This window comes from Streptomyces sp. NPDC001513 (assembly GCF_042894695.1).
Lineage (GTDB): Bacteria > Actinomycetota > Actinomycetes > Streptomycetales > Streptomycetaceae > Streptomyces.
On record NZ_JBIAVU010000009.1, the window covers coordinates 280,061 to 390,411 of the forward strand.

At 71.5% G+C, this 110,351-nt stretch carries 114 protein-coding genes and 1 pseudogene (2 of these 115 running past the window's edge); 50 read left to right on the forward strand and 65 right to left on the reverse strand.

Features of this window, described 5'->3' with window-relative positions:
* The 3 genes from ACFYZ4_RS21930 to ACFYZ4_RS21940 all read right to left on the reverse strand — a co-directional run.
* On the reverse strand, positions 1-228 hold the 5' portion of the coding sequence (locus ACFYZ4_RS21930) for a nuclear transport factor 2 family protein (protein WP_351301787.1). 102 nt of this gene lie to the left of the window's left edge; only the first 228 of its 330 coding nucleotides appear in the window; it begins with the start codon at positions 226-228; the stop codon falls past the left edge of the window.
* A gap of 98 nt (positions 229-326) precedes the next feature.
* Positions 327-1,121, reverse strand: coding sequence for a polysaccharide deacetylase family protein (locus ACFYZ4_RS21935; protein ID WP_390784601.1), 795 nt, complete (start codon positions 1,119-1,121; stop codon positions 327-329).
* Between the two features lie 857 nt (positions 1,122-1,978).
* Positions 1,979-3,580 carry an MDR family MFS transporter gene (locus ACFYZ4_RS21940; protein ID WP_351297733.1) on the reverse strand — a complete coding sequence of 534 codons (1,602 nt, stop codon included), beginning with the start codon at positions 3,578-3,580 and terminating at the stop codon, positions 1,979-1,981.
* A gap of 140 nt (positions 3,581-3,720) precedes the next feature.
* Between ACFYZ4_RS21940 and ACFYZ4_RS21945 the strand changes: the two genes are divergently transcribed.
* On the forward strand, positions 3,721-4,299 hold the full coding sequence (locus ACFYZ4_RS21945) for a helix-turn-helix domain-containing protein (protein WP_351297730.1): 579 nt from the start codon (positions 3,721-3,723) through the stop codon (positions 4,297-4,299).
* 105 nt (positions 4,300-4,404) lie between these two features.
* Here the strand turns inward: ACFYZ4_RS21945 and ACFYZ4_RS21950 are convergent, their stop codons facing one another.
* From ACFYZ4_RS21950 to ACFYZ4_RS21965, 4 genes are all read right to left on the reverse strand, one after another.
* Complete coding sequence (locus tag ACFYZ4_RS21950; protein WP_390784602.1) at positions 4,405-4,695, reverse strand: hypothetical protein; 291 nt, start codon at positions 4,693-4,695, stop codon at positions 4,405-4,407.
* 204 nt (positions 4,696-4,899) lie between these two features.
* The gene (locus ACFYZ4_RS21955; protein ID WP_351297724.1) at positions 4,900-5,115 is read right to left on the reverse strand and encodes a hypothetical protein; all 216 of its coding nucleotides are present in this window, start codon (positions 5,113-5,115) and stop codon (positions 4,900-4,902) included.
* A gap of 220 nt (positions 5,116-5,335) precedes the next feature.
* Positions 5,336-5,740, reverse strand: a complete 405-nt coding sequence (locus ACFYZ4_RS21960; protein ID WP_390784603.1) for a hypothetical protein — start codon at positions 5,738-5,740, stop codon at positions 5,336-5,338.
* A 222-nt stretch (positions 5,741-5,962) separates the two neighbouring features.
* Entirely contained in the window at positions 5,963-6,373 is a 411-nt protein-coding gene (locus ACFYZ4_RS21965; protein WP_390784604.1) for a nuclear transport factor 2 family protein, read from the reverse strand.
* 97 nt (positions 6,374-6,470) lie between these two features.
* On the opposite strand from ACFYZ4_RS21965, the gene ACFYZ4_RS21970 reads away from it, so the two are divergent.
* From ACFYZ4_RS21970 to ACFYZ4_RS21995, 6 genes are all read left to right on the forward strand, one after another.
* The gene (locus ACFYZ4_RS21970; protein ID WP_390784605.1) at positions 6,471-6,998 is read left to right on the forward strand and encodes a TetR/AcrR family transcriptional regulator; all 528 of its coding nucleotides are present in this window, start codon (positions 6,471-6,473) and stop codon (positions 6,996-6,998) included.
* 94 nt (positions 6,999-7,092) lie between these two features.
* Positions 7,093-7,566: a carboxymuconolactone decarboxylase family protein gene (locus tag ACFYZ4_RS21975; RefSeq protein WP_351297712.1), complete on the forward strand. Its 474-nt coding sequence runs from the start codon at positions 7,093-7,095 to the stop codon at positions 7,564-7,566.
* A gap of 143 nt (positions 7,567-7,709) precedes the next feature.
* Positions 7,710-8,036, forward strand: coding sequence for an SCO4225 family membrane protein (locus ACFYZ4_RS21980; RefSeq protein ID WP_390784606.1), 327 nt, complete (start codon positions 7,710-7,712; stop codon positions 8,034-8,036).
* A 129-nt stretch (positions 8,037-8,165) separates the two neighbouring features.
* The gene (locus ACFYZ4_RS21985; RefSeq protein ID WP_390784607.1) at positions 8,166-8,639 is read left to right on the forward strand and encodes a hypothetical protein; all 474 of its coding nucleotides are present in this window, start codon (positions 8,166-8,168) and stop codon (positions 8,637-8,639) included.
* Positions 8,640-8,648: 9 nt separating this feature from the next.
* Positions 8,649-10,079, forward strand: coding sequence for a hypothetical protein (locus ACFYZ4_RS21990; protein ID WP_390784608.1), 1,431 nt, complete (start codon positions 8,649-8,651; stop codon positions 10,077-10,079).
* Entirely contained in the window at positions 10,076-10,609 is a 534-nt protein-coding gene (locus ACFYZ4_RS21995; RefSeq protein WP_351583866.1) for a hypothetical protein, read from the forward strand. The genes ACFYZ4_RS21990 and ACFYZ4_RS21995 overlap by 4 nt, the downstream gene beginning before the upstream one ends.
* Positions 10,610-10,636: 27 nt before the next feature.
* Here ACFYZ4_RS21995 and ACFYZ4_RS22000 read toward each other — a convergent pair whose 3' ends face one another.
* The 13 genes from ACFYZ4_RS22000 to ACFYZ4_RS22060 form a co-directional block, all read right to left on the reverse strand.
* Entirely contained in the window at positions 10,637-11,287 is a 651-nt protein-coding gene (locus ACFYZ4_RS22000; protein ID WP_390784609.1) for an OmpA family protein, read from the reverse strand.
* A gap of 4 nt (positions 11,288-11,291) precedes the next feature.
* The gene (locus tag ACFYZ4_RS22005) at positions 11,292-11,879 is read right to left on the reverse strand and encodes a hypothetical protein (protein ID WP_390784610.1); all 588 of its coding nucleotides are present in this window, start codon (positions 11,877-11,879) and stop codon (positions 11,292-11,294) included.
* 31 nt (positions 11,880-11,910) lie between these two features.
* Complete coding sequence (locus ACFYZ4_RS22010; protein WP_390784611.1) at positions 11,911-12,552, reverse strand: pilus assembly protein TadG-related protein; 642 nt, start codon at positions 12,550-12,552, stop codon at positions 11,911-11,913.
* Positions 12,549-12,806: a hypothetical protein gene (locus ACFYZ4_RS22015; protein ID WP_390784612.1), complete on the reverse strand. Its 258-nt coding sequence runs from the start codon at positions 12,804-12,806 to the stop codon at positions 12,549-12,551. Before ACFYZ4_RS22015 ends, ACFYZ4_RS22010 begins: the two co-directional genes overlap by 4 nt.
* Before the next feature lie 110 nt (positions 12,807-12,916).
* Positions 12,917-13,603: a response regulator transcription factor gene (locus ACFYZ4_RS22020; protein ID WP_351297694.1), complete on the reverse strand. Its 687-nt coding sequence runs from the start codon at positions 13,601-13,603 to the stop codon at positions 12,917-12,919.
* A 3-nt stretch (positions 13,604-13,606) separates the two neighbouring features.
* On the reverse strand, positions 13,607-14,497 hold the full coding sequence (locus tag ACFYZ4_RS22025; RefSeq protein ID WP_384342325.1) for a DUF5936 domain-containing protein: 891 nt from the start codon (positions 14,495-14,497) through the stop codon (positions 13,607-13,609).
* Between the two features lie 19 nt (positions 14,498-14,516).
* Positions 14,517-15,455: a type II secretion system F family protein gene (locus ACFYZ4_RS22030; RefSeq protein WP_390784613.1), complete on the reverse strand. Its 939-nt coding sequence runs from the start codon at positions 15,453-15,455 to the stop codon at positions 14,517-14,519.
* On the reverse strand, positions 15,452-16,813 hold the full coding sequence (locus ACFYZ4_RS22035) for a CpaF family protein (protein WP_351297688.1): 1,362 nt from the start codon (positions 16,811-16,813) through the stop codon (positions 15,452-15,454). The genes ACFYZ4_RS22030 and ACFYZ4_RS22035 overlap by 4 nt, the downstream gene beginning before the upstream one ends.
* A complete protein-coding gene (locus tag ACFYZ4_RS22040) occupies positions 16,810-17,181 on the reverse strand; it encodes a TadE/TadG family type IV pilus assembly protein (protein WP_390784614.1) in 372 nt (123 codons plus the stop codon). The genes ACFYZ4_RS22035 and ACFYZ4_RS22040 overlap by 4 nt, the downstream gene beginning before the upstream one ends.
* Before the next feature lies 1 nt (position 17,182).
* Positions 17,183-17,554: a TadE/TadG family type IV pilus assembly protein gene (locus ACFYZ4_RS22045; protein WP_390784615.1), complete on the reverse strand. Its 372-nt coding sequence runs from the start codon at positions 17,552-17,554 to the stop codon at positions 17,183-17,185.
* Positions 17,555-17,557: 3 nt separating this feature from the next.
* Complete coding sequence (locus ACFYZ4_RS22050) at positions 17,558-18,841, reverse strand: AAA family ATPase (protein WP_351297679.1); 1,284 nt, start codon at positions 18,839-18,841, stop codon at positions 17,558-17,560.
* Between the two features lie 10 nt (positions 18,842-18,851).
* Positions 18,852-19,556 carry a Flp pilus assembly protein CpaB gene (gene cpaB / locus ACFYZ4_RS22055; protein WP_030714100.1) on the reverse strand — a complete coding sequence of 235 codons (705 nt, stop codon included), beginning with the start codon at positions 19,554-19,556 and terminating at the stop codon, positions 18,852-18,854.
* A 48-nt stretch (positions 19,557-19,604) separates the two neighbouring features.
* Positions 19,605-20,495: a hypothetical protein gene (locus tag ACFYZ4_RS22060; protein ID WP_351297676.1), complete on the reverse strand. Its 891-nt coding sequence runs from the start codon at positions 20,493-20,495 to the stop codon at positions 19,605-19,607.
* A gap of 373 nt (positions 20,496-20,868) precedes the next feature.
* On the opposite strand from ACFYZ4_RS22060, the gene ACFYZ4_RS22065 reads away from it, so the two are divergent.
* Positions 20,869-22,569: a chitinase gene (locus ACFYZ4_RS22065; protein ID WP_390784616.1), complete on the forward strand. Its 1,701-nt coding sequence runs from the start codon at positions 20,869-20,871 to the stop codon at positions 22,567-22,569.
* A 124-nt stretch (positions 22,570-22,693) separates the two neighbouring features.
* Positions 22,694-24,025 (forward strand): M14 family metallopeptidase, encoded by a 1,332-nt coding sequence (locus ACFYZ4_RS22070; RefSeq protein WP_351297673.1) that lies wholly within the window; start codon positions 22,694-22,696, stop codon positions 24,023-24,025.
* Positions 24,026-24,103: 78 nt separating this feature from the next.
* On the opposite strand, the gene ACFYZ4_RS22075 is transcribed toward ACFYZ4_RS22070, so the two are convergent.
* Entirely contained in the window at positions 24,104-24,541 is a 438-nt protein-coding gene (locus ACFYZ4_RS22075; RefSeq protein ID WP_351583827.1) for a RidA family protein, read from the reverse strand.
* Positions 24,538-25,290 (reverse strand): IclR family transcriptional regulator, encoded by a 753-nt coding sequence (locus tag ACFYZ4_RS22080; protein WP_390784617.1) that lies wholly within the window; start codon positions 25,288-25,290, stop codon positions 24,538-24,540. Before ACFYZ4_RS22080 ends, ACFYZ4_RS22075 begins: the two co-directional genes overlap by 4 nt.
* A 146-nt stretch (positions 25,291-25,436) precedes the next feature.
* Between ACFYZ4_RS22080 and ACFYZ4_RS22085 the strand changes: the two genes are divergently transcribed.
* Genes ACFYZ4_RS22085 through ACFYZ4_RS22095 form a run of 3 tightly spaced genes read left to right on the forward strand, consistent with a single transcriptional unit; the run spans position 25,437 to position 29,354 of the window.
* Positions 25,437-26,723: an alanine racemase gene (locus ACFYZ4_RS22085; RefSeq protein ID WP_351297664.1), complete on the forward strand. Its 1,287-nt coding sequence runs from the start codon at positions 25,437-25,439 to the stop codon at positions 26,721-26,723.
* Positions 26,724-26,733: 10 nt separating this feature from the next.
* Entirely contained in the window at positions 26,734-28,314 is a 1,581-nt protein-coding gene (locus tag ACFYZ4_RS22090; RefSeq protein ID WP_390784618.1) for an amidohydrolase family protein, read from the forward strand.
* A gap of 23 nt (positions 28,315-28,337) precedes the next feature.
* On the forward strand, positions 28,338-29,354 hold the full coding sequence (locus ACFYZ4_RS22095) for a YdcF family protein (RefSeq protein ID WP_351297658.1): 1,017 nt from the start codon (positions 28,338-28,340) through the stop codon (positions 29,352-29,354).
* A 74-nt stretch (positions 29,355-29,428) separates the two neighbouring features.
* On the opposite strand, the gene ACFYZ4_RS22100 is transcribed toward ACFYZ4_RS22095, so the two are convergent.
* Complete coding sequence (locus tag ACFYZ4_RS22100; RefSeq protein ID WP_351297655.1) at positions 29,429-30,778, reverse strand: carbohydrate-binding protein; 1,350 nt, start codon at positions 30,776-30,778, stop codon at positions 29,429-29,431.
* 193 nt (positions 30,779-30,971) lie between these two features.
* Here ACFYZ4_RS22100 and ACFYZ4_RS22105 point away from each other — a divergent pair, with 193 nt between their 5' ends.
* Positions 30,972-31,157, forward strand: a complete 186-nt coding sequence (locus tag ACFYZ4_RS22105) for a hypothetical protein (RefSeq protein WP_319731346.1) — start codon at positions 30,972-30,974, stop codon at positions 31,155-31,157.
* Positions 31,158-31,337: 180 nt separating this feature from the next.
* Here ACFYZ4_RS22105 and ACFYZ4_RS22110 read toward each other — a convergent pair whose 3' ends face one another.
* Positions 31,338-32,282: a LysR family transcriptional regulator gene (locus ACFYZ4_RS22110; protein ID WP_390784619.1), complete on the reverse strand. Its 945-nt coding sequence runs from the start codon at positions 32,280-32,282 to the stop codon at positions 31,338-31,340.
* Positions 32,283-32,388: 106 nt separating this feature from the next.
* Here ACFYZ4_RS22110 and ACFYZ4_RS22115 point away from each other — a divergent pair, with 106 nt between their 5' ends.
* Positions 32,389-32,835, forward strand: a complete 447-nt coding sequence (locus ACFYZ4_RS22115; protein ID WP_351304910.1) for a nitroreductase/quinone reductase family protein — start codon at positions 32,389-32,391, stop codon at positions 32,833-32,835.
* Positions 32,836-32,871: 36 nt separating this feature from the next.
* Here ACFYZ4_RS22115 and ACFYZ4_RS22120 read toward each other — a convergent pair whose 3' ends face one another.
* The 4 genes from ACFYZ4_RS22120 to ACFYZ4_RS22135 all read right to left on the reverse strand — a co-directional run bounded on the left by ACFYZ4_RS22120 (position 32,872) and on the right by ACFYZ4_RS22135 (position 35,009).
* On the reverse strand, positions 32,872-33,228 hold the full coding sequence (locus tag ACFYZ4_RS22120; protein ID WP_351304912.1) for a hypothetical protein: 357 nt from the start codon (positions 33,226-33,228) through the stop codon (positions 32,872-32,874).
* Between the two features lie 531 nt (positions 33,229-33,759).
* Positions 33,760-34,272: a MepB family protein gene (locus ACFYZ4_RS22125; RefSeq protein WP_390784620.1), complete on the reverse strand. Its 513-nt coding sequence runs from the start codon at positions 34,270-34,272 to the stop codon at positions 33,760-33,762.
* Positions 34,265-34,741, reverse strand: a complete 477-nt coding sequence (locus tag ACFYZ4_RS22130; protein WP_351289570.1) for a macro domain-containing protein — start codon at positions 34,739-34,741, stop codon at positions 34,265-34,267. The genes ACFYZ4_RS22125 and ACFYZ4_RS22130 overlap by 8 nt, the downstream gene beginning before the upstream one ends.
* 34 nt (positions 34,742-34,775) lie before the next feature.
* Entirely contained in the window at positions 34,776-35,009 is a 234-nt protein-coding gene (locus ACFYZ4_RS22135; RefSeq protein WP_351289571.1) for a hypothetical protein, read from the reverse strand.
* Positions 35,010-35,391: 382 nt separating this feature from the next.
* Between ACFYZ4_RS22135 and ACFYZ4_RS22140 the strand changes: the two genes are divergently transcribed.
* From ACFYZ4_RS22140 to ACFYZ4_RS22150, 3 genes are all read left to right on the forward strand, one after another.
* The gene (locus ACFYZ4_RS22140) at positions 35,392-36,603 is read left to right on the forward strand and encodes a pyridoxal phosphate-dependent aminotransferase (protein WP_351583799.1); all 1,212 of its coding nucleotides are present in this window, start codon (positions 35,392-35,394) and stop codon (positions 36,601-36,603) included.
* A gap of 92 nt (positions 36,604-36,695) precedes the next feature.
* A complete protein-coding gene (locus tag ACFYZ4_RS22145) occupies positions 36,696-37,088 on the forward strand; it encodes a hypothetical protein (protein WP_351289573.1) in 393 nt (130 codons plus the stop codon).
* A 245-nt stretch (positions 37,089-37,333) separates the two neighbouring features.
* Positions 37,334-37,984 (forward strand): RDD family protein, encoded by a 651-nt coding sequence (locus ACFYZ4_RS22150; protein ID WP_351289574.1) that lies wholly within the window; start codon positions 37,334-37,336, stop codon positions 37,982-37,984.
* 114 nt (positions 37,985-38,098) lie between these two features.
* On the opposite strand, the gene ACFYZ4_RS22155 is transcribed toward ACFYZ4_RS22150, so the two are convergent.
* A complete protein-coding gene (locus tag ACFYZ4_RS22155) occupies positions 38,099-38,533 on the reverse strand; it encodes a hypothetical protein (protein WP_351289575.1) in 435 nt (144 codons plus the stop codon).
* A gap of 143 nt (positions 38,534-38,676) precedes the next feature.
* Between ACFYZ4_RS22155 and ACFYZ4_RS22160 the strand changes: the two genes are divergently transcribed.
* Genes ACFYZ4_RS22160 through ACFYZ4_RS22175 form a run of 4 tightly spaced genes read left to right on the forward strand, consistent with a single transcriptional unit; the run spans position 38,677 to position 43,199 of the window.
* Positions 38,677-39,756, forward strand: a complete 1,080-nt coding sequence (locus ACFYZ4_RS22160) for a substrate-binding domain-containing protein (protein ID WP_390784621.1) — start codon at positions 38,677-38,679, stop codon at positions 39,754-39,756.
* 11 nt (positions 39,757-39,767) lie between these two features.
* Positions 39,768-40,955, forward strand: coding sequence for a toxic anion resistance protein (locus tag ACFYZ4_RS22165; protein ID WP_390784622.1), 1,188 nt, complete (start codon positions 39,768-39,770; stop codon positions 40,953-40,955).
* Positions 40,955-42,574, forward strand: a complete 1,620-nt coding sequence (locus ACFYZ4_RS22170; RefSeq protein ID WP_384342295.1) for a substrate-binding domain-containing protein — start codon at positions 40,955-40,957, stop codon at positions 42,572-42,574. The genes ACFYZ4_RS22165 and ACFYZ4_RS22170 overlap by 1 nt, the downstream gene beginning before the upstream one ends.
* Positions 42,561-43,199 carry a hypothetical protein gene (locus ACFYZ4_RS22175; protein ID WP_390784623.1) on the forward strand — a complete coding sequence of 213 codons (639 nt, stop codon included), beginning with the start codon at positions 42,561-42,563 and terminating at the stop codon, positions 43,197-43,199. The genes ACFYZ4_RS22170 and ACFYZ4_RS22175 overlap by 14 nt, the downstream gene beginning before the upstream one ends.
* Positions 43,200-43,307: 108 nt before the next feature.
* Here the strand turns inward: ACFYZ4_RS22175 and ACFYZ4_RS22180 are convergent, their stop codons facing one another.
* Positions 43,308-45,128: a phosphoenolpyruvate carboxykinase (GTP) gene (locus tag ACFYZ4_RS22180; RefSeq protein ID WP_351289583.1), complete on the reverse strand. Its 1,821-nt coding sequence runs from the start codon at positions 45,126-45,128 to the stop codon at positions 43,308-43,310.
* Positions 45,129-45,444: 316 nt separating this feature from the next.
* On the opposite strand from ACFYZ4_RS22180, the gene ACFYZ4_RS22185 reads away from it, so the two are divergent.
* Complete coding sequence (locus ACFYZ4_RS22185; RefSeq protein ID WP_351289591.1) at positions 45,445-46,062, forward strand: hemolysin III family protein; 618 nt, start codon at positions 45,445-45,447, stop codon at positions 46,060-46,062.
* Positions 46,063-46,117: 55 nt separating this feature from the next.
* Here the strand turns inward: ACFYZ4_RS22185 and ACFYZ4_RS22190 are convergent, their stop codons facing one another.
* From ACFYZ4_RS22190 to ACFYZ4_RS22225, 8 genes and pseudogenes are all read right to left on the reverse strand, one after another.
* Positions 46,118-48,532, reverse strand: a complete 2,415-nt coding sequence (locus tag ACFYZ4_RS22190) for a galactose oxidase-like domain-containing protein (protein ID WP_390784624.1) — start codon at positions 48,530-48,532, stop codon at positions 46,118-46,120.
* 23 nt (positions 48,533-48,555) lie between these two features.
* Positions 48,556-49,785: a glycosyltransferase family 2 protein gene (locus ACFYZ4_RS22195; protein WP_351299405.1), complete on the reverse strand. Its 1,230-nt coding sequence runs from the start codon at positions 49,783-49,785 to the stop codon at positions 48,556-48,558.
* A 6-nt stretch (positions 49,786-49,791) separates the two neighbouring features.
* Positions 49,792-51,537: an ArnT family glycosyltransferase gene (locus ACFYZ4_RS22200; RefSeq protein ID WP_390784625.1), complete on the reverse strand. Its 1,746-nt coding sequence runs from the start codon at positions 51,535-51,537 to the stop codon at positions 49,792-49,794.
* On the reverse strand, positions 51,534-52,871 hold the full coding sequence (locus ACFYZ4_RS22205; RefSeq protein ID WP_351299408.1) for a glycosyltransferase: 1,338 nt from the start codon (positions 52,869-52,871) through the stop codon (positions 51,534-51,536). Before ACFYZ4_RS22205 ends, ACFYZ4_RS22200 begins: the two co-directional genes overlap by 4 nt.
* Positions 52,872-53,126: 255 nt before the next feature.
* Positions 53,127-55,181 (reverse strand): thioredoxin domain-containing protein, encoded by a 2,055-nt coding sequence (locus tag ACFYZ4_RS22210; protein WP_390784626.1) that lies wholly within the window; start codon positions 55,179-55,181, stop codon positions 53,127-53,129.
* A gap of 47 nt (positions 55,182-55,228) precedes the next feature.
* Positions 55,229-55,993 carry a recombinase family protein gene (locus tag ACFYZ4_RS22215; protein ID WP_390784627.1) on the reverse strand — a complete coding sequence of 255 codons (765 nt, stop codon included), beginning with the start codon at positions 55,991-55,993 and terminating at the stop codon, positions 55,229-55,231.
* 127 nt (positions 55,994-56,120) lie between these two features.
* A pseudogene (locus tag ACFYZ4_RS22220) lies at positions 56,121-56,468 on the reverse strand (recombinase family protein); the annotation flags it as partial.
* Between the two features lie 47 nt (positions 56,469-56,515).
* Positions 56,516-57,262, reverse strand: coding sequence for a DUF4344 domain-containing metallopeptidase (locus ACFYZ4_RS22225; protein ID WP_390784628.1), 747 nt, complete (start codon positions 57,260-57,262; stop codon positions 56,516-56,518).
* A gap of 171 nt (positions 57,263-57,433) precedes the next feature.
* On the opposite strand from ACFYZ4_RS22225, the gene ACFYZ4_RS22230 reads away from it, so the two are divergent.
* Positions 57,434-60,796 carry a tetratricopeptide repeat protein gene (locus ACFYZ4_RS22230; protein WP_390784629.1) on the forward strand — a complete coding sequence of 1,121 codons (3,363 nt, stop codon included), beginning with the start codon at positions 57,434-57,436 and terminating at the stop codon, positions 60,794-60,796.
* Positions 60,797-60,933: 137 nt separating this feature from the next.
* Here ACFYZ4_RS22230 and ACFYZ4_RS22235 read toward each other — a convergent pair whose 3' ends face one another.
* Together ACFYZ4_RS22235 and mca are read right to left on the reverse strand one after the other, a co-directional pair.
* Positions 60,934-61,164 carry a hypothetical protein gene (locus tag ACFYZ4_RS22235; protein ID WP_351299423.1) on the reverse strand — a complete coding sequence of 77 codons (231 nt, stop codon included), beginning with the start codon at positions 61,162-61,164 and terminating at the stop codon, positions 60,934-60,936.
* Between the two features lie 2 nt (positions 61,165-61,166).
* Positions 61,167-62,048 carry a mycothiol conjugate amidase Mca gene (mca, locus tag ACFYZ4_RS22240; protein ID WP_351299425.1) on the reverse strand — a complete coding sequence of 294 codons (882 nt, stop codon included), beginning with the start codon at positions 62,046-62,048 and terminating at the stop codon, positions 61,167-61,169.
* A gap of 106 nt (positions 62,049-62,154) precedes the next feature.
* Between mca and ACFYZ4_RS22245 the strand changes: the two genes are divergently transcribed.
* Together ACFYZ4_RS22245 and greA are read left to right on the forward strand one after the other, a co-directional pair.
* The gene (locus ACFYZ4_RS22245) at positions 62,155-62,568 is read left to right on the forward strand and encodes a DUF4307 domain-containing protein (RefSeq protein ID WP_351299428.1); all 414 of its coding nucleotides are present in this window, start codon (positions 62,155-62,157) and stop codon (positions 62,566-62,568) included.
* 129 nt (positions 62,569-62,697) lie between these two features.
* Positions 62,698-63,195, forward strand: a complete 498-nt coding sequence (greA, locus tag ACFYZ4_RS22250) for a transcription elongation factor GreA (RefSeq protein ID WP_351299430.1) — start codon at positions 62,698-62,700, stop codon at positions 63,193-63,195.
* A 129-nt stretch (positions 63,196-63,324) separates the two neighbouring features.
* On the opposite strand, the gene ACFYZ4_RS22255 is transcribed toward greA, so the two are convergent.
* The 3 genes from ACFYZ4_RS22255 to ilvA all read right to left on the reverse strand — a co-directional run bounded on the left by ACFYZ4_RS22255 (position 63,325) and on the right by ilvA (position 66,590).
* Positions 63,325-64,182: an ABC transporter permease gene (locus ACFYZ4_RS22255; RefSeq protein WP_351299433.1), complete on the reverse strand. Its 858-nt coding sequence runs from the start codon at positions 64,180-64,182 to the stop codon at positions 63,325-63,327.
* The gene (locus tag ACFYZ4_RS22260; protein ID WP_390784630.1) at positions 64,179-65,207 is read right to left on the reverse strand and encodes an ATP-binding cassette domain-containing protein; all 1,029 of its coding nucleotides are present in this window, start codon (positions 65,205-65,207) and stop codon (positions 64,179-64,181) included. The genes ACFYZ4_RS22255 and ACFYZ4_RS22260 overlap by 4 nt, the downstream gene beginning before the upstream one ends.
* A 150-nt stretch (positions 65,208-65,357) precedes the next feature.
* A complete protein-coding gene (ilvA, locus tag ACFYZ4_RS22265; RefSeq protein WP_351299438.1) occupies positions 65,358-66,590 on the reverse strand; it encodes a threonine ammonia-lyase in 1,233 nt (410 codons plus the stop codon).
* 336 nt (positions 66,591-66,926) lie between these two features.
* Between ilvA and ACFYZ4_RS22270 the strand changes: the two genes are divergently transcribed.
* The 3 genes from ACFYZ4_RS22270 to ACFYZ4_RS22280 are packed head-to-tail and all read left to right on the forward strand — an operon-like array spanning position 66,927 to position 68,179.
* On the forward strand, positions 66,927-67,448 hold the full coding sequence (locus ACFYZ4_RS22270) for a MarR family transcriptional regulator (protein ID WP_351299441.1): 522 nt from the start codon (positions 66,927-66,929) through the stop codon (positions 67,446-67,448).
* A 57-nt stretch (positions 67,449-67,505) separates the two neighbouring features.
* Positions 67,506-67,928, forward strand: coding sequence for a sigma factor-like helix-turn-helix DNA-binding protein (locus ACFYZ4_RS22275; RefSeq protein WP_384342319.1), 423 nt, complete (start codon positions 67,506-67,508; stop codon positions 67,926-67,928).
* Positions 67,925-68,179, forward strand: a complete 255-nt coding sequence (locus ACFYZ4_RS22280) for a hypothetical protein (RefSeq protein ID WP_351299447.1) — start codon at positions 67,925-67,927, stop codon at positions 68,177-68,179. The genes ACFYZ4_RS22275 and ACFYZ4_RS22280 overlap by 4 nt, the downstream gene beginning before the upstream one ends.
* Before the next feature lie 437 nt (positions 68,180-68,616).
* Here ACFYZ4_RS22280 and ACFYZ4_RS22285 read toward each other — a convergent pair whose 3' ends face one another.
* Positions 68,617-69,774: a cystathionine gamma-synthase gene (locus ACFYZ4_RS22285; protein WP_351297805.1), complete on the reverse strand. Its 1,158-nt coding sequence runs from the start codon at positions 69,772-69,774 to the stop codon at positions 68,617-68,619.
* Between the two features lie 75 nt (positions 69,775-69,849).
* On the opposite strand from ACFYZ4_RS22285, the gene ACFYZ4_RS22290 reads away from it, so the two are divergent.
* The 4 genes from ACFYZ4_RS22290 to msrA all read left to right on the forward strand — a co-directional run bounded on the left by ACFYZ4_RS22290 (position 69,850) and on the right by msrA (position 74,590).
* A complete protein-coding gene (locus ACFYZ4_RS22290; protein ID WP_351297802.1) occupies positions 69,850-70,953 on the forward strand; it encodes a hypothetical protein in 1,104 nt (367 codons plus the stop codon).
* Positions 70,954-71,118: 165 nt separating this feature from the next.
* On the forward strand, positions 71,119-72,717 hold the full coding sequence (locus ACFYZ4_RS22295) for a M48 family metallopeptidase (protein WP_351297800.1): 1,599 nt from the start codon (positions 71,119-71,121) through the stop codon (positions 72,715-72,717).
* Complete coding sequence (locus ACFYZ4_RS22300; RefSeq protein WP_390784631.1) at positions 72,714-73,853, forward strand: hypothetical protein; 1,140 nt, start codon at positions 72,714-72,716, stop codon at positions 73,851-73,853. The genes ACFYZ4_RS22295 and ACFYZ4_RS22300 overlap by 4 nt, the downstream gene beginning before the upstream one ends.
* A 74-nt stretch (positions 73,854-73,927) precedes the next feature.
* On the forward strand, positions 73,928-74,590 hold the full coding sequence (msrA, locus tag ACFYZ4_RS22305; RefSeq protein WP_351583734.1) for a peptide-methionine (S)-S-oxide reductase MsrA: 663 nt from the start codon (positions 73,928-73,930) through the stop codon (positions 74,588-74,590).
* 85 nt (positions 74,591-74,675) lie between these two features.
* Here the strand turns inward: msrA and ACFYZ4_RS22310 are convergent, their stop codons facing one another.
* The 3 genes from ACFYZ4_RS22310 to ACFYZ4_RS22320 form a co-directional block, all read right to left on the reverse strand.
* Positions 74,676-75,635 carry a GNAT family N-acetyltransferase gene (locus tag ACFYZ4_RS22310; RefSeq protein ID WP_390784632.1) on the reverse strand — a complete coding sequence of 320 codons (960 nt, stop codon included), beginning with the start codon at positions 75,633-75,635 and terminating at the stop codon, positions 74,676-74,678.
* A gap of 136 nt (positions 75,636-75,771) precedes the next feature.
* Positions 75,772-77,031 (reverse strand): Ig-like domain-containing protein, encoded by a 1,260-nt coding sequence (locus tag ACFYZ4_RS22315; protein ID WP_351297790.1) that lies wholly within the window; start codon positions 77,029-77,031, stop codon positions 75,772-75,774.
* Positions 77,032-77,175: 144 nt separating this feature from the next.
* Positions 77,176-77,478 (reverse strand): hypothetical protein, encoded by a 303-nt coding sequence (locus ACFYZ4_RS22320; RefSeq protein WP_351297787.1) that lies wholly within the window; start codon positions 77,476-77,478, stop codon positions 77,176-77,178.
* 146 nt (positions 77,479-77,624) lie between these two features.
* Here ACFYZ4_RS22320 and ACFYZ4_RS22325 point away from each other — a divergent pair, with 146 nt between their 5' ends.
* A complete protein-coding gene (locus ACFYZ4_RS22325; protein ID WP_390784633.1) occupies positions 77,625-77,957 on the forward strand; it encodes a hypothetical protein in 333 nt (110 codons plus the stop codon).
* A gap of 64 nt (positions 77,958-78,021) precedes the next feature.
* On the opposite strand, the gene hutH is transcribed toward ACFYZ4_RS22325, so the two are convergent.
* The 5 genes from hutH to ACFYZ4_RS22350 form a co-directional block, all read right to left on the reverse strand.
* Positions 78,022-79,563 (reverse strand): histidine ammonia-lyase, encoded by a 1,542-nt coding sequence (gene hutH, locus ACFYZ4_RS22330; RefSeq protein ID WP_351297781.1) that lies wholly within the window; start codon positions 79,561-79,563, stop codon positions 78,022-78,024.
* Positions 79,564-79,649: 86 nt separating this feature from the next.
* Entirely contained in the window at positions 79,650-80,765 is a 1,116-nt protein-coding gene (locus tag ACFYZ4_RS22335) for a diguanylate cyclase domain-containing protein (protein WP_390784634.1), read from the reverse strand.
* A gap of 83 nt (positions 80,766-80,848) precedes the next feature.
* Positions 80,849-81,649 (reverse strand): enoyl-CoA hydratase-related protein, encoded by an 801-nt coding sequence (locus tag ACFYZ4_RS22340; RefSeq protein WP_351297775.1) that lies wholly within the window; start codon positions 81,647-81,649, stop codon positions 80,849-80,851.
* A gap of 156 nt (positions 81,650-81,805) precedes the next feature.
* Complete coding sequence (locus ACFYZ4_RS22345) at positions 81,806-82,969, reverse strand: adenylate/guanylate cyclase domain-containing protein (RefSeq protein WP_384350711.1); 1,164 nt, start codon at positions 82,967-82,969, stop codon at positions 81,806-81,808.
* 250 nt (positions 82,970-83,219) lie between these two features.
* Positions 83,220-84,086 (reverse strand): biotin--[acetyl-CoA-carboxylase] ligase, encoded by an 867-nt coding sequence (locus tag ACFYZ4_RS22350; RefSeq protein ID WP_351297772.1) that lies wholly within the window; start codon positions 84,084-84,086, stop codon positions 83,220-83,222.
* A gap of 131 nt (positions 84,087-84,217) precedes the next feature.
* Between ACFYZ4_RS22350 and ACFYZ4_RS22355 the strand changes: the two genes are divergently transcribed.
* The 4 genes from ACFYZ4_RS22355 (at position 84,218) to ACFYZ4_RS22370 (ending at position 86,961) form a co-directional block, all read left to right on the forward strand.
* Entirely contained in the window at positions 84,218-85,804 is a 1,587-nt protein-coding gene (locus ACFYZ4_RS22355; RefSeq protein ID WP_384350705.1) for an acyl-CoA carboxylase subunit beta, read from the forward strand.
* 18 nt (positions 85,805-85,822) lie between these two features.
* Positions 85,823-86,032 carry an acyl-CoA carboxylase epsilon subunit gene (locus ACFYZ4_RS22360; protein ID WP_351297766.1) on the forward strand — a complete coding sequence of 70 codons (210 nt, stop codon included), beginning with the start codon at positions 85,823-85,825 and terminating at the stop codon, positions 86,030-86,032.
* Between the two features lie 81 nt (positions 86,033-86,113).
* Positions 86,114-86,254 carry a morphogenic membrane protein MmpB gene (gene mmpB, locus ACFYZ4_RS22365; protein ID WP_351297763.1) on the forward strand — a complete coding sequence of 47 codons (141 nt, stop codon included), beginning with the start codon at positions 86,114-86,116 and terminating at the stop codon, positions 86,252-86,254.
* Between the two features lie 77 nt (positions 86,255-86,331).
* A complete protein-coding gene (locus ACFYZ4_RS22370; RefSeq protein WP_384350702.1) occupies positions 86,332-86,961 on the forward strand; it encodes a nucleoside triphosphate pyrophosphatase in 630 nt (209 codons plus the stop codon).
* Here the strand turns inward: ACFYZ4_RS22370 and ACFYZ4_RS22375 are convergent.
* Positions 86,942-87,418, reverse strand: coding sequence for a hypothetical protein (locus tag ACFYZ4_RS22375; RefSeq protein ID WP_351297757.1), 477 nt, complete (start codon positions 87,416-87,418; stop codon positions 86,942-86,944). The two genes, ACFYZ4_RS22370 and ACFYZ4_RS22375, sit on opposite strands and share 20 nt — an antisense overlap.
* A gap of 488 nt (positions 87,419-87,906) precedes the next feature.
* Between ACFYZ4_RS22375 and ACFYZ4_RS22380 the strand changes: the two genes are divergently transcribed.
* Positions 87,907-89,670 carry a biotin carboxylase N-terminal domain-containing protein gene (locus ACFYZ4_RS22380; RefSeq protein ID WP_351297754.1) on the forward strand — a complete coding sequence of 588 codons (1,764 nt, stop codon included), beginning with the start codon at positions 87,907-87,909 and terminating at the stop codon, positions 89,668-89,670.
* A gap of 66 nt (positions 89,671-89,736) precedes the next feature.
* Here the strand turns inward: ACFYZ4_RS22380 and ACFYZ4_RS22385 are convergent, their stop codons facing one another.
* Positions 89,737-90,681: a DeoR/GlpR family DNA-binding transcription regulator gene (locus tag ACFYZ4_RS22385; RefSeq protein ID WP_351297751.1), complete on the reverse strand. Its 945-nt coding sequence runs from the start codon at positions 90,679-90,681 to the stop codon at positions 89,737-89,739.
* 175 nt (positions 90,682-90,856) lie between these two features.
* Complete coding sequence (locus ACFYZ4_RS22390; RefSeq protein WP_351297748.1) at positions 90,857-92,296, reverse strand: NAD(P)H-quinone dehydrogenase; 1,440 nt, start codon at positions 92,294-92,296, stop codon at positions 90,857-90,859.
* A 184-nt stretch (positions 92,297-92,480) separates the two neighbouring features.
* On the opposite strand from ACFYZ4_RS22390, the gene ACFYZ4_RS22395 reads away from it, so the two are divergent.
* From ACFYZ4_RS22395 to ACFYZ4_RS22405, 3 genes are all read left to right on the forward strand, one after another.
* Positions 92,481-92,918: a gamma-glutamylcyclotransferase gene (locus ACFYZ4_RS22395; protein ID WP_030290800.1), complete on the forward strand. Its 438-nt coding sequence runs from the start codon at positions 92,481-92,483 to the stop codon at positions 92,916-92,918.
* 101 nt (positions 92,919-93,019) lie between these two features.
* The gene (locus ACFYZ4_RS22400) at positions 93,020-93,826 is read left to right on the forward strand and encodes a purine-nucleoside phosphorylase (RefSeq protein ID WP_351297745.1); all 807 of its coding nucleotides are present in this window, start codon (positions 93,020-93,022) and stop codon (positions 93,824-93,826) included.
* A gap of 28 nt (positions 93,827-93,854) precedes the next feature.
* On the forward strand, positions 93,855-95,501 hold the full coding sequence (locus tag ACFYZ4_RS22405; RefSeq protein ID WP_351297742.1) for a phospho-sugar mutase: 1,647 nt from the start codon (positions 93,855-93,857) through the stop codon (positions 95,499-95,501).
* A 201-nt stretch (positions 95,502-95,702) separates the two neighbouring features.
* Here ACFYZ4_RS22405 and ACFYZ4_RS22410 read toward each other — a convergent pair whose 3' ends face one another.
* The 3 genes from ACFYZ4_RS22410 to afsQ1 are packed head-to-tail and all read right to left on the reverse strand — an operon-like array spanning position 95,703 to position 98,516.
* Complete coding sequence (locus ACFYZ4_RS22410) at positions 95,703-96,362, reverse strand: hypothetical protein (RefSeq protein ID WP_390784650.1); 660 nt, start codon at positions 96,360-96,362, stop codon at positions 95,703-95,705.
* Positions 96,355-97,842 carry a HAMP domain-containing sensor histidine kinase gene (locus ACFYZ4_RS22415; RefSeq protein WP_351303297.1) on the reverse strand — a complete coding sequence of 496 codons (1,488 nt, stop codon included), beginning with the start codon at positions 97,840-97,842 and terminating at the stop codon, positions 96,355-96,357. Before ACFYZ4_RS22415 ends, ACFYZ4_RS22410 begins: the two co-directional genes overlap by 8 nt.
* Entirely contained in the window at positions 97,839-98,516 is a 678-nt protein-coding gene (afsQ1, locus tag ACFYZ4_RS22420; RefSeq protein WP_063754818.1) for a two-component system response regulator AfsQ1, read from the reverse strand. Before afsQ1 ends, ACFYZ4_RS22415 begins: the two co-directional genes overlap by 4 nt.
* A gap of 177 nt (positions 98,517-98,693) precedes the next feature.
* Here afsQ1 and ACFYZ4_RS22425 point away from each other — a divergent pair, with 177 nt between their 5' ends.
* From ACFYZ4_RS22425 to ACFYZ4_RS22435, 3 genes are all read left to right on the forward strand, one after another.
* Positions 98,694-99,389, forward strand: coding sequence for a SigE family RNA polymerase sigma factor (locus ACFYZ4_RS22425; RefSeq protein ID WP_030714274.1), 696 nt, complete (start codon positions 98,694-98,696; stop codon positions 99,387-99,389).
* Between the two features lie 271 nt (positions 99,390-99,660).
* A complete protein-coding gene (locus ACFYZ4_RS22430; RefSeq protein ID WP_351303293.1) occupies positions 99,661-100,080 on the forward strand; it encodes an SRPBCC family protein in 420 nt (139 codons plus the stop codon).
* A 5-nt stretch (positions 100,081-100,085) separates the two neighbouring features.
* The gene (locus ACFYZ4_RS22435) at positions 100,086-100,523 is read left to right on the forward strand and encodes a MarR family transcriptional regulator (RefSeq protein ID WP_351303290.1); all 438 of its coding nucleotides are present in this window, start codon (positions 100,086-100,088) and stop codon (positions 100,521-100,523) included.
* Positions 100,524-100,538: 15 nt separating this feature from the next.
* Here ACFYZ4_RS22435 and ACFYZ4_RS22440 read toward each other — a convergent pair whose 3' ends face one another.
* On the reverse strand, positions 100,539-101,240 hold the full coding sequence (locus ACFYZ4_RS22440) for a uridine kinase (protein ID WP_351303303.1): 702 nt from the start codon (positions 101,238-101,240) through the stop codon (positions 100,539-100,541).
* A gap of 69 nt (positions 101,241-101,309) precedes the next feature.
* Here ACFYZ4_RS22440 and ACFYZ4_RS22445 point away from each other — a divergent pair, with 69 nt between their 5' ends.
* Positions 101,310-101,663 carry a hypothetical protein gene (locus tag ACFYZ4_RS22445; RefSeq protein WP_351303287.1) on the forward strand — a complete coding sequence of 118 codons (354 nt, stop codon included), beginning with the start codon at positions 101,310-101,312 and terminating at the stop codon, positions 101,661-101,663.
* Positions 101,664-101,735: 72 nt separating this feature from the next.
* On the opposite strand, the gene ACFYZ4_RS22450 is transcribed toward ACFYZ4_RS22445, so the two are convergent.
* Genes ACFYZ4_RS22450 through deoC form a run of 3 tightly spaced genes read right to left on the reverse strand, consistent with a single transcriptional unit; the run spans position 101,736 to position 105,047 of the window.
* Positions 101,736-102,650, reverse strand: a complete 915-nt coding sequence (locus ACFYZ4_RS22450; RefSeq protein WP_351303284.1) for an aldehyde dehydrogenase family protein — start codon at positions 102,648-102,650, stop codon at positions 101,736-101,738.
* Complete coding sequence (locus ACFYZ4_RS22455) at positions 102,643-104,079, reverse strand: aldehyde dehydrogenase family protein (RefSeq protein WP_390784635.1); 1,437 nt, start codon at positions 104,077-104,079, stop codon at positions 102,643-102,645. Before ACFYZ4_RS22455 ends, ACFYZ4_RS22450 begins: the two co-directional genes overlap by 8 nt.
* A gap of 5 nt (positions 104,080-104,084) precedes the next feature.
* On the reverse strand, positions 104,085-105,047 hold the full coding sequence (gene deoC, locus ACFYZ4_RS22460; RefSeq protein ID WP_351303300.1) for a deoxyribose-phosphate aldolase: 963 nt from the start codon (positions 105,045-105,047) through the stop codon (positions 104,085-104,087).
* A 267-nt stretch (positions 105,048-105,314) separates the two neighbouring features.
* Here deoC and ACFYZ4_RS22465 point away from each other — a divergent pair, with 267 nt between their 5' ends.
* The 5 genes from ACFYZ4_RS22465 to ACFYZ4_RS22485 all read left to right on the forward strand — a co-directional run bounded on the left by ACFYZ4_RS22465 (position 105,315) and on the right by ACFYZ4_RS22485 (position 108,572).
* Entirely contained in the window at positions 105,315-106,280 is a 966-nt protein-coding gene (locus ACFYZ4_RS22465; protein ID WP_351303279.1) for a hypothetical protein, read from the forward strand.
* An 84-nt stretch (positions 106,281-106,364) separates the two neighbouring features.
* Entirely contained in the window at positions 106,365-107,000 is a 636-nt protein-coding gene (locus tag ACFYZ4_RS22470; RefSeq protein WP_390784636.1) for a class F sortase, read from the forward strand.
* A 25-nt stretch (positions 107,001-107,025) separates the two neighbouring features.
* Positions 107,026-107,664 (forward strand): PH domain-containing protein, encoded by a 639-nt coding sequence (locus ACFYZ4_RS22475; protein ID WP_351302099.1) that lies wholly within the window; start codon positions 107,026-107,028, stop codon positions 107,662-107,664.
* Positions 107,665-107,749: 85 nt separating this feature from the next.
* The gene (locus tag ACFYZ4_RS22480) at positions 107,750-108,334 is read left to right on the forward strand and encodes a VanZ family protein (RefSeq protein WP_390784637.1); all 585 of its coding nucleotides are present in this window, start codon (positions 107,750-107,752) and stop codon (positions 108,332-108,334) included.
* 37 nt (positions 108,335-108,371) lie between these two features.
* A complete protein-coding gene (locus ACFYZ4_RS22485) occupies positions 108,372-108,572 on the forward strand; it encodes a PspC domain-containing protein (RefSeq protein ID WP_351302105.1) in 201 nt (66 codons plus the stop codon).
* A 61-nt stretch (positions 108,573-108,633) separates the two neighbouring features.
* On the opposite strand, the gene ACFYZ4_RS22490 is transcribed toward ACFYZ4_RS22485, so the two are convergent.
* From ACFYZ4_RS22490 to ACFYZ4_RS22500, 3 genes are all read right to left on the reverse strand, one after another.
* A complete protein-coding gene (locus ACFYZ4_RS22490; protein ID WP_390784638.1) occupies positions 108,634-109,407 on the reverse strand; it encodes a hypothetical protein in 774 nt (257 codons plus the stop codon).
* A 128-nt stretch (positions 109,408-109,535) separates the two neighbouring features.
* Complete coding sequence (locus ACFYZ4_RS22495; RefSeq protein WP_351302110.1) at positions 109,536-109,799, reverse strand: hypothetical protein; 264 nt, start codon at positions 109,797-109,799, stop codon at positions 109,536-109,538.
* A 139-nt stretch (positions 109,800-109,938) separates the two neighbouring features.
* A protein-coding gene (locus ACFYZ4_RS22500; RefSeq protein WP_319733131.1) for an adenosine deaminase crosses the window boundary here: on the reverse strand, positions 109,939-110,351 show its end. The gene runs 736 nt beyond the window's last position; 413 of the gene's 1,149 nt are visible here — the last part of the coding sequence; its start codon lies off the right edge, out of view; the stop codon is at positions 109,939-109,941.

The window sequence follows — 110,351 nt, forward strand, 5'->3', positions numbered from 1 at the left end:
GACGAGCAGGGTGCGGCCGCCGTCGGACTCGGACTGGACGTCCATGTGGCCGCCGGAGTCGAAGATCTCCCGGTCGATCCAGTCGTGCAGGTCGCGGTCGGAGCCGTCGTCGGACATGGTCGCGTCGGCGGTGAGGACCGCGAGGAAGGCGTCCTTGTCGTGCGCGTTGACGGCGGCGACGAGGGCGCCGACCGACGGGTCGGACAGTTTGCCGGGGGCGATGGCCACAGGAGCCTCCTGGTGGTGCGTACGAGTGGTGCGACCAGGGAACAACGCGGGTGGCTCCGTACGGTCGACCCTCACCCGTTCGCCGGGCGGACGGCGTGTCAGGGGGCGGTGCGGACCGGGAAACCGGTGGGGCGGCCCTGCTCCCTCAGCCAGTCCAGCACCTGGTCGAGGGCGTCGACGGTCTGCGCGCGGTTGCCGCCGCCGTCGTGGAAGAGGACCGTCGGGCCGTTGCCTATCTCGCGCTTGACGGCGTCGACGATGGCGGCCGTGCCGGGCTTGCCGAAGTCCTTCGTGTCGACGTTCCAGCCGAGCGGCCGCATCCCGTGCGCGGCGGCGATGCGCCGGCTGTCGGGGGTGAACGCGCCGCCGGGGGCCCGGTAGTACTCCACCTTCGCCCCGCTGCCCGCGGCTTCCTCGATCAGCTTCTTCGCATCCAGGATCTGCTGCTCCTGGTAGGCGACGGGCTTCTTGTCCATGGCGGTGTCGTGGTCCATGGTGTGGTCGCAGAGCCGGTGACCGGCCGCGACCACCTTCTTGACGAGGTCGGGGTGGGCCTTGGCCTGCGGGCCGACCATGCAGAAGGTCGCCTTGGCGTCGTGCCGTTGGAGAACCTCCAGCACCTGAGGGGTCCACCGGGGGTCGGGGCCGTCGTCGATGGTGATGTTGACGGCGTTCTCCCCGGCCTCGGACCCGTGGGCTATGCCCTCGGGTATCGCCTGCGGCCGCGACCCGGCGGCACCACCGGGGTCCGTCGGCCGGGCCACGTTCTGCTGCGTGGCGGCCTTGCCCGGCTCCACCAGGGTCGCCACTCCCCACACGGTCGCCGCGACGGCGGCGGCCGAGGCCACGACGACCGCACCTGCCCGAATGCCCCGCTTGTTCTCTCCCGCCATGAACCTCATGAAGTGTCCACTCCCCATCCGCTTTGCGAGCGTTCTGTGGATCAGGACGTCCATCGCCACCGAGGAGTTCCAGTCAATTGGGCCTTAAATTCCCCGTAATGACACCAAAGTGACTGATGGGACTTTAGCCCCGATCCCCAACCACTGTCAGCCCGCGCTCCGGTCCGGCTCCAGCCTTGCGCTACCGCCCGTTTCCCGTTGCGGCCCCACCACTGGGGCTCTGCCCCAGACCCCGCGCCTCAATCGCCGGCGGGGCTGAAGTTGCTGCGGGGCGAAGCCGAACGCCCCGGGGCTCCGCCCGGACCCAAACGCCGGCGGGGTTGGAGTGGTGCAGCCGGGTTGGATGGCGCGGCTCAAAACCGGGGCTCCGCCCCGCACCCCGCTCCTCAAACGCCGGAGGGGCTGAAGTGGGTGCGGCACAGCTGGACGGTGCGACTCAAAGATCGGGGCTCCGCCCCGGACCCCGCGCCTCAAACGCCGGCGAGGCTGAAATGGTGCGGCGAAGCTGGATGGTGCAACAAGGCTGAAGTGTGCGGCCAGGCCGGATTGGCGAAGCCAGGGTGAAAGACCCCAGGCGCTGGGGCCGAACCGGGCCGGTTGGGGCGGGGTCGGGTGTGTGCCGGGGTGATCCCCGCAGGGCGCCGAACGCACTGCCGCCGAGCTCTCCGACCCCTCGACACGTTCGGCGCCCGAGGAGACACCCCGGCGCGCGCCCGACCCCGGCACAACCGGCCCCCACCCGAAGCCCGGCCCCGGCACAACCGGCGCCCCGCACCCGGCCAACCGGACCCCCGACACGCCAACAGGCGGCACCACCGTCCCGGTGATACCGCCTGCTGTTGAGTCGATCAGCGTGCGACGGACTCCTGAGCCGCAGGAGCGGCGGCCTCATCCGCATCGGGTCCGGCGCCGGCCGAAGCCGCAGGCCCGGCCCCCCGAAGCGGCACCTCCTTGACGAACCAGGCCGCCGCGAACCCCAGTACGGCGATGCCCGCGCCCAGCAGGAACGCCGAGTGCGTACCGGCAGCCACCGCGTGCTGGTACGCGTCCCGCACGACCTCCGGCAGCTTCGCCAGGCTCGCCGCGTCCAGCTGCGCGGACCCCGCGGCCGCGGCCGCCTCCGGCCCGAGCCGCTCGGACATGGTGTCCGTGACCCGGGTGGTGAAGAGGGAACCCATCAGCGCGACGCCGAAGGATCCGCCGAGCGTACGGAAGAGGGTCGCCGAGGACGACGCGACGCCCATGTCCTTCATCTCGACGCTGTTCTGCGCGACCAGCATGGTGATCTGCATCAGGAAGCCGAGCCCGGCGCCGAGCACGGCCATGTAGAGGCCGGACATCAGACGGGTGGTGTCGGTGTCCATGGTCGCGAGCAGGAACATCCCGACGACCATCAGCCCACCGCCGATGATCGGGAAGATCTTGTACTTGCCGCTGCTGGTGGTGACGCGGCCCGCGATCAGCGAGACGAGCATCATCGAGAGCAGCATCGGCAGCAGGAGCAGGCCCGAGTTGGTGGCGGAAGCCCCCTGCACCGACTGCTGGAACAGCGGCAGGTACAGCACGCCGCCGAACATCGCGAAGCCGACCAGGAAGCCGATCACCGACATGAGCGTGAAGTTGCGGCTGCGGAAGATGTGCAGCGGCATGACCGGCTCTTCGGCCTTGGTCTCGGCGTAGAGGAAGGCGGCGGTCGACAGCACGCCGACGACGATCAGGCCGATGATCTGGCCGGAGCCCCAGGCGTACTCGGTACCGCCCCAGGTGGTGACGAGCACGGTGGAGGTGATGGCGATGGTCAGCAGCGCCGCGCCGAGGTAGTCGATCTTCGGCCGGACCCCCGGCTCCGTCTTCTTCGGCAGGTGCAGCACCGCCGTGACCATGGCGAGCGCCACGGCGCCGAGCGGCAGGTTGATGTAGAAGGACCAGCGCCAGCCCATGTGGTCGGTGATGGTGCCGCCGACGAGCGGGCCGCCGATCATGGCGAGGGCCATCACGCCGGCCATCATGCCCTGGTACTTGCCGCGCTCACGGGGCGGGATCAGGTCGCCGATGATCGCCATGACGCCGACCATCAGACCGCCGGCGCCGAGGCCCTGGATCGCGCGGAAGCCGATCAGCTGGCCCATGTCCTGGGCCATGCCGCTGAGCGCGGAGCCGATCAGGAAGATGACGATCGAGGTGAGGAAGGAGCCCTTCCGCCCGTACATGTCGCCGATCTTGCCCCAGATGGGCGTGGAGGCCGCGGTGGCCAGCGTGTACGCCGTCACCACCCAGGAGAGGTGCTCCAGGCCGCCGAGCTCGCCGACGATCGTGGGCATCGCGGTGCCGATGATCATGTTGTCGAGCATCGCGAGCAGCATCGCGATCATGAGCGCCATGAGGACGACCCGTACGCTGCGCGGCTTCACCTCCTCCGAAGTCCCCGCAGGCTTGACTGTGTCCACCATGTCCACTCCCCTGGCCTACCGGCCCTACTCCGCGCACTTCGTCCCGCACCGGCACTTACTTGCCGCCCGGCTAGTTCACTACACTGGGGAAGGTAGACCCGTAACTAGCCGGGCGTCAAGTAAGTAATTTGGGGAGAGCCATGTCCAGCAGCAGTCCGCAGCGCCGCCGTGGCGACACGCGTCAGCGCATCCAGGACGTCGCACTGGAGCTCTTCGTCGAGCAGGGGTACGAGAAGACGTCGCTGCGCGAGATCGCGGAGCGGCTGGAGGTCACGAAGGCGGCGCTGTACTACCACTTCAAGACCAAGGAAGACATCATCATCAGCATCTTCGAGGACCTGACCCGGCCCATCGACGAGCTGATCACGTGGGCCGAGGAACAGCCGCGCACCCTGGAGACCAAGCGCGAGGTGCTGCGGCGCTACAGCGAGGCGATGGCGGCGGGCGCGGCGCTGTACCGGTTCATGCAGGAGAACCAGGCGACCATGCGCGAGCTGAGCATCGGCGAGACGGTGAAGGCGCGGCTGTTCCGCCTGGTGGAGCTGCTGCGCACGCAGGACGGCCCGCTGACGGACCAGGTCCGCTGCGTCAGCGCGCTGTTCACGCTGCACGCCGGGATGATGTTCCTCCAGCACGTGGAGGGCGACCCGGAGGAGACCCGCCTGGCGGCCCTGGAGGTCGCCACGGACCTCATCACCCAGGCCCACCACGCGGCGTAAACCCAAGGCGGCGGCGGGGCCGGGTCCGGCGGGGGAGCCGGAGAACCACACTCGGTCCGCCTACGCCGCACTCGGCCTGCCGCGCGGGGAGTCACCCCCGGAGAATCAACTGCCCGCCGCCGGTGTGGTGGCGGACCAGAACTCGTCCTGAACGTCCGGACGCGGAGGGTACGGGGCAGGACGGTCCGGGGTGTTCGGCTTGGAGGTGGGCTGCTGGATGCCGGTGTCCTCCAGGCACGGCGTGGACGCCCCGAGGAAGAACTGGCCCTCGCCGGCGACCTTGACCTCCAGGCTGTAGCCGTCGGGAGTACTGGCGTAGGTGCCGGGGAACGTCGGGCTCTTGCGCACGCTGGTGATCTTGTAGCCGCGCTCCTTCCAGGCCCGGTGTTCGTGCAACCGGCATCCGAGGACGGACCGTGGTTCCACTTCAGTTCCGGCTGTACGGCGGCCAGGGTCTCCTGAAGGATGGCGTCGGCGCGCTCCGCGCCCTGCTGCAGCTGCACGGTTTCGTTCCTCTTGGCTGATCCGTCGTCGGCACCCGGGCCGCAGCCGGCAACGAGCGCTGCCAGTGCGAGGAGTGCGCCTGCGGGCGGGGTGGCTTCATCGGGGTTCCTCGGTGCTGATGTCCTGGGGATGCCCCGCGACGATCAGCGCGATGTTGGTCGCGGACTCTCTGTCCTTCGTGGGGTTGAAGTAGTTCGAGTGGGCGTCCATGGGGCCGTCGCCCCCGATGATGGGCCTGGGCCCGTCGTCCACCTTGAACCGGTTGGCACCGAAGTCCCGGTGGGGCGGATCGCCGATACCCAGCAGGTACATCGGCGGGTCCTTCGGCCTCGGGTTCCGCAGCTGGTCGTCGATCGAGCGCGCATGCCCGCGAGCTGGGTCTGGGACTTCTCGTGGCTCTGCTCCGACAGCTTGCCGATCAGCAGCTGCAGGTTGTCCCGGTTCACCTCGTCCCGGACCTCGGACGGAACGCCGTCCAGGTTGCCGATCACATCGGGGCAGGTGGCCAGGAGCTCGGCCCGCTGGTCGTCGCTCAGGCCCTGCCACCAGCTGTGGCGGTCCGCCGCGGCGCGACGTTCCGCAGGGCGGACTGCACCGACCCGCACTCATCCCGTACGGCGGACACCCGCTCCTCCCAGGAGGCGCGGACCGAGGCCAGCGCGGCGGTGGCCGAGAGTCCCGCCGTGCCGGCCTGGACGCCCTCGTGGGCGGCCGCCATCCTGCCCAGGCCCTCCGCTGTGGTGATGCGCAACTCACCGGCCGCCACCGAGGCCTTGGACCAGGGGCCGCCGGAGTGGGCCAGATCCTCGCCACCGGCATCGTCGCCGCCACCGCCGCCGTTGCCGCCGCCCGGGGCGTCCGCCGACGCGAGCCGCATCGCCGCCGGTTCGCCGAACAACTCCTGCCAGCGCGCCGGCAGATCGGTCTGTGTGCTCATGTGCTGTGCCGCTCCCCCTGGGCGCTCCCCCGCGCCTACGCCTCGTACGAAACCAACGCCGGGCTCTCGAAAGCAAGCTCAGAGGGCGGCGACATGGGGATTGACCTGCGATGACGTAACAGCCGGGGCCGGGAGACGGCAAGGGGCGGGCGCACTCAGATCCGGGCCCGGCGCCTGAGCCTGAGCACTCACCGGGTCCGGGCGCCGGAGGGGGTGGGCGGGTCAGAGCAGGCGGCGGTCTTCGGCCGTGATCGAGACGTCGTTGATGCTGGCCTCGCGGCGGCTCATCAGGCCGTCGGGGGCGAACTCCCACTGCTCGTTGCCGTGGCTGCGCCACCACTGGCCGGCGGCGTCGTGCCACTCGTACTCGAAGCGGACCGAGATGCGGTTGCCGGTGAAGGACCAAAGCTCCTTGCGCAGGCGGTAGTCGAGCTCGCGCTGCCACTTGTCGGCGAGGAACGCGCGGATCTCGGCGCGGCCGACGAGGAACCTGTCGCGGTTTCGCCAGACCGAGTCCTCCGTGTACGCCAGGGCGACGCGCTCCGGATCGCGGCTGTTCCAGGCGTCCTCGGCGGCCTGGACCTTGGCGCGGGCGGACTCTTCGGTGAAGGGGGGCAGGGGTGGACGCGTCACGGCGGATCCTTGGGGAGTCGAGGGGTGAGAACGATCGTTCTCCACTCTAGGAGAACGACCGTTCTCACCGCAAGGCGAAAAGGGCTACCCTGCCTTCATGGACGACGAAGAGGCACGGACCCGGCTACTGGACGCGGCGGAGGAGCTGTTCTACCGGCACGGCATCCAGGCCGTCGGCATGGACCGCATCCGCACCGCGTCCGGGGTTCCCCTCAAGCGCCTCTACCGACTCTTCCCGGCGAAGGATTCCCTGGTCACGGCCTATCTGGAACGCCGCGACCAGCGCTGGCTGGACTCCCTGCGCACGGCGGCGCTCGCCCCGGCGGAGCGGCGGGCGCGGGTGCTGGCGGTGTTCGACTGGCTGGCGGACTGGTTCACCGAGCCCGACTTCCGGGGATGCGCGTTCCTCAACGCGTACGGGGAGCTGGGCGCGGCGGCGCCGGAGATCGTACGGGTGCACAAGGCGGAGCTCCACGCCCTGCTGGCCGACCTGGCCGCCGACCCGGCCCTCGCCGACCAGCTCCTGATCCTGACGGAGGGGGCGACGACGGTGGCCGCGCTGAATCCCGGCCCGGAGCCGGCGCACCGGGCCCGCGAGATCGCGGAACTCCTCCTTCCGGTGTGACGCAGGTCACATCCACCTGGCCCGCGAGGCTGTCACATCCGGACCGCGCATTCCGTCAAAGCTGTGTAACCGTCGACACGGCAAGGAGAGAACGATGGAAGCGCGGCTCGACTTCTTCGGCAACGCGGTCTCGGCCAAGTTTGCCCGGTACATCAACTCCGCTGGCAAGGTCATCGCGGACTCGACCCTCCCGCACGCCACGCAGGAGCTGGTGAAGCTCCGGGCCAGCCAGATCAACGGCTGCGGATTCTGCACCGACATGCACTTCAAGGACGCCTCGCACGCCGGGGAGGACCCGATCCGGCTCAACCTGGTCGCGGCCTGGCGCGAGGCCAAGGCGTTCACCGACGCCGAGCGGGCGGCCCTGGAGCTGACCGAGCAGGGCACCCGCATCGCCGACGCGGCCGGCGGCGTCACGGACGAGGCCTGGGCCGACGCGGCCAAGTACTACGACGAGGACCAGCTGGCCGCGCTGGTCTCGCTGATCGCCCTGATCAACACGTACAACCGCATGAACGTGATCATCCAGCAGCCGGCGGGCGACTACCAGGTGGGCCAGTTCGGCTGATCGCGCGCGCACGAGTCCGGCCCCGACAGGGGAGGGGCCGGACCGCGCGCACCGCTCTGTGTCGGTTCTGGGTACGCATACTCACGACAGATCCCCGGATCCCCCGGACCATGGGAGCAGCCCACACGTCCCGGGGAGAACCGATGACCGCTCGCACGCTCGTCCGCCTGACCTTCACCAACCCGGCCTCGGCCGTCTACCTGGGTCTCGTAGGCGCCGCCGTGGTCTTCGCGACAGCCGTGACGCTGTTCGCCGCGGATCCCGGCTTCGTATGGGTGCTGCCCTCGCTGCTCGCGTTCCCGCTGTTCCTCTTCGTGACGCTGGTCCACGGGGAAGGCCGGCCCGAGACGTGGATCTTCCTCACCGAGCTCGTCCTGTGCGCACTGACCCAGTCGCTCCTGCTCGGAACGTTCGCAGAAACCCTCCGCGGCCGCCTCCGGCGCGGCGCTCCCCACACTCCGACCAGCTAGTCGAACGCGCCCGCACCCATGCCCGGGGGCCCGGCGGGCAAGCGGGATGCGGTCGCGCACTTCAGCCGCTGGGTGACACGGCGCGCAGCGTCGACAACGATTGCGATGGCCGATGGGCGGGACGTTCTGATGACTTGGGATGAGTGGGACAACGCGAAAGCGGACGTGGCTGCCCAGCGGCAGGCGTCCATGCGGCTCAATCAGCTGCCTGGCGGGCCCGGTGCAGGTGGACAGGCCGATCTCGTCGTGAACCAGGACGACCTGGGCGGGGTGGGTCACGAGGCCTTCACCCTGCACGGTCAGCTGCACAAGCAGGCGGACATCGCTGGAGCGGGCATCAACGAAGCGGGTTCCGGGTCGACGATGCAGGCTGCCGCCGCGTTGAAATCCAGTGGCTTCGAGCTGGGGGGTGAGCTGGGGACGGCGGTGTCGGTGTGGACCTCGCAGGTCAAGTCGGTGCTACAGGCCTGCGCCCACATCTCGAACCACCTGGACTTCTCGAAGAAGGCGCACGCCCAGGATGACGCCGCGATCGCGGCATCGCTGCGGAACCGGGACGGCTCGGCTGTGCCCGCGTCGCGCATAGCCGAGCACTTCGCGTAGGGAACCGACATGAACTACACCCAACTGATGGAAGCGGACCTCGCCAAGCTGGGCGCTGCGGTCGCCGACTGGAAGAAGATGGCCGGGGACCTGCAGCGACTCGGTGGTGAGGCCCGCGACGGGCTGAAGAAGAAGTCGGACAGCGCCCGGTGGGAGGGTGTCAATGCCGGTGTCACCCGCGGCTTCGTCGACAAGACCGTGAAGGAGTTCGGTGACCTCGACATCGAGGCGAAGAGCATCTGCGCTGTGCTCGATGACGCGCACGCCGAGCTGAAGAACCTACAGCAGCGGGCCAAAGACCTCACCGCGTCCGCCAAGGACGACGACCTCGTCGTTTCCTCCGGCAAGGACGGAGCCGTGGTGATCTCCGAGGCGTTGGTGTGCGAGGTCGAGCGCGGTCAGCGCAAGCTGGACCTGATGCGATGGTACGCGGATACCCTCACCGGAGTCGTCGCCCACGCCGCCGAGGTCGACGCCTCTGCCGTACGGGCACTGCGCGCCAGCCACGGCGGTGACCCGGACAACGCCGGCCACGCCGTGTACACGTCGCTGGACCAGGACATGCTGCCGCGGGCCCTGAAGCTGGCCGCCTTGGGCGAAGACGCCAACGACAAGCAGCAGAAGGAGCTCCGCCGGCTGTGGCAGTCGCTGAGCCCCGAAGCACGGGGGCAGATGTGGCAGGGTCACAAGGACGACCTGCTGGCGGCCGGGCTGCTGACTCCGCAGGTCAAGCGGGTGGCGGCGGACGACGGAGCGGGACGCTATGACGTCGAGTCGCCGGGCGCGGCCGACTATTGGAACGAGGTCCTGGCCAACGGGATCTCCAACAGCGGCGACTTCATGGGTAAGACGGATGCGGCCCGCCACATGGACCACTACCTGAACGGCAGCGGAAAGACCCTCGACCTGGATGTCGACAGGATGCTGAACGACGACCAGAACCTGCGGAACGTGACGGCGGGCGTGCGCGCGGATGAGGAAGGCGAATGGCGCCGGCAGGCGCTGGAGGCCTTCGAGAAGTCCGGCGGCAAGCCCGTGGCCATTCCCGTGGAGACCTCCGGCCAGGGATACACGCACGTCGACGGCGGAAACCGCAACTGGTACCTCGCCATCGGCAGCGCCATGACGAACACCACCGGAGTGGTGACGGCAGTCCCCGGCCCGGACGGACAGCCGCAGGTCGGTATCGACTACCAGGTGAACGTGTGGGACCGCTACAACTGGGATCCGGGCAAGTTCACCCCCATCGGCCCCACGTCGGTGACGGACGCCGACATGGCCCGCTTCCACACGACCGGGCAGGCCAGGGAATTCGACATGAGGGGAAGCAGCTCGGTGCAACAGCACGACCTGAACTCGGGCGGCACCTGGCCCGATCCCGTGGAGACCGGGCGCGACGGTACGCGCAAGGACATCGGCCGCAACACCGCCGCCCGATGATCGGCAACCGACGACCGGCGTGGTCGGTCCTCCTGTGCGCCTCCCTGACGATGCTCGTCGGGCTGTGCGCCGGATGCTCCGGAACAACAGGCGTTGCAGAAGGCGGCAGTGGCAGCCGCCGCACGCCGGAGCACCGGCCTCCGGAGTGGGTCGAAGGAACCACGGTCGAGGGGGTCGTACGGCGGCTGCACCTCCAGTTGCCTGCAGTGGCGAGCGACGCCCGGGCCGCGCAGCAACGACGCTTCCAGGACGACGGGCTGCTCGTCGCCTTCAGCATGCCCACCGGCGACGTGGATGCCTTCCTCGCCCAGCTGAAGCCGGAGCAGCCGGTGCAGCCCCGGAAGACGCCGTTCGCCGGAGAGGCCGAACCGGGCTTCACGCACCTCGGCCTGCCGGAGCCCGACGCGCTGCCGGACATCCGCAAAGCCCAGGCCTGCGCCCCCTGCGAAGACGACCTCGACCAACTGCACGTCGCTGTGACGCAGCTCGACGAACAGACCAGCCGCGTCTACCTCAAGGGAATCGACTGAGGAACCGAACCTGCGCGGGACGGCCCCTCAGCCTCCGCCGACGCTGCGGGGGAAGGTGATCTCGACGCGGCGGTTCTTCTTGCGGCCTTCCTCGGTGCTGTTGTCGGCGATCGGGTAGTCCTCGCTGTAGCCGCGGACGTCGAAGACGACGCTGGGATTGGTGACGGTCTTGGAGAGCTCGGCCTGCACGGCGTCGGCGCGCTGCTTGGACAGCTCCTTGCCGTGCTCGTAGCTGCCCTGGTCGTCGGTGAAGCCGAACACCCGTACGCGGGTGGCCTTCTGCGTGTTGATCTCGGCGGCGATGGCCTGGATCCGGGCGGCGGCCTGGGCGTTGAAGACGGCGCTGTTCTCCGGGAACAGCACCTCGGACTGCAGCGCCATCATGACGGTCTGGTTCGTCTCCTGCCGCCGCTGCTCCCCGCCGAGGTCTTCGACGACCTCGACCAGGTCGAGCACCTTGGAGGGCGCAAGGGTCCCCCCTTGAGGCAGCTTCAGCCCCGAGGCGTTGGGGTCGACGGGCAGCGGAGCCGATGCCGATGGCTCAGTACCAGGGGGTACGGACGGCTGGACTTCGTCGGCGGACGCAACAGTGGCCCCGAGGAGATGCGCCCCGGCGACGACGAGTCCGGCCACTGCCGTGGCGGCCGCTATGCGATGGCGGTGGGTCAATTCGGTCATGGCGTCACCCGGAAATCTTGATGGTTGCCGTGGCGAAGGTGGGAACGGTGAAGTCAACGTCTGTAGCACTTGTCGGCGGCGCGGGGAACTGTGCAAAGAACGGGATGGATTCACCCGGGCCGATGCGCGTAATGCCGATCGTGCAGGAGCAGCGGCCCTCGGTGTCCCGAAGCACGTAATAGCGCTTCTTGCCCTGCTTGTCGACCAAAGTGGCGCCCGCGACCGAGGCCGCGCTTGCAGTTCTTTCATCGCCTCGCCAGGCAGCCGTCTCGACGTATGCCTCAGTACCGTCGTTCTTGATCTGCCCGCTGACCGTCACGAAGTTGCCCGCTTCACGTACGGCCGAGTTGATGTTCAGAACGATGCTGGACGGGCCCTTCACGGTGGCGATGACTTCTGTCGGCACAGCAGTCTTGCTCCCGCTGGGGCCGGGAGCCTGTGAGTTGCCGCTCTGTCCTTGCGCAGCTGGGGACGTCTGCGGACTCTTCGGCTTCTCGTTGCTTCCACCGCACCCGGCCAATACGAGGACCATGGCCGCCGTACCCACAACGGCCATTCCCCCACGGACCTTCACCATGCGCCGAATGCTCATCTATGAACGCTTCCTTGTCTCTCGTTCCTTGTCAGCCGTCGAGTCGCACGGTGAACAGTTTTCTGGTCAATGCACTGAGCGCGCCCGGATTGAGCGGGTCGAGCTTGATCACCTTCCCGCCGCAAGTGAAGTTCACCGCGGGTGGAGGTGGCGTAGGGGCCGGCGAGGCATCCCCGGGTGGTGTGGTGGGAGTGGGGCTCGGAGTGGGAACGGCGCCCAGGTGACACTTCGATTCGATCAGGGCAGTGGCCGTTGCCCTTCCGGGCATGTCTCCGGTGCCCGGAACAACCGAATCGCCCACTGTCCGGTCGGTCTCCACCTTTACGGTGAATCGCGGCAGAGAGGGCTCACACATCGTTGTCTTCGCGTCGTTCTTCGTCGCGAAAGCCTCTGCCGCCGCACAGGCCTCGCCCACTGCGAAGTAGTCCCCGTCGAGGATCTTCTCCCACTCCGCGGGCTTCACTGCGGCAAGATCGAGATTGAGCAGCACGTTGTCCCTGACCTCGCGGCCGGCCGCCAATGCCGCAGCGTCCGCGGCACCCTGGGCATTGCTTCGAGTGACGGAGGCCTGCCCGACAACGAAGAAGGCAAGTGCAGCAAAGAGCAGGCCCGCCACGACCACGACATAGATGGGAAAGGCCTGCCCTCGGTCGCCGCGGCGACCTGAGGTCACTTCTTTCCGCCACCTGCCGAGATGTCCTCGACCGCCTTCGAGATCTTGTTCGTGATCGCCGTACCGATACCCGTACCGACGATCGCGCCGATGATCACGATCACCACCAGGATGATGCCCAGGTATTCGAAGGCCGTTTGGCCGCGGTCGGGGTGGGTGTGGCGCTTGCGGAGGCTTGTTACGGCCGTGTCCGTCCAGCCGTTCACCCTGATCCGTGCCTCCACGGCGGCCTTCAGCAGCGTGTTCTGTGACATGGGGGTTCCCTCCCGGGCCGGTACCGGTGTCGATCTGCGGACGGTACGGCGAGTCACCAGTCGTAACCAAGGGTCCCGGGACCCAATTACGGACCCACTGCGCACTCTGTCTACCCATGACCGGTCACTCCTGGACGGGCGGTTCCCAGCCAGCGGGCTATCGCCTCGCTGCGCGTCGCGCTCTGCAGCTTCGCGAAGATGCGGTTGATGTGGTTCTTGACCGTCTTCTCGCTGATGAAGCAGGCGGCGGCGATCTGTTGGTTGCTCATCCCGGACGCGATCAGATCCATGATCTCCACCTCCCGGGAACTCAACCCGAAGACAACAGAGTTGTGCATCCGCTCAGAAGACTGTGCCACAGCTCGTTGCGGATGCGAAGAGGCCCGGAGCTCCGCGAGGAGGGCGCTCGCCGCCGTCGGGGTGAAGTGCGGGCGGCCCAGCGGGGCGTCGCGCACCGCCCTCAGCAGCTCGTCCGTCGTGAACTCGCCGTGTACGAGGTAGCCGCCGGCCCCCAACGACAGGGCCTCGCAGATGATGTCGGCTTCCCTGCTGTACGTCAGCATCAGTACGGGGGCGAGCTGTACGAGGTGGGGGAGGGCCGAGATGCCGTCCACACCCGGCATCCGCACGTCCAGCAGGATCACGTCCGGGGCGTGCCGGCGGGTCAGGCTCAGGGCCTCGCGGCCGTCCTGCGCCTGGGCCGTCACGTCGAGGTCCCCGGCCGCGCTCAGGATCGCCGCCAGGCCCGCCCTGATGACCGGATTGCCGTCGGCGATGAGCACGCTCAGCCGTGCCATGGCTCAGCCACCCCCGAACAGCGCGCCGAAGTCGACGTTCGCGCCGTAGACGAAGCCGCAGACCAGCAGGATCAGCGTGCCGGGAAGCATGAACATGGTCACCGCGAACGTCGCCTTCGGGACGGCCCGGGCCGCCCGGCGGCGGGCGTTCTGGGCGTCCGTACGGCGCATGTCCTCGGCGATCGCGATCAGCGTGTCGACGATCGGGGAGCCGAGCTCCTCGCCCTGCTGGAGCGCCGTCACGAACTGCGCGACCTGTTCGCTGTCGTTGCGGCGGCGCAGTTCGTCGAAGGCCTGGCGGCGGCTCACGCCCATGTCCATCTGCTGGAGCGTGATCCGGATCTCGTCCGCCCACGGGCCCTCGTACTTGTCCGCCACCCGGCCCAGCGCCTGCCGGAAGCCCAGCCCCGCGCTCACCACCACGGCGAGCACGTCGAGGAAGTCGGGCAGGGTCCGCTCGATGTGGTCGCGGCGGACCCTGATCGCCGACCACAGGCCGGCCTCGATCCAGAACAGCCCGAAGGCCACCATGAGCAGGGCGGCGACCAGCTGGCCGTTGATCAGCATGGAGAAGGCACCGAGGGCGCCCAGGGCCCCGTACACGGCCCGCCGGGCCGCGTACCGGTCGATCGTGAGGCCTGCCGGGTTGCCCGCCATGTCGATCTGGCGGCGCTTGCGGGCGACCCGGGCCGGGCCCATCGCGCTCAGGACGAACGGGGCCCAGCGGATGCCCATGCGGTCGACGAGGGAGCCGACCGCCGTCGTGCGGGTGGCTCCGACCTCCAGGGCGAGCGCGAGGTCCGTGGGCAGTTTCACGTCCGCGCGGTAGAGGCGGATGCCGTGGAAGGCGCCGAGGACCGACAGGGCCACGGCCAGTGCGAGCAGAAGTCCGATCATCGTTGCGTCCGCCCCCTCACACGTCGATCTTCGACAGGCGGCGGATGAGGATGAAGCCCAGGGCGAAGAGGCCGAGGGCGACGAGCACGGCCGTCTGGCCGAGGAACGCGCCCGTCATCCGGTCCAGCGCGCCGGGCATCATCATGTCGACGAGCAGCAGCGAGCCGAGTCCGATGGACGGGACGAGGTACGCCGTCACCGTCACCTGGGACAGCTGGGTACGGATCTCACGGCGGGTCTCCTTGCGCTGCTCCAGCGTCACCGTCAGGTTGCGCAGACTGTCCACGATCGCGCCGCCCGCGCGGGCGGACAGGACGAGGGTGGAGACGAGGACGACCAGCTCCCGTGACGGCAGGCGTTCGGTGAGTTCGCCCAGGGACTCCTCGATGGAGTGGCCCACGGCGAGGCGGTCGGCGACGCGCGCCAGTTCCTCGCCCGCCGGCGCCTCCAGCTCCTCGGCCGCGATGCCGATGGCCGTACGGAGGGCCAGCCCGGCCTGGGTGGCGTTGGCGAGGATGCGGGCCAGGTCGGGGAGCTGGTTGATGAACCGTTCCGTACGCCGCGCCCGCTGCCAGTTGAGGAAGGCGTTCGCCGCCCAGACGCCGATCACGCCCGCCACCGGACCGAAGAACGGCGCGAGGAGCGCGGACGCGATGAGCCAGACGCCCGCGATCGACCCCAGCATGTAGACGAAGAACTCGCCCGGGGTGAGGTCCAGGCCGGTGGTCGCCAGCTTCAGCTCGATGCGGCGGCCCAGCTTGGTCCTGCGCAGCCGCCTGTCGACGCCCCGGAAGCGGCGCCGCCGCCCGAGGGGCTGCGGCATTCCGCTCGCCGAGAGGCGCTCGATCAGGGCGGCGCGCTGGGCGCGCCCGGCGACGTACGCCTGGAGGCCCGCGACGACGAGCACGCACGCGAGCAGGGTGGCGCCGAGGGTGAGGAGGATCAGTGGGTTCACAGGGCGGTCCGGGGAAAGTGCGGGGTGGCGAGCGGGGCGGTGAGGGGGTCGTCCGGCAGGGCGACCCCGAAGGCCTGCGGGATGGGCTGGTTGTTCATGTAGAGCCGCTCGGCGATCCGACGCGGCAGCGGGTAGTACTCGAAGTAGCCGTGCACGCGCCCGTCCGCCCCCATCGGCTGGGCGGCGAAGCGGCAGACCGTGGTGATCCGGAAGGGTTCGCGGCCGTGGGATTCCAGGATGGAGATCTCCGTGATGCGGCGTGAGCCGTCGCCGAAGCGGGTCAGCTGGACGATGACGTTGACGGCGCTGTTGATCTGGTCCTGGAGGGCCTCGAAGGGGATCTCCACCTCCGACATGGAGGCGAGGGTCTGCAGGCGCATGAGCGCGTCCGAGGAACTGTTGGCGTGGACGGTGGCGAGGGAGCCGTCGTGGCCGGTGGACATCGCCTGGAGCATGTCGAGGGTCTCGCCGCCGCGGACCTCGCCGACGATGATGCGGTCGGGGCGCATGCGAAGGGAGTTGCGTACGAGGTCGCGGATGGTGATCTGGCCCTTGCCCTCCACGTTCGGCGGGCGGGATTCGAGGCGGATCACGTGCGCCTGCTGGAGCTGGAGTTCGGCCGAGTCCTCGATGGTGATGATGCGCTCGCCCTCCGGGATCAGGCCGGAGAGGGCGTTGAGGAGGGTGGTCTTGCCGGTGCCGGTGGCACCGGAGACGATCAGGTTCATCTTGGCGGCGACGAGCCCGGACAGCAGGAGCAGCATCTGCTCGTCGAGGGAGCCGAGCGCGATCATCTCGTGCAGGGTGAAGGCCCGCGGGAAGCGCCGGATGGTGAGGGTCGCGCCGGTCAGGGAGAGCGGCGGGATGATGACGTTGACGCGTTCGCCGCTGGGCAGGCGCGCGTCGACCATCGGATTGGCCTCGTCCACACGGCGGTTGACGGTGGAGACGATGCGCTCGATGGTCTGCATCAGCTGCTCGTGCGAGGCGAAGCGGAGCGGAAGCTGCTCCACGCGGCCGGCGCGCTCGACGAAGATCTGGTCGGGGCCGTTGACCATGATCTCGGAGATCGAGGCGTCTTCGAGGAGCGGTTCGAGCACACCGAGGCCGAGGGCCTCGTCGACGACCCGGCGGATCAGCTGCGCGCGCTCGACGGTGGAGAGTACGGGGCCCTCGCGGCTGATGATGTGGCCGAGTACGCGCTCCAGGCGCGCCCGGCGCTCGGCGGGCGCGAGCGCGGACATCTCGGCGAGGTCGATCTCCTCCAGCAGCTTGGCGCGGTAGGAGGAGACCAGCCGGCCGTCCTCGCGGGGGCTGTGCCGGTCGTCGGGGGTGTTGACCCGGGAACGCAGGCTCATGGTCCGGTCACCTTCGGGTCGTCGTTGGGCATGACTGCCGTTGCCTTGGCCTCGCCGGCGGGAAGCCCGGGGATGATCGAGTTGATCCGTATGGTCACGGTCGCGGTCACCGCGTCGCCGCCCGGGGGCACGACCACCGTCGCCGGGAGCCCCTCGCGGATGGCGGCGTATCCGGCGGCCTCCCCCCGTCCCGGGTGCTGGGCTTCCACGCGCGCCGCCGTACGGGCGGCGGTGTCCGCCTGCTCGTGGACGTACGCGACCCAGCCGAGCTGGATCGCGCACAGGGCGACGAACAGCAGGATGGGCACGAAGCCGATGTATTCCAGGGCCACTTGCCCCCGGTCGGAACGGATGCGTCGCCTTCTCATGTCACTTCGCCTCCTTCTCCAACGCCGCGCCGCCGGTGCCGTCGATCGTGCCGAAGTCGAGGCCGGGGAAGAGGACGGGGATGCCCAGGGTGACCTTCACCTGGTAGATGTCCCCGGACTTTCGGCAGTCCACGTCGGGCTTCCACGCATCCCCGATGTGCTCCTTCGCCGCCGCTATACAGGCAGCCCGCTCCCCCGTCACCGCCCCCGCCCGCGCCCCCTCGTCCGCCGCGTTGCCCGCCAGGGAGAACGCGTAGCCGATCAGTACGCACTCCCACACCGCCGCCACGAGCAGCAGGATCAGCGGGACCATGCCGACGAACTCGATCGCCACCTGGCCCCGGTCTCCGCGTCCCGGTCTGCGGGCGGGCATCCGTCAGCCCTCCCGGCCGCGGCGCAGGCGGGACACCGCGCCGGCGGCGCGTATCGCGACCGCCGCGCCCGGGGCGCCCGCAGAGGTCGCGGAAGCGGAGGCGGTGTCCGGGGCGGAAAGGAGGCCGAGTTCGCCCGCCAGGGTCCACAGGGCCTGCTTGACCGTGGAGCGGTTGTCGAGGTCCTGGACCCGGCCCGCGTCCACGACCGCCTGGAGTTCCTTGAAGGCGGCCGGGACCGGGGTGCGGGTGGCGCGGGTCTTGGTGATCTTCTCGATCAGGGCGGGCTGGATCTCGGTGTGCTTGCTCCAGCGGTTGACGACCATCGCCGTGTCCTCGGCCTTGCGCACCTGGAGGCGTTCCCACATCCGGACCATCCGCTTCGCCGCCCGTACCGCGACCACGTCCGGGGTGGTGACCAGCACCGCCACGTCCGCCATCTCCACGGCGGCGGCGTTCGCGCCGGTCACCTGGGTGCCGCAGTCGATGACGACGAGTTCGTAGCGGCTGCGCAGGGCTCCGACGATGTGCCGGGCGGCCCGGTCGTCGACCTCCTCGCCCCGCTCCCCGTCGGCCGGGGCCAGCAGCAGCGCGAGGCCCGTGCGGTCGTCGTAGACGGCGTCCTGGAGGACCCGCGGGGAGATGTCCTGGATGCCGGCGAGGTCGGCGATGGAGCGGCGGAACTGCACGTCGAGGTACGAGCCCACGTCGCCCGCCTGGAGGTCCATGTCGACCAGTGCCGTACGCCGTCCCGAGGCGGCCGCGGCCAGCGCGAACTGCACGGCGGTGAAGGTGGCGCCGACGCCGCCCTTGGCTCCGGTGACCGTGACCACGCGGCCGCCCGGCCCGGTGAAGACGTCGGCGGCCGAGCCCTTGCCGAGGTGGCGGCGTACGCCCACGGACCACTGGGCGGCCGCCTGGACGCGGGCGGCGAGTTCCTCGTAGGAGAGCGGGAGGCCGATCAGGCCGCGCGCGCCCGAGTCCATGGCTGCGGAGAAGAGCGCCGGGCCGGCGTCGGAGGAGACCAGGACGACGCCCACCGCCGGGAAGCGCAGGGCGACTTCGCGGATCAGTTCCAGTGCGGGCACCGGGCCGATGCGCTCGTGGACGAGGACGACCTCGGGCAGTTCGTCGATGGAGTCGACGGCCAGCCGGGCGAGGGTGTCGAGCAGCGAGGTCGAGTCGGGGACCGGTGCGGCCGGTTCCGCCGACGGGAGCTGGCTGAGGAGGGTGGAGATGGCACGCGCGGCGTCCGGGTCGCCGACCGCGGGGAGGATTCGGGTGGTCATCCGTGATGCCTCACTTGTCCCCGTCGAGGGTGTACGTACGGTCGCCCGGGGCGGGTGCCGAGTCGGTGCCGGGGGCCACCAGGGCCAGGCGCACGTGTTCCGCGAAGGACTCGGCGTACGCGACGCGCTGGGTGTCCTTGGTGTTCAGAGCGAAGGTGATCGGGACCGCCTCGGCGGGGCCCTTGCGGTCGCTGTCCTTGGCTTCGAGGGCGGTGAGCCGGCCGACGCCCAGGACCCGGGCGTTGGCGACGATGATCACCGACCGCGAGGGGTCGGTGTCCTTGGCGCCCTTGAAGGTGGCGATGATGTTGACCTTGGCGCCGGAGGTGATCTTGCCGGCCACGCCGGTCGCCGCGTCGATCATGATGGCGATCTCCTGCTCGCCGGGCTGGAGCTGCGGACGGTCGACGAACATGTCCGCCTGGAGCAGCGAGCCCTTCTTCAGGGTGGTGAGCGCGATCTTGTCCTTGAGGGCGCCGAGGTCGGTGACGGCGGTCTCGGACAGCCAGCGCTTGGGGATCCTGACCTCCTCGAACTGCCCGGCGGCGAGCGGGCTGTACGGCGCTATGTCGCCCTTGGCCCGGTAGGCCACGACCTCGGCCCCGACCTTGGAGTTGACGTCGCCGATCACCACGAGGACCCCGGCGAAGGCCCCCAGGGCGCACAGGACCGACAGGAGCAGCAGGATGACGCCGCGGCGCTGGCGTGAGTTCATCGGTCTTCCTACCTCGCCGTTCTTCGTTCGTTCGCAGGTGTCGGTCGGTCAGGGTCTGGATCGGGCGGTGCTCGCCGGGGGCGGTGGCGCGGCGGGCGCGGCCGTGAGCGGGGCGGCGCAGAAGCCGCAGCGGTCGCCGATGAGTTCGAGGCCGCACCAGCGGCACTGCTCGCGGCGGACCGAGGCGACCAGCTGGTAGAGCACGGACAGGTCCGGGATGCCGGCGGCGAACTCGACGAGCTTCTGGGTGCCCCACCAGCCGGGCGAGCCGGCGGGCAGCGGGTTCTCCAGGACGCCCTGCACCTGCCAGGCGGGGGCGAGTTCGGCCGTGACCCAGTCGGAGGTGAGCTGGCCGCGGGCGAAGGTGAGCTGCGTGGCGAACCCGGGTCCCGCGGGCACCGCGGCCGACGCCTGCGCCCCGGCGGCCCCGAGCTTGGCCAGGTGCGGCGTCGGGTGGGCCAGTACGGCGAACTGCGCGCTCGGCGACCAGGACCTGGCGTGCGCCCCCAGCCCGACCGGGACCCGGACCCGGTCGAGCTTGGCGACCGAGCCCAGCAGGGCGCCCGCGTAGACGTAGTGGGACAGCAGCCGGGCGGCGGAGGCGATGATTCCGGGGCTGAAGTCGCAGACGCTGAGCTGGCGCAGCTGACGGACCAGCAGGGCCGTGCCCAGCGGCGGCAGATCGATGCCGAGGAGCGCGATCCGGTCGGTCTCCAGGATGGCGCGTACGGTGTGCAGCCGCTGGACAGTGGCGCGCGGGAGCCAGGGCGGCACGAGGGCCACGAGGTGGCCGTGCCGCTCCAGCAGCGCGCTGGTCTCGGCGAGCGCGCCCTCCAGGTCGAGCTGCTCCGGCGGGTGCAGTACGGCGGCCCCGGGCGTATGCCGGTCAGGGGCCGGAAGTACCAGATCGGCGCTGGTGACAGCGATGGCGGTCGGCACGTGAATTCCCCCGTTCCCCCACGTTCACCCCGTGTGCCACGGGCCCGTCGCGCGCTGGACGCGAAGACGCCGCGCACGCGCACGTCCTGCGCGACCGCAAACGATCGACGAGCTTCCCCCTTGCCTCAGCACCATATCCGCGTCACCCCAGGCGGGGCAGGGCCTTGCCGATTCCCGTACGGCCGCCCTCTGTCACAGGTGGCGGGAAACCCGGACAACAGGGATCGACCCTTCGGTCATTTCAAGCCACATCGCAAAGACTCTTGACACGGGGATTGGTCTGGACCAACTTGGCAGCGCACGCCTTGAGTCGGACTCACCCCACCCGGTCCTCCTCTCCCTTCACCGCCTTCCTCCCCCCACCGGAGCCCACGTGAACCGCATACGCTCCCTCGTCCTCCCCGTCGCCGTCACCCTCACCGCGGGCGCCCTGACGGTCCTCGCCACCGGTACCGCACAGGCCGTCGACGTCAACGTCGCCCGCAACGGCGGCTTCGAGTCGGGTCTCGCCAACTGGTCCTGCACCGGCGGAACCGGCGCCTCCGTCTCCTCGCCCGTCTACGCCGGAACCGGCGCCCTCAAGGCCACCCCGGCCGGACAGGACAACGCCCGCTGCAGTCAGAGCGTCACAGTCAAGCCGAACTCGACCTACACGCTCAGTACGCAGGTCCAGGGCAGCTACGTCTACCTCGGCGCGACCGGGACCGGCACCCAGGACGTGTCCACCTGGACCCCCGGATCGGGCGCCGGCTGGCAGAAGCTGTCCACCACCTTCACCACCGGGCCGAGCACCACCCAGGTCACGGTGTACACGCACGGCTGGTACGGCCAGCCGGCCTACGTCGTCGACGAGTTCAGCGTCTTCGGGCCGGACGGGGGCGGCGGCACGGACCCCGGCCCGAGCATCCCCGGGGCCCCCGCCGGGACCGCCGTTTCCGGCCAGAGCGCGAGCGCTCTCACCCTTGCGTGGAACGCGGTCAGCGGGGCGGCCGGCTATTACGTGTATCAGGACGGCGTCCGCGTACAGACCGTCACCTCGGGCGCCTCCGCCCAGATCACCGGGCTCGCCGCGTCGACCTCGTACTCCTTCCAGGTGAGCGCGTACAACGCCGCGGGCGAGGGCGCCAAGTCGGCTCCGGTCACCGGCACCACGACCGGCACCGGCCCCGGGCCGGGCCCCGGCCCGGCCGTGCCCAAGCACGCCCTGACCGGCTACTGGCAGAACTTCAACAACGGCGCGACCGTCCAGAGGATCTCCGACGTCTCCGCGCAGTACGACATCATCGCCGTCTCCTTCGCCGACGCCACCACCACGCCCGGCGCCATCGCCTTCAACCTCGACTCGGCCGGCCTCGGCGGCTACACGGTCGCCCAGTTCAAGGCCGACATCGCCGCGAAGAAGGCGGCCGGCAAGTCGGTCATCCTCTCCGTCGGCGGCGAGAAGGGGACCATCTCGGTCAACGACTCGGCCTCCGCGAACAACCTCGCGAACTCCGCGTACGCCCTGATGCAGGAGTACGGCTTCACCGGCATCGACATCGACCTGGAGAACGGCCTCAACCCCACCTACATGACGCAGGCGCTGCGCTCGCTGTCCGCGAAGGCGGGCCCGTCGCTGGTCATCACGATGGCTCCGCAGACGATCGACATGCAGTCCACGCAGGGCGGCTACTTCAGGACGGCGCTGAACATCAAGGACATCCTCACCGTCGTCAACATGCAGTACTACAACAGCGGCTCGATGAACGGCTGCGACGGCAAGGTCTACTCGCAGGGCTCGGTGGACTTCCTCACCGCGCTCGCCTGCATCCAGCTGGAGGGCGGCCTCGACCCCTCCCAGGTGGGCATCGGCGTCCCGGCCTCGCCGAGCGGCGCGGGCAGCGGCTACGTCTCCCCGACCATCGTCAACAACGCCCTGGACTGCCTGGCCAGGGGCACGAACTGCGGATCCTTCAAGCCGTCGAAGACCTACCCGGGGCTGCGCGGTGCGATGACCTGGTCGACCAACTGGGACGCCAAGGCGGGTAGTGCTTGGTCGAACTCGGTGGGTCCGAAGGTCCACGGACTCCCGTAGGCGGTACGTGTGGGGGTGGCCGGATCGGTTCGGCCCGCACGGCGGGTCCTTGACCGGGACATGCCATGAGAGCACGCTGTGCGCGTCCGCACGGCTACCCCCACACTCCCACCCAGGAGAACGCATGCGGCTCCATACCCGCCGGAGGGCCGCCGTCACGGCGGCCCTGCTGGCGCTCGCGCTGGGCGCACCCGCCTACGGCATGAGCGCGACGGCATCGCCACCGCCCACCCCGTCCACCGCCACCCAGGACGAGGCCATCGTCCAGTACCGGATCCACGGCCCCTCCACCCCCGCCGACCGCACCGCCCTGCTCCGTACGGGCGTCTCGATCGACGAGGTGGACGACCACACGGTCGTGGTCAGCGCGGACACCATGCAGGCGAAGAACCTGCGCGCGCTCGGCTACCGGCTCACCGCGCTGCCCGGGCCGCCGGACCGCTCGCTGCCCGGCATCGCGGCCAGCCCGATGGACTTCCCCTCGGCGGACTCGAAGTACCACAACTACGCCGAGATGAACACGGAGATCGACCAGCGCATCGCCCAGTACCCGGGCATCATGAGCAAGCGGGTGATCGGGAAGTCGTACCAGGGCCGCGACCTCATCGCCATCAAGATCAGCGACAACGTCGCGACCGACGAGGCCGAACCCGAGGTGCTCTTCACCCACCACCAGCACGCCCGCGAGCACCTGACCGTCGAGATGGCGCTCTACCTGCTCAAGGAGTTCGGCTCCAAGTACGGCACCGACTCCCGGGTCACCAACGCCGTCAACAGCCGCGAGATCTGGATCGTCCCGGACCTCAACCCGGACGGCGGCGAGTACGACATCGCCACCGGCTCCTACCGCTCCTGGCGCAAGAACCGCCAGCCCAACAGCGGATCCTCGTACATCGGCACGGACGAGAACCGGAACTGGAACTACAAGTGGGGCTGCTGCGGCGGCTCCAGCAGCAGCAAGAGCTCCGAGACCTACCGGGGCGCGGCCGCCGAGTCGGCGCCCGAGGTGAAGGTCGTCTCGGACTTCGTCCGCAGCCGGGTCATCGGCGGCAAGCAGCAGATCAAGGCCGCGATCGACTTCCACACGTACAGCGAACTGGTCCTGTGGCCCTTCGGCTACACGTACAACGACACCGCTCCGGGCCTGACCGCCGACGACCTCGCCGTCTACAAGAAGATCGGCACGAGCATGGCGGCGAGCAACGGCTACACGCCGGAGCAGTCGAGCGACCTGTACATCACCGACGGCACGATCGACGACTGGCTGTGGGGCAACCAGAAGATCTTCGCCTACACCTTCGAGATGTACCCGGAGAGCGGCGGGGGCGGCTTCTACCCGCCGGACGAGGTGATCGACCGCGAGACCGCGCGGAACAAGGACGCCGTGCTCCAGCTGCTGGAGAACGCGGACTGCATGTACCGCTCGATCGGCAAGGAAGCGCAGTACTGCGCGTAGCCCGTGCGTGAACGGGGCGCCCCGCCGCCAGGGGGGCGCCCCACCCGCATGTCCGGCCGCGGCTCAGGCGACCGGGGCTCAGCCGAGGACGGCGAGGGCGTCGATCTCGACGAGCAGCCCGGCCGGCAGGCCCACGTACACGGTGGTGCGGGCGGCGGGGGCCTCCTTCAGGCCCTGCTCCTCGAAGTAGGTGTTGTAGATGCCGTTCATCTCGGCGAAGTGCCCGGTGTCGGTGAGGTAGACGCGGATCATCATCACGTCGTCCCAGGTCGCGCCGCCCGCCTCCAGTACGGAGCGGACGTTCTCCAGCGTCTGGAGGGTCTGCTCGCGCAGCGTCGGCCCGGCGGGGGTGGGCGGCTGCCCGTCGACGTGCGGGAGGAAGCCGACCTGGCCGGCGACCTGGAGGATGTTCCCCTTGCGCACGCCGTGCGAGAACCTCGCGGGCGGGACGGTGTGGGTGTCGGGGGTGATGGCGGTCTTCGCGGTGCCTGCGGTGCCTGCGGTGTTCGCGGTCACGTGCTCTCCTGTGCTCCTGAATAGTCCTGGCTGATGGCTACGGCGGTACGGAGGACCTGCGGCAGCAGTTCGAGCAGCCCCTCGGCGGGGACGACCACGCCGGGCGCGGAGACGGACAGCGCGGCGACGACCCGCCCGTCCGGCCCGTGCACGGGCGCGCCGAGGCAGTTGAGGGACTCCTCGTGCCCGCCGAGGTCGGTGGCCCAGCCCTGCTCGCGCACGAGGTCCAGCTCGCGGAGGAAGGCGGCGGCGTCCGGGGTGGAGCGCGGGGTGTAGCGGGGGTACTCGATCCGCTCGGCGAGCGCCCGGCGCTCGGCCTCGGGCAGGTCCGCGAGGAGCAGCTTGGCGACGGCGGCGACCGTGAGGGGGACGGGCCTGCCGATGCGGGAGTACATGCGGACGGGGTAGCGGCTGTCGACCTTGTCGACGTACACGACCTCGTCGTCCTGGTGCAGGGCGAGGTGAACGGTGTGGCCGGTGGCCCGGTTGAGCTCGACGAGGTGGGGGTGCGCGATCTCCCGGACGTCGAGGTTCTCGATGGCCTCGGCGGCGAGCGCGAAGAGCCTCGACCCCAGGCGGTAGCGGCCGTCGGGCTGGCGGTAGACGAGGCCGTGCTCGTCCAGCGTGCGCAGGAGGCGGAGGGCGGTGCTCTTGTGGACGCCGAGCTCGTCCGCCACTGCCCCCAGGGGGGCGGGGCCCTTCGCGAGCAGCGGCAGGATCCGGAGCGCCCGCTCCACCGACTGGCTCATGCCGTGCCTCCCTCGTCGTCGCGGTGCGGCTTCGCTGCCGTGACGCGGCCGCGCGCGTTGACCCGTCGTCATCCGGGATGTTAGACAGCATGCAGCGGCATACGCAACGACCGTTGCACACCACGCAACCCCCGGGAGGCACCCGCATGGCCAGCGCCAGCGACCCCGTCCAGGACCTCGCCGACGAACCGGTCGACCACCGGTTCAAGGGACTCCCGCCGGACGCCCAGACGCAGGGCCTCACCGTCGGGCAGCTCGCCGCCCAGCGACGGGACCTCCACACCGGCGGCTTCACCACGCCCGTCCTGACCCTCGACGCCGACGCGCTGGAGCACAACCTCGCCGCGCTCGGCGCCTACGCCGCCCGCCACGACCTGGCCTTCGCCCCGCACGGCAAGACCTGCATGGCCCCGCAGCTCTTCCGCCGTCAGCTGGACCACGGCGCGTGGGGCATCACCGCGGCCGTCCCCCACCAGGCCCGCGTCTACCGCGCCTTCGGCATCCAGCGGATCTTCCTCGCCAACGAGCTCGTCGATCCGGCCGCCCTGCGCTGGGTCGCCGGCGAGCTCGCCGCCGACCCCGACTTCCGCTTCGTCTGCTACGTCGACTCCGTGCGCGGGGTCCACCTCATGGACCGGGCCCTGCGCGACGCGCCCGCCGTCGTCGACGTCGTCGTCGAGCTCGGCGCCGGCGAGGACGCCCGCACCGGGGCCCGTACCGAGGAGGACTGCCGCGCCGTCGCCGACGCGGTCGCCGCCACCGCCACCCTGCGGCTGGTCGGCATGGGCGGCTACGAGGCCGAGGTGCCCGAAGCCGACCCGGACCGCGTCCACGCGTACCTGCGCCGGCTCACCGCCCTGGCCGTCGAGTTCGACAAGGCGGGCCGGTTCGCCGCCGACCTGGAGGAGATCGTCGTCAGCGCCGGCGGCTCCGCCTGGTTCGACGCGGTCGCCGACGTCTTCGCCGAGCTCCCGGAGCTGTCCCGCCCCACCCTGAAGCTGCTCCGCTCCGGTGCGTACGTCTCCCACGACCACGGCTGGTACACCCGCCTCACCCCCTTCAACCGGCACCCGGAAGAGGGCGGCCTGCGCCCCGCGTTCCGGCTGTGGACCCAGGTCGTCTCCCGGCCCTCCCCCACCCAGGCCTTCGTCAACGCGGGCAAGCGCGACATCGCCTACGACCTGGGGCTGCCCGAGGCCGAGCTGGTCCGCGACGCCCTCACCGGCGTCGAACGCCCCGCCACCGGCATCCGCGTGGTCAAACTGTCCGACCAGCACGCCTGGCTGGAGACCGACTCGGCCGACGACGTGCAGGTCGGCGACTGGGTGGCCCTCGGCATGTCCCACCCCTGCACGATCTTCGAGAAGTGGCCGCTGATCCCGGTCGTGGAGGCCGACGGCACCGTCACCGACTACGTCCGCACCTTCTTCTAGGAACGGACCGGTGGACCTGGTCATCCGGGGGGCCCGCGTCGTCGACGGCACGGGCGGGCCCTCGTACACCGCGGACGTCGGCGTCCACGAGGGCCGGATCGCCGGGATCGGCTCGCTCCCCGGGGGCCGCCGGACGCTCGACGCGCACGGCCTGGCCCTCGCGCCCGGCTTCGTCGACATGCACGCCCACAGCGACCTCGCCCTGCTCCGCGATCCGGACCACAGCGCGAAGGCCGCCCAGGGCGTCACCCTCGAAGTCCTCGGCCAGGACGGCCTGTCGTACGCGCCGGCCGACGACCGGACCCTGGGCGAGGTGCGGGCCGCCATCGCGGGGTGGAACGGCCCCGGGGACGACATCGACTTCGACTGGCGCACGGTCGGCGGCTACCTCGACCGCCTGGACCGCGGTTTCGGCGGCGAGGGCATCGCCGTCAACGCCGCCTACCTCGTCCCGCAGGGCACCGTCCGCGCCCACGTCCTCGGCTGGGACGACCGCCCCGCGACCGGGGCCGAGCTGGACCGGATGCGCCGGCTCGTCGCCGACGGCCTGGCCGAGGGCGCCGTCGGCATGTCCTCCGGCCTCACCTACACCCCCGGCATGTACGCCTCCGGCGCCGAACTGACCGAACTGTGCCGGGTGGTGGCGGAGTACGGCGGCTACTACTGCCCGCACCACCGCTCGTACGGCCACGGCGCGCTGGCCGCGTACGCCGAGATGGTCGCGCTGACCCGGGAGGCCGGCTGCGCCCTGCACCTGGCCCACGCCACCATGAACTTCGGCGAGAACGAGGGCCGCGCACCCGAGCTGCTCGCCCTGCTCGACGCGGCCCTGGCCGACGGCGCCGACATCACCCTCGACAGCTACCCGTACACGCCCGGCTGCACCACCCTCGTGGCGCTCCTGCCCAGTTGGGCGAACGAGGGCGGACCGGAGGCGGTCCTGGCCCGGCTGCGCGACGACGCCGAGGCCGGGCGGATCCGCCACGCGCTGGAGGTGGAGGGCGCGGACGGCTGCCACGGGGTCCCCGTCGACTGGTCGACGGTCGAGATCTCGGGCGTCGCCGATCCCGCCCTCGCCGCGTACGTCGGCACGCGCCTGGACGGATGGGAGACCGCCCGCCGGCTGCTGCTGGACGACCGCCTCGCGCCGACCGTCCTCCAGCACGTCGGCCACGAGGAGAACGTCCGGGCGATCATGCGCCACCGCGTCCACACCGGCGGCTCCGACGGCATCCTGCAGGGCGCGAAACCGCACCCGCGCGCCTACGGCACCTTCCCGCACTACCTCGGCCACTACGTGCGCGAACTCGGCCTGCTCTCCCTGGAGGAGTGCGTGGCGCACCTGGCCGGCCGCCCCGCGGCGCGCCTGCGCCTGCCCGACCGCGGCCTGGTCCGGGTGGGCCACCGCGCCGACCTCGTCCTTTTCGACCCCGACACGGTCGCGGCCGGGTCCACCTACGAGCGGCCGCGGGTGCTGCCGACGGGCATCCCGCACGTCCTGATCGACGGGAGGTTCGTCCTGCGCGACGGGCGCCGGACGGACGTGCTGGCCGGGCGTTCGGTGCGCCGCACAGCCCGCGATCTTCGATAGGCCGGACGCCTACGATGGGCGGCATGGTCGCCTTCGCCCTCGCCGCCCTGCTTTTCCTCGCGTTCTGCATAAGCGTCCGGCAGGACCGGCGCCGCTTCAGCAACGCCGTACTGCTGGGACTGACCTTCCTCAGCGCCTGCTCCGCGCTGTTCCTCCAGGTGGGCAAGCTGCCCACCTGGGCGGCCGTCACGGTCGTCGTACTCGCCTTCGCCTCACCCGTGTTCGGCATCCTGGCGCTGGGCGTCTTCCTCGTCCGCAACGGCGTGACGATGGTCCGCAAGGAGGGCCTGCGGCCGGCCAACCTGCTGTCGATGCTCGCGGGCCTCGCGATCTTCGCGCTGATCGCCCTGCTGATCCTCGTCGGCGTGGTCGGCTCCCCCGTCCTGGGCGGCATCGCCGGAACGCTCACCGTGGTGGCCGGCTACGTCTCCTTCGTCTTCTTCTGCTTCCTCGGCTACGCCTTCCTCTACGGGCGGATCAAGGTGCGCGGCGACGTCGACCACGTGGTCATGCTCGGCTCGGGCCTGATCGGCGGGGACCGCGTGCCGCCGCTGCTGGCCTCGCGCCTGCGCAAGGGGCAACAGATCTACGAGGGCCAGCTGGCCCGCAGCGGCCGGCCGCCGGTGCTGCTCGTCTCGGGCGGCAAGGGCTCGGACGAGAAGGTCGCGGAGGCGCGGGCGATGGCGGACTGGCTGATCGCGGAGGGCGTGCCGGCGGAGCACATCGCACTGGAGGACCGGTCCACGACGACCGAGGAGAACATGCGCTTCAGCAAGGAGCTCATGGAGGCGCACGATCCGGCCTACCGGTGCGTGGTGGTCACCAACAACTTCCACGCCTTCCGGGCCGCGATGCTGGCGCGCAAGACCGGCGTCAACGGGCAGGTGCTGGGCTCCCCCACCGCGAAGTACTACTGGCCGAGCGCCACCATCCGGGAGTTCGTCGCGGTCTTCTGGGAGCACCGGACGGTGAACCTCGCGATCTGCGGCCTGCTGACCGTGCTCGGTGCGCTCGGCACCCTGGCCGCGGTCCTCGTCTGACCCCGCCCCGGGCGCGCGGGGGTGCCGTGACTCCCCCCTTGGCAGCCACGGCACCGGCACGCGCGCTCTCGTTGCTACAGGCGCTGCCAGAGGGCCGGGACGTTCGGCGGCTCCCAGCCCGGCTGCGCCTGGTGGCCCTGGATGCAGCGGTAGCTCGCACCGCCGTGGGTGACGGTGGCGCCGGCCGCGTAGACGGTGCCCGCCTTCCAGGTGCCGCCCGGCTCGGGCTCACCGGGGCCGGGGCCGGGGCCCGGGTCGCTGCCGGTGACCTTGAGGGTCAGTCCGTACGCCGACAGGATCGGGTTCAGCGGCTGGAAGAAGGTGGTCCCGCCGCTGGAGCAGTTGCCGGAGCCGCCCGAGGTCACGCCCTGCGCCTGGCTCCCGGAGATGTAGGAGCCGCCGGAGTCGCCCGGCTCGGCGCAGACCGTCGTACGGGTCACCCCGGAGATGGTGCCCTCGGGGTAGGTGACGCTGGTGCCGTGCTGCTGGATGGTGCCGCAGTGCCAGCCGGTGGTCGAGCCGGAACGGCATACCGAGGCCCCGACCGGCTGCAGAACCGAGCCCGTGACCTGCACGTTCGCACCCCCGCTGCCCTTCACGTACGGGGTGGAGGTCCACTGGGTGTTGGCGGCCACCCAGGCCATGTCGTTGCCGGGGAAGACCGAGGCCTGGAAGGAGCCCTGCGCGACCTGGTTGAAGCCGCTGGTGGTCGTGCCGGCGCGGCCGCAGTGCCCGGCGGTGGCGAAGCCGTTCACGGTCCCCTTGGTGACCGGGAAACCGACGGAGCAGCGGCCGCTGCCGTTCATGTAGTAGGCGTCCCCGCCGCGCAGGTCGTAGAGGGGACGCGGGGCCTCGGCCGTACGGACCACCGTGACCAGGGCCGCGTCGGTCCCGGTGGCGGCCAGCAGCCGCGCCGCCGCGCCCGACTCGGCCTCCTCGACGACCAGGGTGTTGGAGCGCGGGTCGACGTACCGCACGGGGGTCCCGGTGGTGGCCGCCCGGTCCAGGGCCGCCTTGGCGGAGTCCAGGTCGGCCAGGGCGCGGGTGACGAGCCGTGCCTTGGCGCCGGTGGCCCGTATCGCGGCGGTGTCGGCGGCGCGGGTGGTGGCGACGGTGAGGGTGGCGGCGTCGGCCCCGTCCACCCAGGCCCCGGCGAAGGCCGCACCGAGCCGGTCCCGCAGCCGGGCGGCGGTGGCCCCCGCCTCGGCCTCGTGCGCCAGTCGGGCCTTGGCCTGCGTGGGGGTCAGGCCGAGGTCGCGCTGCATGGCGGCGAGCAGCTCGGGCGGGGCGTCGGCGGTGCGCAGGGTGGTAGCCGCCGAGGGAGCCGCGGGGCCGGAGTCGGCGGTGGCGCCGCCCGTCCCGGCCAGCAGCAGCCCGGCGGCGGCCAGGGCGGTACACGCCGTGCGGGCGTGTCGCTTGAGCATGGGGGATCTCCTCGGTTTCCGGGGGCGTCTGCGGAAACCGTAGAAATCCGAACCGTCGTGCGGGAGCTGCCGGTTGGCCCCTCCCCCGGTGTTATGCCCGCGGCGCGGCGGGCGCCGAAGTGCGTTCATGGGCCGGCGGTCGGACTATGGGGCCAGGGGAACGGGAATCCGGGGGAACCGTAGGAGGTACGCGATGGTCAGTGAACCCGACGAGCAGCCCACACGGTCGGACCGCCTCTTCACGGGCGGGGAACGGCCGTACGACCCCGAGGACCTCGTAATGGTGACCGGCCACGACCCGACTCCGGAGCGGGTCGCGAAGGCACGCGAGCTGATCGAGAAGGAGGGCCCGCAGGTCATCGAGCGCTACCTGCCGTAGGCAATCCGCGCCAAGGCTGCCCCGACACCCCCGGCGCCGCCGGGGGCGTCCGCACGCCCTTCACACTCATCCCACCCCCCACCATCCAGCCCCGGCCCCGCCAAATCCAGCCCCGCCGGCGTTTGAGGCGCGGGGTCCGGGGCGGAGCCCCGGCAGCGGAGCCGCGGCCGCGGGGGCGGACTACGCCGCAGACCACGGCAGCGCGGGCCGCAGGCCCCCGGCCCTAGCCAACGCCTCCGCATGCGCAGCCCGCGCCAGCCCCAGCACCTCCGCGGCCCGCCCGGCAGCCCGCCCGGCGGGGTGCCAGCCCAGCAGGTGCCGCCACACCAGCGGCGTCCCGGCCAGCGGCCGCGTGACCACCCCCCGGGTCGCCGGGAACGTCGCCCGGCACAGCCCGACCGCCCGCCCCACCTGGACAAGGTGCACGCACGACGCCGTGTCCGTCTCGTAGACGCAGGCGGGCGTGAACCCGGCCCGTACGCACGCCGCGGCGAAGCAGTCCCCGAAGCACCCGTCCCCCGGCACGTCCGCCCACGCCTCGGCGGCCAGCTCGGCCAGGTCGACCTCGTCGCGCGGGGCGAGGGCCAGCGGATGGTCCTCGGCCAGCATCACGTGCACCGGATCCCGCGCCACCTCCATCCAGGCGAGCCGCCCCGGCTCGGGCGGCGCGCTCTCCCCGCAGACCCCGACCAGCGCGAAGTCGAGCCGCCCGTCGGCGACGCTCCCGGCGACCTCCCGCTCGGACCAGGAGGTGTACGTGGTCACCGGCACCCCGGGTTCCGCGCGCGCGAGCCGGTCCACGAGCCCGCCGAGCAGCGGGCCGTGCGTTCCGCCGAGCCGGTGGCCGTGCGCCCCCTGCCGGGCGAACCGCCGGGCCTCCTCCTGCAGCTCGCACACGGCGGGCAGCAGCACCCGCGCCCGCTCCAGTACGAGCTCCCCGAGCGGGGTGGCCCGTACGCCCTCCCGGCCGCGCACGAACAGCGTCCCGCCCAGGGCCCGCTCGATGCGCTTCAGCTGCGTGCTGAGCGCGGGCTGCGCGAGGCCGAGGGCGGTGGCGGCCCGGGTCAGACTCCCGGCGTCGGCGACGGCCCTGACGATCTTGAGGTGCCTCAGCTCCAGATCCATGCGACGAGCTTGGTCCAGACCTGCAAGGGTGCGCTACGGGTCGTGCGCATCCAGAATCGTTAATGCTCGTTAGCCGCCAGGGGGCCACGACCCTAAGGACAGGTAAATGCACGCACTCGATGTCGACTGGGAACACCCCACGGACCCGCGACCCGGCCCACGCCTCGACCACGTCCGCGCGTACGTGACCACCGCGGGCGCCGACGGGCACCTGTGGCACGGCGTCCCCACCCTGCTGCTCACCACGGTGGACCGCCGCTCCGGACGCACCGTCCGCACCCCGCTGATCTACGGCGAGGACGCGGGCCGTTTCGTCGTCCTGGCCGCCGGGTACGGCGCCCCGGACCACCCCCACTGGTACCTGAACCTCACCGACCACCCGGAGGTCCGCCTCCAGGTCGGCGCGGCCACGGTCAAGGCGACGGCGCGCACGGCCACGCCGGAGGAGCGGGAGACGTACTGGGACATGATGACGGCCCTCTGGCCCCCGTTCGAGGACGACCAGAGGGCCGCCCGGCCCCGCGAGATCCCTCTGGTGATCCTGGAGGGATAGCGCGTACGGATCCGCGTACGGGGCCGGCCTGGCGGATCAGCCGGCCGCGGCCTCGAACCTCACCGAGCGCACTTCGAGGTCGTCGCGCGCCGGGTTGCCGTTCGCGCGCAGCCGGTACTCGGAGCCCGCGCAGTTCGCCCCCTTGTAGACGATGACCGGGGTGTCGGTGCGGTTGTGCGGGCCGTAGCCGGGCAGCTCCTCGTCGGAGCCGACGGCGTACAGGTTGATGCACTTGCCGCTGTGCGGGTCGTGCAGCACGATCTTCTGCTCGTGGCCGAGGCCGTCGACGTACTTGTACGAGAAGTCGCCGGTGGCGGCCATCGCCGATCCGGGCAGCGACAGGGCCAGGGCGAACGCGGCCAGGGCGGCGGCCGCGGCGTTGCGGAGCTTCATGCGGGGGGAATCCCTTCCATGGGAGCTGGGGCGTGCGGGCACGACCCTAGGAGGGCGGAACGGGACGAATCGATCCTCCAAGATCGCTCGGCGTGGCGTATCGGCTGCCACTCGGCTGCGCCGCTCGGGCCGGGCTTCGGGTGGGGCCGGTTGTGCCGGGGCCGGGCGCGCGCCGGGGCGTCTCCTCGGACGCCGAACGTGTCGAGGGGTCGGAGGGATCGGCCTCGTTGCGTTCGGCGCCCTGCGGGGATCACCCCGACACACACCCGACCCCGCCCCAACCGGCCCGGTTCGATCCCGGCCGCGCCGCACAATCCAGCTTCGCCGCACAAATTCAGCCTCGCCGGCGATTGAGGCGCGGGGTGCGGGGCCGAGCCCCGGGCTTTGGGCCGCGCCGTCCAGCCACGCCGCACCACTCCAGTCGCCGCACACCCCGGCCTCGCCGCGCCATTTCAGCCTCGCCGGCGATTGAGGCGCGGGGGGCGGGGCGCAGTCTCGGGCTTGGGGCCGCGCCGTCCGGGCGCGTCGCCGCTACGGCTGGAGGAGGGTCCGGGCGCGGGTGAGGTCGACCTCGGCGCCGGTGCCCACGTTCAGGAAGCAGCCGGCCTGCCAGGCCTGCGTCGCGCGGGCCTGCCGGCTCTCCACCGCGACCCACGGCGGGTAGACCCGGAAGGCGCGCTTGCCGCCGGCCCCGTCCACGGACAGGATGCCGCGCGCGCGGAGCACCTCGCGGGAGAGGACGAACTGTCCGAAGCCGTCCGCGTCCCGGGTGCTGACGACGACCAGGTCGACGGGGTCCGCCACGTCGAAGGGCCGGATCGGCCCGCCGTCGGACCGCTTCCACAGCGTGACGAACTGCCCGGCCTTCGTCGGGGTCGTCCTGGCCGCGCGGAAGACGACGCGCAGGCCGTCCAGCGTGAAGGTGTACGCCCCGTACTCGGCGCTCTCCGCCTCGGCGACCGGCCGGGAGCAGGTGAAGCCGCAGCGGTCGTAGACCAGCTCCTTCGCCACGAGGAGATCCCCGGGCACCTCGGGCTCAGGCATGGTCGTAGACCGTCACTTCCACGTCGCGCGCGCACAGCGCGTCGGTGATCAGCGGCTCGATGCGCGGCCACTTGCCGCCCGCGAGCCCGCACCCGATGCGCGGCATGTGGACGCCGGCCCCCAGCTCGACGGCGTGCCCGGCCAGCGCGTCGAGGCAGCGCTCCACCGCGTCGTAGCGGATCGGCGGCCCCCCGCTCCCGGTGCGCATCCCGCGCTGCCCGACCATGTTGGCCACCCAGGTGTCGGGCTTGACCCGCACCACCTGCACGGCGCCCAGCCCGAAGTCGTTTCCGCTGCGTCCGCGGTGCCAGTCCCGGTACGCGGCCTCCGGCTCGGGCCAGCGCTTCGAGACGGCCAGGACGAAGCCCTTCCCCCACCCGCCGAGGTCGTTGCAGACGTGGGCGATGATCTTGGGCCCCTTGGCCTGGGGGCTCGTCGCGTCTCCGGCGATGATCCTGAGCGGCTTCATGTTCCGAACGGTAGGCGAGGCCACCGACAACGCCTCACAGGTACTCGCGTGCGAACTCCACCGCCCATTCGACCGCCGCCACCGGGATCGCGGCCGACTCCGGGGCGATCGTGATGCGGGCGGACTCCCAGCCCTCGTCGTGTTCGCGGAAGATCGCGAAGTGTCCCTCCTGCGCGGCCCCTTCCGGCCTGACGAGGAACTCGATCGCCCGGTCGTCGCCATCCGTGCCGACCGTGGTGATCGCCATGTCACCGACTACGAACTCCACTGCTCGCGCCCCTCAGTAGCCGCTGTTCAGGAACACCGGGAGCACGATCAAGATCGCCCCCGGTTCATGCGCCCAGCCTCCACGGCGCCCCGCCCCGCCGCATGAGTGCGCGTACTCAGCCGACGTACTCAGCCGGAGCACCCGGCCGGAGTACCCCGTCACCCTCGGTCCTCACCCGTACACCGGGGTGACGAGCGCAACATCCCGCGTTCCCGCCAGCCCCGCCCGCACTCGTTCCGCAGGTCGGAGCACGCGCGCGCCCCGGATTCCAAGGGGGGACCCCACCACCACCCACCCATTACCCGAAATGGGACATTTCGCTCTTCGGGTCCGTCTTCGAAAAGGCACGTCAAGCCCGCACCGGGGCCCGTAAGCTCCCGTCATGCAGGTGATCCAGTCAACCAAACTCGCCAATGTCTGCTACGAGATCCGCGGCCCCGTGCTCGAAGAGGCCATGCGGCTCGAAGCAGCAGGTCATCGCATCCTCAAGCTCAACACCGGCAACCCCGCGGCCTTCGGCTTCGACTGCCCGCCGGAGATCCTTGAGGACATGCTCCGCAACCTGGGCAACGCCCACGGTTACGGCGACGCGAAGGGGCTGCTCTCCGCGCGCCGCGCGGTCATGCAGCACTACCAGACCAAGGGCATCGACCTGGACGTCGAGGACATCTACCTCGGCAACGGCGTCTCCGAGCTGATCCAGATGTCGATGCAGGCGCTGCTCGACGACGGTGACGAGGTGCTGGTCCCGGCGCCGGACTACCCGCTGTGGACCGCGTCCGTCTCCCTCGCCGGCGGCACGGCCGTCCACTACCGCTGCGACGAGCAGGCCGACTGGATGCCGGACCTCGCCGACATCGAGCGCAAGGTCACCGACCGCACCAAGGCGATCGTGATCATCAACCCGAACAACCCGACGGGTGCGGTCTACGACGAGGAGATGCTGCGCGGGCTGACGGACATCGCCCGCCGCCACAACCTGGTCGTCTGCTCGGACGAGATCTACGACCGGATCCTCTACGACGGCGCCGTGCACCACAACACCGCCGCCATCGCCCCCGACCTGCTGACGCTGACGTTCAACGGCCTCTCGAAGAACTACCGCGTCGCCGGCTACCGGGCCGGCTGGATGGCGGTGTGCGGCCCGAAGCAGCACGCCTCCTGCTACATCGAGGGCCTCACGGTCCTGGCGAACATGCGCCTGTGCGCGAACATGCCCTCACAGCACGCCGTGGCCACCGCGCTCGGCGGCCGGCAGTCGATCGAGGACCTGGTCCTGCCCGGCGGGCGGATCCTGGAACAGCGCAACGTCGCGTACGACATGCTCACGCAGATCCCGGGCGTCACCTGCGTGAAGCCGAAGGGCGCGCTGTACGCCTTCCCGCGGCTGGACCCGTCCGTTTACAAGATCAAGGACGACCGGCAGATGGTCCTCGACCTGCTGCGGGCCGAGAAGATCATGGTCGTGCACGGTACGGGCTTCAACTGGCCCGAGCCCGACCACTTCCGGATCGTGACGCTGCCGAACGCCACGGATCTGGCCGATGCCGTGACGCGGATCGGCAACTTCCTCGACGGCTACAACCAGCTCTAACGGCGGGCACGCACGACCAACAACAGGATTCAGCTCAACTTTAGAACCAATCCAATGTAGGATGGTCTCCTGACCACGCAGGAGGCCACCTCATGTACGAGCCGATCCGCACCAAGTCGGTCGTCCACCGCATGGGCGCCGCCCCGTCCGACTACCCGCACAGCAGCCGCGGCGAAGCGCTGGACATCCAGCTCGCCGGCCACCTCGCGGCCCTGCTCGCCGTCACCGACGAGCTCGGGCTCGACGGGGCCGCCGCCGAGATCGCCGTCCAGGTCGGCCGGCTGCGCGGGTCCCAGCCCGCACGTGCTCCGCAGCGCTCGGCGGCGGACACCGCCGCACTGCACCAGCGCGCGCACGACCTCGCCGCCCGCGCGCTCCTCGTCGCCGCGTCCCGCGCCGACACCACCGCCGCGATCCTCGCCGCCGAGCGCATGGACGTGCACGCCGCCGCCCTGAAGTCCTCGGACCTGGCCGGCGCCCTCTAGACGGCCCCGGTCCGGGGCCGCGGAGGCTCCGGACCGGGTGCCACATCCCGGTGTCGACCGCGCTCGCGCGGCACGCTCCGCGGCAGGTTCCGCGACCCGTGCCAGGGGCGGGAATTGGACAGAATCCGGCGCTCCGAACACGATGAGGGCTGAAAGTTCGCGGCAGCACGGGGGAGGCCGCTCACATGGTCCATCTCCTCCACGCCGCTTCGTCCCCATTTCAGCAGCCTGGAGAGAAATCACCGATGAGCTTCGGCGACCCGAACAACCCCTACGGCCAGCAGCCCCCGCAGGGCCAGCCCGGCTACCCGCAGCAGGCCCCGCAGGGCGTCCCCCCGCAGTACGGCTACCCGCAGCAGCCCCCGCAGGACGCGGCTCCGCAGTACGGCTACCCGCAGCAGGCGCCGCCGCCGGGCTACGGCTACCCGCAGCAGCCGGGGATGCCGGGCATGCCCGGCATGCCGGGTGCGGGCATGCCGCCGCTGGCCCACTGGGGCCTGCGCGTCGGCGCGTACCTGCTCGACGCGCTGATCATCGCCGGCCCGATGTACGCGCTGGCCGGCATCGGCGCGGCCATCAGCGGCGGGGACTCCGACTCCGCGGCGGCCGGCGTACTCGGCCTCATCGGCATGCTCTACGCCCTCGGCATGTTCTTCTTCCAGCTCTACAAGGAGGGCACCACCGGCCAGACGATCGGCAAGAAGGTCGTCGGCATCAGCCTCCACAAGGAGGCCGACGGCGCGACCCTCGGCTTCGGCATGGCCTTCGTCCGCAAGCTGGCGCACATCCTGGACGGCATCCCGTGCTACATCGGCTGGCTGTGGCCGCTGTGGGACGCCAAGAAGCAGACCTTCGCCGACAAGGTGTGCAACACCGTCGTCGTCAAGGTGAAGTGACCCGTTGAGCGCACACCGGCTCGCGCCGCACGGCGCGGGCCGGTGACGCAGGTCGGTGACGCGGGCCCGGTGACGCAGCCCGACGGAGCCCCACGCCGGCCGCGCCGGGACGCGTCAGGGCGTGTCGGGCGTCCGCGGCTCGAACTCCGCGCCCGCGACCCCGCACCACGGCACCGTCGCCACCGGCCACACCGGACCGACCGCCTCCCCGTGCTCGGTCGCGCCCGGGGCCACGCCCGGGATCCTCAACAGCGCCTGGGCGGCCCTGCGCTCCGGGTCCGGTTCGGCGCCGTCCCGGAACTCCACCGTGACGACGTACGCGCCGGCGCCCTCGGCCCGGCCCGCCGCCTCCACCGAGGCCACCACCCGCCGGCTCGCCGGATCGATTCGGCACCCGGTGACCCGTACGTCCTCCAGGGCCGCCCTGGGCGGCGCCCCGGGAGGTTCCCCGCCGCTCGCCCACACGTACAGGCCCAGCGGGGCGAACACCAGCAGCCCGGCCAGGGTCACCAGACCGACCAGCCAGCCCTGCCACTTCAACGCGCTCACGCCCATGCCCCGATCCTCCCGGGCGGCCGCCCCGCCCACCAGCACCCACGGGCTCACACAGCATTTCGAAGTGGGACCGCCTGGACACCTGACGTTCATTCAACTCGTCGCGGAATGTGGGTTTCCGCGAGCACGCTGCACCCGTGAGACGCATCCTAGGAATCGTCCTGGGCCTCCTCCTGATCGGCGGCGTGCTCTACGTCGTCGCCTTCCAGGGGCAGGATCACCCAGAAACCACGGCAACGAAGACCGTGCGTGGCGTCATCGGCTCGGAGAAGTCCGAATTCTTCCGCGACCCCGACGTCGTCAAGGCCCTTGCCGCCAAGGGCTACATCGTGAAGACGGAGACCTCGGGCTCCTGGGCGATGGACCAACTCGCCCTCAAGGAGTTCGACTTCGCCTTCCCCGGCAGCAGTGAACCCGCCAAGGAGGTCGCGGCCGCCGCAGGGGTGAAGGGGGCCCAGGAGACCAAGCCCTTCTACTCCCCGCTCGTGGTCATCGCCCGCCCCAACGCCGCGAAGGTGCTGGCCGACAACAACCTCGCCAAGATGACCGGCAAGAACCTCGGGACCCTGCTCATGGGCCCCTTCCTCAAGGCCGCCGCCGAGGACCGCACCTGGCAGCAGCTGCCCGGTTCCTCCGCCCACGCCGAGCTGACCGGCACGGTGTTCATCAAGACCACCGACCCGGCCTCCTCCAACTCCGGCGCCCTCTTCCTCGCGGCCACCTCCAACGTCGCGAACGGCAACAGCGTGGTCGCCGACGACGCCGGGATCGAGCGCACCGCACCGCTGATGCGCAAGCTGATCTCCGTCCAGGGCGCCCTCGAACAGAGCTCCGACGACCCCTTCCGGGCCTTCGTCAGCGGCAGCGGCGAACCGCTGATCCTGGTGTACGAGTCCCAGGTGGCCTCCCTGCTGCTCCAGCACCAGGACCCCGGCGACATGGTCGTGCTCTACCCCGACACCACCGTCAACACGGCGCACACCTTCGTCCCGATCACCGAGCAGGCCAAGGAGCTGGGCACCCTCCTCGCCACCGATCCGCGCCTGCGCGAGCTGGCCGTACAGCGCGGGTTCCGCCCGCAGGACGGCGTGCCCGAGTTCACCGCCGCGACCGCACCGCACGCCGGCTACCTCAACCCCGGGCTGACCGGCATCCGCCAGGTCGGCACACCCACCGTCAAGATCCTCATGGCGCTCGCCCAGCGCGCCAAGGGTTAGGGGCCCACACCATGACACTGACACCACCCGAGGACGGCACGTTCGTCCTCAGCGCGCCGGAGCCGGTCCCGCCCGTCCGCCGCGAACAGGCCGCCGGGCTGGTCCCGCTGCAGGACGGCGTACGCGACGAGATGGCCCGCCGGGCCGGGGAGTACGTGGGCTCGCTCGCCGGGATCGACACCCGCTCCCCCGAGTTCGCCCACCGCATCGGCGAGATAGCCGGGCTCGGCGCGGCCGACATCCGCAGCGCCGCCCAGCAGTCCAACCGGATGCTGGAGCGGACCGTACGCTCCCTCGGCGCGGACGGCGGCGGCGACGCCCAGGCCCGCGTCGCCGGCTCCCTCGTCGAACTGCGCCGCACCGTCGAGGACCTCGACCCGCGGGACACCCCCGGCAAGGGGCTCGGCAAACTGCTCGCGAAGCTGCCGGGCGGCAACAGGTTCCGCGACCACGTGGCGAAGTACGCCTCCTCGCAGGCCACCCTCAACAAGATCGTGGGCTCGCTGCGCAGCGGCCAGGACGAGCTGCGCCGCGACAACGCGGCCCTGCACACCGAGCGGGCCCGCCTGTGGGAGACCATGGGCAAGCTCCAGGAGTACGCGGTCCTGACCGAGGCCCTGGACGGGGCCGTCGAGCAGCGGATCGCCGAGGCGGAGCACACCGACCCGCAGGGGGCCGACGCGCTGCGCTCGGACGTGCTGTTCCCGGTCCGGCAGAAGCACCAGGACCTGCTGACGCAGCTGGCCGTCTGCGCGCAGGGCTACCTGGCGATGGACGTGGTCCGGCGCAACAACGACGAGCTGATCAAGGGCGTCGACCGGGCGGCCACCACCACCGTCTCGGCGCTGCGGATCGCGGTCGTGCTGGCCGCGGCGCTCGACAACCAGCGCAAGGTGATCGAGCAGGTCAACGCCCTGAAGGGGACCACCGAGGACCTGATACGGGGCAATGCGGAGATGCTGTCCACGCAGAGCGGCGAGATCCAGCGGATCGCGGCCGATCCGGCGGTGGGGGCGGAGACGCTGCGGACGGCCTTCGCCCAGATCCACAAGACGCTCGACGCGATCGACACCTTCAAGGTGCAGGCCACGGAGAACATGGCGGCGACGGTGGAGTCCCTGGCCGGGGAGCTGCGGACCGCCTCGGCGTACCTGGCCCGTACCCGTACCGCCAGTGCGCTCGAAGGCGGTGCCCGGTGATGCGGGGGAGGCCGGGGAGGCGGGGCTGGATCGGTGCGCTGGTCGCACTGGCCACGCTCGCCACGGCGACGGCCTGCACCTCCGAGGGCCCGGCCGAGCCCGCGGAGTCGAAGTACAAGGAGGGCCACCTGCGGGTGCTGGCCTCCAGTGAGCTCTCCGACATGGAGTCCGTGCTGAAGTCGGCGAAGGCGGCCACCGGGGTGAGCGTCGAGCTGACCTCGTCCGGGACGCTCGACGCGGTCGAGCAGATCGCCTCGGGGAAGGCCGACGGGAAGTACGACGCGATCTGGCTGTCCTCCAACGACTACCTGCGGCTGCGGCCCGAGGCCGTCGGGAAGCTGTCCAGCGAGACCCCGGTGATGTCCTCGCCGGTGGCGATCGGCGTGAAGCCGGAGGCGCTGGCCCGGCTGGGCTGGAAGCCCGGCGAGGTGACCTGGTCGGCGGTGCACGAGGCGGTGGCCGGCGGGAAGCTGACGTACGGGATGACGGACCCGGTGCGCTCCAATTCCGGTTTCTCCGCGCTGGTCTCGGTGGCTTCGGGGCTGTCGGGCGCGCAGGCGGCGCTGAGCGACGCGGACGTGAAGACGGCCCAGCCCAAGCTGAAGGAGTTCTTCGCGGGGCAGAAGCTGACCTCGGGCTCCTCCGGCTGGCTGGCGACCGCGTACGGCAAGCGGGGTGACGTGGACGCGCTGGTGAACTACGAGTCGGTGCTGCTGTCCATGAACCGGGACGCGAAGGACGTGAAGGCGCCGCTGACGGTGATCCGGCCGCGCGACGGCGTGGTCACCGCGCACTACCCGCTGACCCTGCTGACCTCGGCCCCGGAGGGGGCGCGTGATGCGGGGCGGGCGCTGACGGACTACCTGCGCGGCCCCGAGGCGCAGAAGGCGATCACCGAGCAGACCTTCCGCCGGCCGGTCGCGGCCGGGGTGACGCCGGCCGCCGGGCTGGACCCGGAGAAGCGGCACGAGCTGCCCTTCCCCGGCTCGCGTTCGGTCGCGGACGGGCTGCTGGCCTCGTACGAGAACGAGCTGCGCCGGCCCTCACGGACGGTGTACGTGCTGGACACCTCGGGTTCGATGAGCGAGGAGGACCGCATCGGGCGGCTGAAGTCGGCGCTCACCGATCTGACGGGCAGCGGGAGTTCGGGCACGGGGCAGCGGTTCCGGGACCGTGAGGAGGTGACGTTGCTGCCCTTCGGTTCCAAGGTGAAGAAGGTGCTGACGCACGTGGTCGAGCCCGGCAATCCGGGGCCGGCGCTGGACGCGATCCGCGGCGACGTGAAGGCGCTGGAGCCGGACGGCGGCACGGCGGTCTACGGCAGCCTGGAGGCGGCCTACCAGCACCTCGGCAAGGGCGGCGCGGACGCGTTCACCTCGATCGTGCTGATGACGGACGGGGAGAACACCGAGGGCGTCGGGGCCAAGCACTTCGACTCCTTCTACGCGGCCCTGCCCGAGGCGCAGAAGCAGACGCCGGTCTTCGCGGTGCTGTTCGGGGACTCGGACCGCAAGGAGCTCACCCACATCACGGAACTGACCGGCGGGCGGCTCTTCGACGCCACGGGCGGCAACCGTTCGCTGGCCGGAGCCTTCGAGGAGATCCGTGGCTACCAGTAGGGGCGGCCGCCGGGGCGGCGGGGCGGTCGGCCGGGTGCTCGGCTACCTGGAGTCGAGGAAGAACCTGGCCGGCTCCGCCTGTGGCGTGGTGGGCCTCGGCCTCACCCTCGCCGGGGCGGCCGGCGGCGCGTACTGGCCGGTGGTGGTGGCCGGGCTGTACGGGGCGGGCGCGCTGATCGCCCCGCCGGAGCGGGTGGCGCCGCCGCCGTTCGACCCGAGTGAGGAACTCGACGTACTGCGCGAGGACTTCGCGCGGCTGCGGGAGTACCTGGCCGAGGTGGAGCTGCCGGAGGCGGCCGGGAGCCGGCGGGCCGGGCTGCTGGAGCTGTACGGGGCGCTGCTGGAGCCGGGGTGGGTGGCCGAGGTCCTGGTCACCGAGCCGGAGGCGGTGCACGCGCTGTCGCGGGCGATCCGGCGGGACGTGCCGGAGTGCGTGGACACGTACAACCGGACCCGCTGGTGGAACCGGCTGACGCCGGGCGGGGAGTCCCCGGAACGCCATCTGGAGCGGCAGCTGGACCTGCTGTTCGAGGAGGCGGAAAGCGTGACGGCGGACCTCCGCGAAGCAGAGGCCCGCCGTCAGCAGACGCACACGGCCTATCTGGAGGAGCGCGGACGCTCCTGAAGACAGGCCGGTGCAGCGGTGGGAACCGCTTGGTCGGGGGCTCCCACAGCGGTGGGCGCCGCTTGGTCGGGGGCTCCCACGTTCATTGGCCCGCTATCGGGCTCGGGCTCAGCCCAGGCGCTCGACGAGCGCGTGGTACTGGTCCCACAGTTCCTTCGGCGTGTGGTCGCCGTAGGTGTTCAGGTGCTCGGGGACCAGGGCGGCCTCCTCGCGCCAGACCTCCTTGTCGACCGTGAGGAGGAAGTCGAGGTCGGCGGCCGGCAGGTCCAGGCCGTCGAGGTCGAGGGAGTCCTTGGTCGGCAGGATGCCGATGGGGGTCTCGACGCCCTCGGCGGTGCCTTCGAGGCGCTCGACGATCCACTTCAGGACGCGGCTGTTCTCGCCGAAGCCGGGCCACACGAACTTGCCCGCGTCGTTCTTGCGGAACCAGTTCACGTAGTAGATCTTCGGGAGCTTCGCCTGGTCCTTGTCGGCGGCGACCTTGACCCAGTGGGCCATGTAGTCGCCCATGTTGTAGCCGCAGAACGGCAGCATGGCGAAGGGGTCGCGGCGCAGCTCGCCGACCTTGCCCTCGGCGGCGGCGGTCTTCTCGGAGGCGATGTTCGAGCCGATGAAGACGCCGTGGTTCCAGTCGAAGGACTCGGTGACCAGCGGCACGGCGGAAGCGCGGCGGCCGCCGAAGAGGATCGCGGAGATCGGGACGCCCTTGGGGTCCTCCCACTCGGGGGCGATCGTCGGGCACTGGGAGGCCGGGACGGCGAAGCGGGCGTTGGGGTGGGCGGCGGGGGTCTCCGAATCCGGAGTCCAGTCGTTGCCCTTCCAGTCGATGAGGTGCTTGGGCGCCTCTTCGGTCATGCCCTCCCACCACACGTCGCCGTCGTCGGTGAGCGCGACGTTGGTGAAGACGGTGTTCGCGTACATGGTCTTCATGGCGTTGGCGTTGGTGTGCTCGCCGGTGCCGGGCGCGACGCCGAAGAAGCCGGCCTCGGGGTTGATCGCGTAGAGGCGACCGTCCTCGCCGAAGCGCATCCAGGCGATGTCGTCGCCGATGGTCTCGACGGTCCAGCCGGGGATCGTGGGCTCCAGCATGGCCAGGTTGGTCTTGCCGCAGGCGGACGGGAAGGCCGCCGCGACGTACGTGGCCTCACCCTGCGGCGGGGTGAGCTTGAGGATCAGCATGTGCTCGGCGAGCCAGCCCTCGTCGCGGGCCATGACGGACGCGATGCGCAGGGCGTAGCACTTCTTGCCGAGCAGGGCGTTGCCGCCGTAGCCGGATCCGTAGGACCAGATCTCGCGGGTCTCCGGGAAGTGCGAGATGTACTTGGTGGTGTTGCACGGCCACGGCACGTCCGCCTGGCCCTCGGCGAGCGGAGCGCCGAGGGTGTGGACGGCCTTGACGAAGAAACCGTCGGTGCCGAGCTCGTCGAGGACGGCCTTGCCCATGCGGGTCATGGTGCGCATGGCGACGGCGACGTAGGCGGAGTCGGTGATCTCGACGCCGATCGCGGAGAGCTCGGAGCCGAGGGGGCCCATGCAGAAGGGGACGACGTACATCGTCCGGCCCTTCATGGAGCCGCGGAAGATACCCTGCTCCCCTGCGAAGATCTCCTTCATCTCGGAAGGAGCCTTCCAGTGGTTGGTCGGGCCCGCGTCCTCCTCCTTCTCGGAGCAGATGAAGGTCCGGTCCTCGACGCGCGCGACGTCGGAGGGGTCGGAGGCCGCGTAGTACGAGTTCGGGCGCTTCGCCTCGTCGAGCTTCTTGAACGTTCCCTTGGCGACGAGCTCCCCGCACAGGCGCTCGTACTCGGCCTCGGAGCCGTCACACCAGACGACCCTGTCGGGCTGGGTGATCGCTGCGATCTCGTCCACCCAGGAGATCAACTCCTGGTGGGTCGTCGGGACGGTGGGAGCCGCGTTGTCGCGCGCCACGATTGCTCCTTGTTGAGGGGTGTGTTTGGTGTTTGCCCCGTGGGGGCTGCGACCCGGACGCTTCGCGCTCCGCTCATCCGGTGCCGACCGCACTCATCTGATCATCCGGTGGATGTGCGCATATGTCCAGAGGGCCTCTCACGTGAGCATTGCCACGTCCGTCAATCTTCCGTAAAGACGACTGACGGAAACCTACGGTCCCGTAGGTAGCATGGCGCCCATGACTTCTGACCCCGCCGCCGTCCCGGCCGCCGAGGCCACACCGGTAGTCGAGGCCCTGGAGGCGGTCGAGACCGCCCTGGAGGAAAAGCCGCTCATGCGCGGCTGGCTGCACCTCGGGATGTTTCCCGCCGTGGTCGTCGCCGGCCTGGTGCTCATGGCCTTCACCGACTCGACTCGGGCACGGGTGGCCTGCGGGGTCTACATCCTCACGGCCTGCCTGCTCTTCGGCGTGAGCGCGGTCTACCACCGCGGCACCTGGGGGCCGCGCGGCGAGGCCATCCTGCGCCGGCTCGACCACGCCAACATCTTCCTGATCATCGCGGGCACCTACACCCCGCTGACCGTCCTGCTGCTCCCGCCCTCCACGGGACGGACCCTGCTGTGGGCGGTGTGGATCGCGGCCGCCGCCGGCATCGCCTTCCGCGTCTTCTGGGTCGGCGCCCCGCGCTGGCTCTACACCCCCTGCTACATCGCCATGGGCTGGGCCGCGGTCTTCTTCCTCCCCGACTTCATGCGCACCGGCGGCATCGCCGTCCTGGTCCTGGTGATCGTCGGCGGCCTCCTCTACAGCGTGGGCGGGGTCATCTACGGCATGAAGCGGCCCAACCCCTCCCCCCGCTTCTTCGGCTTCCACGAGGTCTTCCACTCGCTGACCCTGGCCGCCTTCGTCGCCCACTACGTCGGGATCTCGCTGGCCGCGTACTCGCACTGACGGTGGGGGAAGGGGCCCGGCCGCGCGCTCGCGGCCGGGCCCCTTTCCGTTAGGTTCAGCAGGCGTAGCCGTCGCGGTCGGGGTCCAGGCGCAGCGGGTCGCTGCCGTTGACCTTCAGGCGCTTCGGGTACTGGTGGGAGGCCAGCCAGTCACAGCGGGCCTTGGACGTGTCCTTCACCTCGGCCGGGAAGCGGGTCGGCACGCACACGTTGGCCGTCCCGTAGTGCCGGTCGCAGCCGGCCACGCTGGGCGCGACCGGTACGGAGTCCCGCTTGGCCGGGTTCTGCTTGGCCGGGCCGAGCTTGTCCGCGAAGGAGTGCTCGTGCGCGGACGGCTGCTCCTGGGTGGCCGCCAGGGCCGACGGGCCGCCCAGGTGCACCCAGGTGGCGATGGACGGGATGCCGTTCGCGTCGACCGCGAAGAGCATGTACCAGCCGGGCGGCGCCAGGTTGGGGTTGCTCGTCACGTTGAGGTCGATGTTGTTCCCGTTGACGGTCATCGGCAGGTCCACGAACCGCTGGTTGGGGTCCGAGGAGTGGGTGACCGCCGCGGGACGGATCAGCTCCGCCTTGGCCACCGGGCGGTTGACGGTGATCCGCTGCGTGTCCCCGTACACCCACTGCGTGTCGATCACCGAGGTGATCTGCGGGCGGGCGCCCTTGAACAGGTAGGGCGGGGTGTAGATCGACACGTTGTGGTTGTACGTGCCGTTGCCCGGGTTGTCGCCGACCGACATGACCCGGCCGTCCGGCATCAGGAACGACGCCGAGTGGTAGGTCCGCGGGATCGGGTCGGTGGCGAGGCCCGGCTGGTAGGTGTTGGTCGTCGGGTCGAAGAAGGAGGCCTCGAAGACCGGGTCGGCCCGGTCGTGCAGCCCGCCGCCGGTCTCCAGCACCTTGCCGTCCGGGAGCAGCACCGCCGACACGTACATCTTGCCCTCGGCCCCGGTCTGCGGCCGCTTGCCCGTGCCCGTGTCGACCAGCCCCTGCGGGAGGTCCGGGCCGGCCGTGTAGGCGGGGCTCGGCTTCTTCAGGTCGATGATGTCGGTGATCCGGTTCGCGGCCGGGTTGGTCTCGTTGTTGCCGCCGCCGATGGTCAGGACCCGCTGGTCCTGCGCCGGGGGCAGCAGCACGCTCGCCGACTCGTCGCGCTGGTCCTTGTTCCGCAGTCCCGGCACGTCGGTGATGGTGTTGGCGTCGTAGTTGTAGATCGAGGCGCCGGTGCCCGGGGTGCCGTTGCCGAAGGTGTGGCTGCCCGAGTAGAAGAGCCGCCCGTCCTGCATGAGGATCATCGACGGGTACAGGCCCCAGTAGGACCAGGTCTGGTTGACCTCGTTCATCGGCAGCCACTTGTTCTGCGCCGCCGAGAACTTCTCCGCGGTCACGTTGCCTGTGGAGTCCTCCTTCAGCCCGCCGAAGGAGATCACGTCGCCGTTGCCGAGGACCGTCGCCGACGGGTACCAGTGCCCGCCGTTCATGTCGTTCGTCTTCGTGTAGGCCTCGGTCGCCGGGTCGAAGACGTAGCTGTCCTTCAGCCCCTGGTAGCCGATCGTGCCGTCGGCGGACGGGTACCCCTTGTTGCCGCTCATCACCAGCACCCGGCCGTCCGCCAGCTGCACGTGGCCCGCGCAGAACATGTCCACCGGCGTCGGGACCGTCTTGAAGGTGCCGTTCGCCGGGTTGTAGACGGCCGAGGTGAAGGTGCCCGCGTTGAACTGGGCGATGTCGTTGCCCGACCCGGCGATCAGCAGCACCTTGCCGTTCTTCAGGACGACGGCGTGCATCGAACGCACCGGATTCTTGGCCGGGATCACCTCCCACTTGCCCTTGGCGCACTCCTCCGCCGTACCCGAGCAGACCGGCTGCGGCGGCGCCGCGCCCACCTCCTCCAGCGTGTAGTCGTCGGTGGTGAGCGTGCCCACCCCGTAGACCGACAGCCCCCACGCGATCTTGTCGGTGTTGGGCGGCACGGCCGGCGTACGGACCTCCGTACGCGCCCAGGCGGCGCTGACGGGCGGATTCTGCAGGTCGGTCCAGTACTGCCAGCCGGCCGTCGTGTCCCGGCGGAACACCGTCACCGACACGTCCGGGGTGTTCGACTTGTACCAGGCGGACAGGTCGTACTGCTTCCCCGGCGTGACGGTCGGGGCGCACGTGCTGTTCTCGGTGACCAGGGCCTTGCGGTCGCCGTCCACGCGGCGCGTGAGGGAGACCTTCATCGCCTTGGTGCCGGTGTGCGCCTCGGCCACGGTGGCGAAGGTGAAGTCGTTGTCGCCCCAGCCGGACTTGGACCAGCAGGACGGCATGTCGGCGCCGGCCGGACCGGCCGTCTCGAAGCCGGGATTGGAGAGCAGATTGGGCGGACCGGCCGTGGCCTGCTGCGGTGCGGTGAGCAGCAGGCCCGCGGTCATCGCCCCGACGGCGAGCAGGGCGGCCCGCCGCCCGGCCCTCCGCCGGATCGTCAGACGCATGGAAAGGATCCCTTCTGTGCGGCTCAACTCCTGGAGTGGCGGCCCGCCTTGGGCGGGGCGCCCGGGGTGCTCGGGGTGCTGGGGGTGCGCGGCGTACGCGAGCGGCGCGGCAGATAGACCAGGGCCTCGGTGGCCGCGAACCGCAGGACGAAGGTGGTGACCAGCGCGAGAGCGGTGGCCGGCAGCACCTCCATCCCGAACCGCGCGACGAACACCGCGATCAACGGGATCCGCAGCAGCAGATCGGCATTGGCCAGCAGGGCGAAACGCCCCACCCGGTCCGCCCAGTGGCGGTGCCGGCGCCGGTCACGGAAGAGCAGGGTCTCGATGAGGAGGAAGTTCCACAGCACCCCCGCCTGGTTGGCGACGATCTCGGCGGGGAGGTAGTGCATCCCCGCGTGCGTGAGCAGCCACAGCGCGCCCAGGTTCGGAACGAAACCGGAGAGCCCGATCAGCCCGAAACCGACCATGCGGGCCAGCGGGGTCGCGGAGCGCAGCGAGGCGAGGTGGGCGAGGAAGCGCATGCCCTCGCGTGCGGTGGACTTGGACTCCCCCGAGAAGCGGTCCTGGAAGACGAACGGCACCTCGGCGACCTTGCGCGGACGGCAGCGCACCGCCAGCTCCAGCAGGATCTTGTAGCCGAGCGGCTTCAGCGCGTCCGCGGTGACGGCCGAGCGGCGCATCGCGAAGAAGCCGCTCATCGGATCACTGATCCCGCGCAGCGCCCGCGGGAAGAGCCCCTTGGTCAGCCAGGTCGCCCCGCGGGAGACGGCGATCCGGTAGCTCCCGGCGAGTCCGGCCCGGCTGCCGCCGGCGATGTAGCGGGAGGCGACGACGAGGTCCGCGCCGGTGCGCTCGCCCTCGCCGACGAGCTCGGGCACCAGATGGGGCGGGTGCTGGAGGTCGGCGTCCATGACGACGATCCAGTCGGTGTCCGCCCGCTTCACCCCCTCGACGACGGCGCCGCCGAGGCCGCCCTCGGCCACCTCCCGGTGCAGGACGGAGACCGGGAACGGATGGTCGGCGGCGGCCTTCTCGATGGCGGCGGGGGTGTCGTCCGTGGAGTCGTCCACGAACAGCACGGCGCAGGGCAGGTGGTCGGGGAGCGCGTCACCGAGCCGGCGCAGCAACTCGGCCACGTTCCCCGACTCGTTGAAGGTGGGGACGATGAGGGTGACGCTGCCGGTCAGGGCCTGCGGAGCGGCAAGCTCCGCATCGATCGGGGCATGGAGGGACCACAGGTCCTCGCTCATGGTGGCTCAGCTCCCACTCGTACGGTCGGCACGGCCGGCGCGGTCGGTCCCGGCGGCGCTGCCGGTCCCGCCGATCCGGTCGGGCCGGTCGGTCCGGCGGATCTCGATGCGGTCCTCGCCCGACCCGAAGACGGCCACCACGCTCGAATGCTCCAGCGCGGCTTTCACCGTGGGCAGGTCCACCGCGTCGCGGCGCACCGTGGGCGAGGAGACCACGTAGTCGATGTCCTGCCAGCCGCGCGGCAGGGTCTTGGTGACGGCGGGGTCGAGGTCGGCCTTGTAGAACCAGATGGCGCCCGGGCCCGGCTCGAAGCCGTGGTGCACGGCGTCCAGCCACAGCGCGTCGTCGAGCAGCACCCGGGTCCGCGCCGGATCCTCGACCTCGCTGCCGAGCCAGGCCGCGGCCTGCCGGTACGGGGCGTTCGCGTCGACGGTGAGCGCCGTGCGGTTGCCGTCGTACCAGCGCGGCAGCACGTACACCGCGGCGGACACGGCGAGTACGCCGAGCACCCCCCGGCGCAGCCACACCTGCGCCCCGCGCTCCCCCGGGCCGCGCCGGCGGCGCAGCACGGCGTGCGTGACGCTCGCCGCGCCCCCGGCGAGGACGAGCGCGAGGAACGGCAGTGCCTGGATCACGTACATCGCCGGGAGGTAGCCGGAGGGCCGCATCGCGACGACGGCGAGGATGACGGCGGCGAGCGCCGGGCCGGCCAGCGCCCGGGCGGTGACGGACCAGCGGAAGGTGGCCAGCAGCAGCACGGCGCCGGCCAGGCCGCCGAGCGGCAGGACGGTGTCGTAGTACAGCCAGGACCGCAGCACGCCGTTCGAGCCGGTCCCGGCGTCGAGGATGAAGCCGGAACCCGGGCGGCTCATCTGGTAGGTGATGCCGTCGATCAGCGAGACGTGCCCGGAGCCGGGCAGCAGCTCGCTGTTGAGGAGGGCGTACAGCGGGTACGAGAGCCCGATCAGCGCGCAGGCGGTGATGGCTCCGGTGACGGCGAACTTGCGGGTGTCGCGGTGACTGTGGCGCCACATCGTCACCAGCAGCGCCGGGAGCACCACCAGCATCGTCTCCTTGGTCAGGACGGCGGTGGCGGCCGCCAGCCCGGACCCGAAGTGGTGCCACAGGTGCCGGCTCGGTGACGCGGCGAGGCAGAACGCCAGCAGCATCCACATCACGGCGAGGTTGTCGAGGAAGATCTCGCGCTGGAGGACGACGGAGAGCGGGGACAGCCCGAAGAGCGCCATCGCCAGCCCGGCCGCCCAGCGCGGCAGCCACAGCCGGCGCGCGAGGACGTACATCAGCACCGAACTGGCGGCGGAGACGGCGAGCATCGCGCACCGCATCGACGCCACGGTCATCGAGTCGGGCACGAAGAGGGACGGCAGGTACGTCAGGCCCGCGACCTGGATCCAGCCGAGCGGCGGATGGTCGTACCAGTACGTGTAGTGGGCGAGGCCGTCGCCCTGCTGGACGGCCCACGCCTGGGCGAGGTAGGTGCCCTCGTCGTCGCTCAGCGTCGGGAAGTGGGTGATGTTCCAGCCCTGGACGAGCAGGATCACGAGCAGCAGCGCCGCGCACAGCAGCAGGTCGGGGCGGGAGGAGCGGAACCGCACGAGCGGCCGGACGGGGGCGGCGGGGCGGACGCCGAGTCCCCCGGCGGGGCTGCGCTGCGCGGGGACGGTGAGGGTCTCGGTCTCGGTCTCGGTCTCGGGCTGGGGATCAGTGGCCGTGGGCAGGGTGGCGGTCACTGGCGGCTGTCCTCTCGGATCGCGGCGGAAGCGGAGGCGGACACCACGGCGGTGGCGGTCGCGGTGGTCGTGGTCGCGGTGGCGGTGGCGGTGGCCCCCGTCAGGTGGGCGCCGGTGTGGCTCGTCAGCTCCCACTCGTTGCGGCCGCGCTGCTCGCGCCAGACCGCGCGGATCGCCGCGCCCGCGAGCATCACCTGGTAGAACGGGCCGCCGACGACGAGCTTGACGTAGTGCACGAAGCGGACGCGCAGGCCGTACTGGCGGCCGAAGTCGTGCAGGCCGACGATCTCGAAGACGAAGGTCACCATCGCCGTGATCATGGGGAGGAAGGTGATGATCGCGATGCCGACCGGTACGTCGAGGAAGACCGCGACGGCGAAGTTGAGCGGGATGATCACACCCGACGCGGCCTGCATGAACGGCGTCATCAGCGTGTAGCGGGCCAGCCAGCGCTGCCCGCGCCCCGGCAGCTGCTGCCAGTCCTTCTTCCGGTACACCTGGAGGAACCCCTGGTTCCAGCGGGTGCGCTGCTTGAGCAGGCTGACCAGCGAGCCGGGCGTCTCCTCGCGGGTGACCATGTCGGAGTCGTACGCGACGACCACCTTCTTGCCGACCGACGACAGCCGCACCCCGAGGTCGCAGTCCTCGGCGAGGCAGTCCTGGTCCCAGCCGCCCGCCTCGCGCAGCACCTCGGTGCGGACGAAGACGGTGTTGCCGCCGAGCGGGATGAAGCCCTTCTCGGCGTGCAGGTGCAGCCGGGAGCGGAACCAGAAGAAGTACTCCAGGCAATTGCGCAGGCTGTACCAGCTGGAGTGGAAGTTGATGAGCTGGACCCCGCCCTGGACCACGTCGGCGCCGGTGGAGCGGAAGGCGTGGTCGACGTGGGCGAGCAGCTCGGGGTGGACCTGGTCCTCGGCGTCGAAGACCCCGACGATGTCGCCGCGGCAGGACGGCAGGGCGGTGTTGAGGGCCTTCGGCTTGTTCTTCGTCTCGTGGTGGTCGACGACGACCCGTACGCGGGCCGGCTCGCGGGCGGCGGCCCGTTCGGCGACGGCGGCGGTCTCGGGGTCGTCGTGCCCGACGATCACGATGATCTCGTAGTCGGTGTGGCTCGACTCCAGGAGCCGGTCGATGGTGTGCTCCAGCACCGCCTGCTCGTGGCGGGCGGGCAGCAGCAGCGAGAAGGCCAGGCGACCCTCCCCGTCGGGACGGTCGAAGCGGGTGGAGGCGAGTACCTCGGGGGTCCGCCACGCGTGCATCTGCCACCACAGCGTGAAGGCGGCCATCCAGAAGAGCGCCAGCGAAATGACAACAATGAACACAGATGTGTACAAAATGTCCCCCACAGACCCGCCGCCCCCGGCGGCGATCAGCAAACCCCCCGGGAGCGCACGGCGGGCCCCCCGGCCCGCTGCTCCCGCTTCCCCCTTGCGCGCACCCCCCAGTGCGCCATCCGGTGACTCCCGAACAGAGTGACTCACCAACGACACGAGACTAGGCAGTGAACATGACAGTCAGGAGCAGCGCAGATAAATAGCACGTTTCTGAACTGATGTATGACAACCGGAATTGACGGTACTCCGGCCCCTTCAGGGACGAACCGTGCCCAACTGCTCCGCCAGCTCGACCGGATCCGTCGTAGGCCGCGCGCAGACGAAATGTCGACAGACATACGCCGTCGGAAGGTCGCGTACGCGTGTGCGCTCGGCAAGAAGGGGGAACTCACCGCCGCTGCCGTCCTCCGCACGCGGCAGACCCGCCGCCACCACCGCACCAGGAGCCGTCCCCAGCAACGCCGTCCGGTGCAGCTCCGCGAACGAAGGGTCCTCCGGATGGCCGACGACCGCCACCTCGCGCGGCCCGTCCAGCAGCGCCTCGGCGACCGACAGCCCGTGCCCGATGAAACGCGGCACCCGCGGACCGAGCACGTGCACCACCCCGAGCGCCCGCTCGGCCGCCGTCCGGTGGGCCTCCGACCCGGTGTGCGCGGCGTACGAGAGCAGCGCGCCCGCGGCGGCCGTCCAGCCGGACGGGGCGGCCGTGTCGGTCGGATCCTGCGGGCGCCGGATGAGCCGCTCCGCGTCGTGCGCGGTGTCGTACAACGACCCGTCCTCGGCGGTGAACTGATCCAGGACCAGGTCGACGAGGAACCCGGCGAATTCCAGCCAGACGCCCTCGCCCGTCACGGACGCCAGCGCGAGGAAGCCTTCCGCGACGTCGCCGTAGTCCTCCAGGACGCCGGCGTTCGGTCCGACGTGACCGTCCTTGCTGGTCCGGGCGAGCCGGGCCTTGCCGTCCATGTGCACGCGCACCAGCAGATCGGCGGCCTCGGTCGCCCGCTCCACCAGGTCCGGCCGCTCGAAGTACGCCCCGCACTCGGCGAGCGCGGCGATCGCCAGCCCGTTCCACGCGGCGACGATCTTGTCGTCGCGGCCGGGCGCCGGCCGCCCGCCCCGCTCGGCCAGCAGCCGCTCCTTGATCCCGGCGAGCCTGCCCGCCTCCACCACGGGCCCGTTCTGGGGCAGTTGCAGCACGGACTTCCCGTGCTCGAAGGTGCCCTCCTCCGTCACCCCGAAGCAGGCGGCGGCCAGGTCCCCGTCGTCCTCTCCCAGCACCTCCCGCAACTGCGCCGGCGTCCAGGCGTAGTACGCGCCCTCCACGTGCGCCCCGCTGACCGGGTCCTCACTGTCGGCGTCGAGCGCGGAGGCGAAGCCGCCCTGGTCGGTGCGCAGTTCGCGGACCATGAAGTCGGCGGTCTCCAGCGCGACCCGGCGCGCGAGGTCCGAGCCGGTGGCCCGCCACAGGTGCGCGTAGACCCGGCAGAGCAGGGCGTTGTCGTAGAGCATCTTCTCGAAGTGCGGGACGACCCACTCCCGGTCCACGGAGTACCGCGCGAACCCGCCGCCGAGCTGGTCGTAGATACCGCCCCGGGCCATGGCCTCGCACGTGCCGGCGGCCATCTCCAGCGCACCCTCGGACCCGGTACGGGCGTGGTTGCGCAGCAGGAACTCCAGCACCATGGACGGCGGGAACTTCGGCGCCCCGCCGAACCCGCCGCGCACGGCGTCGTACTCCCGCGTCAGCCCGAGCAGCGCCTGCGTGAGCTCCTCGGGCCCGGGGGTGCCGGCCTTCCCGTAGTCCAACTCCCGCCCGGCCAGGTCCCGTACGATCCGCTGCGCCACCTCGGCCACCTCCTCGGGCCGCCCCACCCAGGCGGTCCGCACCCCTTCGAGCACCTGCATGAAGGAGGGCATCCCGTGCCGGGGCTCGGGCGGGAAGTAGGTCCCGAAATAGAACGGCTCGGCGTCGGCGGTGAGGAACACGGTCATGGGCCACCCACCCTGCCCGGTGGCGGCCTGCACGGCCTCCATGTAGACGGCGTCGACATCGGGCCGCTCCTCGCGGTCGACCTTGATGTTGACGAAGTGCTCGTTCATGTAGGCGGCGGTTAGTTCATCGGTAAAGCTTTCGGCTTCGAACACATGACACCAGTGGCAGCTCGAATAGCCGACGCTGAGATGCACGGGCACCCCCCGCTCCCGCGCCTCGGCAAAGGCCTCGGGCGACCACGGCCACCAGTCGACGGGATTGTCGGCATGCTGGAGCAGGTACGGCGAGGTCTCGTTCGCGAGGCGATTCGGCATGATCCCATCCTGCCGCACCGCCCGATGCGTGGCCCATGACGGGGCCATCAGGCCGCCGGTTCGGCGGTTCCGATGCGATCAGCCCACTTCCATACCGGAACCACACGGGAGTGGTCCCAGGTGCCGCAGCCCTTCCTTCCGGGTTTGATCACGAAGTGGGTGAAGACCGAGGCGATCACCTTCCGCTTCTCCTCGAACCCCATCTCGCCCGACTCCCATCGCAGCCGGATCGGCTCCGGCAGCCGGACCCGGCCCGGCACACCTGCGGGAAAGAGCAGCCGCTCGATGGCCTCCTCGACGAGAGGTCCACTGATGGCACACCGCCCACAACCGCGGCCCGAGGCACAGATGTAGTTGTACGGGCTTCTCCGGCTGGCGCCTTTCCCGCCTCCCATGAGCTGACCGCACCTGGCCCCATCCGCCTGCTCCGCGCCACAGCGCAGGAATCCGGCGGCGAGATATTTCGGACCGGCTTTGCGGTCGGTCAGTCGCGGACTGAGCGGGCCCCGGTGCATGTAGAGGCTCCCGGCCGAAAACGTCGCGCAGACAGCACTCCACTGCTCAGCTGTGACGATGGTTTGCCAGGCTCCGACCAGCGGCCTCTTCGTGCCCGGATCGATCAGCAGATCACCTCGGTTGGCGCGGAAGCCGCACACCCTCGGCGCCGTGATGATCTGCGTGACCGTCTGCGGGTTCGGGCGGCCGCCGCGCGTTCCCGTGACCCCCAGCGCAGCCCACTCTCGGACCACTTGCCCCATGGAACAGCCCCCGATGCGGTCCTCGATCGCCTTGCGGACGAGCTCCGACTCCACCGGGTGCAGGGTCTGCCGGTCCTCCAGCCACCCGAACGGCCGCGGCCCCCTGGAGGCACTCCGCGCCTTGCAGGAGACCGGACTTGGTGTACGGATCCCGCAGGCCGCCCCGGTCGACGTACACCCGGCCCGGTGCCGAGGTGAGCGCCGCCATGAAGCGGATGAAGTCGTCCGGCCTGCGGTAGAGACGGTCGTCCGCGACGGCTACGACGCCCCGCAGCGGGCCCGCGGCGAAGGCGTGGCCCCGGTGGAGGTCGGTGAGGAGGTGGTCGAAGCCGGGCCGCTCCCTGTCGTCCTTGGTCGCGTTGCGCGCGTTGTCCGTGTACGTGGCGACGACGACGCAGCCGTGCTCGCGAGCCGTGCGTTCGTTGATGCGGTGCTGGTGGCGGACGCCGCGTGCGTCGCGTTGCGGCGTGTCCTGCGATGTCCTGGCGTACGAGGCCACCGGTATGTGGTTCATGGTGCTGTTCCCCATCGAGAGTTGGTGCGACGTTCGCTACAACTCTCGAAGGGGCGGTCGGGTTACGACCTGAGCAGGGGTTCCAGGTCTTTCAGCCAGGCGTCGCGAGTCTGTGCCCAGGTCGTGGTGCAGTGCGTGGGGGCCGGGTGGCGGGTCGGGGCTTCGGCGTGGACGGCGCAGCGGTGGGCTTCCGCGCGGGCGGCGTTCGGGGCGTGTTCGTCCTCGGGGTCCGGTTCGGGGTCGGCGGCTGCCGCGAGGTCGTAGGCGCGGGCGGCGGTGAGCAGGGTGTCCTCGCCCTTCGGGCCGCCGCGCAACAGCATCAGCCGGGCGAAGTCGTCGGCGGCGTCCTCCTCGGCGCGGGCTCCGTTGTCCGGGAGGTCCAGGGCGTGCACGAGGGCGTGGCCGGCTTCGTGGTGGAGCGTCTCGCGTACGACCTCGGCGAGTTGGTCGTCGGGAGCGGGCGAGCCCGCTTGTGCGAACAGGGCGCGTCCCTCGGCCAGGTCGTCGTAGCAGAGCTCGATGCGGTGGGTGGCGGGGTCGTAGCCGGTGCCGTCGCCGGAGCAGGAGCGGGCGATGACGGTGACGGCGTAGGGGAGGGTGAGGTAGGCGTTGAGGTCCGCGAGTACGGGGTCGGCGATGGCCCGGTCCCGCAGCAGGCGGTGTGCGGCGCGGTCGGTGGCGGCCGGTTCTTGGTAGCGGAGCGTGAAGCCGGCCGCCGGTTCCGGTTCCGGCTCCGCCGACTGGCATCCGGTCGTCAGCGGCAGCAGTGCGGCGGCGCACAGCGTCAGGGTTCCCCACCGTCTGGTCATCCGGTCAGCGTACGAGTGCACGAGCCCTCTCCCGCGGCCCTTCCGTGTTCGTCAATTGCGGTCTCTTTCACTCCAGTTAGCTCTGATCTCGCTCAGATTCCCTCGCGTTCGCGTCTCTCACGCACGACACTTGGGAATCGACTCGACCGGAGCTCTCTGAGGGGGATGCCGATGCGGGACAGCCATCGAGGTGAGGCCGAGCAGCTGTTGGGGCGGGCCGTGGACGAGGCGGCTCGGCGGGCGGCGGGTGCGGCGGTGGACAGAGCGGCGCTGCTGGCGCGGGGCAAGGAGGCCCTGGACGCGCTCGCCGCGAGTGCGGCCCCCGAGTACGAGGCGTACGTACGGGCCCTGGACGAGGCGGCGGCCGGGGACGAGTCGCTCGGTGAGGCCTTCCGGCGCGGCAACACCTCGACGGCGGCCCTCGTGACGGCGGTCGCCGCGGCCGCCGCCGTCGGGGCGGACCTGTCGTTCGGCGTCGCGGCCGGCACGGCGCTGACCGTGGGCGCGGTCGTGGGCATCGCGGGGGCGGTGGCCACGGTGGCCAAGGCGACGGCCCTGCACCTGCCGGCCGCGAACCGGCGGGCCGGTGAACTGGGCCGCCCCGGCGGGCCGGAGCAGCTGAGGCTGCAGTGGCTGACGGCGCTGGAGGTACGCGGGATACGCCCCTTCCTGGAGCAGCAGCGCGCGGTCGCCGCGGCGGCGCGGGCGGCGCGGCCGGTGGCCCGGCCCGCGGCCCTGGCCACTCCGCTGCGCGGTACGGACCGCAGCGCGGAGGCCCGGCGGCGCAGTGCGCTGGAGCAGTCGTTCGGGCAACTCCCGGACCCGTCGGGCCCGTTCGTGGGCCGGCGCGCCGAGCTGACGCGGATCGCGCAGTGGGTGCAGGCGGCGCGGGCCAGTACGGAGACCCGCCCGGTGGTCGTGGTGCTGCACGGCGAGCCGGGAGTGGGCCGTACGGCGCTGGCGCTGCGGGCGGCGCACGCGCTGCGGGACCAGTTCCGGGGCGCGTGCGTGGTGGACCTGCGGGGCGGGTCCACCGGCGGGGACCCCGGGGAGGCGCCGCTGTCGACGCGGGAGGCGCTGCTGCACCTGATGAACCGGCTGGGGGCGCCGCGCGAGCAGTTGCTGTTCCGTGAGGGTGCCTCGGCGGAGCAGCAGGTACGGCGCCTGGGCGAGCTGTACCACCAGCACCTTCAGGGGCTGCCGGTGACGGTGCTGCTGGACGACGCGGTGGACGCGGCGCAGGTGCGGGTGCTGGTTCCGGAGCGTTCGGAGAGCCTGGTGCTGGTGACGGCGCGGGAGGCGCTGGAGCTGCCCGCGGACCTGGCGGCGTGGGTGTACCAGCTGCCGGTGGAGCGGCTGGCGGCGGAGGCGGCGGCGGAGCTGGTGGGGGTCGCCGGAGCAGGAGTGGCGGGAGCGGCCGGGGTAGCGGGGGCGGCCGGGGCCGCGACGTCCGGGGCGGGGGCCGACGGCACGGTCGGTGCCGTCGGCGAGGCCGGTGCGGGTGCCGGTACCCGTGCCGGGGCCGAGGCCGGAGCCGATGCCCGTGCCGCCGCAGCCGAAGTGGTGGAGCTGAGCGGCGGGCTCCCGCTCGCCCTGCGCATGCTCGCCCCGCTGGTCCGCGGCGGCGCGGTCCCCGCGGCCGACGGCGCCACGCACCCGGTGGAGGCTGCCCTGCGCGCCGCCGACGCCCGTCTCGCCGAGCCCGCGCGGCAGCTGCTGCGGCGCCTGCCCCTGGCCGGGCGGGCCTCCCTCGGCGGTGCGGCGGCCGCCGCGCTGGCCGACGTACCGGAGCAGGCGGCGCTGCGCACGCTGGAGGAGCTGTGGGAGGCCGGGCTGATCGAGCGGGTGCGCGGCCAGCGGTTCCGGATGCACGACGCGGTGCGCGCGTACGCGGCGCGGCGGTCGGCGGCGGACGAGGACCGGGCCGGGGCCGCGGCGGCGCACGAGCGGCTGATCCGCAACTACGCGCAGCTCGCGGACTCGGTGATCCGGATGGTCGACGGGAAGATGTCGACGCGGGCGAACCAGTTCGGCGGCCACGGCTTCGTGTCGCTGGACGCGGCGCTGCGCTGGCTGGACGACGAGTCGAGCTTCATCACGGCGGCGCTGCGGCATTCGGAGGGGGTGGACCAGCAGGCGGTGCTCGACCTGCTCGGCGCGCTGTGCGACTTCTGCCTGCTGCGCGGGGACCTGTACCGGCTCGGTGAGATCGACGAGCTCACGCAGGCCGTGGCCGCGGAGGCGGGTCGCAAGGGGCTGGAAGGGCAGACGGGGCAGCAGGGGCGGCTGGTGCGGTCGGTGCAGTGGCGTACGGGTATCGCGGCGCGCCAGCTGGGCGAGCTGGACAAGGCGCGCACGACGCTGACGTCGGTGGTGGACCAGTACATGGAGGCCCATCAGGAGGCGGGGGCGGCGATGGCCCTGGTCTCGCTCGGCATCACCCTGCACCACCAGGGCAATCTTCCCGAGGCCGCGGCCCGCATCCGTGAGGCGCTCGTGCTCCAGGAGCCGGCGGAGCTGGCGGGCGACCGGGCGTGGGGCCTGCACGCGCTGGCGGCGGTGGAGCGGGACCTGGCGCACCTGGCGGAGGCGACGCGGCTGCTGGAGGTCTCGCTGGCCCTGCACCGGGAGAGCGAGAGCGTGCACGGTGAGGCGTGGGCGCACTTCCAGCTGGGGCAGGTGCACCTGCGGTTCGGGGACGTGGGGCGGGCGGAGGAGGAGCTGCGGCTCGCCCTCGACCTGTACGGGCGTACGCGCGACGACCGCGGCGAGGCCTGGGCGCTGACCCAGCTGGGGCGGGCGCGGGTGGTGGACGGGGATCCGGGGCCGGCGGTGGAGCGGCTGCGGGAGGCGCTGGCCCGGCACCGGGAGGCGGAGGACGCGCGCGGCGAGGCGTGGACGCAGTACTACCTCGGGCAGGCGCTGGAGGAGGGCGGCGGGCGCGACGAGGCGGTACGGGAGCTGGAGCGGGCGCGGACGATGTTCTCGCGGATGCGGGACGTGTACGGGCTGGCGCACGCGCGCCACCACTCGGGCCGGGTGACGCGCGACCAGCGGGCGGCGCAGACGGGCAACCTGCGCAACTCCGGCTTCGCCCGTCAGCTGCTGGTGGACGCGCGGGCGGACTTCCGGCGGATCGGGCTGGCCCACGGCGAGGCGTGGACGTGCCTGGAGCTGGCGGTGATCGACGCGGGCAACGGGCGGCTGTCGCAGGCGCTGGGTCTGTGCGAGGAGGCGGTGCGGCTGTTCATCTCATACGGGGACCGGCGCGGGGAGGACTGGGCCCGCTTCCTGCGGTGCACGATGCTGCCGTACGCGGTGCCGGACGCCCCGGAGGAGGCGCGGGCGGAGCTGGCCCGGCTGGCGCAGTCGGCGCACCCGGCGCGGGACGGCCGGCTGGAGGACTGCCTGGAGACGTACGGGGTGATCCTCGGCCGTGGCGTGGACGCGGCGGAGGGCTGGCAGGCATGGCGCCTCGGCCTGGTCCCGAACCTGCACTCACGCGAGATCATGGGCGTCCCCCCGGCGTCGTGAACGCGCGCGGCTGACGACGCCGAGCCCGGCCCGGGCGCGCGCATGCGCACCGCAAGGCCCGCCGCCCGCGGGGTCGCGTGGTCGCGTCGCGGGCGGCGGTTCGGGACTCGGGCGGCGGTTCGGGACTGGGGGCGGGGCTAGGCCCGGGAGGGGTCCTCGCCGCGGGCGGCGGGGGCCGCCGGCTCGGGGGCCTCCTGGAAGTTCACCCGGCCCATGTGCCGGTTCATCGACTTCATCAGGGCCCACACCCCCAGGGCGAGGGCCGCGAACACGATGAAGCCCAGGATGCCGGGCGTCACCTTGTTCTTGTCGAAGGTGTCACCCGCCAGCGGGAGGAGCTGGGTCAGTGCTGCCTGCGTAGCGTTCATGGCTACGCATTCTCCCGGATGCCCGCGAAGAGGTCGGACTCGGGGAGGGAAGTGTCGACGAGCGACTTCGCGAGCTCGTACTCCTCGGTGGGCCAGACCTCCTTCTGCACGTCCATCGGGACGCGGAACCAGCCGCCGTCCGGGTCGATCTGCGTGGCGTGCGCGATGAGCGCCTTGTCACGGATCTCGAAGAAGTCGGCGCAGGGCACGTGGGTGGTCAGGGTCCGCTCCTTGCGCTCGAACTCCTTCCACCGCTCCAGCCACTCGCCGTACGGGGACTCCATGCCGCGCGCGAGCAGGGCCTCGTGCAGGGCGATGGTGCGCGGCTTGTTGAAGCCCTGGTTGTAGTAGAGCTTCTGCGGCTGGTAGGCCGCGCCGAACTCGCCTTCGGGGTACTTCTCGGTGTCGGCCGCGCCCTCGAAGGCCACCATCGTGATCTTGTGGGTCATGATGTGGTCGGGGTGCGGGTAGCCGCCGTTCTCGTCGTACGTGGTGACGACCTGCGGCTTGAAGGCGCGGATCTTCTTGACCAGCTCCCCGGCGGCCTCGTCGACGTCCGCGAGCGCGAAGCAGCCTTCGGGCAGCGGCGGCAGCGGGTCGCCCTCCGGGAGGCCGGAGTCCACGTAGCCGAGCCATTCCTGCTCGATGCCGAGGATCTCGCGGGCCTCGTCCATCTCCTTGGCGCGCACCTCGTGGATGTTCTCCTCGATGTACTTGTCGCCCTGGAGCTTGGGGTTCAGCACGGAGCCGCGCTCGCCGCCGGTGCAGGTGACGACCAGCACCGGAACCCCCTCGGACACGTACTTGGCCATGGTGGCCGCGCCCTTGCTCGACTCGTCGTCGGGGTGGGCGTGGACGGCCATCAGTCGAAGCTGCTCGGTCAAGACAGGATCCTCTGCGATTCGGCGCGACGGTCGGCTTCTATAGTGACCGAACTGGGGGACGGAAAATTCCAGGGGTGCCCACCCTCCCCGCAGAGAGGAAACGATCATGAGCGCGGTGCGCGAGGGACTGCCTGAGGGCCGGTACGGCCGGTCGGCGGACGAGCGTACGGACCGGAAGCTCAAGATCATCGGGGCGGCGCTGGGGGCCCTGTTGCTGGGCGTGATCGGCTGGATCGGCTGGGACTACATCGCGGGGCAGAGCGTGAGTGCCGAAGTGATCAAGTTCCAGGTGATTTCGGACACCGAGATCAAGGTGCACCTGGAGGTCCGCAAGGAGGCCTCGGTCACCGGGGTCTGCTCCCTGAGCTCCCAGGACAAGGAGCACGGCGAGGTGGGCCGCGCCGACTTCACCTTCGCCCAGCCCGAGAGCCGCGTGGACGAGGTCGTGTCCCTCAGGACGACGAGCCGTGCCACGATGATCGAGCTGATCGGCTGCCAGCCCGCGGCTTCCGCTCGCTGAGGCTTGACGACGCGGCCGACGGGGCAATGAGCCTCTGGGGTCCTCCCTCTTTTCTTCCCGAATTGTTAGGCTCGTGGTTTCGTCCGCCGCTGGCGGCTTTGTAGTCCCCTGTACCGACGAGGAGCACCCGTGACCCAGACGAGCGAAAGCGTCACCTGGCTGACCCAGGCGGCGTACGACCAGCTGAAGGCGGAGCTGGACTACCTCTCTGGTCCCGCCCGCACGGAGATCGCCACGAAGATCGCAGCCGCCCGCGAGGAGGGCGACCTGCGTGAGAACGGTGGCTACCATGCGGCCAAGGAGGAGCAGGGCAAGCAGGAGCTCCGGGTCCGCCAGCTCACGCAGCTCCTGGAGAACGCCAAGGTCGGCACCGCGCCCGCGTCCGACGGCGTCGTCGCCCCCGGCACGCTCGTCAAGATCGCCTTCGACGGCGACGAGGACGACACCATGGAGTTCCTGCTGGCCTCCCGCGAGTACGCCTCCTCGGACTTCGAGACGTACTCCCCCCAGTCCCCGCTGGGCAGCGGTGTGCTGGGCAAGGCGATCGGTGAGGACGCCGATTACGAGCTGCCGAACGGCAAGAAGGCCTCGGTCAAGATCCTGGACGTCAAGCCCTTCACCGGCTGATCACCCTTGGTCACCTTCTGATTTCCCGCTTCACGCACGATGCCCGGCCGGGTTCGTTTCTCCCGGCCGGGCATCGTCGTATGAGTGCGTATGTGCGTACGCGCGCGCGTGCGTGCGTGCGTACCGGCGCTACGCCGTCGCCGAGCGGTACTTGCGGACCGCGAGGGACCGGAAGACCACGATGATCAGCAGCGACCAGAGCACGGACGCCAGGATCGGGTGCTGCATCGGCCAGGCGTCCGGGACCGGGTAGCCCTCCGGGAGGTTGCCGAAGAGCTCGCGGCACGCCTGGACGGTCGCGCTGAAGGGGTTCCACTCCGCGATGGTCCGCAGGAACGGCGGCATGTTCTCGGAGGGGACGAAGGCGTTCGAGATGAACGTCAGCGGGAAGAGCCAGATCAGTCCGCCCGAGGTGGCCGCCTCCGGGGTGCGCACCGACAGGCCGATCAGGGCGCCGATCCAGGAGAAGGCGTAGCCCAGCAGGAGCAGCAGGGCGAAGCCGGCGAGGACCTCGCCCAGGCTGGTGTGGGTGCGCCAGCCGACGAGCAGGGCCACGATCGCCAGGACGAACAGCGTGAGCGTGGTCTGGACGAGGTCGGCGAGGGTGCGGCCGGTGAGGACCGCGCCGCGGGCCATGGGCAGCGAGCGGAAGCGGTCGATCAGGCCCTTGTGCATGTCGTCGGCGATGCCCGCGCCCGCGCCGGCCGTGGCGAAGGTGACGGTCTGGGCGAAGATGCCCGCCATCAGGAACTCGCGGTAGGCGGCCGGCGAGGTGGTGTCGCCGACCATGATCGAGCCGCCGAAGACGTAGCTGAAGAGCACGACGAACATGACCGGCTGGATCACGCCGAAGATGATCATCTCGGGGATCCGGGACATGCGGATGAGGTTCCGCTTGGCGATCACCAGGGAGTCGTTGACGCCCTGGACTATGCCGCCGCGCGGCCGGGGCGCGGTCGGTTCCGTGGTCGGGGAGGTGAGGGTCACTTCGCCGCCTCCTTGCGCGCCGCCTTGCGGCCCTTGGTGTCGGCGGCGGCCGCGGCCGCGCCGTCGCCGTTCCCCTCGGTGATCCGCTCGGCCGCGTGGCCGGTGAGGGAGATGAACACGTCGTCGAGGGTGGGCCGGCGCAGGCCTATGTCGTCGATCTCGATGCCGCGGCCGTCCAGTTCCCGGATGACCTCGGCGAGCAGCTTGGCGCCGCCCGACACCGGCACGGTCAGCTTGCGGGTGTGCTCCTCGACGGTGGTCTCGCCCTTGCCGAAGCCGGCGAGCACCTCGCGCGCGGTGGCCATGTGGTCCCGCTCGTGGACGACGACCTCCACGCGCTCGCCGCCCGTACGGGCCTTGAGCTCGTCGGAGGTGCCGCGGGCGATGACCTTGCCGTGGTCGACCACGCAGATGTCGTGGGCGAGGTGGTCGGCCTCCTCCAGGTACTGGGTGGTGAGCAGCAGGGTGGTGCCGCCCGCGACCAGTTCCTGGATGATCCCCCACAGCTGCTGGCGGTTGCGGGGGTCGAGGCCGGTGGTGGGCTCGTCCATGAACATGACGGGCGGGCTGACGACGAGGGCGGCCGCGAGGTCGAGCCGCCTGCGCATGCCGCCGGAGTAGGTCTTGGCGGTGCGGTCGGCGGCGTCGGCGAGGGTGAAGCGTTCGAGCAGTTCGTCGGCCCGGGCCTTGGCCGCCTTGGACTTCATCTGGTAGAGCCGGCCGACCATTTGGAGGTTCTCGCGGCCGGTCAGGTACTCGTCGACGGCGGCGAACTGGCCGGAGAGGCCGATGGCCCGGCGGACCTCGTTGGGGTGCTTGAGCACGTCGATGCCGGCGACGACGGCCTTGCCGCTGTCGGGCCGGAGCAAGGTGGTCAGGACGCGTACGGTCGTGGTCTTCCCGGCACCGTTGGGGCCGAGCAGACCCAGGACGGTGCCTTCGGGAACATCGAGGTCCACGCCGTCCAGTGCCCGTACATCGCCGAAGGTCTTGACCAGACCTTCGGCGTAGATAGCGCCTGGCATATGGATTCTCCCAGTGTGAATCGGGCCAGTAGAATCAAGAATTTCAGGGCATTTCTACGCAAATCCTATGGGCGCCGGGTGGGTACCGCCCGGCCGAACGGGTGATGCCGGTGATGCCGGTGATGCCGACACCCCGACGGCGTCCGCCGTCTAGCTCATCACCTTGTATCCCGCGGCGTGCAGTTTCCGCGCGACCTCCGCGCAGTGCTCCGGGCCCTTCGTCTCCAGGTGCAGCTCCACCTCCACCTCCGTGAGCCCCAGCCGCGGGTCGGTCCGTACGTGGCTCACATCCAGTACGTTCGCATCCACCACTGACAACACCCCCAGGAGTCCGGCCAGGGCCCCGGGGCGGTCGGCCACGCGCAGCCGCAGGGACAGGTACCGGCCCGCCGCCGCCATGCCGTGGCGCAGGATCCGCTGGAGCAGCAGCGGGTCGACGTTGCCGCCGGACAGGACGGCCACCACCGGTCCGCCGCCGTACAGTTCGGGCTCGCTGAGCAGGGCCGCGACCGTGCTGCAGCCGGCCGGTTCGACGACGAGCTTCGCCCGTTCCAGGCACAGCAGCAGGGCGCTGGAGAGGGCGTCCTCGGAGACCGTACGCACGTCGTCGAGCAGCTCGCCGATGATTTTGAAGGGGATGTCGCCGGGGCGGCCGACCTTGATTCCGTCCGCCATCGTGACGGGTTCGTCGATCGAGATCGGGTGCCCCATCTTGAGCGAGGGCGGGTACGCGGCCGCGCCCGCGGCCTGCACGCCGATGATCCGCACGTCGGGCCGCAGCGCCTTCACGGCGACGGCGACACCGGCCGCGAGACCGCCGCCGCCGATCCCGACGAGGATGGTCCGCACCTCCGGGCACTGCTCCAGGATCTCCAGGCCCACCGTGCCCTGGCCCGCGATGATGTCGCGGTGGTCGAAGGGGTGGATGAACACCGCACCGGTGCGGTCCGCGTAGTCCTGGGCGGCCGCGAGGGTCTCGTCGACGACCTGTCCGTGCATGCGCACCTCGGCGCCGTACTCCTGGGTCGCGGCCACCTTCGGCAGTGGCGCCCCGACCGGCATGAACACGGTGGAGCGGACCCCGAGGAGGGAGGAGGCGAGCGCCACGCCCTGCGCGTGGTTGCCGGCGCTGGCCGCGACGACGCCGGCGGCGCGCTGCTCGGGGCGCAGGCCCGCGATGCGGACGTAGGCGCCGCGCAGCTTGAAGGAGCCGGTGCGCTGGAGGTTCTCGCACTTGAGGTGGACCGGGGACCCGGTGAGTGAGGACAGGTGCCGGCTGCCTTCCATCGCGGTGACCCGGGAGACGCCGGAGAGCATCTTCTGAGCCCCCCGGACGTCGTCGAGGATGACCTGCGGAACGGGCTGGGGCACGCGGTAGTTCATGCCGCCAGTCTCGCAGCCCGCGGTCGGGGCGGCTCGGGGCGGAGGGGGCGGCTCCGGAAAGGGCGCGGGGAGGGGTCCGGGGAGGGCGCGGGACCGGTGCCGGAACGGGGCTCGGGGAGAGGTTCCGGCAGGTGCTCCGGGAGAGGTTCCGGGAAGCGCTCCGGGACAGGTTCCGGGAAGTGCTTCGGGAGGGGCGAAATCTCGCCATCCGGGACGTGTGCGGGACGGTCGTACGGACGGGCCGTACCAGTTCTCGTACGAGGCGTACGGGCCGCCGCACGGCCGCGTACTCTGTCCCCCATCCTTGTCGGACCCACGCGAAGAGAGCCCACGGCCATGCCTTCCACCCCGGCCAATTCCGACCTGCCCGCGGCGGCCGACGCGCCCGCCGGAGGCGGTCTCCTCGACTCGCTCCAGCACCAGGTGGCGGTCTTCGCCCGCCGCGCCGAGCAGACCCGCCTGGGCGGTGTGGGCCAGGCCCGCAACTCGATGGACCGAGCCGCCTACCTGCTGCTGAACCGGCTCGACCTGGAGGGCCCGATGGGCGTCAAGGCGCTCGCCGGCGGCATGGGGATCGACTCCTCCACGGTGACCCGGCAGGTCGCGCCGCTGGTCGACAGCGGTCTGGTCAAGCGGACCTCGCACCCCGAGGACGGCCGGGCCGTGGTGCTCGCGCTGTCCCCGCGGGGGCTGTCGCGGCTGGAGGAGGTCCGCTCCTCGCGGCGCGAGCTGATGGCCCGGGTGACGGAGGGCTGGAGCGAGGACGAGCGGGAATCCTTCACCGGACTGCTGACGCGCTTCAACCTGTCGCTGTCGGAACTCATGGCGGCCGTGGCCGAAGCCGGCCCGGCCTCCTGAGCGGAGTCCGTCCGTCCTCTTGACCTGGACGGTCCCGCTGCCCGCACTATGTGGACTATGCGGGTGGTTGATCAACACGCTGGCTCCTACGCGGAGTTCGAGTCCTTCGTCGCCGGCGCGGCGGGGCGGCTCCTGCATGTCGGGGTGCTGCTGACCGGTGAACCGGAGGCGGCCCGCCGGCTGCTGGCGGGCGCGCTCGCCCGTACGTACGCGAACTGGCTGCGGCTGCGCGGTGACGACCCTTACGACTTCACCCGCCAGGAGCTGTGCGCGGCCTTCGCCCGGACCGGCTGGCGCCACCAGGGGGGCACCGGCGTACTGGCGCGGCTGAGCCCGCCGGAGCGGCTCGTCCTCGTCCTGCGGCTCTACGAAGGGGTCGCGGAGGAGGTCGCGGCGGCGCAGCTGGGGCTGACGGTCGAGCGCGTACGGGTGCTGTGCAATCGGGCCGTGGCCGCGCTGAGGTCCCGGGAGGCGGCGTGAGCGGGATCCCGGACCGGAAGGAAGCCCAGGTCAAGCAGCTGCTGGAGGGGCCGTACCCGGCGGTGCCGGCGGGGCTTGCGGCGGGGGCGGCGGCTCGGGGTGACCGGTTGCTGCGCCGGCGGCGGGCGTTGCGGCGGTTCGGCTGGGCCGTGCTCTTCGCTGCCGCGGTGGCCTTCACCGTCTGGGCCTCCCTGACCCGCCCCTGGGTCACCCCACCAAGCGGCATCTCCCCACCACTGGAGGGCTGGTAGCCCCACCTGGCTCCGCCGCCGACCCGGCCCTGCCGGGCACAACCAGGCTCCGCCGCCGTTCCAGCCCGCCGCTGCCCCAGCCTTGCCTGGCCAATCCGGCTTCGCCGGGCAAAATCCAGCCCCGCCGGCGTTTGAGGCGCGGGTCCGGGCGGAGCCCGGTGCCCGGCGGAGCCGGGTTTCGGGGGGGGGGGGGGGGCCGCCCCCGCCCCCCGGCCCCCCGCCGCGGGGGGGGGGCGCCCCCCCCTGCCCGGCGGAGCCGGGTTTCCTGGGGCTCCGCCCCAGACCCCGCTCCTCAAACGCCGGAGGGGCTGGATCTTGCCCGGCTGGGCTGGATTGGCCAGGGCCGGGGTTGGCCTGGAGGGCCTGGGATTGGCCCGGCGCAGCCGACGGGCCGGGACCCCCGCCGGGTCCGGGCGGAGCCCGGCGGGGGCTGGGGGTTAGCCCAGGGCCTGGGTGAGGTCCGCGATGAGGTCGTCCGCGTTCTCGATGCCCACCGACACGCGGATCAGGTCCGCCGGAACCTCCAGCGCCGAGCCGGCCACCGACGCGTGCGTCATGCGGCCCGGGTGCTCGATGAGGGACTCCACGCCGCCCAGGGACTCGGCCAGGGTGAAGATCTTGGTGCGGCCGCAGACCGCGACGGCCTCTTCCTCGCCGCCGGCGACCTGGAAGGACACCATGCCGCCGAAGTTCCGCATCTGCTTGGCGGCGACCTCGTGCCCCGGGTGCTCGGGCAGGCCCGGGTAGAGGACCTTGGTGACCTTCGGGTGCCGCTTGAGCACCTCGACGATCTTGCCCGCGTTCTCCGCGTGCCGGTCCATCCGCACGGCCAGGGTCTTGATGCCCCGCAGCACGACCCAGGAGTCGAACGGGCCGGCCACCGCGCCCATCGCGTTCTGGTGGTAGGCCAGTTCCTCGCCGAGCTCCGCGTCCGCGGTCACCAGCGCGCCGCCGACCACGTCGGAGTGCCCGCCCATGTACTTGGTCAGCGAGTGCACGACCACGTCCGCGCCCAGCGCCAGCGGCTGCTGGAGGTAGGGCGAGGCGAAGGTGTTGTCCACGACCAGCTTGGCGCCGGCCGTCCGCGCGATGTCGGCGACCACGGCGATGTCGGTGATGCCGAGCAGCGGGTTGGAGGGGGTCTCGACCCAGATGACCTTCGTCTTCGGGGTGAGGGCCGCGCGTACGGAATCGGGGTCGGAGGTGTCGGCCACCGACCACTCCACGCCCCAGCGGGAGACGACCTTCGCGAAGAGGCGGAAGGTTCCGCCATAGGCGTCGTTCGGGATGACCACGTGGTCGCCCGGGGAGAGCAGCGTACGCAGCAGGCAGTCCTCGGCGGCCAGTCCGGACGCGAAGGCGAGCCCGCGCAGGCCGCCCTCCAGCGCCGCGAGGTTCTCCTCCAGCGCGGTGCGGGTCGGGTTGGCGCTGCGGCTGTACTCGTAGCCGCCGCGCAGGCCGCCGACGCCGTCCTGCTTGTACGTGGAGACCTGGTAGATCGGGGGTACGACCGCGCCGGTCTGCGGGTCCGCCGTATTGCCCGCGTGGATCGCGCGGGTCTCGAAGCTCTGGTGCTCGTGGCTGTCGTCGCTCATGGTCAGATGCTATGCCCAGCCCGGGTTGGGGTCCCCTATTGGCCTGTGGGCCCCTCGGTCTGGTTCGCTGGAGGCATGGAGATTCTGTGGTTGCTGTTCGCGATGCTCATGATCGCGTTCATCGTGGGTCCGTACATCCGGCGCAGGCGCGGCGGCATCCGCCTGGTCGCGCCGGGCAGCCCTGACGCGGCGGACCCGGCGAACTACGGATTCGACCGGCAGGAAGAGCTCGACATCCGCATCCCCGGGCCCGACCAGGACCTGATGGACGCCCTCGACAACGTGCGGCGCACCGGTCAGTGGCAGGCGGCCTCGCAGCTGCTCGCCGGGACCCCGCGGGAGGGCGAGCGGCGCTGGCAGCGCGTACAGGCCTTCGGCGGGGCGGCGGCGCTGGAGCTGGTGGCGCAGCCGGGCGTGGGCGCGCAGTGGCTGAAGGCGTGGCGGCTGGAGGCGGAGCAGGACGCGGGCGGCGCGCAGGTGCACGCGGAGCTGCTGGTGCAGCAGGCGTGGCGGCACTCGGGCGGGGTCGGGTCCACCGATCACCGGATCATCCTGGAGGAGGCCCGGGACGCGTGCCGCAAGGCCGCGGTGCAGGCGCCGGAGGATCCGGTCCCGTACATCACGGAGCTGGCGATCGCGCGGGGTCTGGCGTACTCGGAGGCGGAGTTCGACGCCCTGTGGGCGAAGGTCATCGACCGGGCGCCGGAGCACATGGGGGCGCACATCGCGGCGCTGCACTACTGGTGCGCGAAGTGGCACGGCTCGCGGGAGCAGGCGGACGCGTTCGCGCACGCGGCTGCGGCGCGCGCCCCGCGGGGCTCGCTGCTGGCGGCGCTGCCGCTGTTCTCGGTGTACGAGAACACGCCCGACATCGTCATGACGGCCTACTACGACAGCGCGGTCGTGACGCGGGCGGTGGAGGGCGCGCTGTACGCGGTGAACTCGGCGCGTGAGGACGACCCGATGCAGGCGCACGTACGGCACCTGCTGCTGATGTTCCTGGTCCACATGGAGCGTTGGGCGGAGGCGATGGAGCAGGTGCGGCACGTGGACGGGTACGTGGGCGCGCTGCCGTGGTCGCAGTCGGAGGACCCGGCGGCGATGTACGCGGTGTACCGGGCGCTGGCGGTGGCGGGGTACGAGGCGAACGGCGGGTCGCCGGCGACCCTCCCCCGGTAGCGCGCGGCCCCCGGGTCCGACGGTCCCGACCCCCACGGGCCAGGGAGAATCCCTGGCGAATAAAGTTGCTGTAAGTGACCACTGAGCCGCATGATGCGGCAGGCGGCGGCCTTCGACCACGCCACGCACTTCGCACCACTTCATCCCGTGGGGGGATCTGTCCATATGGGCGCTTCGCTGCGCGCCTTGCGCGCTCTCGTCCTGCTCGCCGGCTTCTATCTGCTCGGCGTCGTTCTGCTGGCGGCCCTCGCGGGCGCCGACTACGCCCTCGTCACACAGATGCACGGGCCGATCGTCTTCAAGCTCGTCATCGTCTCCGTCGTCCTCGCCGTCCCGATCGTGCGCGGCCTGTTCATGCTGCGCACGCCCAAGGGCGAGCCGCCCGCCGGCATCACCGTCACCGAGGCGCAGGAACCGCTGCTGTGGCAGACCGTGCGTGACATCGCGCAGCAGGTCGGCACCCGCGCGCCCGACGAGATCGTGCTGATCGACGAGGTGAACGCGGCCGTCAGCGAGGACGCGAAGCTGCTGGGCCTGCGGCCCGGCACCCGCCGCCTCTACCTCGGCCTGCCGCTGATGACGGGCCTGGACGAGATGCAGCTGCGCGCCGTGCTCGCCCACGAGATGGGCCACTACGCCAACTTCGACACCCGCCTCACCCCGCTGATCGCCCGCGGCCGCGCCCAGCTGATCCGTACGATCGGCCACTTCCACGAGCGGGCGGACGGCAAGGTCGCCAAGGAGCGCGCGAAGCAGGAGAAGCGGGACGAGAAGCGGATCGCCAAGGGCAAGAAGGCCAAGGGCGTCGACACCACGGGCGAGGGTGCGATGTACCGCGCCATGGCCAAGATCTACATGGCCTACGGCAACTTCTACATGCGCGCCACCCGTTCGACCTCCCGCCGGCAGGAGCTCGCCGCCGACCTCGCCTCGGTCCGGGTGGCCGGCCGGGACTCCGCCGCCTCCGCGCTGCGCGAGCTGAACGCCCTCGACTCGGCGCACGACTTCTACATGGGCTCGTACGCCACCCTCGGCGTCGGCGCCGGTCTGCTGCCGCGGCCCGGCCAGGTCTTCGGCGGGCTGCGCCGGCTGCTGGACGCCCGCTCGGCCGATCTGGACGAGCTGCGCCAGGAGCTGTCGACCGAGCCCACGTCCGCGTACGACTCCCACCCCGCGCTCGCCGAGCGCGTGGCCCGCATCGAGGCGCTGCCCGACGACGGCCGCGCCGGGCAGGCCGCCCGTCCGGCGCTGGAGCTGCTGGCCGACGCGGACGCGGCGCTGGCCGCGCTGGAGCAGGTCGTCCTCACCCCCGAGGCGCTCGCACTCAAGCGGGTGGACTGGGAGGACCTCGTCCACGAGTCGATGACCCTGTACGTCGGCCAGGGCGCGGAGGAGATCCGGGAGGCCTTCGCCGCCGAGGGCGCGGGCCCCGGGCTCGCCGAACTGCTCGACGCGGTCGACGCCGACCCGGCGGTGCGCTGGCGGATCACCGACCGCTTCCCGAAGTCCGAGCAGGCGGCGGCCGCGACCGGCCGCACGGCCCGCGAATTCGCCCGCCCGGTGCTGCGGCGCGCCGTGAACCAGCTGGTCACCGTCGAGCTGACGGCGCGCGGCGCCGCCCGCTGGCAGCTGTCCTGGTCCGAGTCGGCCGCCCTGGTCTACCCCGTCGACGGCTTCGAGGAGGAGCTCGGCCTGGCCCTGGACGCGGTCGTCTCCGACCAGCCCGACACCGAATCCCTGCGAAAGCTGGTGCTTGCCCCGTGATCGGTCTCTACATCCTCGGCCTCCTGCTGGCGGCGGCCGCGTTCAAGTTCCTGCGCGGTGTGTACTTCATCCGCAAGGCGAAGCGGCTGGAAGCCGAGATCGGCACGCTGAACGCCGGTACCGAGGCGGTCAAGGCCGAGCAGAAGGCCGAGAAGGCGGCGGCGGTGGTCTCGCTGGGCTTCGTCGCGGAAGCCGACCTCGACACCGAGAACCCCGCGCCGGTGCCGCCGGAGCGGACCGCCGCCCTGGAGGCCGTCCGGTCGGGCGACTGGGAGGCGGGAGCCGCGTACATCGAGGCGGCCGGGCAGGACTGGCACCAGCGGATGGAGCGGGTCCGCCCGCTGGCCCTGGCGGCCGCCGAGGACGACGCCTGGCTGCTGGCCTGGCGCGCGGCGCGGCCCGCCGACCCGACGGCGGCGCTGGTCAACGCGGACACCGCGATCATGGTGGCGTGGAACGTGCGCGGCGGCCAGTCCGGCAGCCGGACCACGCAGGAGCAGTTCCGGCTCTTCCACGACCTGCTGGTCGACGCGCGGGAGGCCGCGCACGAGGCGCAGCGCCTCGCCGACCCGGCGGACCCGACCCCGTACATCGTGGAGCAGCCCATCGGGCAGGGCCTGGGCTACTCGCACGAGCGGTACCGGGAGCTGTGGGACCAGGTCGTCAAGCGCGACCCGAAGGTGCTGTGGTCGCACATCAGCGGCCTGCAGTACTGGTGCCGCAAGTGGCGCGGCTCGCACGAGCTGGCGCTGGCCTTCGCGCGGGAGTCGGCGGCCGTCGGCAAGCCCGGTGACCTGCTGTCCCTGCTGCCGCTGATCGCGTACTTCGAGCAGGAGACGGACAAGGAGGACCTGGCGGCCGAGACGTTCTTCAAGGAGCCGGAGATCGTCGCCGCGGTGGACGCGGCGCTCCTGGACCTGGCGGCGGCCGGGGACGACCACCCCGGGGCGGCGCGCATCCGGCACATGCTGGCGTACCTGCTGTTCTGGCAGGACCGCGACGAGCAGGCGGTCGAGCAGTTCCGTCACATCGACGGGTTCATCGGCGCCCTGCCGTGGTCGTACGCGGGCGAGCCGAAGCGGCGGTACCTGTACGCCCGCGACTGGGCCGTGGGCGTGGCCACGCCGGGCCTCTGACAGATGGGAAAAGGGGCGGTCCGGGGAATCCCGGCCCGCCCCTTTCCGTTGTCACTGCCACAAGGAGGGAATCCATGTTCTCGTACCGCCGTACGCCCGAGCTGCCCACCCGCGAGGAGGCCCTGACGGGCCGCGCGCAGCCGCTCTTCGCCCTGCCCGAGAAGCACACCGTGCTCGGCAACCCGCTGTCCGGCCCGTACCCCGCGCACCTCGAGGTGGCCGACTTCGGCCTGGGCTGCTTCTGGGGCGCGGAGCGCAAGTTCTGGCAGACCCCCGGTGTGTGGACCACGCTGGCCGGCTACCAGGGCGGCTTCACCGAGAATCCGACCTACGAGGAGGTCTGCTCGGGCCTGACCGGCCACACCGAGGTCGTCCGCGTGGTCTTCGACCCGTCCCAGGTCTCGTACGAGGCCCTCCTCAAGCTGTTCTGGGAGTCCCACGACCCGACCCAGGGCTTCCGCCAGGGCAACGACGTCGGCACCCAGTACCGCTCGGCGGTCTACACCCACTCCCCCGCCCAGCAGGCGACGGCGGAGGCCTCCCGCACGGCCTACCGGCAGGTGCTGGCCTCGTCGGGCTACGGCGAGATCACCACGGCCGTCCTCCCGGCGGCGGACCGCCCCTTCTGGCCCGCGGAGGCCCACCACCAGCAGTACCTGGACAAGAACCCGGGCGGCTACTGCGGCATCGGCGGCACGGGCGTCTCCTGCCCGATCGGCGTGGCCCCGGCCGAGTAACCCCCACCCGGCGCGGCCCCACCACAGGCCGCGCCGGCCCGGCCCACCCGTTCGGGTCGATGCCCTGTAGCCGCGGCCGGGCCTGTTACAGCTTGCGTTGGAAGATGGCCGCGGCGCGGTCGTGGTGGTAGCCGAGGGCTTCGTTGACCGTGCGCATGGGGGTGTTGGCGTCGGCCACCGTCGTGGCGATGTGGCGCAGGGCCGGGTAGCGGGTGGCGGCGTCGGCGGCCATGCGGAGTTTCACGGCGCGGCCGAGGCCGTGGCCGCGGTGGGCGGGGGTGACGACCGTGTCGTGCTGGAGGGCGCGTGCGCCGGCGGGGTTCGGGAGGACGAGTTCCGTGTACGCGGCGACCTCGCCCGCCGCAGTGACCGCCGCGACCGTGGTCTGCTCGCCACCCCGGTCGATGATCAGCTGTTGCAGGGCGTGCAGCCGCTGCGCCGTCCAGACCTGGATCCGCTCGTCCATGTCGCCGCTCGGGGCGTCCTCCATCGCGCCGTGGGCCGTGGCGAGGGCCGGCGCCCAGGCGTCGGGGGCCAGGCCGTGCCAGGTGTGCAGCTCGTAGCCGGGCGTGACGGGGACCGGTGCGGGTCCATCGGCCGGGAGCTCCTGCGCGTACCAGGCCATCGGCAGGACGTTCTCGAAGCCGAGGGACTCGGCGAACGCCTGCCCCGGACCGCCGAGGTCCACGAGGGCGGCGACCGAGGTCCGGCCCTGCGCGAGCAGTTCCTCGCGTACCCGCTCCCAGAGGGCGGTGCCCACGCCGCGCCGTCGCTCCTGCGGCCGTACGGTCAGCACGTCGAGGAACGCGGTGTGCGTGTTCCCCTCGTCGGTGAACAGGAGCAGGGCCGCCGCGCCCGCGCCCTCGCCCGCCGCCCAGAGCACGGGCCGGCCGCGCGCCGGCGGCACGCACAGCCGCCCGGCGACCTCCCCGCGGGTGGGCGCGGGCAGCTGCGGCTGATCGGCGGCCCCGGCGGCGGTCAGGAGCGCCAGCCAGGCGTCCACCTCGGCGTCGGTCGGGGGCAGCTCCAGGGAGCGGATCATCATGATCAGACCCTAGACGCGGTCCGGACGCGGGGTTGAGCGGTTTTCGGCCTCCGTGAAGCGTCCGGGAAAAGACGGACGGCGGGGAACCCCGAGGGTTCCCCGCCGTCCGTCGACTGCGGTCGGTTCACACGCGCCGTCAGGCGGCCGAGCCGGTCTTCCAGTCCGCCCAGCTCATGTTCCAGCCGTTGAGGCCGTTGTCCGGCTTGATGGTCTTGTCCGGGGAGTTGACCACGGTGACCACGTCGCCGATGAGCGAGTTGTCGTAGAACCAGGCCGCGGGCTGGTTCGGGTCGCCCGCGCCCTTGGCGTCGTTCAGGCCGACACAGCCGTGGCTGGTGTTGGCGCTGCCGAAGACCGAGTCGGCTCCCCAGTAGTTGCCGTGGATGAAGGTGCCGGACGTGGACAGCCGCATGGCGTGCGGGACGTCCTTGATGTCGTACTCGCCCTTGCCCTCTTCGTTCTTGAAGCCGACGGTCGAGCCGTCCATCCGGGTCTCCTTGAACTTCTCGGAGATCACCATCTGGCCGTTGTACGTCGGGTTCTCCGGGGAGCCCGCCGAGATCGGGATGGTCTTGAGGACCGCGCCGTCCCGGGTGACCGTCATCTTCTTGGTCTTGGTGTCGACCGTGGAGACCTGGCTGCGGCCGATCTTGAAGGTGACGGTCTTGCTCTGGACGCCCTGGACGCCGGGAGCGCCCTGGACGCCCTCCAGTGCCAGCTTCAGCGTGACGGTGGAGTTCGCCTGCCAGTACTGCTCGGGGCGGAAGTCGAGGCGCTGCGGGCTGAACCAGTGGCCGACGATCTCCTGGCCGCTGCTGGAGGAGACCGAGATCCCCGCCTGGACGGCCTTCTTGTCCTTGATCGCCTTGTTGAAGGTGATCGAGACCGGCATGCCCACGCCGACGGTCTGGCCCTCCTCCGGGACGAAGGAGGCCACGAAGCTGTTCTCGGGGGAGACGGTGGTGAAGGAGGCGTTCTCGTGGGCCTCGCGGCCGTCCGCGTCCTTGGCCGTCGCCGACAGGGCGTACTTCGTGGAGCGCTTCAGGGCGGCATCGGGCTTCCAGCTCTTGCCGTCGGCGGCTATCTTGCCGGCCACGGCCGCGCCCTCGCTGCTCTTCAGCTCGACCAGGGTGAGCGTGCCGTCACTGACGGCGACGTTGGCGGCGTCGTTGAGGCCGACGTTGGTGGCGCCGTCCTTCGGCGTGATGGTTATCTTCGCCTTCGACGCGTCCTTGGCCGCTGCCGCGTCGACCTCCGCCTGGGACTTGCTGGCCTCGCCGTTGCCCTTCGGCTTGTCGTCGCCCCCGTCGTTGCACGCCGAGAGCATCAGTACACCGCCGAGCACGACGGATATGGCCGCCAGGGACCTTCTCCGTCGCTTGCTGTCCGTCCTCACACGTCACTCCATCGTTGCCGGATACCCCGGGGCTGCCGTCCCGGGGTTGGCCGGGCAGGGGGAATCACCCCCTGCCTCGTCCTGACAACGCGTTAACGGCGCCGGCCGGTTCCACATTCCGTTGGGATGTGGGCAACCACACGGTCAGGCGTTGTCGGGTTCCTCGTCGAACTCCCCATCTTCCTCGTCGAGGTCCCACTCCATCGACTCGGGGTCGTATTCCACGGGCTCGCTGCTCCAGGAGGCCTGTGCGAGTTCCACGCCGGGGATGCCCACGACCAGGTCGGTGGGGTCCACCAGGTAGGCGAGGGCCTCCGATTCGTCCTCGCGGACGGCGGACTCGGCGTGGCCGCGCTCCTCGTCCGGCATGAACTCGTCGGCCTTGATGTGCGCGAGGGCGGCTCCGGTGAGTGCCTGGACGTCCGGCACCTCAAGAACCAAATCCACCCGAAGGCGGACGTAACGTGATGTCTCAGAAGGATTCATACGACGGAGAGTAAGCCCGCGGAAGCCCTGACTTTCCCACGACCCGCCCCTTTCCGTAGCATCACCGCACACGGCCAATTCGCTGCTGCCACAAGGGGGATCGCACCGTGTCCGCACGCCGACCGCTGCTCACCGCTCTCGGAGCGACCACCCTCCTCGCCGCCCTGTGGTTCGTGCCCTCCGCGGGCGCCACCTCGCCGGGGGACGCGGAGAGCCCTACGGGTGTGCCCGTGGGCGCGAACACCGCGGAGAGCGGAGCCGGTACGGAGAACGCCGACGCCGCGGGCCCGCAGGGCCCGTCCGTCCTGCTCGCCGACACCGGCTCCGTCGACACCGCCCCCTACCTGCTGGGCGGCACCCTCTGCCTCGGCGTCGGGGCCGGTTTCGTGGCCTTCTCCGTACGCCGCTCCCACTCCGCTTCCCCCTCCCGCTCCCGGTGAACGGCGAAGGGCCGCCCCGGGAGAGATCCCGGAGCGGCCCTTCGCCGCACACCAGAGCCCGTCGTCAGGCGAGCGGGCCCGTCACCGGCTCCACCGCGGCGACGAGTCCGCCCGAGCGGACGAACGCGTCGGCGGCGGCCAGGTCAGGGGCGAGGAAACGATCCGGCCCGGGGCCCTGCACACCCGCCGCGCGGGCGGCCTCGATGGCGGCCCGGCTGGCCGGCGCCGGGGTCAGCCCGTGGCGCAGCTCGATGGCGCGGGTGGCGGCGTACATCTCGATCGCGATGATCCGCGTCAGGTTGTCGACGGCGGTACGGAGCTTGCGCGCGGCCGACCAGCCCATCGAGACGTGGTCCTCCTGCATGGCGGAGGAGGGGATCGAGTCGGCGGAGGCCGGCACCGCGAGCCGCTTCATCTCGCTGACCAGGGCGGCCTGCGTGTACTGGGCGATCATCAGACCGGAGTCCACGCCGGCGTCGTCCGCGAGGAACGGCGGGAGGCCGTGCGAGCGGTTCTTGTCGAGCAGCCGGTCGGTGCGCCGTTCGGCGATGGAGCCGAGGTCGGCGGCCGCGATGGCCAGGAAGTCCAGGACGTAGGCGACCGGGGCCCCGTGGAAGTTGCCGTTGGACTCGACGCGCCCGTCGGGCAGCACCACCGGGTTGTCGACGGCGGCGGCCAGCTCGCGGGAGGCGACCAGGGCGGCGTGCGCCATGGTGTCGCGGCCCGCGCCGGCGACCTGCGGGGCGCAGCGCACGGAGTACGCGTCCTGCACGCGCGGGGCGGTCTCCTCCTGGTAGTGGCGGACCAGCCCGGAGCCCTTCAGCACGGCGGCCATGTTGGCGGCGGAGGCGCCCTGGCCGGGGTGCGGGCGGATGGCGTGCAGCTCGGGCTGGAGGACCTTCTCGGTGCCGAGGAGCGCTTCCAGCGTGAGGGCCGCGGTGATGTCGGCGGAGGTGTACAGCCTGCCGAGGTCGGCGAGGGCCATGACCAGCATGCCGAGCATGCCGTCGGTGCCGTTGAGGAGGGCGAGGCCCTCCTTCTCGCGGAGCTCGACGGGCTCGATGCCGTGCTCGGCGAGCAGCTCGCCGGCCGGGCGGACGGTTCCGTCCGGGCCCTCGGCGTCGCCCTCGCCCATGAGCGCGAGCGCGCAGTGGGACAGCGGCGCGAGGTCGCCGGAGCAGCCGAGGGAGCCGTACTCGTGGACGACGGGGGTGATCCCGGCGTTGAGCAGGTCGGCCATGGTCTGGGCGACGGAGGGCCGTACGCCGGTGTGTCCGGAGGCGACGGTCTTCAGCCGGAGGAACATCAGCGCGCGGACCACCTCGCGCTCGACGCGCGGGCCCATGCCGGCGGCGTGCGAGCGGACGATGTTGCGCTGGAGCTGGGCGCGCAGCTCGGGACTGATGTGCCGGGAGGCGAGGGCACCGAACCCGGTGGACACCCCGTAGACGGGCTCGGGCTTGGCGGCGAGGGCGTCGACGATCGCGCGGGCGCGGGCGAGTGCGTCGAGCGCCTCGCCGGACAGCTCGACCCGTGCGTTGCCGCGGGCGACGGCGATGACGTCCTCGGCAGTGGTCCCGGAGGTCCCGACCACAACAGTGTGCATATCCATATTCAGCACCCTACGGATTGAATCGCTACATGTCACTAGGGGAAATTGTCACGATCGCGACCGACGAGTAACCCTTACGTTCACTGCCGCCCGCGGAAGCGGCGCCGCTCTCCCGGGGCTTCCTGGGCGGCGGCGTCCGCGAGCCGGACCACCGCGGTGTCCCGTCCCGCCACCACCGGACCGGCCGAGCGCGCGGCCTTCGCCTTGTACTGGGCGGCGTCGGCCAGCCGGAACAGCCGCCGGGAGGACTTCACCGGCCCGATCGGGTCTCCGGTGGACGCCACCCCGCAGGCCACGCCCTCGCCCAGCTCCAGTTCGGCCGCCCGGGTGCACACCTCCTCGGTCACCCGGACCACCTGGTCGGCGCTCGGACCGACCCCGACGAGGCAGAACTCGTCGCCGCCCAGGCGCGCCACCAGCGCGCCGGGCAGCATGGCCCCGCACAGGCTGAGGACCGACCCGAACCGCTCCAGCAGCCGGTCCCCCATGGCGTGGCCCAGGGTGTCGTTGACCTTCTTCAGCCCGTTCAGGTCGCACACGACGAGGCTGACCACCACCCCCGTCCGCCGGTGCTCCTCCAGGGCCTCGTCGAGCCGCATGTCGACCGCCCGCCGGTTCGCGAGCCCGGTCAGCGGATCGGTGAAGGCGAAGCGCCGGGCCTCCTCCAGCCGCTCGTTCTGCGCGAGGCCGGCCGCGATCACGGCGGCGAGCACGGTGGCGAACTCGGCGTCGTCCTCGTCGAAGTCCGGCAGCCCCTCGTCCCGGGCCACGTACAGCTCGCCCCAGGCCCGCCCGCTGAGCACGACGGGCGCGACCACGCACGTACCGCGGCCGCGGTGGCGCAGGGCCTCCCCGCGCCGCCCCGGCCGGTCGCCGACGGCGCTCTCGACCCAGGCGTGCGGTCCGCCGCCGCCGACCCACCGTTCGTGGAGGAACTCGGTGATCTCGGGGAAGTCGTGCACCGGGTAGGACTCGTCCTCGGGGAACTCCTCCTCCCCGGCCCGCCGCTCGCCCTCGTTCACGAGCACGCGCAGGCGCCCCCGCTCGCGCTCCCACGCGGAGATCGCGGCGAACGAGCCGTCCAGCGCCGTGCGCGCCCCCCGCGCCGCCGCCCGCACACTGTCCCGCGGCGCGCAGGCCGCGGCCATCGCCTGCGCGAGGCTCACCACGGCCCGCAGCCGCCCGTCGACTCCCATCACCCCAGGTTAGGGAGTTTTGTCCGTTTTGGTACGCGGGACGCCGCTGCGGGCAGGGGCGACGGGCAGGGGCGACGGGCGGGCTACTCCCCCGGCCAGTTCGGCTTGCGCTTCTCGTTGAACGCCGCCACGCCCTCCGCCCGGTCCCCGGAGAAGGCCACCGTCCGCCAGGCCGCGTCCTCGATCTCCAGACCGGCCGCCAGGTCCATCCCGTGCCCCAGCCGCAGCGCCCGCTTGGCCGCCCGCAGACCCACCGGGGAGTTCGCCGCCATCCGGGACGCCAGGGCCAGCGCCTCGGCCCTGTCCTGCCCCGCCGGGACCACCGAGTCCACCAGCCCCAGGGACAGCGCCTCGGCCGCCTCCACCCGGCGCGCCGTGAAGATCAGCTCGGCCGCCCGCGCCGCACCCACCCGGCGCGGCAGCAGCTGCGTACCGCCGCCGCCCGGGATCACGCCCACCGACACCTCGGGCAGCCCCACCACCGCGGTCTCGTCGGCCACGATCACGTCACAGGCCAGGGCCAGCTCGAAGCCGCCGCCCAGCGCGAACCCGTGCACGGCCGCGACCGTCGGCACCGGAAGCTCCAGCACGCCCCCGTACGCCCCCCGTGTGGTCGGCCGCTGCCGCACCAGCTCGGCGTCCGACAGCGAGTTGCGCTCCTTGAGGTCCGCCCCGACGCAGAAGGCCCGTTCCGCGGTGGAGGACAGCACCACCACCCGCACCGACGGGTCCGCCGCGAGCGCCGCGCAGGCGGCGCCGATCGAGCGGGCCATCTCCGTCGACACCGCGTTCATCGCCTTGGGGCGGTCCATCGCCAGCTCCGCGACGTGCCCGTCGCCCTCCCGACGTACCGCGACGAACTCTCCGAAGCGCTGCTCAGACATGCCTGCGACCCTCCCGGTTAACGAGCGTTATCGCCGCACTCTAGTGCGCGGGGAGGCCACCGGGTCAAGGCTGCGGGGGTCCGGGGCACGGCTGCGCGCCGGCGCGTCGACAAGAGGGCCGGGGGGCCACGCGTCCGTACGGGGCCCGCAGGCGCGTCAGGCGGGGTTCTTGGGCTTCCTGCGGGTCAGCGACCAGGGCTCCACGACGCCGAGCCCGCGCACCGGGCGCTGCCACATCGGCTGGAGGGCGAACCGGTAGGACACCTCGTCGGGCGAGGCCTCCGCCTCCTTCTCCGACACCGGCGCGGCCCCGGTCCGGGAGAGCTCCTCGGCCATCGCCCCGTCCACCAGCACCGCGTCCTTGGGGGCTATGGACGTCAGCCGGCTCGCCAGGTTCACCGTGGTCCCGAAGACGTCGCCCATGCGGGTCGTCACCGTGCCGAAGGCGATCCCGACCCGCAGCTCGGGCATCTGCGCGTCGAGCTCCATCGTCTCGATCAGCCGCAGCGCGATCTCCGCCGCCGTCGCCGCGTCGTCGGCGCAGTACAGCACCTCGTCGCCGAGCGTCTTGATCAGCCGGCCGCCGTGCGCGGCCACCAGGTCCGCCGCGGTCGTCTCGAAGGACTCGACCAGCTCGCCGAGCTCCTCCTCCTCCAGCCGCCGGGTGAGGCGGGTGAAGCCCACCAGGTCGGCGAAGCCCACCGCGAGCCGCCGGTCGACCATCTCGTCGTCGTCCGCGACCTGCACCACGCGCCCGGTGGCGGCCGCCAGCTGCCGCCGCCACACGTAGACGAGGAATTCCTCCAGCTCGGGCAGGAGCAGCTCCACCAGGGGGTACGTGACCTCCGTACGGGTCATCCCCGGCTCCGGCGGCTCCGTCAGCCCTTCCAGGAACGAGTCGATCTGCCATTCGGCCAGCCGCGCCGTGGTCTGCCCGGTGGACCGGGCCACCTGCACCGCCATCGGCTCGGACAGCAGCCCGGCCTCCACCAGACCGGCGAGCCGGCGCAGGGCCAGTACGTCGGCCTCGGTCAGTGCCTTGGCCTGTCCGATGTCGGCGAAGCCCATGGCCCGCCAGAACCGGGAGGCGAGCTCCATGGACACACCGGCGCTCCGGGCGGCCTGGAACGGCGTGTACCGGCGCTCGGCCCCGAGGATCAGCTGTTCCAGCCGGATGGCGAGGGGGTCCGCCGTGGGCTGGGCCGTGTGGTCGACCTCGTGGTGCGGGGTGTGCTGGTCACGGCCGATCGGGGTGACGGGGCCGGACGAGGAGCCGCCGGCGCCGTGGGACGCGCTGGACGTAGAGTCGTCGACGGTCAAGGGCCGCCTCCTGTCCATTCCGTGCGCACTGCCCTGCGAACCGGTTGATCACCACGAGCACCGGGATCGCCTAAACCATACGGCAGGTGTGCCGTAGCTCACTCCCCCTCCCCTTTTTGCGAAGCGGTCCGCCTTCGGGGCGCCCGGGCGGGGCCATGAGGCCGTACCCGCCGGAAGTTCTGGTTCCACAGATTTCTCCGCGCGCCCGGCCTCATTTCCACCATGCCCCGCCGCGCCCCGCCGTGCCCCGTCAGTGCACGGAGCGCAGGTGGACGACGTCCCCGGCCCCCACCGCCTCGTGCTGTCCCTCGGCCGTACGGATCACCAGCCGGCCATCGGTGTCCACCGCTTCGGCCGTTCCGGTGAGGGTGCGGCCACCCGGGAGCTCCGCGCGGACGTGGCGGCCCAGGGTGGCGCAGCCGGCCGCGTAGGTCTCCTGGAGGCCGCTGGCGGCGGGGTCGCCACCGGCCGCGCGCCAGTTCCCGTACCACTCCTCCAGGGACCGCAGGACGGCCCTCAGCAGCGGGTCCCGGTCGGTCACGGCGGCCTTGGCCAGCGCGAGCGAGCCCGCGGCCGGTACGGGCAGCTCGTCCTCGGTGAGGCTGACGTTGAGCCCGATGCCGACGACCACTCCGTCGGCGACGCGCTCGGCGAGGATCCCGCCGGTCTTGCGCTCCTCGCCGTCCACGGTGACCAGCAGGTCGTTGGGCCATTTGAGGGCGGTGTCCACGCCCGCCGCGCGGGACAGCCCTGTCGCGGTGGCCACCCCGGCGAGCAGGGTCAGCCACCCCCACCGCTCCTGCGGCACCGCGTCGCCCGGCTTGAACAGGACGGAGAAGAACAGCCCGGACCGGGCCGGCGCGACCCAGCTCCGGTCCAGCCGCCCGCGCCCGGCGCTCTGCTCCTCGGCGACGAGCACGGCCCCCTCGGGCAGCCCGGCCGCCCGGGCGGCGAGGTCGGTGTTGGTGGAACCGGTGCTGTCGACCACCTCCAGGGAGGTCCACAGCCCTCCCCCGGTCACGAGGGCCCGCCGCAGCCCCTCGGCGTTCAGCGGCGGCCGCTCCAGGCTCGACCAACGACCGGCGGAAGCTCCTGCTGATGCATCTGATGGCGTCATGCAACCCACAGTAGGTGTGTCAAACGCCGCACTGCCGAGCGCCATGCCCGCCGATACGCTACGCACCAGTAGCCAGCAGTAGTCAATCAATTGACCAGGCAGTTGACACCATGCAGGGAGCCGCGACCCCGATGTCACATCCGTCAGAGCCGATCGACATGCACACCACCGCGGGCAAGATCGCGGATCTGCAGCGCCGCATCGACGAAGCCACCCACGCCGGGTCCGCGCGGGCTGTGGAGAAGCAGCACGCCAAGGGCAAGCTGACGGCGCGTGAGCGGGTTGCCCTGCTGCTGGACGAGGGATCCTTCGTCGAGCTGGACGAGTTCGCCCGCCACCGGTCCACCAGCTTCGGGCTGGAGAAGACCCGTCCCTACGGCGACGGCGTCGTCACCGGCTACGGCACGGTGGACGGCCGTCCGGTGGCCGTGTTCTCGCAGGACTTCACCGTCTTCGGCGGCGCCCTGGGCGAGACCTACGGCCAGAAGATCATGAAGGTCATGGACTTCGCGCTGAAGACGGGCTGCCCCCTCGTCGGCATCAACGACTCCGGCGGCGCCCGCATCCAGGAGGGCGTCAGCGCGCTGGGCATGTACGGGGAGATCTTCCGCCGCAACGTCCACGCGTCCGGCGTGATCCCGCAGATCAGCCTGATCGTCGGGCCCTGCGCCGGCGGCGCCGTGTACTCCCCCGCCATCACCGACTTCACGGTCATGGTCGACCAGACCTCGCACATGTTCATCACCGGCCCGGACGTCATCAAGACGGTCACCGGCGAGGACGTCGGCTTCGAGGAGCTGGGCGGGGCGCGCACCCACAACAGCACGTCCGGCGTGGCCCACCACATGGCGGGCGACGAGAAGGACGCCATCGAGTACGTGAAGTCGCTGCTCGCGTACCTGCCGTCGAACAACCTCTCCGAGCCGCCCGCCTTCCCGGAGGAGGCGGACACCGAGGTCTCCGACCTCGACCGCGAGCTCGACGTGCTGATCCCGGACAGCGCGAACCAGCCGTACGACATGCACACCGTGATCGAGCACGTGCTGGACGACGGCGAGTTCCTGGAGACGCAGGCGCTCTTCGCGCCGAACATCCTGACCGGCTTCGGCCGGGTCGAGGGCCACCCGGTGGGCATCGTCGCCAACCAGCCGATGCAGTACGCCGGCTGCCTGGACATCAACGCCTCCGAGAAGGCGGCACGGTTCGTCCGGACCTGCGACGCCTTCAACGTCCCGGTGCTGACCTTCGTGGACGTCCCGGGCTTCCTTCCGGGCACGGACCAGGAGTACAACGGAATCATCAGGCGCGGCGCCAAGCTGATCTACGCGTACGCCGAGGCCACCGTCCCCCTGATCACCGTCATCACCCGCAAGGCCTTCGGCGGCGCATACGACGTCATGGGCTCCAAGCACCTCGGCGCGGACCTGAACCTGGCCTGGCCCACCGCGCAGATCGCCGTCATGGGCGCGCAGGGCGCGGTGAACATCCTGCACCGCCGGACCATCGCGGAGGCGGACAATGTGGAGGAGACCCGGGCCCGGCTCATCGCCGAGTACGAGGACGCGCTGCTGAACCCGTACACGGCCGCCGAGCGCGGTTACATCGACGCGGTGACCATGCCGTCCGAGACCCGGGCGCACGTGGTGAAGGGGCTGCGGCAGCTGCGCACCAAGCGGGAGTCCCTGCCGCCGAAGAAGCACGGCAACATCCCCCTCTAGCCCCTCCAGGAGGTCACTGTGGTGATCAAGGTCGTCAAGGGCAATCCGACCCCGGAGGAGCTGGCCGCCGCACTGGCGGTGGTCCAAGCGCGCGCGGCGGTGCTGGCCTCGGCACCGTCGGGCGCCCCGCCGGTCGAGGACGAGTGGTCGACGCCGTCGCGGGTGGCACGGCGCAGGCTGCCGCGTCCGGGGCCGCGCGCGTGGGGCCGTACGTACTGGCCCGGCTAGCCGAAGATGATGTGAACGCGGGGCGGCGCCTGAGTACCCGTACTCAGGCGCCGCACCCGTTCCCGGGGCCAGGATCGGAGCATGCTCTGGTCCGACCCGAAGAACGAGCCGCCCAAGGAAATGCGCGACGCGCAGGCGATGATCCGGCGGCTGAGCGTGGTGCTCGCCCTCGCCATGCTCGTCGTGGTCTACGTCCTGGGCGTGGGCGTGGGCCACTTCTAGACCCCGGGCCGGGCGTGCTCCCGGCGTGCTCCGGACGTGCTCCGGACGTGTTCCGGGACGTCGGCCGCGCGCCTACGATGACCGGCATGACTGCCACGCCCCAGCCCGCGAACCCGCGCAAGCTCGTCCTCGCCTCCGCCTCCCCCGCCCGGCTGAACCTGCTGCGCCAGGCCGGGCTCGCCCCGCACGTCATCGTCAGCGGTTTCGACGAGGACACCCTGAACCACGACGAGCCCGCCGCGCTGGCCCTGGCGCTGGCCGAGGCGAAGGCCGCGGTCGTGGCGGGCCTGGACGAGGCCGCGGGCGCCCTGGTGATCGGCTGCGACTCCGTACTGGAGCTGGACGGCGAGGCGCTGGGCAAGCCCGCCGACTCCGAGGAGGCCACCGCGCGCTGGAAGTCGATGCGCGGACGGGCCGGCGTACTGCGCACCGGGCACTGCGTGATCGACACGGCGAACGGCCGTCAGGTCTCGGCGACGGCGTCCACGACGGTCCGGTTCGGCGAGCCGACGGACGCGGAGGTCGCCGCGTACGTGGCCAGCGGCGAGCCGCTGCACGTGGCGGGGGCGTTCACCCTGGACGGGCTGTCGGCGCCGTTCATCGACGGCATCGACGGGGATCACGGCAACGTGATCGGCCTGTCGCTGCCGCTGCTGCGCTCCCTGCTGGGCGAACTGGACGTGTCCATCACGGACCTGTGGGCTTGAGCTCCCCGTACGCGGGCGGGGGCGGCGGGGGCTGTACGTCGCCCTCGCCGTCGCCGGCGCCGTCCCGCGGGGCGGCGTAGAGCGTCAGGGTCAGGACCAGCAGGCACAGGATCAGCGTCGTCGCCGCGAAGGCGGGCCAGCCGACGAGGACGACGGCTAGGACGCCGAGCAGCCCGTGGGTGACGGCGGCCGTGATGAGGACGGCGCGGGCGAAGCGGCCCGGGGCGCGGTCGGCGAGCGCGGCGACGGCGACGAGGACGGCGCACAGCACGAGGAAGGCGCCCATGCCCGCCCCCATGGCGTAGGTGGCCTTGGACATGACGTCCGGATCGCTGCCGGCGATGGACATCGACTGGTTCGCCGTGGTCCGGCCCAGCACGATGTGGACGAGCACGAGCACGGCCGCTTCCGCGACGAGCACGATCGCGGCCAGTCCGGCCACGAGTCTGCGCAGCACGCGTCCCCACCCCCCACAAGTCACAAGCCTGTTCGACGCCTGGAGGCTACTAACGGGTAGAGCGGCGGGCAAGACATCGGCACACCCGGGTTCGACGGGCCGTCAACGGGCCGTCAACGCGCCCTCTCCGGGCCGCCTGTGGGTACGGTGTTGTCCCCGTTCGCCCCGTGGGACGGCGGGACCGCCGATCGGGCAACCAATCGGCGAACAAGTGGACAACTCCGCGCCGGCCGGCAAAGAAAATGTGGGCCGTTCGTAGGGACTCGACAAAGAATCACCCGGGGCCGCTGACCGGGGGGACAGAGACCTTGGATACATGACGGGGTTACTGTGCAGTCGGGGATCCCCCTGACCTGGGGCGCCACAAGGGTTCTCGGGTGGTTCGGACCTCGCATCACACTCTGTGTGGGCAAGGTCACCACCGGGAAAGGGTCGAAAGGCCGTGTGGGCTGTCCCTAAACTCAGCTTGTTTCAAGGAGGGAGCCATCGTGCGCAAGGTGCTCATCGCCAACCGTGGCGAAATCGCTGTCCGCGTTGCTCGGGCCTGCCGGGACGCCGGGATCGCGAGCGTAGCCGTCTACGCCGATCCGGACCGGGACGCTCTGCACGTCCGCGCGGCCGACGAAGCTTTCGCGTTGGGCGGTGACACCCCGGCCACCAGCTACCTGGACATCTCCAAGGTCCTCCAGGCCGCAGCCGACTCCGGTGCGGACGCCATCCATCCCGGATACGGCTTCCTCTCCGAGAACGCCGACTTCGCCCAGGCCGTGCTCGACGCCGGCCTGACCTGGATCGGTCCGCCGCCGCAGGCCATCCGTGACCTCGGCGACAAGGTGGCCGCCCGTCACATCGCCCAGCGCGCCGGCGCGCCGCTGGTCGCCGGTACGCCGGACCCGGTCTCCGGGGCCGACGAGGTCGTCGCGTTCGCCAAGGAGCACGGCCTGCCGATCGCCATCAAGGCCGCCTTCGGCGGTGGCGGGCGCGGCCTGAAGGTCGCCCGCACCCTCGAAGAGGTGCCGGAGCTGTACGACTCCGCCGTCCGTGAGGCCGTCGCCGCCTTCGGCCGCGGCGAGTGCTTCGTCGAGCGCTACCTCGACAAGCCGCGCCACGTCGAGACCCAGTGCCTGGCCGACTCCCACGGCAACGTGGTCGTCGTCTCGACCCGTGACTGCTCCCTGCAGCGCCGCCACCAGAAGCTGGTGGAGGAGGCCCCCGCGCCGTTCCTGACCGAGGCTCAGAACGCGGAGCTGTACGCCGCCTCCAAGGCCATCCTGAAGGAAGCCGGCTACGTCGGCGCCGGCACCGTCGAGTTCCTCGTCTCCGCCGACGGCCTGATCTCCTTCCTGGAGGTCAACACCCGCCTGCAGGTCGAGCACCCGGTCACCGAAGAGGTCTCCGGCATCGACCTGGTCCGCGAGATGTTCCGCATCGCCGACGGCGAGGAGCTCGGCTACGGCGACCCGGTCCTGCGCGGTCACTCCATCGAGTTCCGCATCAACGGCGAGGACCCGGGCCGCGGCTTCCTCCCGGCCCCCGGCACGGTCACCAAGTTCAACGCCCCCACCGGCCCGGGTGTCCGCCTGGACGCGGGCGTCGAGTCCGGCTCCGTGATCGGCCCGGCCTGGGACTCGCTCCTGGCCAAGCTCATCGTCACCGGTGCCACCCGCGAGCAGGCCCTGCAGCGCGCGGCGCGCGCCCTGGCCGAGTTCGAGGTCGAGGGCATGGCCACGGCCATCCCGTTCCACCGCGCGGTCGTCGTCGACCCGGCGTTCGCCCCCACCGACGGCAGCCCGTTCACGGTCTTCACCCGCTGGATCGAGACCGAGTTCGTCAACGAGATCCCGGCGTTCACGGCCCCGGCCGCGGAGGACACCGAGGACGAGCCGGGCCGCGAGACGGTCGTCGTCGAGGTCGGCGGCAAGCGCCTGGAGGTCTCGCTGCCGTCGTCGCTGGGCATGACCCTGGCCCGCACGGCCGCCGCGGGCGGCGCCAAGCCGAAGCGCCGCGCGGCCAAGAAGTCCGGCCCGGCCGCCTCCGGCGACACCCTTGCCTCCCCGATGCAGGGCACGATCGTCAAGGTCGCGGTCGAGGAGGGCCAGCAGGTCAACGAGGGCGACCTGGTCGTCGTACTCGAAGCCATGAAGATGGAGCAGCCGCTCAACGCGCACCGCTCCGGCACCGTCGTCGGCCTTTCGGCCGAGGTCGGCGCGTCCGTCACCTCGGGCGCGACGATCTGCGAGATCAAGGACTGACGTCCGGGAACGCCTCGAACGCCGGCGGGGCTGGATCTCATCCAGCCCCGCCGGCGTTCGTTCGTTCTAGCGGCGGCGCATGTCGGCCACGCGGGCCCGCTCCGCCTGGGGCTCCGGCAGCATGCCCGCGGCCCGCAGCTGCGCGGTCGGCCCGCCGCGCCGCTGCACCGGCAGCGGCGAGTCGCGGCGCGGTCGCCGCCCCATCATCCCGTCCCCGCCGCCGGAGGCGGCCGCGCCCGCCACGGTGATCTGGACGCCCTGGTCGGCGAGTGCCTGGAGTTCCGTCGCGGCGCGGTCGTCGTGCGGCGGCGGCTCGTCCGTGACCAGGCGGGTCATCACGTCCGTCGGCACGGTCTGGAACATGGTGTCCGTGCCGAGCTTCGTGTGGTCCGCGAGGACGACCACCTCCGCGGCCGCCTGCACCAGCGCCCGGTCCACGCTCGCGCTGAGCATGTTGGACGTGGACAGGCCGCGCTCGGCCGTCAGGCCGCTGCCCGAGAGGAACGCGCGGGAGACCCGGAGCCCCTGGAGGGACTGTTCGGCCCCGCTGCCGACGAGGGCGTAGTTCGACCCGCGCAGGGTGCCGCCGGTCATCACCACCTCCACCCGGTTCGCGTGGGCCAGGGCCTGCGCGACGAGCAGCGAGTTGGTGACGACGGTCAGCCCGGGCACCCGGGCGAGCCGGCGGGCCAGCTCCTGGGTCGTGGTGCCCGCGCCGACGACGACGGCCTCGCCCTCTTCCACGAGGGAGGCCGCGACATCGGCGATGGCGGTCTTCTCCGCCGTCGCGAGATGGGACTTTTGCGGAAAGCCGGACTCCCGCGTGAAACCGCCCGGCAAGACCGCACCGCCGTGTCGGCGGTCGAGGAGTCCTTCTGCCTCCAGTGCCCGCACGTCCCGCCGTACGGTCACTTCGGAGGTCTGGACGACGCGGGCGAGCTCCCGGAGCGATACCGCTCCGTTGGCCCGCACCATTTCGAGGATCAATTGGCGACGTTCTGCAGCGAACACGAAACTGACAGTAACCCCAACGACCGTCTGGTTTCAGCTCTTTGCGCCGGAATACCGAAGTTGTCCATATGCCCGGGCGACTAGTGGTATACGCGGCACGATGCCTGGGTGAACGTCCGGCCACGCGGCTGCGCACCGCCCCAACACCCTTACGGTATGGGGCGGTTGAGGCCGATCAGGCCTCCCCGGCGGCCTTCCGCGTGTGCAGCTGGCGCGCCACCTCGGCGATCGAGCCGGACAGCGAGGGGTACACGGTGAACGCGTTTGCGATCTGCTCGACCGTCAGATTGTTGTCGACGGCGATCGAGATCGGGTGGATGAGCTCGCTCGCGCGCGGGGAGACGACCACACCGCCGACGACGATGCCGGTGCCCGGACGGCAGAACAGCTTCACGAAGCCGTCGCGGATGCCCTGCATCTTCGCGCGCGGGTTGCGCAGCAGCGGGAGCTTCACCACGCGGGCGTCGATCTTGCCGGCGTCCACGTCCGCCTGGGTGTAGCCGACGGTGGCGATCTCGGGGTCGGTGAAGACGTTCGAGGAGACCGTCTTGAGGTTCAGCGGGGCCACCGCGTCACCGAGGAAGTGGTACATCGCGATGCGGCCCTGCATCGCCGCGACCGACGCGAGCGCGAAGATCCCGGTGACGTCGCCCGCCGCGTACACGCCGGGCGCGGAGGTGCGCGACACCTTGTCGGTCCAGATGTGCCCGGAGTCCTTGAGGCGGACGCCGGACTCCTCCAGGTTCATGTTCCCGGTGTTGGGGATCGCGCCGACCGCCATCAGGCAGTGCGAACCGGTCAGGACGCGGCCGTCGGAGAGGGTCACCTCGACCCGGTCGCCCACCCGCTTGGCGGACTCGGCGCGGGAGCGGCCGACGACGTTCATGCCGCGGCGCCGGAAGACGTCCTCCAGGACCGCGGCGGCGTCCGGGTCCTCGCCGGGCAGCACCCGGTCACGGGAGGACACGAGGGTCACCCGGGAGCCGAGGGCCTGGTACGCGCCGGCGAACTCGGCGCCGGTCACACCGGAGCCGACCACGATGAGCTCCTCCGGGAGCTCGTCGAGGTCGTAGACCTGGGTCCAGTTCAGGATCCGCTCGCCGTCGGGCATCGCGTCCGGGATCTCACGGGGGTGGCCGCCGGTCGCGATCAGCACGGCGTCGGCCGTCAGGATCGTCTCGGTGCCGTCGGCGGCGGTGACGATGACGTCGCGCGTGCCGTCGATGCCCTGCGGGCCGCCGAGCTTGCCGCGGCCCCGTACGACGCGGGCGCCGGCCCGGGTGACGGAGGCGGTGATGTCGTGCGACTGGGCGAGCGCGAGGCGCTTGACGCGCCGGTTCACCTTGCCGAGGTCCACGCCGACGACGCGCGCGGCCTGCTCGATGTGCGGGGTGTCGTCCGCGACGACGATGCCGAGCTCTTCGTACGACGAATCGAAGGTGGTCATCACCTCGGCGGTCGCGATCAGAGTCTTGGAGGGCACGCAGTCGGTCAGGACCGAGGCCCCGCCGAGGCCGTCGCAGTCCACGACGGTCACCTCCGCGCCGAGCTGGGCCCCTACCAGCGCAGCCTCATACCCGCCGGGTCCGCCGCCGATGATCACGATCCGGGTCACGAAAAGTCCGCCTCACGTCTACCCGGCCGGCTGCCGCCCCGGCCGGTGTTCCGGGGGGTCTCCCCGGGGGATGCATTCCGTGCCCCATTGTCCCGCACGGTTCAAGGTGCTTCGCGCCCGGTCCCGTCATCCGTGCGCCATCCGGGCACGCGGTCACGGCCACCCCTCCCGTACCCTCGACCTCATGTCGCTCTACGCCGCGTACGCCGGCAACCTCGACCCGCGGCTGATGACGCGCCGCGCTCCCCATTCGCCGCTGCGCGGAACGGGCTGGATCAACGACTGGCGGCTGACCTTCGGCGGCGAGCAGATGGGCTGGGAGGGCGCTCTCGCCACGATCGTCGAGGCCCCGCGCCACCAGGTCTTCGTCGCCCTGTACGACATCGCGCCGCTCGACGAGGACTCGATGGACCGCTGGGAGGGCGTCGGGCTCGACATCTACCGCCGCATGCGGATCCGGGTGCACACCCTGGACGGCGAGGAGGCCGCCTGGTGCTACGTGCTCAACGGCTACGAGGGCGGCCTGCCCTCGGCGCGCTACCTCGGCGAGCTCGCCGACGCCGCGGAGTCCGCGGGCGCCCCGCACGACTACGTGATGGAACTCCGCAAGCGACCCTGCTGACCCCCGCGGGGACGATTCGGCGGAAACGACAAGGCAACGATCCGAACACCGTGAGCTGTGCCATCTACGCGCGTAGGCCAGGAGCGGTTACGCTCGTCTGCGTGAACGCATCTGTTACCGACCCCTTCGCCGCCGCCGACGCCGCAGCCGCCCGCCTGCGCGAGCTGACCGGCGTCGATTCCCACGATGTCGCGCTCGTGATGGGCTCCGGCTGGGCCCCCGCCGCGGAGGCGCTCGGCGCCCCCGAGACCGAGTTCCTCGTCACCGAGCTGCCCGGCTTCCCGCCCGCCGCCGTCGAGGGCCACGGCGGCAAGATCCGCTCGTACAAGATCGGCGACAAGCGCGCCCTGGTCTTCCTCGGCCGGACCCACTACTACGAGGGCCGCGGCGTCGCCGCCGTCGCCCACGGCGTGCGCACCGCCGTGGCCGCCGGCTGCAAGACCGTGGTCCTCACCAACGGCTGTGGCGGTCTGCGCGAGGGCATGAAGCCCGGCCAGCCCGTGCTGATCAGTGACCACCTCAACCTGACGGCCACCTCGCCGATCGTCGGCGCGAACTTCGTCGACCTCACCGACCTGTACTCGCCGCGCCTGCGCGCGATGTGCAAGGAGATCGACGCGAGCCTCGAAGAGGGCGTCTACGTCCAGTTCCCCGGCCCGCACTACGAGACCCCGGCCGAGATCAACATGATCCGCGTCATGGGCGCCGACCTGGTCGGCATGTCCACCGTGCTGGAGGCCATCGCCGCCCGTGAGGCCGGCGCCGAGGTGCTCGGCATCTCCCTGGTCACCAACCTGGCGGCGGGCCTGTCCGGCGAGCCGCTGAACCACGAAGAGGTCCTCCAGGCCGGCCGCGACTCGGCCGCCCGCATGGGCACGCTGCTGACGCAGGTCCTCGCCCGCATCTGATCGACGTACGAGAGGTAAGGCGGAAGCAGTGCAGGAACAGGACGACCTGATCACCCGGGCCCAGGCCTGGCTGGCGGAGGACCCGGACCCGGAGACGGCGGCCGAACTCGCGGCGCTCATCGACGCGGGCGACACCGCGGAGCTCGCGGACCGCTTCGCCGGCACCCTCCAGTTCGGCACCGCCGGACTGCGCGGTGAGATCGGCGCGGGCCCGATGCGGATGAACCGCAGCGTGGTCATCCGGGCCGCGGCGGGCCTCGCCGCCTACCTGAAGGCCCAGGGCCACGACGGCGGCCTGGTCGTCGTCGGCTACGACGCCCGCTACAAGTCGGCGGACTTCGCCCGCGACACCGCGGCCGTCATGACCGGCGCCGGGCTGCGCGCGGCCGTCCTGCCCCGCCCGCTGCCGACGCCCGTCCTCGCGTACGCCATAAGGCACCTGGGCGCCGTCGCCGGCGTCGAGGTGACCGCGAGCCACAACCCTCCCCGGGACAACGGCTACAAGGTCTACCTCGGCGACGGCTCGCAGATCGTCTCCCCGGCGGACGCGGACATCGCGGCGGAGATCGCCCGCGTCGACACGCTCGCCTCGGTCCCCCGCCCGGAGTCCGGCTGGGAGGACCTCGGCGACGGGGTCCTGGAGGCCTACCTGGCCCGTACGGACGCCGTCCTGACCCCCGGTTCCGCCCGGGGCGTACGGACCGTCTACACGGCCATGCACGGCGTCGGCAAGGACGTCGTCCTGGCGGCCTTCGCCCGGGCCGGCTTCCCCGCCCCGGTGCTGGTGGCCGAGCAGGCCGAGCCGGACCCGGCCTTCCCGACGGTGGCCTTCCCCAACCCGGAGGAGCCGGGCGCGATGGACCTGGCCTTCGCCAAGGCGGCCGAGGTCAACCCGGACATCGTGATCGCCAACGACCCGGACGCGGACCGCTGCGCGGTGGCCGTCCCCACCGCGGACGGCTGGCGGATGCTGCGCGGCGACGAGGTCGGCGCGCTGCTGGCGGCCCACCTGGTCCACAAGGGGGCGCAGGGCGTCTTCGCGGAGTCCATCGTCTCGTCCTCCCTGCTGGGCCGGATCGCGGAGGCGGCGGGCGTCGGCTACGAGGAGACCCTGACGGGCTTCAAGTGGATCGCCCGCGTAGAGGGCCTGCGCTACGGCTACGAGGAGGCGCTCGGCTACTGCGTGGACCCCGAGGGCGTCCGCGACAAGGACGGCGTCACCGCCGCGCTGCTGGTGGCGGAGCTGGCCTCGGAGCTCAAGGAGCAGGGCCGCACCCTGACCGACCTGCTGGACGACCTGGCGATGGCCCACGGGCTGCACGCCACCGACCAGCTGTCGGTCCGCGTCTCGGACCTGTCGGTGATCGCCTCGGCGATGGCCGCGCTGCGCGCGGAGCCGCCGGTGTCCCTGGCGGGGCTGCGGGTCGTCTCGGCGGAGGACCTGACCAAGGGCACGGAGACGCTCCCGCCCACGGACGGCCTGCGCTACTACCTGGAGGGCGACTACAAGGCCCGGGTGATCGTCCGCCCGTCGGGCACGGAGCCGAAGCTGAAGTGCTACCTGGAGGTGGTCGTCCCGGTCGCCGAGGCCTCCGACCTCGCCCCGGCCCGCACCCGCGGCCAGGAGATCCTGGACGCCATCAAGAAGGACCTGGCCGCAGCGGCGGGCATTTAGCCGCCCCGCAGTCCGACGGCCCCCCGAGCCCCGTCCGGCCCGGGGGGCCGCCGTCGTTCGAGGCGATCTTTCAGCCCCGCCGGCGTTCGAGGCGATCTTTCAGCCCGTCCGGCGTTTGAGGACCGGGGGTCCGGGGCGGAGCCCCGCTCTTTCAGCCCCGCCGGCGTTTGAGGCGCGGGGTACGGGGCGGAGCCCCGGGGGTCAGCGGGGGGTGGCTCCGGGCGAAGCCGAGGGGCGGACGATTTCGCCCAGGGTCGGGACCGACTCCGGGCGGGAGCGGACTGCCTCCGTGCACTCCCACGCCCGCGGCGGGTCCTCGTCCGGGCCGCCCAGGACCACCGGCCCCGGGCCCGCCGACACGGCCTCGTTGCCCGCCAGCGTGCACACGACCTGCGACAGCGCCACCGGCGGCAGGTCCTCCGGCTTGCGGCTCAGTCGCACCGTGCCCGCCGGATCGCCCGTGCGCGGCGCGGACACCGCCAGCCCCTCCGGGACCCCGGTGGTGAAGCCGGCGTCGCGCTCGTCCGCGTTCGGCGTCTGCTCCAGCGCCTCCAGCAGCGCCTGCGCGACCAGGCCCACAGGGTCCCGTACGGGCTTCTTCTCGGGCATCGGAATCACTCGCTCCACGCCCACCAGCTGCGATCCGCAGACCAGTTCCACGGTGGCCCGGAAGCCCTGCACCCCGCTCTGCCCGGCGGGCGCCTGCGGGGTGTCGCACGACACCCGGGACGGCGCCGGCCCCACGTCCACCGGCACGGTCGTGGCCCTGATCCCACAGCCCGACGTCGCGAGCAGGGCGATCGCCACCAACGGGACCACCACGGCCGGCACCACCGGCACCACCGACAGGGCCCTACGCATCCAGCTCACCCGAGATCGCCTTCCCCACGTCCACCGGCAGCCGCAGCGTGAACAGGGCTCCGCCCCCCGCCGCGTTGGCGGCGGTGATGTCGCCGCCGTGGATGTGCGCGTTCTCCACGGCGATCGACAGGCCCAGCCCGCTCCCGTCCGACTTCGGCCGCGACGCGCTCGCCTTGTAGAAGCGGTCGAAGACGTGCGGCAGGACCTCTTCGGGGATGCCCGGGCCGTTGTCCCGGACCGCGATGACCAGCCACTCCCCGTCGACCGTCACCGACACCCGCACCGGCGAGCCGCCGTGCTTGAGCGCGTTGCCGATCAGGTTGGCGAGGATGACGTCGAGGCGGCGCGGGTCGAGCCGGGCCACGATGTCCCGTTCGGCGTCGAGTTCGACCGCGTCGAGCCAGGCCCGCGCGTCGATGCAGGCCGTGACCTGGTCGGCGACGTTCACGTCGTCCAGCACCAGCTTGGCCGTCCCCGCATCGAAGCGGGTGACCTCCATCAGGTTCTCCACCAGGATGTTGAGGCGGCGCGTCTCGCTCACGACGAGCGCCACGGCCGGTGCGATCATCGGATCGAGGTCGTCGACCTCCTCCTCCAGCACCTCGGCCACCGCCGTCAGCGCGGTCAGCGGCGTCCGCAGCTCGTGGGACATGTCCGCGACGAAGCGCCGGCTCGCCTCCTCCCGCGCGCTCATGTCGGCGACCTTCTTCTCCAGCGCCTCGGCCGTCTTGTTGAAGGTGTGCGACAGGTCGGCGAGTTCGTCGGTGCCCGACACGTCGAGGCGGTGGTCCAGCTCGCCCTCGCCGAGCCGCCGGGCCGCGTCGCCCAGCCGCTGCACGGGCCTCAGCACCGTACGGGCCGCGGCCTGCGCCAGCAGGGCGGAGCCGAGCAGCGCCAGACCGGTGGCGATCGTCAGCGACCAGGCGAGCGCGTTCAGGTCGTCCCGCTCCTGGGCGAGCGACTTGTACATGTAGCCGGTCGGCCCGCCGCCCACGATCCGGGTGCCGCCGACCAGGTACGGGTTGCCGTTCGGCTTCGTCCGCTGCCAGTACACGTGGTATTCGGCGTCGTTCGCCGCGGTCGTCTTCTGCTCGTCGTTCACCGCGTTCTGCAGGGACTTCGGTACGTCCTGCAGTCCGAAGGAGTCGGGACCGGCCGCGCCGAACACCTCGTGGTGGTCCTTGCGTTCGTGCACCAGCAGCACGCTGTAGCCGGGGCTGCTGCCCGCCATGAGCTCGGCGGTGCGCTGCAACTCCTCCGGCGTCGGGTCGGCGGGCAGCGCGGCGGCACGGTTCTGCATCTCCTGCCGGAAGTCGCCGAGCGCCGCGTCCTGGACGCGGGTGAGCACGGCCTCCCGGTTGAGCCAGTACGCGATCCCGGACGCGGAGACCGCAGCCGTCAGGGCGACGAGCGCGAAGACGATGAGGAGCCGCAGCCGCAGGCTGGTCCAGCGCCGGCCCGCGAGCAACTCGCGGATCACTGCGGGGAGTCCAGGCGGTAGCCGACGCCCCGGACGGTACGGATCAGGGTGGGCGAGGACGGCACGTCCTCGACCTTGGCGCGCAGCCGCTGGACGCAGGCGTCGACGAGCCGCGAGTCGCCGAGGTAGTCGTGCTCCCAGACCAGCCGCAGCAGCTGCTGGCGCGACAGCGCCTGCCCGGGCCTGCGGCTCAGTTCGAGCAGCAGCCGCAGCTCGGTCGGGGTGAGCTGAAGGTCCTCGCCGTTCTTGGTGACCGTCATGGCCGCGCGGTCGATGACCAGGGAGCCGAAGCTCGCCGAGTCGCTCGACTCGCGCTCGCCGCGGCGCAGGACGGCCCGGATGCGGGCGTCGAGGACCCTGCCCTGGACGGGCTTGACCACGTAGTCGTCGGCCCCGGACTCCAGGCCGACGACCACGTCGATGTCGTCGCTGCGCGCGGTGAGCAGGATGATCGGCAGCTGGTCGGTGCGACGGATCCGCCGGCACACCTCGAAACCGTCGATCCCGGGCAGCATCACGTCCAGCACGATCAGATCCGGCCGCTGCTCGCGCAGCAGTTTCAGGCCGTCCTCGCCCGTCGCCGCGGTGGCCACACGGTGGCCCTGGCGAGACAAGGAGAGCTCGAGGGCCGTGCGGATGGCGTCGTCGTCCTCGATCAGCAACAGGAAAGGCACGGGCTCATTCTGTCCCATCGACAGTCGGGAGTTCGACCGTCGGGGGGAGGGGATCGTGCGGAAGTCGCTGTGACAGGGCTGTGACAGTCGACGGACACCCCGGTTAAGTCGGCGGGGCAGTCTTCTACCAACGCACAACGGACCGAAGCAGAGACACTCCACGACGGGGGGCGCGAGATGAACACGCTGCACAGCACCAACACCAGCGCGGTTGTCACGCGGCTGCACGATGTGAACCGCCGGGCGGGTGTCCGTACGGTGGCGGTCGCCCGTCCCCGGCCGGCCCACGTCGTAGCCATTGACGCAAACCAGTACCAGGCGGTTCCCGCCCAGCACACGCCGTCCTCCACCTCGGAGGCGGAGTTCACGGCCTACGTCCAGGAGCGGCGGGCCGCCCTGTACGCGACGGCCTTCCACCTCACCGGCGACCGCTACGAGGCCGAGGACCTGCTGCAGAGCGCGCTGTTCTCCACGTACCGCGCCTGGGACCGGATCAGCGACAAGGCGGCCGTCGGCGGCTACCTGCGCCGCACGATGACGAACCTGCACATCAGCGCCTGGCGCCGGCGGAAGCTGAACGAGTACCCGACCGAGGAGCTGCCGGAGACGGCCTCCGACACGGACGCGATGCGCGGTACGGAGCTGCGCGCGGTCCTGTGGCAGGCACTGACCCGGATCCCGGAGCCGCAGCGCACGATGCTGGTGCTCCGCTACTACGAGGGCCGCACGGACCCGGAGATCGCGGAGATCCTCGGGATCAGCGTCGGCACGGTGAAGTCGAGCATCTGGCGCTCGCTGCGCCGCCTGCGGGAGGACGAGGCGCTGAGCTTCGGCCGTGACGAGGCGGAGTCCTTCGAGGAGCTCGTCGCGTAACGCGGCGCACACAGACCATCGGGCCAGGGGGCCCGTCCTACGGGGGTGGGGCGGGGGCCGCGGGGGGAAGAGGCGGGATCAAGCGGCCGGGGGACCGCCTGATCCCGCCTTTTCGCATGTCCGGGGCCGGGCGGTACGCGCCGGCCCCTCTCCCCTCCCCCGGCGTGGCGGGTGCGGCGGCGCCCCCTGGCACCCTCCTGGACAGATAGTCTGCGCGCAGATAATCTATCCACAGATGTTCGATGGGCGTTGTGAACCCGAGGAGACCGCCATGTGGGAGTACGAGCACGACATCGAGACCGACGCCGCACCCGAGGCGATCTGGCGACTCTGGAGCGACGTGGAGAACTGGGGCGCCTGGAACGGCGGGATCGAGAAGATCGAGCTCCGGGGCCCGTTCGCCGAGGGCGCCGGGATCACGATGACCCCGCCCGGCGAGGAGCCTGTCGTGCTGACGGTCACCGACCTCGGCGAGGGGGAGCACTTCACCGACGAGGCCCGGTTCGGGCCGCTCGTCCTGCGCACCACGCACCGGCTCGTCCCGCTCGGACAGGGGCGCACCCGGGTGGCGTACCGGATGGAGATCACCGGCGAGGGCGCCGCCGAGGCCGGGCCGCAGATCGGCCCCGGCATCACCGCGGACTGGCCCGACACGATGGCCGCGCTCGTACGCCTCGCGGCGCGGGGCTGAGCGCCGTGAAGCCCGGCGAGAGCCCCGGGTTCCTGCTCTGGCACGTCACGCTGCGCTGGCAGCGGGACATCGCCACCGCCCTCGCCCCGCTCGACCTGACCCACGTGCAGTTCGTCCTGCTCGCCTGCACCTGGTGGCTGAACGGCCGGGGCGAGCGGCCCAACCAGCTGGCCGTCGCCCGCCAGGCGGGCACGGACGTGAAGATGACCTCCCAGGTGCTGCGCACCCTGGAGAAGAAGGGCCTGATCGAACGCGAGGTGGACCCGGCCGACACGCGCGCCAAGCGGCTGCGCGTGACCGACTCCGGCGCCGACCTGGCCCCCCGCGCGATCGCGGCCGTCGAGGAGGTCGACGCGCGGTTCTTCGGGCCGGTCCCGGTCGAGGACGCGGTGGCCCTGCTCGGCCGCCTGGCCGCGGAGGGCGACGGACCGGACGGGGGTTAGGGCCTGTCTTTCGGATCAGGCCGGAGTGGGCGCGTGGCGGTGGCGGCCGGCGGCTGCCGCCGCGAGCCGGCCGAGGGCCTCGTCGCGGCCGCACGCGTGCGCGCCCAGCGCGATGTGGCGGTCCACGATGCCCCGCTCCGCCCGCATCAGCCGCAGGCCGCGCCGCAGCAGGAACAGGACCGACTTGCGGCCCTCCCGGAGATCGCGCGCCAGCCGGCGGCGGAAGGTGGTGGACGGCCGCCCGCGCAGACAGATGGCGTCCGCGAGGAGCCCCAGCTCCTGGCACCGGGCGGCGATGTCGGCGGCGAAGATGCCCTCCGCGATGAACAGCGGCGTCCGCGAGATGTCCAGCGACTCGGCCCCGGTCCGCGAGGACGTCGCGATCTCGTACACGGGGACGTCGGTACGGCCCACCGCGCACAGCTCCGCGATCGCCGCGACGGCGGTGTCCGCGTCCCACGACAGCGGGGAGTCCCAGTCGATGTCCGAACTGCCCTCGACCAGCGGGAGGGTCGGGTCGTCACCCTCCTTGTAGAAGTCGTCCAGCCGCAGCACGGGCAGACCCGAACGGGCCGCCAGCGAGGACTTGCCGGACCCCGAGGGTCCGGTCAACAGCACGACACGCGTAGGCAAAGGAGAGGAGGAGCTCACGGAACACAAGTGTGAACCATTCCCCCGCCCAGGGGATGCCTCCGGTGACCGGTTGGTATCGAGGATCACACCTCCACTACGCTGCGTGCGCGTACGACTACGGCGCACTACAGACGAGCACAGGGTGGGAATCCCATGGCACGCCACGCAGCAGCCTCCTCCGCAAGCAGCCGGCTCCGTTCCGCGGGCCTGACGGTCTCGATGGCGGGCGCCGCGCTCGCGATGGCCGCGGGGGGTGCCCAGGCAGGTGAGCTCGACGTACCGGCGGCGCTGGCCGGGGTCACCGATCCGATCGCGAACCTCAAGGTGAACCCGCTCGCCCACACCGGTGTGGACCCGCTGGACAACGGCGTGGCCACGAAGGTCGCGGACTTCCCCTCCGTCGGCACCGGCATGGTCACCGGCGTGCTGACCCAGGGGCCGTCCGTCGGCGAGCTGCCCACCGCCGCGGTCTCCTCGCTGCTCGGGCCGGTGCTCCCCAAGAAGTAGGGACGGGGAAGCGGGTACACGAAGGCCCCGGCAGCGCGGGGGACGCTGCCGGGGCCGGTTCGTGGGGATCTCCTAGTACGAGGATCCGCCCGAGCCCAGCGACCCCGTCGGGTGCCAGACCGTCTTGGTCTCCAGGAACGCCGTCATGCGCGACGTGCCCGGGTCGGCGCTCCAGTCGTCCACAGGCTGTGGACGCAGGACGCGCTTGAGGTTGTCCGCGGCCGCGATCTCCAGCTCCTTGGCCAGCGCGGAGTCCGCGCCCGCCAGGTCGATCGCGTTGACGTCCTGGTGGGACGCCAGGTGCGGGCCCATCTCGGCGGCCTTGCCGGACAGGATGTTGACGACACCGCCGGGCAGGTCGGAGGTGGCGAGCACCTCGCCCAGGGAGAGGGCCGGCAGCGGGGACTTCTCGGAGGTGATCACGACCGCCGTGTTGCCGGTCGCGATGACCGGGGCGATCACCGAGATCAGGCCCAGGAAGGACGAGTCCTGGGGGGCGATCACGGTGACGACGCCCGTCGGCTCCGGGGTGGAGAGGTTGAAGAACGGGCCCGCGACCGGGTTGGCCCCGCCCACGATCTGGCCGATCTTGTCGGTCCAGCCCGCGTACCAGACCCAGCGGTCGATGGCGGCGTCGACGACGGCACCGGCCTTCGACTTGGACAGGCCCTCGGCCTCGCCGACCTCGCGGACGAACTGCTCCCGGCGGCCCTCCAGCATCTCGGCGATGCGGTAGAGGATCTGGCCGCGGTTGTACGCGGTCGCGCCCGACCAGCCGCCGAAGGCCTTGCGGGCCGCGACGACCGCGTCACGCGCGTCCTTGCGGGAGGACAGCGGAGCGTTGGCCAGCCACTTGCCCTTGCCACCCGACGATGTTTGCGCGCTCACCTCGTACACCCGGCCGCTCTCGGAGCGGGGGAACTTGCCCCCGACGTACAGCTTGTAGGTCTTGAAGACGCTCAGACGCGCCGACGACGACTCAGACATCGAGGTAGCCCTCCAGGCCGTGGCGGCCGCCCTCGCGGCCGAAGCCCGACTCCTTGTAGCCGCCGAAGGGCGAGGTCGGGTCGAACTTGTTGAACGTGTTGGCCCAGACGACGCCCGCGCGGAGCTTGTTCGCGACCGCGAGGATGCGGCTGCCCTTCTCCGTCCAGATGCCGGCGGACAGGCCGTACTGGCTGTTGTTGGCCTTCGCCACGGCCTCGTCGGGCGTGCGGAAGGTCAGCACGGACAGCACCGGGCCGAAGATCTCGTCGCGGGCGACGGTGTGCGCCTGGGTGACGTTCGTGAAGAGCGTCGGGGCGAACCAGTAGCCGGCGGTCGGCAGCTCGCACGCCGGGGACCAGCGCTCCGCGCCCTCGGCCTCGCCGGTCTCCGCGAGCGCGGTGATCCGGGCGAGCTGCTCGGCGGAGTTGATCGCGCCGATGTCGGTGTTCTTGTCGAGCGGGTCGCCCAGGCGCAGGGTGCTCAGGCGGCGCTTGAGGGAGTCCAGCAGTTCGTCGTGGATCGACTCCTGGACCAGCAGGCGCGAGCCCGCGCAGCAGACCTGGCCCTGGTTGAAGAAGATGCCGTTGACGATGCCCTCGACGGCCTGGTCGATGGGGGCGTCGTCGAAGACGATGTTGGCGCCCTTGCCGCCCAGCTCCAGGGTGACCTTCTTGTCGGTGCCGGCGACGTGGCGGGCGATCTTCTTGCCCACGGCGGTCGAGCCGGTGAAGGCGACCTTGTTGACGTCCGGGTGCTCGACGAGGGCCGCGCCCGCGTCGCCGTACCCGGTGAGGATGTTCACGACGCCCTTGGGCAGGCCCGCCTGGCGGCAGATGTCCGCGAAGAACAGCGCCGAGAGGGGGGTCGTCTCCGCGGGCTTCAGCACGACCGTGTTGCCGGTGGCGAGCGCCGGGGCGATCTTCCACGCGAGCATCAGCAGCGGGAAGTTCCACGGGATGACCTGGCCGGCCACGCCCAGCGGGCGCGGGTTCGCGCCGTAGCCCGCGTGGTCGAGCTTGTCGGCCCAGCCCGCGTAGTAGAAGAAGTGCGCGGCGACCAGCGGGAGGTCCGCGTCGCGGGTCTCCTTGATCGGCTTGCCGTTGTCCAGGGTCTCCAGGACGGCGAGCTCGCGGCTGCGCTCCTGGATGATCCGGGCGATGCGGAAGAGGTACTTGGCGCGCTCGGAGCCGGGCAGCGCGGACCACTTCTCGAACGCCTTGCGGGCGGCCTTCACGGCGCGGTCCACGTCGGCGGCGCCGGCCTGGGCGATCTCGGCGAGGACCTCCTCGGACGACGGCGAGACGGTCTTGAAGACCCGGCCGTCGGCGGCGTCGGTGAACTCGCCGTCGATGAAGAGCCCGTAGGAGGGGGCGATGTCGACGACCGAGCGGGACTCGGGAGCCGGTGCGTACTCGAATACAGATGCCATGGTGATCAGTCCACCGTCACGTAGTCGGGACCGGAGTAACGGCCGGTGCTCAGCTTCTGCCGCTGCATCAACAGGTCGTTGAGCAGGCTGGAGGCGCCGAAGCGGAACCAGTGGTTGCTCAGCCAGTCCTCGCCCACGGTCTCGTTGACCAGGACCAGGAACTTGATCGCGTCCTTGGTGGTGCGGATGCCGCCGGCCGGCTTCACGCCGATCTGGATTCCAGTCTGCTCCCGGAAGTCGCGGACGGCTTCGAGCATGAGCAGGGTGTTCGCGGGGGTGGCGTTGACGCCCACCTTGCCCGTCGACGTCTTGATGAAGTCGGCGCCCGCGAGCATGCCGATCCAGGAGGCGCGGCGGATGTTGTCGTAGGTCGACAGCTCGCCGGTCTCGAAGATGACCTTCAGGCGGGCCGCGCTGCCGTCGGGGCGGACGCAGGCCTCCTTGATGGTCTTGATCAGCTCGTAGGTCTCCAGGTAGCGGCCGGCGAGGAAGGCGCCACGGTCGATGACCATGTCGATCTCGTCGGCGCCGGCGGCGACGGCGTCAGCCGTGTCGGCGAGCTTGACGGGCAGCGCGGCGCGGCCGGCCGGGAAGGCGGTGGCGACGGAGGCGACCTTGACGTCGGCGCCGTTCAGCGCGGCCTTGGCGGTGGCCACCATGTCGGGGTAGACGCAGACCGCGGCGGTCATGGGCGTCGTACGGTCGGTCGGATCGGGGTTGACGGCCTTGGCGGAGAGCGCCCGGACCTTGCCCGGGGTGTCCGCGCCTTCGAGCGTCGTCAGGTCGATCATCGAGATGGCCAGGTCGATGGCGTACGCCTTGGCCGTCGTCTTGATCGAACGGGTGCCGAGGGAGGCCGCGCGGGCCTCCAGGCCGACAGTGTCGACGCCGGGCAGCCCGTGCAGGAAGCGGCGCAGCGCACTGTCGGACGTCGTCACGTCAGCGAATGCGGTGAGGGTGGTGGGCATGGTCACCACATGAGCATATCTACGCGCGTAGCGACCTGTCACCCCCCACATCCGTTTCCGGCGGATCCGCTACGGAATCGACATCTCCGCTCCGACGCGCTTTCCTCGTTACACGGCCATGACAGGACCCGGATCGTCCGCCCGCACAAGATCCATAAATTTGTCTTCAGCAGCCCGCCACACCTGACCCGGTGAACCAGCCGAAACAGACGCAACGCGGCATGCGACTCTCCTCCACTCTCCTGACCCACGCTTCAAGGAGTCGTTATGCGTACCGCCCTCCGCACCTCGATAGTCACCGTCGCCCTCGCCGGCGCGATGCTCGTCCCGACCGCCGGCGCCGCGTTCGCCGCGCCCGCCACGGCCCCGCAGTCGGCCGCGGCGTCGGACAACAGCCGCTACGAGGGCAAGGCCGTCTACATCGGGGAGGGCCTGGTCGCGGTGCTGCGCAACAAGGAGGAGGGCCCCGAGGCCTGGATCCGCGAGGTCGGCACCGACTGGAAGCCCGGTGACACCTACATGGTCCGCGTCGTGACGAAGCTGGACCGGACCCAGCCCCACGACAAGGCCAAGGGCCTGGACCTCGAACTCACCAAGGCCGCGAGCGCCAACCCCGTGCTCGTCGTCACCGCCGCGGACGGGACCGCCAAGTCCTACCCGCTGCCCGCGGGCGCGGCGAGCACGGACTGCCGGGTCGGTCCGGTCGGCCAGGAGATCGGCGCGGGCATGACGGCCGAGCTGTACGTATCCGAGCTGGGCCCGAAGGTGGTCCTCCTGGAGGCCGGCGACGGCAAGCCCTTCGACCAGCTGGACCGCACCCACCCCTCGCTGCCCGAGTCCGCCGGCATCATCGCCCGGATCGTGAACCCGAGCGGCGCCAAGCCCGTCTTCGAGTGGAAGACGCAGGGCGGCAACGACCAGGTCGGCCGGGTCGCGTTCCCCGCGTTCCCCAAGGGCTGCAAGCCGAGCTACAAGTTCACCGACGACAAGCCGGTGACGAAGCCCAGCACCCCCGCGCCCACCTCCACCCCCGCTCCGGTGAAGCCGCAGACCGCGGGCCAGACCTCGGTGGTCCCGAAGGGCCCGGTCGCCGCGGGCGCCGAGCTCCCGGTCGAGACCGCCGCAGGCACGGACAACACCGCCACCATGGTGGCCGGCGGCGGCCTGATCGCCGCCTTCGGCGCCCTGGGCGCCAGCGTGGTCCTGCGTCGCCGCCGCGCCTCCCAGGGCTGACGCACCCTCGCCACCTCCACTCCTGCCCTCCCCCGGCGGGCCACCGACCCGGTGGCCCGCCGACTGCCGTCTCCGGAGCACTCCATGGCCCACCGCGCGCGCCCCCTGCTCGCCGCCGTCCTCCTCGCCGCCGCCCTGACCGGCTGCGGCACGGCCGCCTCCAGCGCACCCGCGCCCGGGGCGGCCGCCCCGTCCGCCGCCGCGTCCGCCGCCCCGCCCGCGGTCTCGCCCACCGCCGCTCCCGCGGCCCCGGTGGCGGCCGCCCCGCTGCCCGCCTCCAAGCCCGTACGCGTACGGATCCCCGCGGCCGGAGTGGACGCCTCCCCGTTGCTGGGGCTGGGTCTGGCCGCCGACGGCACCGTGGAGGTGCCCTCCGTGGCCGACGGCGACAAGATCGGCTGGTACACCAAGGGCGTCACCCCCGGCGAGACCGGACCCGCCGTGCTGATCGGCCACTTCGACACCGCGCGCGGCCCGGCCGTCCTGAAGGACGTGGCGCGCGTGCGCGTCGGCGAGGAGATCACGGTCGCGCGGGCGGACGGCAGCACCGCCGTCTTCCGCGTCCGCGAGCTGGAGCAGGTGGACAAGAAGGCGTTCCCCACGGCCAAGGTGTACGGGGACACCACGCGCCCCGAGCTGCGCGTCATCACCTGCGGCGGCGAGATCACCGACGGCCACCGGCCCGACAACATCATCCTGTACGCCGATCTCGTGGGCTGAGATGGCGTGGGGCAGAATCGACCCCATGAGCAGCCAGCAGCAGCCGACCGATGAACCGGTCTACAAAGACCGGGTCTACCGCTCCTCCATGGGCGTCGTCTCGGGGGTCCTGCTGCTCGCGCTGACGGCGTGGCTCTGCGGTGATGCCCTACTGCGCGGTTCGGGGAACACCCCGTGGATCGCGCTGGCGGTGGCGCTGTGCGCCGTACCGCTGATCGTGGCGTTCACGGTCCGCCCGGCCGTCTTCGCGAACGACGACCGGATGCGCGTGCGCAACCCCTTCCGGATCATCGAGCTGCCCTGGGCGGCCGTGGACGCGGTGCGCTCCGGCTACTCGGCGGAGGTGCTGGCCGAGGGGTCGAAGTACCAGCTGTGGTCCGTGCCCGTCTCGCTGCGCGAGCGGAAGAAGGCGAACCGGCAGCGCCTGCGCTACGAGGGGCTCCGGGACCGGGAGCAGCGCGGCCCCGGGGAGAAGCCCCGGATGCCGGCCGAGCCGATGCGGGCCGGTGCGGACCGGATCGTGGACGAGCTGCAGCGGATGGCCGAGCGCGGCGCCGAGCGGGCCGGTGCCCAGGGCAGCGTGCGCGTGCGCTGGTCGTACGAGATCATCGCGCCCGCCGTGGTCGGCGCGCTGGCGCTGATCGTCCTCATCGCGCTGCGCTGACCTGCCCGGAGGTGCTTCCGGTGCTCCGGGCCACACCCCCCGTCAGGGCGGAACCGGCTCTACCGGGTAGTGCGTCCTCGCAGGTGTGCAGCGTCTTGAGGCCGGCGGCAGCGCCGCCACCGCGATCCCTCTCCGTCTCCGATTCCTCGCCGGGGTCTTTCTCGTCGCCCATCTCCTGGTCGTCGGCTGGCTGACCCTGCGACCGCTCGACGTGCCGTGGGCCGCGGCCGCCAATCTGACCCCCCTGGAGGGGATCCGGGCGGACCTCGCCTACGGGCCGCTGGAGGCGGCCCGGCAGATCGGCGAGGGCCTGGCCCTGCTGGCCCCGCTCGGGGTGCTGCTGCCGCTGGTCAACGGGCGGCTCATGCTGTCGACGCTGTCCGCGTGGTCCTCGGTGGTCCGGACCGCGGCCGCGGGCGCGCTGGTCTCGCTGAGCATCGAGATGCTCCAGACCGCCGTGCCGGGCCAGGTCGTCGACGTGGACTCGGTGCTGCTGAACACGGTCGGTGTGCTGCTCGCGCACGTGGCCGTCGTACCGGCGCTGCGGGCCCGGCTGCGGCGTTCCCACGTCCGTTCACACACGGTTTATCAGGGGACCACCCCGAAGATTTCCAGGGTCGGGCTCGGCCCCTGGACCGACGTTCTGTCGGCGGTCCAGCGGGAGTATTGAGTCATCGCAGGAAGCGATCCCGACGAAGGAGAACCCCATGAGCGCCCTTGTCCGCCCCCGTGACGGCCGCTGGATCGGTGGAGTGTGCGCCGGACTGGCCAGGCGTTTCGGAATTTCCGCGAACACGATGCGCGCCATATTCGCCGTGTCGTGCCTGCTGCCCGGCCCGCAGTTCCTGGTCTACATCGCACTGTGGGTGGTGCTGCCGAACGAGAAGTCCGCCTCCACCGCCTGGTGACCGGCGGCCGCGGTCGGCGGTCGCCCGGCGGGGAGCCGGGCGCTCTGCCGGGTCAGCCGGGTCAGCCGGCCTTCCGGACCTTTTCCAGCTGCTTGTCGGTCACTTCCTGCGGCACCTGGCCCTTCTTGTCGGCGCCCGCCACGTTGAGGGCCATCAGCCGCACGACGGTGTCGCCCTCGCGTGCGACGACCAGGTGGACCTGCGCCGAGACGCCCTCACCGGACGCGGTCGTGGTCCAGCTGACGCTCTCGTCGCCGCTCGTGCGGTAGTCGACGGCCCGCACGTCGCGGTAGCTGCCGGTCTGCTTCTCGACGGTGGCGGTGAAGCCCTTGCCGCAGGCGGCCACGGCGGCCTTGAGCCGGGCGATCAGCGCCTTGGCGTCGCTCTCGGCGTAGGAACTGACGGAGGCGGACACGGCGAGCCCGACCTGCCTCTGGGAACCGATGCCCCGGTTGAGGGTCTGGCGCGCGGCCGGGTCCGGCTTGTCGCCCATGATGTCGGCCAGCGGCTGGCAGGCCTTGCGGTCGGCCTGTGGCTGACCGTCCGGGGCGTTGGGGTTCTTGCCCTGGGCGGAGATCTGGTAGCCGGGCAGGTCGCCCTGTTCCAGCGCGGAGCGGTCCAGCTTGGTGCCGCCGGTCTTCGGCTTGGCGGAGCCCGGTGATCCCGTCGAACCGGCGGACGCCGCCGGGGCGCCGGGCGCGCCGGCGACCTGTTCGGCGGAGCCCTTGGGGTCCCGGTCCTTGTCCGTGGCGGGGGTTCCGCTGCTGCACCCCACCGCCGCGACGAGCAGGGCGGGGACCAGCGCGACCATCGTCGCTCGTGCCTTCTTGTGCATGACCAAAGACCTCAAACCGCTTATGTCGGCGGGCAGTTGGTGGTGATCGTGGCACACGGCACGACGCGGCGCCCACCCGCTCGAAGGGGTGTGCGCCACGCGTGCCCGCGTACGAATTCCGTACGGAATCAGCCGCCGAGGTTGCTGGTCGGCAGACCGCCGAGCAGACCGGTCACCGGGGCGAGCGCGGCGGCCGGGTCGCTCGACTGCTGGCCTCCCTCGGGGCTCACCTGCTGCTGGCTCGTGAGCCCCTGGGCGGCGCCGGTGACGGTGCCCAGGGCGTCGGTGAGGCCGATCGCGGACGGGGCTGCGGAAGCGGTACCGGCGGCGACGGCGGCGAGGGCGGCACCGAGAGCGGCGACACCGAGGGTCTTGGCAGCTGACTGCTTCATGAAAGGTATTCCTTGCGACGGGGAATTGAGCGGCTCCGCAAACTAGCCACTCCAAACCCCCGCCCGCAAACATCATTAAATACGAGAAAGCGCCCGGGAATTGCCTCTCCCGGGCGCTTTCAGTACGTCATGCCGTGGCCTAGGCCGATACAGAACCGCTGGTGGAAGCGGTCTGCTGGAACAGCCACTCCGACTTCAGCTCCGCGTAACCGGGCTTGATGACCTCGTTGATCATGGCCAGTCGTTCATCGAAAGGAATGAACGCGGACTTCATCGCATTGACGGTGAACCACTGCATGTCGTCCAGCGTGTAGCCGAAGGTGTCCACCAGGTGCTCGAACTCGCGGCTCATGCTGGTGCCGCTCATCAGCCGGTTGTCGGTGTTGACCGTGAGCCTGAAGTGCAGCTTCCGCAGCAGGCCGATCGGGTGTTCGGCGTACGAGGCGGCCGCGGCCGTCTGCAGGTTCGACGTCGGGCACATCTCCAGGGGGATGCGCTTGTCCCGGACGTACGAGGCCAGGCGGCCCAGGGTCACGGAACCGTCGGCGGCGA

Coding starts and splice junctions, on each gene's coding strand:
- ACFYZ4_RS21935 (WP_390784601.1), bottom strand. CDS start 1,121: ATGGCGGGAGAGAACAAGCGGGGCATTCGGGCAGGTGCGGTCGTCGTG.
- ACFYZ4_RS21940 (WP_351297733.1), bottom strand. CDS start 3,580: ATGGTGGACACAGTCAAGCCTGCGGGGACTTCGGAGGAGGTGAAGCCG.
- ACFYZ4_RS21945 (WP_351297730.1), top strand. CDS start 3,721: ATGTCCAGCAGCAGTCCGCAGCGCCGCCGTGGCGACACGCGTCAGCGC.
- ACFYZ4_RS21955 (WP_351297724.1), bottom strand. CDS start 5,115: ATGTACCTGCTGGGTATCGGCGATCCGCCCCACCGGGACTTCGGTGCC.
- ACFYZ4_RS21960 (WP_390784603.1), bottom strand. CDS start 5,740: ATGAGCACACAGACCGATCTGCCGGCGCGCTGGCAGGAGTTGTTCGGC.
- ACFYZ4_RS21970 (WP_390784605.1), top strand. CDS start 6,471: ATGGACGACGAAGAGGCACGGACCCGGCTACTGGACGCGGCGGAGGAG.
- ACFYZ4_RS21975 (WP_351297712.1), top strand. CDS start 7,093: ATGGAAGCGCGGCTCGACTTCTTCGGCAACGCGGTCTCGGCCAAGTTT.
- ACFYZ4_RS21980 (WP_390784606.1), top strand. CDS start 7,710: ATGACCGCTCGCACGCTCGTCCGCCTGACCTTCACCAACCCGGCCTCG.
- ACFYZ4_RS21985 (WP_390784607.1), top strand. CDS start 8,166: ATGACTTGGGATGAGTGGGACAACGCGAAAGCGGACGTGGCTGCCCAG.
- ACFYZ4_RS21990 (WP_390784608.1), top strand. CDS start 8,649: ATGAACTACACCCAACTGATGGAAGCGGACCTCGCCAAGCTGGGCGCT.
- ACFYZ4_RS21995 (WP_351583866.1), top strand. CDS start 10,076: ATGATCGGCAACCGACGACCGGCGTGGTCGGTCCTCCTGTGCGCCTCC.
- ACFYZ4_RS22000 (WP_390784609.1), bottom strand. CDS start 11,287: ATGACCGAATTGACCCACCGCCATCGCATAGCGGCCGCCACGGCAGTG.
- ACFYZ4_RS22005 (WP_390784610.1), bottom strand. CDS start 11,879: ATGAGCATTCGGCGCATGGTGAAGGTCCGTGGGGGAATGGCCGTTGTG.
- ACFYZ4_RS22015 (WP_390784612.1), bottom strand. CDS start 12,806: ATGTCACAGAACACGCTGCTGAAGGCCGCCGTGGAGGCACGGATCAGG.
- ACFYZ4_RS22020 (WP_351297694.1), bottom strand. CDS start 13,603: ATGGCACGGCTGAGCGTGCTCATCGCCGACGGCAATCCGGTCATCAGG.
- ACFYZ4_RS22035 (WP_351297688.1), bottom strand. CDS start 16,813: ATGAGCCTGCGTTCCCGGGTCAACACCCCCGACGACCGGCACAGCCCC.
- ACFYZ4_RS22040 (WP_390784614.1), bottom strand. CDS start 17,181: ATGAGAAGGCGACGCATCCGTTCCGACCGGGGGCAAGTGGCCCTGGAA.
- ACFYZ4_RS22045 (WP_390784615.1), bottom strand. CDS start 17,554: ATGCCCGCCCGCAGACCGGGACGCGGAGACCGGGGCCAGGTGGCGATC.
- ACFYZ4_RS22050 (WP_351297679.1), bottom strand. CDS start 18,841: ATGACCACCCGAATCCTCCCCGCGGTCGGCGACCCGGACGCCGCGCGT.
- cpaB (WP_030714100.1), bottom strand. CDS start 19,556: ATGAACTCACGCCAGCGCCGCGGCGTCATCCTGCTGCTCCTGTCGGTC.
- ACFYZ4_RS22070 (WP_351297673.1), top strand. CDS start 22,694: ATGCGGCTCCATACCCGCCGGAGGGCCGCCGTCACGGCGGCCCTGCTG.
- ACFYZ4_RS22080 (WP_390784617.1), bottom strand. CDS start 25,290: ATGAGCCAGTCGGTGGAGCGGGCGCTCCGGATCCTGCCGCTGCTCGCG.
- ACFYZ4_RS22085 (WP_351297664.1), top strand. CDS start 25,437: ATGGCCAGCGCCAGCGACCCCGTCCAGGACCTCGCCGACGAACCGGTC.
- ACFYZ4_RS22095 (WP_351297658.1), top strand. CDS start 28,338: ATGGTCGCCTTCGCCCTCGCCGCCCTGCTTTTCCTCGCGTTCTGCATA.
- ACFYZ4_RS22100 (WP_351297655.1), bottom strand. CDS start 30,778: ATGCTCAAGCGACACGCCCGCACGGCGTGTACCGCCCTGGCCGCCGCC.
- ACFYZ4_RS22105 (WP_319731346.1), top strand. CDS start 30,972: ATGGTCAGTGAACCCGACGAGCAGCCCACACGGTCGGACCGCCTCTTC.
- ACFYZ4_RS22110 (WP_390784619.1), bottom strand. CDS start 32,282: ATGGATCTGGAGCTGAGGCACCTCAAGATCGTCAGGGCCGTCGCCGAC.
- ACFYZ4_RS22115 (WP_351304910.1), top strand. CDS start 32,389: ATGCACGCACTCGATGTCGACTGGGAACACCCCACGGACCCGCGACCC.
- ACFYZ4_RS22120 (WP_351304912.1), bottom strand. CDS start 33,228: ATGAAGCTCCGCAACGCCGCGGCCGCCGCCCTGGCCGCGTTCGCCCTG.
- ACFYZ4_RS22125 (WP_390784620.1), bottom strand. CDS start 34,272: ATGCCTGAGCCCGAGGTGCCCGGGGATCTCCTCGTGGCGAAGGAGCTG.
- ACFYZ4_RS22130 (WP_351289570.1), bottom strand. CDS start 34,741: ATGAAGCCGCTCAGGATCATCGCCGGAGACGCGACGAGCCCCCAGGCC.
- ACFYZ4_RS22140 (WP_351583799.1), top strand. CDS start 35,392: ATGCAGGTGATCCAGTCAACCAAACTCGCCAATGTCTGCTACGAGATC.
- ACFYZ4_RS22145 (WP_351289573.1), top strand. CDS start 36,696: ATGTACGAGCCGATCCGCACCAAGTCGGTCGTCCACCGCATGGGCGCC.
- ACFYZ4_RS22150 (WP_351289574.1), top strand. CDS start 37,334: ATGAGCTTCGGCGACCCGAACAACCCCTACGGCCAGCAGCCCCCGCAG.
- ACFYZ4_RS22165 (WP_390784622.1), top strand. CDS start 39,768: ATGACACTGACACCACCCGAGGACGGCACGTTCGTCCTCAGCGCGCCG.
- ACFYZ4_RS22170 (WP_384342295.1), top strand. CDS start 40,955: ATGCGGGGGAGGCCGGGGAGGCGGGGCTGGATCGGTGCGCTGGTCGCA.
- ACFYZ4_RS22185 (WP_351289591.1), top strand. CDS start 45,445: ATGCGCGGCTGGCTGCACCTCGGGATGTTTCCCGCCGTGGTCGTCGCC.
- ACFYZ4_RS22190 (WP_390784624.1), bottom strand. CDS start 48,532: ATGCGTCTGACGATCCGGCGGAGGGCCGGGCGGCGGGCCGCCCTGCTC.
- ACFYZ4_RS22195 (WP_351299405.1), bottom strand. CDS start 49,785: ATGAGCGAGGACCTGTGGTCCCTCCATGCCCCGATCGATGCGGAGCTT.
- ACFYZ4_RS22210 (WP_390784626.1), bottom strand. CDS start 55,181: ATGCCGAATCGCCTCGCGAACGAGACCTCGCCGTACCTGCTCCAGCAT.
- ACFYZ4_RS22225 (WP_390784628.1), bottom strand. CDS start 57,262: ATGACCAGACGGTGGGGAACCCTGACGCTGTGCGCCGCCGCACTGCTG.
- ACFYZ4_RS22230 (WP_390784629.1), top strand. CDS start 57,434: ATGCGGGACAGCCATCGAGGTGAGGCCGAGCAGCTGTTGGGGCGGGCC.
- ACFYZ4_RS22235 (WP_351299423.1), bottom strand. CDS start 61,164: ATGAACGCTACGCAGGCAGCACTGACCCAGCTCCTCCCGCTGGCGGGT.
- ACFYZ4_RS22245 (WP_351299428.1), top strand. CDS start 62,155: ATGAGCGCGGTGCGCGAGGGACTGCCTGAGGGCCGGTACGGCCGGTCG.
- ACFYZ4_RS22260 (WP_390784630.1), bottom strand. CDS start 65,207: ATGCCAGGCGCTATCTACGCCGAAGGTCTGGTCAAGACCTTCGGCGAT.
- ilvA (WP_351299438.1), bottom strand. CDS start 66,590: ATGAACTACCGCGTGCCCCAGCCCGTTCCGCAGGTCATCCTCGACGAC.
- ACFYZ4_RS22270 (WP_351299441.1), top strand. CDS start 66,927: ATGCCTTCCACCCCGGCCAATTCCGACCTGCCCGCGGCGGCCGACGCG.
- ACFYZ4_RS22275 (WP_384342319.1), top strand. CDS start 67,506: ATGCGGGTGGTTGATCAACACGCTGGCTCCTACGCGGAGTTCGAGTCC.
- ACFYZ4_RS22285 (WP_351297805.1), bottom strand. CDS start 69,774: ATGAGCGACGACAGCCACGAGCACCAGAGCTTCGAGACCCGCGCGATC.
- ACFYZ4_RS22290 (WP_351297802.1), top strand. CDS start 69,850: ATGGAGATTCTGTGGTTGCTGTTCGCGATGCTCATGATCGCGTTCATC.
- ACFYZ4_RS22295 (WP_351297800.1), top strand. CDS start 71,119: ATGGGCGCTTCGCTGCGCGCCTTGCGCGCTCTCGTCCTGCTCGCCGGC.
- msrA (WP_351583734.1), top strand. CDS start 73,928: ATGTTCTCGTACCGCCGTACGCCCGAGCTGCCCACCCGCGAGGAGGCC.
- ACFYZ4_RS22310 (WP_390784632.1), bottom strand. CDS start 75,635: ATGATGATCCGCTCCCTGGAGCTGCCCCCGACCGACGCCGAGGTGGAC.
- hutH (WP_351297781.1), bottom strand. CDS start 79,563: ATGCACACTGTTGTGGTCGGGACCTCCGGGACCACTGCCGAGGACGTC.
- ACFYZ4_RS22335 (WP_390784634.1), bottom strand. CDS start 80,765: ATGGGAGTCGACGGGCGGCTGCGGGCCGTGGTGAGCCTCGCGCAGGCG.
- ACFYZ4_RS22340 (WP_351297775.1), bottom strand. CDS start 81,649: ATGTCTGAGCAGCGCTTCGGAGAGTTCGTCGCGGTACGTCGGGAGGGC.
- ACFYZ4_RS22350 (WP_351297772.1), bottom strand. CDS start 84,086: ATGACGCCATCAGATGCATCAGCAGGAGCTTCCGCCGGTCGTTGGTCG.
- ACFYZ4_RS22355 (WP_384350705.1), top strand. CDS start 84,218: ATGTCACATCCGTCAGAGCCGATCGACATGCACACCACCGCGGGCAAG.
- mmpB (WP_351297763.1), top strand. CDS start 86,114: ATGCTCTGGTCCGACCCGAAGAACGAGCCGCCCAAGGAAATGCGCGAC.
- ACFYZ4_RS22370 (WP_384350702.1), top strand. CDS start 86,332: ATGACCGGCATGACTGCCACGCCCCAGCCCGCGAACCCGCGCAAGCTC.
- ACFYZ4_RS22395 (WP_030290800.1), top strand. CDS start 92,481: ATGTCGCTCTACGCCGCGTACGCCGGCAACCTCGACCCGCGGCTGATG.
- ACFYZ4_RS22410 (WP_390784650.1), bottom strand. CDS start 96,362: ATGCGTAGGGCCCTGTCGGTGGTGCCGGTGGTGCCGGCCGTGGTGGTC.
- ACFYZ4_RS22425 (WP_030714274.1), top strand. CDS start 98,694: ATGAACACGCTGCACAGCACCAACACCAGCGCGGTTGTCACGCGGCTG.
- ACFYZ4_RS22430 (WP_351303293.1), top strand. CDS start 99,661: ATGTGGGAGTACGAGCACGACATCGAGACCGACGCCGCACCCGAGGCG.
- ACFYZ4_RS22445 (WP_351303287.1), top strand. CDS start 101,310: ATGGCACGCCACGCAGCAGCCTCCTCCGCAAGCAGCCGGCTCCGTTCC.
- ACFYZ4_RS22450 (WP_351303284.1), bottom strand. CDS start 102,650: ATGTCTGAGTCGTCGTCGGCGCGTCTGAGCGTCTTCAAGACCTACAAG.
- ACFYZ4_RS22455 (WP_390784635.1), bottom strand. CDS start 104,079: ATGGCATCTGTATTCGAGTACGCACCGGCTCCCGAGTCCCGCTCGGTC.
- deoC (WP_351303300.1), bottom strand. CDS start 105,047: ATGCCCACCACCCTCACCGCATTCGCTGACGTGACGACGTCCGACAGT.
- ACFYZ4_RS22465 (WP_351303279.1), top strand. CDS start 105,315: ATGCGTACCGCCCTCCGCACCTCGATAGTCACCGTCGCCCTCGCCGGC.
- ACFYZ4_RS22470 (WP_390784636.1), top strand. CDS start 106,365: ATGGCCCACCGCGCGCGCCCCCTGCTCGCCGCCGTCCTCCTCGCCGCC.
- ACFYZ4_RS22475 (WP_351302099.1), top strand. CDS start 107,026: ATGAGCAGCCAGCAGCAGCCGACCGATGAACCGGTCTACAAAGACCGG.
- ACFYZ4_RS22485 (WP_351302105.1), top strand. CDS start 108,372: ATGAGCGCCCTTGTCCGCCCCCGTGACGGCCGCTGGATCGGTGGAGTG.
- ACFYZ4_RS22490 (WP_390784638.1), bottom strand. CDS start 109,407: ATGCACAAGAAGGCACGAGCGACGATGGTCGCGCTGGTCCCCGCCCTG.
- ACFYZ4_RS22495 (WP_351302110.1), bottom strand. CDS start 109,799: ATGAAGCAGTCAGCTGCCAAGACCCTCGGTGTCGCCGCTCTCGGTGCC.